General features: G+C 63.6%; 90 protein-coding genes, 1 tRNA gene and 7 pseudogenes. 56 read left to right on the top strand and 42 right to left on the bottom strand.

Annotation, left to right across the window (positions count from 1 at the left end; genetic code table 11):
• From D3872_RS26470 to ltrA, 4 genes and pseudogenes are all read left to right on the top strand, one after another.
• A pseudogene (locus D3872_RS26470) lies at window positions 1-142 on the top strand (ABC transporter substrate-binding protein); the annotation flags it as partial.
• Between the two features lie 152 nt (window positions 143-294).
• Entirely contained in the window at window positions 295-1179 is an 885-nt protein-coding gene (locus D3872_RS12000) for a branched-chain amino acid ABC transporter permease (RefSeq protein ID WP_119810980.1), read from the top strand.
• A 19-nt stretch (window positions 1180-1198) separates the two neighbouring features.
• A complete protein-coding gene (locus D3872_RS11995) occupies window positions 1199-2179 on the top strand; it encodes a branched-chain amino acid ABC transporter permease (RefSeq protein WP_119810989.1) in 981 nt (326 codons plus the stop codon).
• Window positions 2180-2639: 460 nt separating this feature from the next.
• The gene (gene ltrA / locus D3872_RS11985) at window positions 2640-4007 is read left to right on the top strand and encodes a group II intron reverse transcriptase/maturase (protein WP_119810979.1); all 1368 of its coding nucleotides are present in this window, start codon (window positions 2640-2642) and stop codon (window positions 4005-4007) included.
• A 95-nt stretch (window positions 4008-4102) separates the two neighbouring features.
• Here the strand turns inward: ltrA and D3872_RS11980 are convergent, their stop codons facing one another.
• Together D3872_RS11980 and D3872_RS11975 are read right to left on the bottom strand one after the other, a co-directional pair.
• A complete protein-coding gene (locus tag D3872_RS11980) occupies window positions 4103-4513 on the bottom strand; it encodes a hypothetical protein (protein ID WP_119810978.1) in 411 nt (136 codons plus the stop codon).
• Between the two features lie 23 nt (window positions 4514-4536).
• Window positions 4537-5703: an iron-containing alcohol dehydrogenase gene (locus D3872_RS11975; protein ID WP_119810977.1), complete on the bottom strand. Its 1167-nt coding sequence runs from the start codon at window positions 5701-5703 to the stop codon at window positions 4537-4539.
• 124 nt (window positions 5704-5827) lie between these two features.
• On the opposite strand from D3872_RS11975, the gene D3872_RS11970 reads away from it, so the two are divergent.
• From D3872_RS11970 to D3872_RS11900, 15 genes are all read left to right on the top strand, one after another.
• Window positions 5828-6589: a sulfite exporter TauE/SafE family protein gene (locus tag D3872_RS11970; RefSeq protein WP_119810976.1), complete on the top strand. Its 762-nt coding sequence runs from the start codon at window positions 5828-5830 to the stop codon at window positions 6587-6589.
• A 93-nt stretch (window positions 6590-6682) separates the two neighbouring features.
• Window positions 6683-7444 carry a sulfite exporter TauE/SafE family protein gene (locus D3872_RS11965; RefSeq protein ID WP_119810988.1) on the top strand — a complete coding sequence of 254 codons (762 nt, stop codon included), beginning with the start codon at window positions 6683-6685 and terminating at the stop codon, window positions 7442-7444.
• 163 nt (window positions 7445-7607) lie between these two features.
• Window positions 7608-9539, top strand: a complete 1932-nt coding sequence (mnmG, locus tag D3872_RS11960) for a tRNA uridine-5-carboxymethylaminomethyl(34) synthesis enzyme MnmG (RefSeq protein WP_119810975.1) — start codon at window positions 7608-7610, stop codon at window positions 9537-9539.
• On the top strand, window positions 9536-10195 hold the full coding sequence (gene rsmG / locus D3872_RS11955; RefSeq protein WP_119810974.1) for a 16S rRNA (guanine(527)-N(7))-methyltransferase RsmG: 660 nt from the start codon (window positions 9536-9538) through the stop codon (window positions 10193-10195). Before mnmG ends, rsmG begins: the two co-directional genes overlap by 4 nt.
• Before the next feature lie 106 nt (window positions 10196-10301).
• Complete coding sequence (locus D3872_RS11950; RefSeq protein ID WP_119810973.1) at window positions 10302-11072, top strand: ParA family protein; 771 nt, start codon at window positions 10302-10304, stop codon at window positions 11070-11072.
• 28 nt (window positions 11073-11100) lie between these two features.
• Window positions 11101-11988 (top strand): ParB/RepB/Spo0J family partition protein, encoded by an 888-nt coding sequence (locus tag D3872_RS11945; RefSeq protein WP_119810972.1) that lies wholly within the window; start codon window positions 11101-11103, stop codon window positions 11986-11988.
• A gap of 468 nt (window positions 11989-12456) precedes the next feature.
• On the top strand, window positions 12457-12795 hold the full coding sequence (locus D3872_RS11940; protein ID WP_119810971.1) for an ATP synthase subunit I: 339 nt from the start codon (window positions 12457-12459) through the stop codon (window positions 12793-12795).
• 1 nt (window position 12796) lies between these two features.
• Window positions 12797-13633 (top strand): F0F1 ATP synthase subunit A, encoded by an 837-nt coding sequence (gene atpB / locus D3872_RS11935; RefSeq protein WP_119810970.1) that lies wholly within the window; start codon window positions 12797-12799, stop codon window positions 13631-13633.
• Between the two features lie 92 nt (window positions 13634-13725).
• Window positions 13726-13980 carry a F0F1 ATP synthase subunit C gene (gene atpE / locus D3872_RS11930; RefSeq protein ID WP_119810969.1) on the top strand — a complete coding sequence of 85 codons (255 nt, stop codon included), beginning with the start codon at window positions 13726-13728 and terminating at the stop codon, window positions 13978-13980.
• A gap of 72 nt (window positions 13981-14052) precedes the next feature.
• Window positions 14053-14523, top strand: a complete 471-nt coding sequence (locus D3872_RS11925) for a F0F1 ATP synthase subunit B (RefSeq protein ID WP_119810968.1) — start codon at window positions 14053-14055, stop codon at window positions 14521-14523.
• 2 nt (window positions 14524-14525) lie between these two features.
• The gene (locus D3872_RS11920; RefSeq protein ID WP_119810967.1) at window positions 14526-15059 is read left to right on the top strand and encodes a F0F1 ATP synthase subunit delta; all 534 of its coding nucleotides are present in this window, start codon (window positions 14526-14528) and stop codon (window positions 15057-15059) included.
• A 69-nt stretch (window positions 15060-15128) separates the two neighbouring features.
• A complete protein-coding gene (gene atpA, locus D3872_RS11915) occupies window positions 15129-16664 on the top strand; it encodes a F0F1 ATP synthase subunit alpha (protein ID WP_119810966.1) in 1536 nt (511 codons plus the stop codon).
• Window positions 16665-16746: 82 nt separating this feature from the next.
• The gene (gene atpG, locus D3872_RS11910) at window positions 16747-17622 is read left to right on the top strand and encodes a F0F1 ATP synthase subunit gamma (protein ID WP_119810965.1); all 876 of its coding nucleotides are present in this window, start codon (window positions 16747-16749) and stop codon (window positions 17620-17622) included.
• Between the two features lie 32 nt (window positions 17623-17654).
• The gene (gene atpD, locus D3872_RS11905; protein WP_119810964.1) at window positions 17655-19055 is read left to right on the top strand and encodes a F0F1 ATP synthase subunit beta; all 1401 of its coding nucleotides are present in this window, start codon (window positions 17655-17657) and stop codon (window positions 19053-19055) included.
• Between the two features lie 55 nt (window positions 19056-19110).
• Window positions 19111-19533 (top strand): F0F1 ATP synthase subunit epsilon, encoded by a 423-nt coding sequence (locus D3872_RS11900; RefSeq protein WP_119810963.1) that lies wholly within the window; start codon window positions 19111-19113, stop codon window positions 19531-19533.
• Window positions 19534-19581: 48 nt separating this feature from the next.
• Here the strand turns inward: D3872_RS11900 and D3872_RS11895 are convergent, their stop codons facing one another.
• From D3872_RS11895 to D3872_RS11885, 3 genes are all read right to left on the bottom strand, one after another.
• Window positions 19582-21036, bottom strand: a complete 1455-nt coding sequence (locus D3872_RS11895) for an N-6 DNA methylase (protein WP_182915786.1) — start codon at window positions 21034-21036, stop codon at window positions 19582-19584.
• Complete coding sequence (locus D3872_RS11890) at window positions 21029-21616, bottom strand: restriction endonuclease subunit S (RefSeq protein ID WP_182915785.1); 588 nt, start codon at window positions 21614-21616, stop codon at window positions 21029-21031. The genes D3872_RS11895 and D3872_RS11890 overlap by 8 nt, the downstream gene beginning before the upstream one ends.
• 577 nt (window positions 21617-22193) lie before the next feature.
• A complete protein-coding gene (locus tag D3872_RS11885) occupies window positions 22194-22808 on the bottom strand; it encodes a peptidoglycan recognition protein family protein (RefSeq protein WP_119810960.1) in 615 nt (204 codons plus the stop codon).
• Window positions 22809-22945: 137 nt separating this feature from the next.
• On the opposite strand from D3872_RS11885, the gene D3872_RS11880 reads away from it, so the two are divergent.
• A complete protein-coding gene (locus D3872_RS11880) occupies window positions 22946-23368 on the top strand; it encodes a CoA-binding protein (protein WP_119810959.1) in 423 nt (140 codons plus the stop codon).
• Window positions 23369-23381: 13 nt separating this feature from the next.
• Window positions 23382-24221, top strand: coding sequence for a PPK2 family polyphosphate kinase (locus D3872_RS11875; protein WP_119810958.1), 840 nt, complete (start codon window positions 23382-23384; stop codon window positions 24219-24221).
• Window positions 24222-24392: 171 nt separating this feature from the next.
• On the opposite strand, the gene D3872_RS11870 is transcribed toward D3872_RS11875, so the two are convergent.
• Window positions 24393-25517 (bottom strand): extracellular catalytic domain type 2 short-chain-length polyhydroxyalkanoate depolymerase, encoded by a 1125-nt coding sequence (locus D3872_RS11870; RefSeq protein ID WP_147373865.1) that lies wholly within the window; start codon window positions 25515-25517, stop codon window positions 24393-24395.
• A 39-nt stretch (window positions 25518-25556) separates the two neighbouring features.
• Here D3872_RS11870 and D3872_RS11865 point away from each other — a divergent pair, with 39 nt between their 5' ends.
• Window positions 25557-26153 (top strand): glutathione peroxidase, encoded by a 597-nt coding sequence (locus tag D3872_RS11865; protein ID WP_119810956.1) that lies wholly within the window; start codon window positions 25557-25559, stop codon window positions 26151-26153.
• On the opposite strand, the gene D3872_RS11860 is transcribed toward D3872_RS11865, so the two are convergent.
• From D3872_RS11860 to D3872_RS11850, 4 genes are all read right to left on the bottom strand, one after another.
• Entirely contained in the window at window positions 26150-27406 is a 1257-nt protein-coding gene (locus D3872_RS11860) for a chorismate-binding protein (protein WP_229459286.1), read from the bottom strand. The two genes, D3872_RS11865 and D3872_RS11860, sit on opposite strands and share 4 nt — an antisense overlap.
• A 378-nt stretch (window positions 27407-27784) precedes the next feature.
• Complete coding sequence (locus D3872_RS26465) at window positions 27785-28018, bottom strand: hypothetical protein (protein WP_229459285.1); 234 nt, start codon at window positions 28016-28018, stop codon at window positions 27785-27787.
• A 19-nt stretch (window positions 28019-28037) separates the two neighbouring features.
• Window positions 28038-28616, bottom strand: coding sequence for a nucleoid occlusion factor SlmA (slmA, locus tag D3872_RS11855; RefSeq protein ID WP_119810955.1), 579 nt, complete (start codon window positions 28614-28616; stop codon window positions 28038-28040).
• Window positions 28617-28645: 29 nt separating this feature from the next.
• Complete coding sequence (locus D3872_RS11850; protein ID WP_119810954.1) at window positions 28646-29380, bottom strand: pyrimidine 5'-nucleotidase; 735 nt, start codon at window positions 29378-29380, stop codon at window positions 28646-28648.
• Window positions 29381-29406: 26 nt separating this feature from the next.
• Here D3872_RS11850 and D3872_RS11845 point away from each other — a divergent pair, with 26 nt between their 5' ends.
• Entirely contained in the window at window positions 29407-30297 is an 891-nt protein-coding gene (locus D3872_RS11845; protein ID WP_119810953.1) for a TraB/GumN family protein, read from the top strand.
• A gap of 31 nt (window positions 30298-30328) precedes the next feature.
• Here the strand turns inward: D3872_RS11845 and D3872_RS11840 are convergent.
• Window positions 30329-30403 (bottom strand) — tRNA-Thr (locus D3872_RS11840).
• A gap of 33 nt (window positions 30404-30436) precedes the next feature.
• A complete protein-coding gene (gene argB / locus D3872_RS11835; RefSeq protein WP_119810952.1) occupies window positions 30437-31363 on the bottom strand; it encodes an acetylglutamate kinase in 927 nt (308 codons plus the stop codon).
• 160 nt (window positions 31364-31523) lie between these two features.
• Here argB and D3872_RS11830 point away from each other — a divergent pair, with 160 nt between their 5' ends.
• Together D3872_RS11830 and D3872_RS11825 are read left to right on the top strand one after the other, a co-directional pair.
• Window positions 31524-31715 carry a cysteine-rich CWC family protein gene (locus tag D3872_RS11830; protein WP_119810987.1) on the top strand — a complete coding sequence of 64 codons (192 nt, stop codon included), beginning with the start codon at window positions 31524-31526 and terminating at the stop codon, window positions 31713-31715.
• Between the two features lie 76 nt (window positions 31716-31791).
• Window positions 31792-32070 carry a SemiSWEET transporter gene (locus tag D3872_RS11825; protein WP_119810951.1) on the top strand — a complete coding sequence of 93 codons (279 nt, stop codon included), beginning with the start codon at window positions 31792-31794 and terminating at the stop codon, window positions 32068-32070.
• Here D3872_RS11825 and D3872_RS11820 read toward each other — a convergent pair.
• On the bottom strand, window positions 32067-33128 hold the full coding sequence (locus D3872_RS11820) for an extracellular catalytic domain type 1 short-chain-length polyhydroxyalkanoate depolymerase (protein ID WP_119810950.1): 1062 nt from the start codon (window positions 33126-33128) through the stop codon (window positions 32067-32069). The genes D3872_RS11825 and D3872_RS11820 overlap by 4 nt on opposite strands.
• Window positions 33129-33285: 157 nt before the next feature.
• Between D3872_RS11820 and D3872_RS11815 the strand changes: the two genes are divergently transcribed.
• The 4 genes from D3872_RS11815 to D3872_RS11800 are packed head-to-tail and all read left to right on the top strand — an operon-like array spanning window position 33286 to window position 35270.
• Window positions 33286-33714, top strand: coding sequence for a thioesterase family protein (locus D3872_RS11815; RefSeq protein WP_119810949.1), 429 nt, complete (start codon window positions 33286-33288; stop codon window positions 33712-33714).
• Window positions 33711-33902, top strand: a complete 192-nt coding sequence (locus D3872_RS11810; RefSeq protein WP_119810948.1) for a DUF1289 domain-containing protein — start codon at window positions 33711-33713, stop codon at window positions 33900-33902. The genes D3872_RS11815 and D3872_RS11810 overlap by 4 nt, the downstream gene beginning before the upstream one ends.
• Window positions 33862-34347 (top strand): hypothetical protein, encoded by a 486-nt coding sequence (locus tag D3872_RS11805; RefSeq protein ID WP_229459283.1) that lies wholly within the window; start codon window positions 33862-33864, stop codon window positions 34345-34347. Before D3872_RS11810 ends, D3872_RS11805 begins: the two co-directional genes overlap by 41 nt.
• Window positions 34344-35270, top strand: a complete 927-nt coding sequence (locus D3872_RS11800; RefSeq protein WP_119810946.1) for an MBL fold metallo-hydrolase — start codon at window positions 34344-34346, stop codon at window positions 35268-35270. The genes D3872_RS11805 and D3872_RS11800 overlap by 4 nt, the downstream gene beginning before the upstream one ends.
• Window positions 35271-35280: 10 nt before the next feature.
• On the opposite strand, the pseudogene D3872_RS11790 reads toward D3872_RS11800, so the two are convergent.
• Window positions 35281-37598, bottom strand: a pseudogene (locus D3872_RS11790) (putative bifunctional diguanylate cyclase/phosphodiesterase).
• 210 nt (window positions 37599-37808) lie between these two features.
• Between D3872_RS11790 and D3872_RS11785 the strand changes: the two are divergent.
• A pseudogene (locus D3872_RS11785) lies at window positions 37809-38764 on the top strand (NAD(P)H-dependent flavin oxidoreductase).
• Here D3872_RS11785 and D3872_RS11780 read toward each other — a convergent pair.
• The 10 genes and pseudogenes from D3872_RS11780 to D3872_RS11735 all read right to left on the bottom strand — a co-directional run bounded on the left by D3872_RS11780 (window position 38761) and on the right by D3872_RS11735 (window position 48451).
• The gene (locus tag D3872_RS11780) at window positions 38761-39348 is read right to left on the bottom strand and encodes a hypoxanthine-guanine phosphoribosyltransferase (RefSeq protein ID WP_119810986.1); all 588 of its coding nucleotides are present in this window, start codon (window positions 39346-39348) and stop codon (window positions 38761-38763) included. The pseudogene D3872_RS11785 and the gene D3872_RS11780 overlap by 4 nt on opposite strands.
• Window positions 39349-39443: 95 nt before the next feature.
• Window positions 39444-40703 (bottom strand): phenylacetate--CoA ligase family protein, encoded by a 1260-nt coding sequence (locus tag D3872_RS11775; RefSeq protein ID WP_119810943.1) that lies wholly within the window; start codon window positions 40701-40703, stop codon window positions 39444-39446.
• Window positions 40700-41053: an MmcQ/YjbR family DNA-binding protein gene (locus D3872_RS11770; protein WP_119810942.1), complete on the bottom strand. Its 354-nt coding sequence runs from the start codon at window positions 41051-41053 to the stop codon at window positions 40700-40702. Before D3872_RS11770 ends, D3872_RS11775 begins: the two co-directional genes overlap by 4 nt.
• Before the next feature lie 6 nt (window positions 41054-41059).
• The gene (locus D3872_RS11765) at window positions 41060-41413 is read right to left on the bottom strand and encodes an MmcQ/YjbR family DNA-binding protein (RefSeq protein WP_119810941.1); all 354 of its coding nucleotides are present in this window, start codon (window positions 41411-41413) and stop codon (window positions 41060-41062) included.
• 24 nt (window positions 41414-41437) lie between these two features.
• Entirely contained in the window at window positions 41438-42259 is an 822-nt protein-coding gene (locus D3872_RS11760) for an ABC transporter ATP-binding protein (RefSeq protein ID WP_119810940.1), read from the bottom strand.
• Between the two features lie 52 nt (window positions 42260-42311).
• Window positions 42312-43613 (bottom strand): ABC transporter substrate-binding protein, encoded by a 1302-nt coding sequence (locus tag D3872_RS11755; protein WP_119810939.1) that lies wholly within the window; start codon window positions 43611-43613, stop codon window positions 42312-42314.
• A gap of 64 nt (window positions 43614-43677) precedes the next feature.
• Entirely contained in the window at window positions 43678-44736 is a 1059-nt protein-coding gene (locus D3872_RS11750; RefSeq protein WP_119810938.1) for a branched-chain amino acid ABC transporter permease, read from the bottom strand.
• A 1-nt stretch (window position 44737) separates the two neighbouring features.
• Window positions 44738-45639, bottom strand: a pseudogene (locus D3872_RS11745) (branched-chain amino acid ABC transporter permease).
• Window positions 45639-46454, bottom strand: a complete 816-nt coding sequence (locus D3872_RS11740) for an ABC transporter ATP-binding protein (RefSeq protein WP_119810985.1) — start codon at window positions 46452-46454, stop codon at window positions 45639-45641. The pseudogene D3872_RS11745 and the gene D3872_RS11740 overlap by 1 nt, the downstream one beginning before the upstream one ends.
• Window positions 46455-46468: 14 nt before the next feature.
• Window positions 46469-48451 (bottom strand): AMP-dependent synthetase/ligase, encoded by a 1983-nt coding sequence (locus D3872_RS11735; RefSeq protein WP_119810937.1) that lies wholly within the window; start codon window positions 48449-48451, stop codon window positions 46469-46471.
• A 118-nt stretch (window positions 48452-48569) separates the two neighbouring features.
• On the opposite strand from D3872_RS11735, the gene D3872_RS11730 reads away from it, so the two are divergent.
• Entirely contained in the window at window positions 48570-49256 is a 687-nt protein-coding gene (locus D3872_RS11730) for a Crp/Fnr family transcriptional regulator (RefSeq protein ID WP_119810936.1), read from the top strand.
• Here the strand turns inward: D3872_RS11730 and D3872_RS11725 are convergent.
• The gene (locus tag D3872_RS11725) at window positions 49253-49768 is read right to left on the bottom strand and encodes a hypothetical protein (RefSeq protein ID WP_119810935.1); all 516 of its coding nucleotides are present in this window, start codon (window positions 49766-49768) and stop codon (window positions 49253-49255) included. The two genes, D3872_RS11730 and D3872_RS11725, sit on opposite strands and share 4 nt — an antisense overlap.
• A gap of 197 nt (window positions 49769-49965) precedes the next feature.
• On the opposite strand from D3872_RS11725, the gene D3872_RS11720 reads away from it, so the two are divergent.
• The 8 genes from D3872_RS11720 (at window position 49966) to D3872_RS11685 (ending at window position 56268) form a co-directional block, all read left to right on the top strand.
• Window positions 49966-51786: an aminopeptidase P family protein gene (locus tag D3872_RS11720; RefSeq protein WP_119810934.1), complete on the top strand. Its 1821-nt coding sequence runs from the start codon at window positions 49966-49968 to the stop codon at window positions 51784-51786.
• Window positions 51786-52055, top strand: coding sequence for a hypothetical protein (locus D3872_RS11715; RefSeq protein ID WP_119810933.1), 270 nt, complete (start codon window positions 51786-51788; stop codon window positions 52053-52055). The genes D3872_RS11720 and D3872_RS11715 overlap by 1 nt, the downstream gene beginning before the upstream one ends.
• A gap of 25 nt (window positions 52056-52080) precedes the next feature.
• Window positions 52081-52833 (top strand): MgtC/SapB family protein, encoded by a 753-nt coding sequence (locus tag D3872_RS11710; protein ID WP_119810932.1) that lies wholly within the window; start codon window positions 52081-52083, stop codon window positions 52831-52833.
• A 24-nt stretch (window positions 52834-52857) separates the two neighbouring features.
• Window positions 52858-53436, top strand: coding sequence for a DUF924 family protein (locus D3872_RS11705; RefSeq protein ID WP_119810931.1), 579 nt, complete (start codon window positions 52858-52860; stop codon window positions 53434-53436).
• 1 nt (window position 53437) lies between these two features.
• Window positions 53438-54283 (top strand): Rossmann-like and DUF2520 domain-containing protein, encoded by an 846-nt coding sequence (locus tag D3872_RS11700; RefSeq protein WP_119810930.1) that lies wholly within the window; start codon window positions 53438-53440, stop codon window positions 54281-54283.
• A 184-nt stretch (window positions 54284-54467) separates the two neighbouring features.
• The gene (locus tag D3872_RS11695) at window positions 54468-54830 is read left to right on the top strand and encodes a hypothetical protein (protein WP_119810984.1); all 363 of its coding nucleotides are present in this window, start codon (window positions 54468-54470) and stop codon (window positions 54828-54830) included.
• A 150-nt stretch (window positions 54831-54980) separates the two neighbouring features.
• Complete coding sequence (locus tag D3872_RS11690) at window positions 54981-55517, top strand: alpha-ketoglutarate-dependent dioxygenase AlkB family protein (RefSeq protein WP_307719423.1); 537 nt, start codon at window positions 54981-54983, stop codon at window positions 55515-55517.
• Between the two features lie 190 nt (window positions 55518-55707).
• On the top strand, window positions 55708-56268 hold the full coding sequence (locus D3872_RS11685; RefSeq protein ID WP_119810928.1) for a porin family protein: 561 nt from the start codon (window positions 55708-55710) through the stop codon (window positions 56266-56268).
• Between the two features lie 219 nt (window positions 56269-56487).
• Here the strand turns inward: D3872_RS11685 and ettA are convergent, their stop codons facing one another.
• On the bottom strand, window positions 56488-58155 hold the full coding sequence (ettA, locus tag D3872_RS11680; protein ID WP_119810927.1) for an energy-dependent translational throttle protein EttA: 1668 nt from the start codon (window positions 58153-58155) through the stop codon (window positions 56488-56490).
• 125 nt (window positions 58156-58280) lie between these two features.
• Between ettA and D3872_RS11675 the strand changes: the two genes are divergently transcribed.
• The 3 genes from D3872_RS11675 to D3872_RS11665 are packed head-to-tail and all read left to right on the top strand — an operon-like array spanning window position 58281 to window position 61313.
• The gene (locus tag D3872_RS11675) at window positions 58281-59333 is read left to right on the top strand and encodes a type 1 glutamine amidotransferase domain-containing protein (RefSeq protein ID WP_182915784.1); all 1053 of its coding nucleotides are present in this window, start codon (window positions 58281-58283) and stop codon (window positions 59331-59333) included.
• Between the two features lie 13 nt (window positions 59334-59346).
• The gene (locus tag D3872_RS11670) at window positions 59347-60021 is read left to right on the top strand and encodes a response regulator transcription factor (RefSeq protein WP_229459282.1); all 675 of its coding nucleotides are present in this window, start codon (window positions 59347-59349) and stop codon (window positions 60019-60021) included.
• Window positions 60018-61313, top strand: coding sequence for a sensor histidine kinase (locus D3872_RS11665; protein WP_119810924.1), 1296 nt, complete (start codon window positions 60018-60020; stop codon window positions 61311-61313). Before D3872_RS11670 ends, D3872_RS11665 begins: the two co-directional genes overlap by 4 nt.
• Here the strand turns inward: D3872_RS11665 and rarD are convergent.
• A complete protein-coding gene (rarD, locus tag D3872_RS11660; protein WP_119810923.1) occupies window positions 61277-62146 on the bottom strand; it encodes an EamA family transporter RarD in 870 nt (289 codons plus the stop codon). The two genes, D3872_RS11665 and rarD, sit on opposite strands and share 37 nt — an antisense overlap.
• A gap of 252 nt (window positions 62147-62398) precedes the next feature.
• On the opposite strand from rarD, the gene D3872_RS11655 reads away from it, so the two are divergent.
• Entirely contained in the window at window positions 62399-64276 is a 1878-nt protein-coding gene (locus D3872_RS11655; protein ID WP_119810922.1) for a potassium transporter Kup, read from the top strand.
• Between the two features lie 21 nt (window positions 64277-64297).
• Here the strand turns inward: D3872_RS11655 and D3872_RS11650 are convergent, their stop codons facing one another.
• From D3872_RS11650 to D3872_RS11610, 9 genes are all read right to left on the bottom strand, one after another.
• Complete coding sequence (locus D3872_RS11650) at window positions 64298-64750, bottom strand: GNAT family N-acetyltransferase (RefSeq protein WP_119810921.1); 453 nt, start codon at window positions 64748-64750, stop codon at window positions 64298-64300.
• Window positions 64751-64770: 20 nt separating this feature from the next.
• Entirely contained in the window at window positions 64771-65814 is a 1044-nt protein-coding gene (locus D3872_RS11645) for a histone deacetylase family protein (RefSeq protein ID WP_119810920.1), read from the bottom strand.
• A 10-nt stretch (window positions 65815-65824) separates the two neighbouring features.
• Complete coding sequence (gene gshA / locus D3872_RS11640) at window positions 65825-67417, bottom strand: glutamate--cysteine ligase (protein ID WP_119810919.1); 1593 nt, start codon at window positions 67415-67417, stop codon at window positions 65825-65827.
• 97 nt (window positions 67418-67514) lie between these two features.
• Window positions 67515-69305: a DUF885 domain-containing protein gene (locus tag D3872_RS11635; RefSeq protein ID WP_182915783.1), complete on the bottom strand. Its 1791-nt coding sequence runs from the start codon at window positions 69303-69305 to the stop codon at window positions 67515-67517.
• 41 nt (window positions 69306-69346) lie between these two features.
• A complete protein-coding gene (gene prmC, locus D3872_RS11630) occupies window positions 69347-70186 on the bottom strand; it encodes a peptide chain release factor N(5)-glutamine methyltransferase (RefSeq protein ID WP_119810917.1) in 840 nt (279 codons plus the stop codon).
• Window positions 70186-70653, bottom strand: coding sequence for a disulfide bond formation protein B (locus D3872_RS11625; RefSeq protein WP_119810983.1), 468 nt, complete (start codon window positions 70651-70653; stop codon window positions 70186-70188). Before D3872_RS11625 ends, prmC begins: the two co-directional genes overlap by 1 nt.
• A gap of 59 nt (window positions 70654-70712) precedes the next feature.
• Window positions 70713-71789: a peptide chain release factor 1 gene (prfA, locus tag D3872_RS11620; RefSeq protein WP_119810916.1), complete on the bottom strand. Its 1077-nt coding sequence runs from the start codon at window positions 71787-71789 to the stop codon at window positions 70713-70715.
• An 84-nt stretch (window positions 71790-71873) separates the two neighbouring features.
• Window positions 71874-73148 carry a glutamyl-tRNA reductase gene (gene hemA, locus D3872_RS11615; protein ID WP_119810915.1) on the bottom strand — a complete coding sequence of 425 codons (1275 nt, stop codon included), beginning with the start codon at window positions 73146-73148 and terminating at the stop codon, window positions 71874-71876.
• Window positions 73149-73290: 142 nt separating this feature from the next.
• Complete coding sequence (locus D3872_RS11610) at window positions 73291-73992, bottom strand: response regulator transcription factor (protein ID WP_119810914.1); 702 nt, start codon at window positions 73990-73992, stop codon at window positions 73291-73293.
• 256 nt (window positions 73993-74248) lie between these two features.
• Here D3872_RS11610 and D3872_RS11605 point away from each other — a divergent pair, with 256 nt between their 5' ends.
• Entirely contained in the window at window positions 74249-74740 is a 492-nt protein-coding gene (locus D3872_RS11605) for a hypothetical protein (RefSeq protein WP_229459281.1), read from the top strand.
• A 272-nt stretch (window positions 74741-75012) separates the two neighbouring features.
• Here D3872_RS11605 and minE read toward each other — a convergent pair whose 3' ends face one another.
• Genes minE through minC form a run of 3 tightly spaced genes read right to left on the bottom strand, consistent with a single transcriptional unit; the run spans window position 75013 to window position 76890 of the window.
• Window positions 75013-75264, bottom strand: coding sequence for a cell division topological specificity factor MinE (minE, locus tag D3872_RS11600; protein WP_119810912.1), 252 nt, complete (start codon window positions 75262-75264; stop codon window positions 75013-75015).
• 1 nt (window position 75265) lies between these two features.
• Window positions 75266-76081: a septum site-determining protein MinD gene (gene minD / locus D3872_RS11595; protein WP_119810911.1), complete on the bottom strand. Its 816-nt coding sequence runs from the start codon at window positions 76079-76081 to the stop codon at window positions 75266-75268.
• 26 nt (window positions 76082-76107) lie between these two features.
• Window positions 76108-76890, bottom strand: a complete 783-nt coding sequence (minC, locus tag D3872_RS11590; protein ID WP_119810982.1) for a septum site-determining protein MinC — start codon at window positions 76888-76890, stop codon at window positions 76108-76110.
• A gap of 313 nt (window positions 76891-77203) precedes the next feature.
• Between minC and D3872_RS11585 the strand changes: the two genes are divergently transcribed.
• From D3872_RS11585 to D3872_RS11545, 9 genes and pseudogenes are all read left to right on the top strand, one after another.
• Window positions 77204-78382 carry an acetyl-CoA C-acetyltransferase gene (locus tag D3872_RS11585; protein WP_119810910.1) on the top strand — a complete coding sequence of 393 codons (1179 nt, stop codon included), beginning with the start codon at window positions 77204-77206 and terminating at the stop codon, window positions 78380-78382.
• A gap of 49 nt (window positions 78383-78431) precedes the next feature.
• On the top strand, window positions 78432-79172 hold the full coding sequence (gene phbB / locus D3872_RS11580; protein WP_119810909.1) for an acetoacetyl-CoA reductase: 741 nt from the start codon (window positions 78432-78434) through the stop codon (window positions 79170-79172).
• 70 nt (window positions 79173-79242) lie between these two features.
• Entirely contained in the window at window positions 79243-79674 is a 432-nt protein-coding gene (locus D3872_RS11575; protein ID WP_229459280.1) for a GNAT family N-acetyltransferase, read from the top strand.
• Window positions 79675-79773: pseudogene (locus D3872_RS26460) on the top strand (AAA family ATPase); the annotation flags it as partial.
• Window position 79774: 1 nt separating this feature from the next.
• Window positions 79775-81106 carry an amino acid deaminase gene (locus D3872_RS11565; RefSeq protein ID WP_119810908.1) on the top strand — a complete coding sequence of 444 codons (1332 nt, stop codon included), beginning with the start codon at window positions 79775-79777 and terminating at the stop codon, window positions 81104-81106.
• A gap of 38 nt (window positions 81107-81144) precedes the next feature.
• Window positions 81145-82101 carry a prolyl aminopeptidase gene (pip, locus tag D3872_RS11560; protein WP_119810907.1) on the top strand — a complete coding sequence of 319 codons (957 nt, stop codon included), beginning with the start codon at window positions 81145-81147 and terminating at the stop codon, window positions 82099-82101.
• A 67-nt stretch (window positions 82102-82168) separates the two neighbouring features.
• On the top strand, window positions 82169-82627 hold the full coding sequence (locus D3872_RS11555) for a DUF2721 domain-containing protein (protein WP_119810906.1): 459 nt from the start codon (window positions 82169-82171) through the stop codon (window positions 82625-82627).
• Between the two features lie 14 nt (window positions 82628-82641).
• The gene (locus D3872_RS11550) at window positions 82642-83094 is read left to right on the top strand and encodes a hypothetical protein (RefSeq protein WP_119810905.1); all 453 of its coding nucleotides are present in this window, start codon (window positions 82642-82644) and stop codon (window positions 83092-83094) included.
• 80 nt (window positions 83095-83174) lie between these two features.
• A pseudogene (locus tag D3872_RS11545) lies at window positions 83175-85200 on the top strand (2,4-dienoyl-CoA reductase FMN-binding domain-containing protein).
• A 106-nt stretch (window positions 85201-85306) separates the two neighbouring features.
• Here the strand turns inward: D3872_RS11545 and D3872_RS11540 are convergent.
• A complete protein-coding gene (locus tag D3872_RS11540; protein ID WP_119810904.1) occupies window positions 85307-86428 on the bottom strand; it encodes a beta-ketoacyl-ACP synthase III in 1122 nt (373 codons plus the stop codon).
• A gap of 153 nt (window positions 86429-86581) precedes the next feature.
• The gene (locus tag D3872_RS11535) at window positions 86582-88030 is read right to left on the bottom strand and encodes a S41 family peptidase (protein WP_119810903.1); all 1449 of its coding nucleotides are present in this window, start codon (window positions 88028-88030) and stop codon (window positions 86582-86584) included.
• Window positions 88031-88282: 252 nt separating this feature from the next.
• Here D3872_RS11535 and D3872_RS11530 point away from each other — a divergent pair, with 252 nt between their 5' ends.
• The 3 genes and pseudogenes from D3872_RS11530 to D3872_RS11520 all read left to right on the top strand — a co-directional run bounded on the left by D3872_RS11530 (window position 88283) and on the right by D3872_RS11520 (window position 93978).
• Window positions 88283-90508, top strand: coding sequence for a TonB-dependent receptor plug domain-containing protein (locus D3872_RS11530; RefSeq protein ID WP_119810902.1), 2226 nt, complete (start codon window positions 88283-88285; stop codon window positions 90506-90508).
• A gap of 82 nt (window positions 90509-90590) precedes the next feature.
• The gene (locus D3872_RS27480) at window positions 90591-92636 is read left to right on the top strand and encodes a M13 family metallopeptidase (protein WP_441295143.1); all 2046 of its coding nucleotides are present in this window, start codon (window positions 90591-90593) and stop codon (window positions 92634-92636) included.
• 186 nt (window positions 92637-92822) lie between these two features.
• Window positions 92823-93978, top strand: a pseudogene (locus tag D3872_RS11520) (IS110 family RNA-guided transposase).
• 591 nt (window positions 93979-94569) lie between these two features.
• On the opposite strand, the gene D3872_RS11515 reads toward D3872_RS11520, so the two are convergent.
• Window positions 94570-95285 (bottom strand): c-type cytochrome (locus D3872_RS11515; RefSeq protein WP_147373863.1); only part of this gene is annotated, 716 nt, incomplete at its 5' end.

The following is a 95285-nucleotide window of genomic DNA, read 5'->3' as shown; positions in this document are numbered from 1 at the left end:
TGGTGCACGACATGTACCTGATGGAAGTGAAGAAGCCTTCGGAATCGAAGTATCCGTGGGACTACTACAAGGTCGTGCAGACCATTCCGGGCGACCAGGCTTACGCCACCAGGCGGAAACCAAGTGCGCGGCGTGGAAGTAATTCAGTCGTAGCAGTTTCAACGTAATTCGTAGGGCGGATAAGGGCAATGCCCGCATCCGCCGATTTGGCACCGTGTTGGCGTCGAGAACGGCGGATGCGCCCTCCGGGCTTATCCGCCCTACGTTCCACTCAAGACTTCGTACTGATATTCCATGGAAATTTTCGGCATCCCCATGCAGGCGATGATGAGCCAGCTGCTGCTGGGCCTGGTCAACGGCTCGTTCTACGCGATGCTGTCGCTCGGCCTGGCCGTCATCTTCGGCTTGCTCAACGTCATCAACTTCTCCCACGGCGCCCTGTACATGATGGGCGCTTTCCTTGCCTGGATGGGCTTGTCCTATTTCGAGCTCAACTACTGGGTCATGCTGGCCGCCGCGCCGCTGCTGGTCGGCCTGTTCGGCATCGTGATCGAAAAGACGATGCTGCGCTGGCTGTACAAGCTCGACCACCTGTACGGCCTGCTGCTGACCTTCGGCATCACCCTGCTGCTGGAAGGCGTTTTCCGCTCCTTCTACGGCGTCTCGGGCCAGGCTTATCCGGTGCCTGACGCGCTGTCCGGCGCCACCGACCTCGGCTTCATGATCCTGCCGAACTACCGCGGCTGGGTCGTCGCCGCATCGCTGACGGTCTGCCTGGCAACCTGGTACGTGATCGAAAAGACCAAGCTCGGCGCCTACCTGCGCGCCGGCACCGAGAATCCGAAGCTGGTGGAAGCCTTCGGCATCAACGTGCCGCTGATGGTCACGCTCACCTACGGCTTCGGCGTCGCCCTGGCGGGCTTTGCAGGGGTGCTGGCGGCCCCGATCATCAACGTGACGCCGCTGATGGGCTCGAACCTGATCATCGTCGTGTTCGCCGTTGTGGTAATCGGCGGCATGGGTTCGATCATGGGCTCGATCGTCACCGGCCTGATGCTCGGCGTCATCGAGGGCCTGACCCGCGTGTTCTATCCGGAAGGCTCGGAGGTCGTCGTGTTCGTCGTCATGGTGATCGTCCTGCTGCTGCGCCCTGCCGGCCTGTTCGGCAAAGAAAAATAACCGGAGCACGTACATGATGATGAATCGAAAAATTGGCTACCTGATCGCGCTGGCGATCGCACTTGCCGCGCCGTTCTTCGCCTATCCGGTATTCCTGATGAAGCTGCTGTGTTTCGGCTTGTTCGCTTGCGCGTTCAACCTGCTGATCGGCTTCACCGGTTTGCTGTCCTTCGGCCATGCCGCATTCTTCGGCGCGGCAGGCTACACCGCGGGCTACATGCTGCGCGACATGGGATGGCCGGTCGAGCTGGCCATCCTGGCCGGCGTCGGCAGCGGGGCGCTGATCGGCTTCGTGATGGGCACACTGGCGATCCGCCGTTCCGGCATCTACTTCTCGATGATCACGCTGGCGCTGGCCCAGATGGTGTACTTCGCAGCGCTGCGCTCGCCGTTCACCGGCGGCGAGGACGGCCTGCAGGGTGTACCGCGCGGCAAGCTGCTGGGCATGGTCGACCTGGCCAGCGATACCACGATGTACTACCTGGTGCTGGCGATCGCGATCGGCGGTTTCGCCCTGATCATGCGTACGGTGCATTCGCCGTTCGGCCAGGTGCTCAAGGCGATCAAGGAAAACGAGCCACGCGCCATTTCCTTGGGCTACGACGTCGACAAGTACAAGCTGACCGCGTTCGTGCTCTCAGCGGCCCTTGCAGGCCTTGCAGGGGCCACTAAAACGGTCGTGCTCGGCTTCGAAACGCTGACCGACGTGCACTGGACCATGTCGGGCCTGGTGATCCTGATGACGCTGGTAGGGGGCATGGGGACGCTGGTCGGTCCGATCCTGGGCGCCTTCATCATCATCACGCTGGAAAACAAGCTGGGCGACGTGGGCATCTTCCTGGCGCGTACCACCGAGATCGAATGGTTCAACACGCTGGGCGAGTCGGTCGGCATCGTGACCGGCCTGATCTTCGTTACCTGCGTGCTGTTGTTCCGTCGCGGTATTGTGGGCGAGATCGGCGCCGCCTTCGCCGCAATGGGCCGCAAGAAGGCGGCGTAGCCTTCAACAGGTAAGCTCCAGACAGAAAAGCCAGGTTCCGGGGAACCTGGCTTTTTTTATGTGCGCCCAGCATGGGCGCACTCCTGTGGGTGCAAGTCCCGCCGCGAGCTGACCACAGTGAGCGAAGTGAAGCGCAACTGCATGAGGGTAACTGAGTGTGGGAAGGAAGCGTGGAGCATAAATCATGAGCCGATGGACAAGAATCGCATAGAAGGCGTTACCGATCAGGGCGAGCGGGCATGAAACCGCGAAGCTCTTGTGGTCAAGGATCGGTGGCGTAAATGCGGCGGTTGTGTGATGAAGGAGTGCGGCCCTTACCTGGGGACGCCCCGCCTTGTGCCTGAAAGGGCGACGGCGCGAGCCGGAGCGGGGTCTCAGCAGAGGTCATAGTAGTTGGAGGTAGCGCCGCGAAGGCTCAACTCCGCCGACGAAGGACCGAACGAGTAGGAGTGAATCCGATATGTCGATGCAGAAAGCACAGCGTCAGATGCCTGCTAACGCGGGGCGGGAAGCCGTAGGGCAAGGTGAAGCCATGCCCGATGCTTTCAGCGACGAAGCGTTCTGCCCGCGACATGCAACCGGAGACACGGGGTCAGTGCTGCTGCAAGCGGCGCTGACGACAGAGAACCTGCGGCGGGCGTTCAAGCGTGTGCGTGCCAACAAGGGAGCTGCTGGCGTGGATGGGCTGGATATCAACCAGACATCGCGTCATCTGGCAACCGCATGGCCGCATATACGAGAGCAACTGCTGGCAGGGACGTACCGGCCCAGTCCGGTGCGTCGGGTGACGATCTCGAAGCCCGACGGTGGCGAGCGCGAGCTTGGCATTCCGACGGTGACGGATCGCCTGATCCAGCAAGCACTGCTACAGGTGCTGCAACCGATACTTGATCCCACCTTTAGTGAGCATAGCTACGGCTTTCGTCCGGGCAGGCGTGCACAGGATGCGGTGTTAGCCGCTCAGTCGTACGTTCAGTCAGGGTGGAGAGTCGTGGTCGATGTCGACCTGTCGAAATTCTTTGACCGGGTCAACCATGACATCCTGATTGACCGCCTGCGGAAACGCATCGATGACGCTGGGATAATCCGGCTAACTCGTGCATATCTGAACAGCGGCATCATGGACAACGGCGTGGTGCAGTCGCGCGATGAGGGAACGCCGCAAGGTGGGCCTCTCAGTCCGTTACTGGCCAACGTGATGCTCGACGAGGTGGACAAGGAACTGGAATGGCGCGGCCATCGCTTTGCGCGCTACGCCGACGATGCGAACGTGTATGTGCGCAGCGTGCGGGCGGGCCAGCGGGTGATGGCGCTACTGCGGCGCTGTTATGCCAAGTTGCACCTCATGGTCAACGAAAGCAAAAGCGCGGTGGCTAGCGTCTTTGGCCGCAAGTTCCTCGGTTACAGTCTGTGGGTGGCGCGTGGGGGTGAAGTCAAACGCAAGGTGGCTGAGAAGCCTCTGAAAACGTTTAAGCAACGCATCCGGGAGCTGACCTGCCGTTCTGGCGGGCGCAGCATGCCGGACGTAGTGACACGACTGCGTTCTTATATGCTGGGATGGAAGGGATACTTCCAGTTGGCGCAAACCCCTAACGTATGGCGCAAACTCGATGAATGGCTGCGTCACAGGCTGCGGGCTATCCAGCTAAAGCACTGGAAACGCGGAACCACCATGTATCGGGAACTGCTCAAATTGGGAGCTGCGCCGTCGGTGGCAAAGCGAGTGGCGGCCAACGGCCGTCGCTGGTGGCGCAATAGCGATAAACTGCTTAACAGCGTACTCACTATTGCGTACTTCGATCGACTGGGCGTACCCCGCCTGTCTTGACCTCAACTACTCGAATCGCCCGGTGCGGACCCGCATGCCGGGTGGTGTGGCAGGGGAGCAGCTATCATTAGCTGCCCCCTATGCCGATAGCGGTATCAGCTGTACCGCGCCATCTGCGTAATGTAGTCGTCCACGTTGACGATGCTTTCCGATTTCAGCATTCCGCCTTTGGCCCGCGCCAGCAGTTCGACCTGCATCGGCAGCAGTCCGGTGCCGGCATCGAATTCGTGGCCGCTGGGCTGCTTCAACTCCACGTCGAAGCGGTCGGTCGGCAGCAGCTTGTCCGCCGGCACAGAGAACTCCTCCGCCACATTGTTCAGGTGAGTCCTGACTTTGTCGCGGTCGATTTTCCCGTCATAGAAGCGTTTGTAGAACGTCTCGAACTCCATTGGAGGGCGGGGCGCAAACTTGTCGGCCAGCGAGCGGCGCTGGCGCCAGGAACGCAGCCACACGAGGATAGCCACGCCCACGGCGAGGACGATGAGGAAAATGATGTTTGTTTCCATGTTCGATCACCTCCGTTAATAGATCAAAGCGCCGCTGCGTAAATTGCATAGGCGTCGGCGCGGGTCAGTTCGCGCGGGTTGTTTCCAAGCAGCCGCGTTTGCAGCATGGCGTCGTCGGCCAGCCGATCGAGGTCGGTTTCCCGGATGCCGACCTGGCGCAGGGTGGTCTCGATGCCAGTCATTTTCGCCACTTGTTGCATTGCAGCAATCAGCGCTTCGGCGCGCGCTTCGTCGCTGCCGGTGACGTGCGGCGCGATCACGTTCGCCAGTTCCGCATACTGCGGCGCGGCTTCGGGCAGGTTGAAGCGCAAGACGTGGGGGAGAACCAGCGCGTTCGACAGGCCGTGCGGGACATGGAAGATGCCGCCGATAGGGTAGGCCAGCGCGTGCACGGCAGCCACCGGCGCGTTCGAGAAAGCCTGCCCGGCGAAGCACGCGCCCAGCAGCATCGCCTGCCTCGCCTCCATGTTGCGTCCGTCTTCGCAGGCCTTCATCAAGCTGCTTGAGAGTAACTGAAGTGCCTGCTTGGCGAGCACGTCCGACATCGGGTTCTTTTTATGTTTGGTCGTGAAGGCTTCGATCGCGTGGACCATGGCGTCAATACCGGTGGCGGCAGTCACCATCGGCGGCAAGCCCAGCGTCAGTTCCGCATCGAGCACTGCCATGTCCGCGTACAGCTGGGGTGCGACGACACCCATCTTGGTGGTTTCGCCGGTGGTGACGATGGCGATGTTGGTGACCTCGGAACCTGTCCCGGCCGTGGTCGGGATCTGTACCAGCGGCAGCCGTTCGCCTTTCACGTTGCCGATGCCGTAGGCGCTGCCGATCTCCTGGCCGCTGCCGGCCAGCACGGCGATCAGCTTGGCAACGTCCATCGAACTGCCGCCGCCAAAACCGATCACGATGTCGGTCTCCTTCGCGCGGGCGAAGTCGACGGCCTGCAGCACTACAGCTTCGGGCGGATCGGCCACAACGTCCGAGAACACCTGGACCGAGATGCCGTGATGTTCGAGATTCGCGCACGGTATCTCCACCAGGCCGGTCTTGAGGAAGCCTGGGTCGGTGATGATCAGCGCGCGGCGCGCCTGTGGAAAGCTTGCCGCGATATACGTTCCAAGCTTCGCCGCACTGCCCGGCTCGCAAATGATATGGGGAACTGTGCTGAAGGCAAAAGGCGCAAAGCCGGTCATGTGTTGTCTCTCAAGTGAGTGGAATAGCAAGCTTACACCAAGGTGCGGCGGAAGTGATTTATTGTCACCGCGGCAATTCGTTCTTCCGTACAATATCGATCTTTGGCCGCTGAAGGGTAGGGCAATGATGGATGTCGCAATACTCGGCGCTGCATCGTTCGTTGCCGGAATTGTCGACGCCATGGTCGGCGGCGGCGGACTGATCCAGATTCCGGCGCTGTTCGCGGTGCTGCCGAAGGAAGTCCCGGCGACCCTGTTTGGGACCAGCAAACTGGCCGGCCTGTTCGGATCGGGGACCTCCGCGCTCAGCTATGCCCGGCGTGTGCGCATCGCCTGGAGCGCGGTGGCGCCGGCCGCGGTGGCGGCTTTCGCCCTGTCTTTTGCGGGTGCTTACACCGTGACCAGGGTGCCGTCGGACTTTGTCCGCGCCCTCCTTCCGGTGATGCTGCTGTTTGTCGCGGTCTACACATTCCGCAACAAGGATCTCGGCAGCAGTCATGCGCCACTGCACAGCGGAGATACCGAGCGCTACGTTGCCGTTGCGCTGGGTGCGGGTATCGGATTCTATGCCGGCTTCTTCGGTCCCGGCGCCGGCAGTTTCCTGATATTCCTGTTCGTGCGCTACTTCGGCTTTGATTTCCTTAATGCCTCCGCCGCGGCGAAAGTCGTCAACGTCGCGTGCAATATATCCGCGCTGATGTGGCTGGGGTATAACGGACACATCCTCTGGCAGCTCGGACTTGTGATGGCGGCCTGCCAGGTGGCCGGTTCGATCGTCGGCACCCGGATCGCGCTCAGGCATGGCAGTGCTTTCGTGAGGAAGCTGTTTCTTGTCGTGGTGGCCTTGCTGATCCTGAAAACAGGCTATGACGCCTTCCTCATGTAAATTGTTTCACGTGGAACATTTGCCAAACGCTTTGCAATGCTGCAACTCATTCTTCCGTACAATATCCAGCTTTACGCGGCTGGGGGCAGGGACATGATAGATGTGGCGGTGCTCGGTGGAGCGGCCTTCCTGGCGGGGTTGGTGGACGCGGTGGTCGGTGGCGGCGGCCTGATCCAGATACCAGTGATGTTCTCGCTGTTCCCGAAGGAGGTGCCGGCAACCTTGTTCGGCACCAGCAAGCTGGCCGGAATATTCGGAACGGGCACAGCGGCGATCAACTATGCGCGCCGTGTCCGGGTCGCCTGGAGCGCGGCTGCGCCGGCGGCGATGGCCGCGTTCGCATTGTCCTTCGCCGGTGCCTACACCGTAACCAAGGTTCCGGCTGACTTTGTCCGTTCCCTGCTTCCGATCCTGCTGGTCGCGGTTGCGATCTACACCTTCCGCAAGAAGGATCTCGGCAGTATCCACGCACCTGTCCACACCGGAAATACCGAGAAAATGGTTGCGGTGGGGATGGGCGCCTGCATCGGATTCTACGATGGCTTCTTCGGGCCGGGCACTGGAAGCTTCCTTATCTTCCTGTTTGTCCGTTTCTTCGGCTTCGACTTCCTGAGCGCGTCGGCTGCGGCCAAGGTCGTGAATGTCGCTTGCAACATCTCGGCCCTGATGTGGTTCGGCTACAGCGGCCACCTGTTGTGGCAGCTCGGGCTTCTGATGGCGGTGTGCCAGGTCGCCGGATCGCTGGTGGGAACCCGACTTGCGATCAAACATGGAAGCGCTTTTGTCCGCAAATTGTTCCTCGTCGTCGTCTGCCTGCTGATCCTCAAAACAGGCTACGACGCCTTCTTCAAGTAATTCCGACTGGATTGTTTCACGTGGAACATAGCGACTCGACGCTAACTCGACTGTTTCACGTGAAACAAAAACACACGTTTCTGGCGTAATTCGGACTCCTGCCGAGTCCTGCGAGTGAAAAGCCTCTATAATTTGGCCTCACTCCTCGCTTTACGCTTCCATCATGCTATTTCCAACTGAATTCGACGTCATTGTCGTCGGCGGCGGCCATGCCGGCACCGAAGCCGCACTCGCTTCAGCCCGTATGGGCCAGAAGACCTTGTTGCTCACTCATAACATCGAAACCCTCGGTGCGATGTCGTGCAACCCGTCCATCGGCGGTATCGGCAAGGGGCACCTGGTCAAGGAAGTAGACGCGATGGGTGGCGCGATGGCAATTGCCACCGACGAATCCGGCATCCAGTTCCGCATCCTTAACTCGTCCAAGGGCCCGGCTGTGCGCGCCACCCGCGCCCAGGCCGACCGGATGCTGTACAAGCAGGCGATCCGTTCGCGCCTGGAAAACCAGCCGAACCTGTGGCTGTTCCAGCAGGCTGTGGACGACCTGATGGTCGAGGGCGACCGCGTCGTCGGCGCCGTTACCCAGATCGGTCTGCAGTTCCGTGCGGCGGCGGTCGTGCTGACGGCGGGTACCTTCCTCGACGGGAAGATCCACGTCGGCCTGCAAAACTACTCGGCGGGCAGGGCAGGCGACCCGCCGGCGCTGTCGCTGTCGGCACGCCTGAAGGAACTGAAGCTGCCGCAGGGGCGCCTAAAAACCGGCACACCGCCGCGTATCGACGGCCGCAGCATCAACTTCGCCGCGATGACAGAGCAGCCGGGCGACCTCGATCCGGTGCCGGTGTTCTCCGTGATGGGCAACACCGCGATGCATCCGCGCCAGGTGCCGTGCTGGGTTACCCACACCAATGCGCGCACCCACGACATCATCCGCGCCGGCCTCGACCGCAGCCCGATGTACACCGGCGTCATCGAAGGCGTCGGTCCGCGCTATTGCCCGTCGATCGAAGACAAGATCCACCGTTTCTCGGCCAAGGAATCGCACCAGATCTTCCTCGAGCCGGAAGGCCTGACCACCAACGAGTTCTATCCGAACGGTATCTCGACCAGCCTGCCGTTCGACGTGCAGCTGGAACTGGTTCGCTCGATGGTGGGCATGGAAAACGCCTTCATCCTGCGTCCCGGCTACGCCATCGAGTACGATTATTTCGACCCGCGCGGCCTCAAGGCCTCGCTTGAAACCAAGGCCATCAAGGGCCTGTATTTCGCCGGCCAGATCAACGGCACCACCGGCTACGAAGAAGCTGCGGCGCAGGGCATGCTGGCCGGTATCAACGCCGCGCTGCAAACGAAGGATCAGGAAGCATGGGTGCCGGGCCGCTCCGAAGCCTACCTCGGTGTGCTGGTCGACGACCTGACCACCCAAGGCGTGATGGAGCCGTACCGCATGTTCACCAGCCGCGCCGAGTACCGCCTCAGCCTGCGCGAAGATAATGCCGACATGCGCCTGACCGAAATCGGCCGCAGGCTGGGCGTCGTCGGCGACGCACAGTGGCAGGCCTTCGAGACCAAGCGCGAGGCGGTCGCGCGCGAACTGGAACGCCTGCGTTCGACCTGGGTGAACCCGCGCATCCTGGCGGCCGCGGAATCCGAGCGCGTGATTGGCCAGGCCATCGAGCGCGAATATTCGCTCGCGGACCTGCTGCGCCGCCCGGGCGTGCAGTATGAAACCCTGATGGGCTTGACTGGCGTCGAAGGGCAGCAGCTTGCCGGTCCGGGCGTCGAAGACCCTGCCGTCAAGGAGCAGATCGAGATCCAGCTGAAGTATTCGGGCTATATCGACCGACAGGCGAAAGAGGTGGAGCGCCACGATCATTACGAAAACCTGAAGCTGCCGGAGAACTTCAACTACCTCGAGATCACTGCGCTGTCGGTCGAGGTGCGCCAGAAGCTGGACAAGCAGCGTCCCGAAACACTGGGCCAGGCTTCAAGAATTTCCGGAGTGACACCGGCCGCAATCTCGCTTTTGCTGGTACATTTAAAGAAACGCGGTGCGAAGGGTTTCACTTCGCTCAATGAGGAGCTCGCTGGATGAGGGGTACATTCGACCGCGCCGCGCTGGCGCACATCCTGGCCGACGGCATCAAGGAACTGAAGCTTGACCTGAACGAGAAACAGCACGAACAGCTGCTGGATTACCTGGCCCTGCTGTTCAAATGGAATTCTGTTTATAACCTGACCTCGCTGCGCGACCCAATGCAGATGGTCACGCTGCACGTGCTCGACTCGCTGGCCGCGGTACCGGCCTTCGAGGGCGCGCAAAACGTGCTCGACGTCGGGGCAGGGGGCGGCTTGCCGGGTATTGTGCTGGCGATCGCGCGGCCGGACATGAAAGTGTCGCTGATCGACACCGTGCACAAGAAAACCGCCTTCCTGACGCAAGTGAAGGCGGAGCTGGGACTGGCAAACGCCAGCGTGTACACGATGAAAGTGCAGGACCTTCAGGTAAAACAGCTTTTCGACGTGATCACCTCGCGCGCCTTTGCCGACTTGTCCGATTTCGTCAACTGGTCGGGACACCTGCTGGCCGAGGGCGGCAAATTCATAGCCTTGAAAGGCGTGGCGCCGCCGGAGGAGCAGGAGCGGCTGCCGGGAGAGTGGAAAACGACGGGGCTGCAGGCTTTGAAAGTGCCAAAACTGGAAGCGGAGCGGCACCTCGTTTTCATCGAGCGATCCGTTCAATCAATATAAACGGTATAAATCGTTTATACCTGATATACCTTATAAATCGTATCAACGGTTTAGATAGTATAAACGGTATAAATCGTTATTGTTGCGTCTACGATTAAGAAGATACATGGCAAAGATATTCTGCGTTGCAAACCAAAAGGGCGGGGTAGGGAAGACCACAACCAGCGTCAACCTGGCCGCCGGACTGGCCAAGCTCGATCAGCGCGTGCTGCTGGTCGACCTTGACCCGCAAGGCAACGCGACCATGGGCGCGGGCATCAACAAGGCCGGCCTCAAGTCCTCCATCTACGAAGTGCTGCTGGGCGAAGCGGATGTGAACACCGCGCGCCTGCGTTCGGAGACGGGCCGCTTCGACGTGCTGCCTTCCAACCGCGAGCTGGCCGGCGCCGAAGTCGAGATGGTAGAACTGGACCAGCGCGAGCGCCGCCTCAAGGATGCGCTGGCAGCGGTGGACGGCGAGTACGACTTCATCCTGGTCGATTGCCCGCCCGCCCTGTCGATGCTGACCCTGAACGGCCTGTGCGCCGCCCACGGCGTGATCATCCCGATGCAGTGCGAGTACTACGCGCTGGAAGGCCTGTCCGACCTGGTCAACACGATCAAGAAGGTGCACGCCAACCTGAACACCGACCTGAAGATCATCGGCCTGCTGCGCGTGATGTTCGATCCGCGCATGACGCTGTCGCAGCAGGTCTCGGCCCAGCTGGAGCAGCACTTCGGCAACAAGGTATTCAACACGATCATCCCCCGCAACGTGCGGCTGGCCGAAGCGCCATCCTACGGCGTGCCGGGCGTGGTGTTCGACCCCGCCTCGAAAGGCGCGCAGGCGTACATCGCCTTCGGCGCCGAGATGGTCGAACGCATCAAGACAACGTAGTCAGAGAGAGTAAGAGAGAGTAAAAAGCATGGCTACCAAAAAACTCAAGGGACTGGGCCGCGGCCTCGATGCGCTGCTGGGCGGCGACGGCGAAGGCTTCTCGGGGCAGAAGGACCTGCCGTCGGTGCTGGCCGTGAGCCAGCTGCAGGCCGGCAAATACCAGCCGCGCACCCGCATGGACGAAGGCGCGCTGTCGGAACTGGCTGCGTCGATCAAGACCCAGGGCATCATGCAGCCGGTGCTGGTGCGTCCGGTCGGCCAGGACACGATAACCGGCGCCGTGAAGTACGAGATCATCGCCGGCGAGCGCCGCTTCCGCGCGGCGCAGCTGGCCGGGCTGGACGAAGTGCCGGTGCTGGTGCGCGAGGTCGACGACCAGGCCGCGGCAGCGATGGCCCTGATCGAGAATATCCAGCGCGAGGACCTGAACCCGCTGGAAGAAGCGCAAGGCATCGCCCGTTTGATCTCGGACTTCGCCTTCACCCACGAGCAGGCGGCCAACGCTGTCGGCCGTTCGCGCAGCGCGGTGTCCAACCTGCTGCGCCTGATTAACCTGGCCGGCCCGGTGCAAACCATGCTGATGGCCGGCGACATCGACATGGGCCATGCCCGCGCGCTGCTGGCGGTCGATGCGGCCAACCAGATCAACCTGGCCAACCAGGTCGTGGCAAAGCGGCTGTCGGTCCGCGAGACCGAGAAACTTGTCACCCGCACCATGGAGGAGCAGGCGGCGCCAGCAGCCGCCGCGCGCCAGAAAGAGAAGTCGGGCGACATCGTGGCGCTGGAAGAGGAACTGTCGGACAAGCTGGCTACGCCGGTTGTCTTCAAGATGGGCGCCAAGGGCAAGGGCCAGATGATCATCGATTTCGCCGACCTCGACATCCTCGACGGCGTGTTGGCGCGTCTGCGGGCCTAGTTATACAGGGCTGTCCACCAGCTATCCAAAGCTTATACAGGGGATGTCCACGCCTTATACAGGTGGTATCCCCTGCTTATCCGGTGGCTTGTCCACAAAGTTATCCACACGGCCACTAGCTGGGAAACCGTCGTTCCCGCCACTGGCGGAACCGACTACCCGCGCAGGCGGGTACCCATACCCCGCATCCATAGCCCGATAACGCATCAATTTTGCGCACCGCCCGGGCTTGCTCAGCATGGGTTCCGTTTGCATGGGAACGACATTGAACGGGCTCATCCCCGCATCGCCGCACTCATTTGGCGCACGCTAAGCCCTTAATTTTCCGTGGTATTTCAACAATTTTCACCATTTCCGTGCTGCACTGCGTTTGACTGCAAATGCCTTCCGACGCTATAATCCCGCTGATTCACGTATTTCCCGAGCCCGATAACGGCATTTCACAATGGCTGGCGCGAAGAAGAAAAAATGTTGCGCTTAGTCTCCCTGCAATTGATGGCAACGGTAGTCGCTGGCGTTATCGCCGCACTGATCGGGGGAGCGCCTGCGATGTTTTCGGCTGTAATTGGCGGAATTTGTTGTGTCGTGCCCAATGGATTGATGGCGTTTCGCCTGTACGTCAATTCGAAAACGCCTGGCGGGGCTAACCCGTTCTCGTTTTTTATCTGGGAATTTATAAAGATTGCATTGACGCTGGCGCTGTTAGGTGCGACTGCGTTGCTCTACCGCGATTTGAACTGGCTGGCCCTGATGGCCGGGTTCATCGTCGCGCTGAAAAGTTACATAATCTTATTATTTAGGCAATGACATGAGCACACCTGTTGAAGGCGCAGCGACGCACGCACCGACCGCATCAGAATACATCCAGCACCACCTGGGTCACCTGTCCAACAAGCACCAGTCCTTCGTGGTCGACTTCACCGTCTTCAACGTCGACACCATCTTCTGGTCGATCTTCGCCGGCGTGGTCGGCTCGCTGCTGATGTGGATGGCCGCGCGCCGTGCCACTTCCGGCGTTCCTGGCCGCTTCCAGGCTGCCGTCGAAATGCTGGTCGAAATGGTTGAAAACCAGTCGAAAGCCATCGTCCACGGCGACCGTACCTTCATCGCCCCGCTGGCGCTGACCGTGTTCGTCTGGGTCGCCCTGATGAACTCGCTGGACTTCCTGCCGGTCGACATGTTCTCCTCCTTCTTCGCCCTGGTCGGCTGGGACAGCGTGATCGCGTACCACCGCGTGGTGCCGACCGCCGACCTGAACGGCACCCTGGGCATCTCGCTGGGCGTTCTGGTCCTGATGCTGTACTACGGCATCAAGATCAAGGGCTTCGGCGGCTTCATCCACGAATTGTTCGCCGCACCGTTCGGCATCTGGATGGCGCCGTTCAACCTGCTCCTGAACATCATCGAATACGCAGCAAAAATGGTCTCGCTCGGCATGCGACTGTTCGGCAACATGTACGCCGGTGAACTGCTGTTCCTGTTGATTGCACTGCTCGGTTCCATGGCGACTACCTTTGGCTTCATTGGCCACGTGGTGGCAGGTTCGGTTTGGGCGATCTTCCACATCCTGATCGTGTTCCTGCAGGCATTCATCTTCATGATGCTGACGCTGGTGTACATCGGTCAGGCGCATGAAGGCCACTGATCGGACTGGTACTAAAGAATCGCAAGATAAGTGGTAGTAGAAGTTTGTAGTTTTTAATCTAGTTTTTAATTTAACTTTTTGGAGTAACTCTCATGACTGACGTATCTTTTGTAGCTCTGGCTTGCGGTTTGATCATCGGCCTGGGTGCTATCGGCGCCTGTATCGGTATCGCTATCATGGGCGGTAAATACCTGGAAGCTTCGGCTCGTCAGCCTGAACTGATGAACACCCTGCAGACCAAGATGTTCCTGCTGGCCGGCCTGATCGACGCTGCGTTCCTGATCGGTGTTGGTATCGCAATGCTGTTCGCATTCGCAAACCCATTCACCGCAGCAGTCGCCGGCTAAGACTCGCGTCTTTGGTTCTGAAGGGCCGAACCACTACGGTTCGGCATCCGTTTTTGTGAGAAGGAAAATACCGTGAACTTAAACGCAACCTTGTTTGCCCAGTTCGTGGTCTTCTTCATCCTGGCGGGCTTCACGATGAAATTCGTGTGGCCACCACTGATGAAAGCGCTCGACGAGCGCGCCGAGAAGATCGCGAGTGGCCTGGCCGCAGCAGACCGTGGCAAGGCAGAGATGGCTGCAGCCGAGAAGCGCGCACAAGCCGAACTGGCAACTGCACGCGACGAAGGCCAGAAGCGCATCGCCGACGCTGAAAAGCGCGCAGCATTGATCATCGAAGAAGCCAAGAAAACCGCATCCGACGAAGCAGCACGCATCGTTGCGCAAGCCAAGGCTGACGCGGAACAGCAGGTAGTACGTGCACGCGAAGAACTGCGCGGCCAGGTCGCGACCCTCGCGGTCCGTGGCGCCGAACAGATCCTCAAGCGCGAGGTGAACCCGGCTGCTCATGGCGAGCTGCTGTCGCAACTGTCGGTCGAGCTGTAATCATGGCTGAACTCGCAACCGTCGCCCGTCCCTACGCCGAAGCGCTGTTCCGTGTTGCCAAGCAAGGCAACATGGCTGCCTGGTCCGAACTTGTGTCCGAACTGGCGCAAGTTGGCTCCAACCCTGATGTGCAGGCGTTTGCCGCCAACCCGAACGTCTCGACCGACACCATGACCGGCACCCTGTCGTCGCTGGTGAAGTCGCCGATGACGCCTGAAGCGGGCAATTTCATCCAGATGCTGGTTGAAAATGGCCGTGTCGCGCTGCTGCCGGAAATCGGCGAGCAGTTCCAGGTACTGAAGAACGCTGACGCAGGTGCGGCTGACGCCATCATCTCGAGCGCATTCGAGATCTCGGATGCCCAGGTGGCCCAGCTGCTGTCCGCGTTGGAAAAGAAATTCGGCCGCAAGCTCAACCCAACCGTGTCGGTGGATTCCTCGCTGATCGGTGGTGTGCGCGTCGTCGTCGGCGATGAAGTGCTCGACACCTCGGTACGCGCCAAGCTGCAACAGATGCATGTTGCGCTGGCTGCGTAACCGACATTCGCACTCGCCCACGGCAACGCCCTTGCCCTACGCATCAAGAAACTATTAGGAGTTAGCATTATGCAACTTAATTCATCTGAAATCAGCGAACTGATCAAGAGCCGCATCCAGGGCCTGGAAGGTTCCGCTGAAGTTCGCAACCAAGGCACGGTCATCTCCGTCGCTGACGGTATCTGCCGCATCCATGGTCTGTCGGACGTGATGCAGGGCGAGATGCTGGAATTCCCAGGCAACACCTTCGGCCTGGCAATGAACCTCGAGCGCGACTCCGTCGGCTCCGTCATCCTGGGTGCTTACGAGCACATCTCGGAAGGCGACACCGTCAAGACGACCGGCCGCATCCTGGAAGTGCCGATCGGCCCTGAGCTGCGCGGCCGCGTGGTCAACGCACTGGGCCAGCCGATCGACGGCAAGGGTCCGATCAACACCACCCTGACCGCACCAATCGAAAAGATCGCTCCGGGCGTTATCGCCCGTGAATCCGTGTCGCAGCCTATGCAGACTGGCCTGAAGTCGATCGACTCGATGGTACCTATCGGCCGTGGCCAGCGCGAGCTGATCATCGGCGACCGCCAGACCGGTAAATCGGCTGTCGCAGTCGACGCGATCATCAACCAAAAAGGTCAGAACATGACCTGCGTGTACGTTGCGATCGGCCAGAAAGCATCGACCATCAAGAACATCGTGCGTTCCCTGGAACAGCACGGCGCGATGGAGTACACCATTGTTGTCGCCGCATCGGCTTCCGAATCGGCAGCGATGCAGTACATCTCGGCCTACTCGGGCTGCGCGATGGGCGAATACTTCCGCGACCGCGGCGAAGACGCACTGATCGTCTACGATGACCTGTCGAAGCAGGCAGTTGCCTACCGCCAGATCTCGCTGTTGCTGCGCCGCCCACCAGGCCGCGAAGCTTACCCAGGCGACGTGTTCTACCTGCACAGCCGCCTGCTCGAGCGCGCAGCACGCGTGAACGCCGACTACGTGTCGAAGTTCACCAACGGCGCCGTGACCGGCAAGACCGGCTCGCTGACCGCACTGCCGATCATCGAAACCCAGGCTGGCGACGTGTCTGCATTCGTTCCGACCAACGTGATTTCGATTACCGACGGTCAGATCTTCCTGGAAACCTCGCTGTTCAACGCCGGTATCCGTCCTGCGATTAACGCGGGTATCTCGGTATCGCGCGTCGGTGGCGCCGCCCAGACCAAGGTCATCAAAAACCTGTCCGGCGGTATCCGTACCGACTTGGCGCAGTACCGTGAACTGGCTGCGTTCGCGCAGTTCGCTTCCGACCTGGACGAATCGACCCGCAAGCAGCTGGACCGCGGTGCACGCGTGACCGAACTGCTGAAGCAGGCCCAGTACTCGCCGCTGCCGATCTCGCTGATGGCCGTGTCGCTGTTCGCAGTGAACAAGGGCTACTTCGACAGCATCGAAGTCAAGAAAGTACTGGCATTCGAAGCCGGCCTGCACGGCTTCATGAAGTCCAGCCACAGCGCCCTCCTGAGCAAGATCGAAGAAACCAAGCAACTGGACAAGGACGGCGAAGCTGCCTTGGCCGCAGCCATTGCTGATTTCAAAAAATCTTTCTAAAGAGTTGAGGGACAGGCGCCGCGACGCGCCGTCCTGTCCCCGACATGATATGGCTGGCAGCAGTCATAAGGAGTAAGGACTCATGGCAGTAGGCAAAGAGATACGTGGCAAGATCAAGAGCGTAGAGAATACGAAGAAGATCACCAAGGCGATGGAAATGGTCGCCGCATCCAAAATGCGCAAGGCGCAGGACCGGATGCGCGCCGCCCGTCCCTACAGTGACAAGATTCGTAATATCACCGCCAATCTTGCAACTGCTAATCCAGAGTACACGCACCCGTTCATGGCGCAAGCCAAGGGCGAGGCAGCGAAGGCAGTCGGCTTCATCGTCGTCACGACCGACAAGGGTCTGTGCGGCGGCATGAACACCAACGTGCTGCGCCTGGTGACGCACAAGATGCGCGAGCTGGAAACGGCTGGCAATAAGATTGAAGTTGTTGCGATTGGCAACAAGGGTTTGGGGTTCATGAACCGGGTGGGTGTCAAGGTCGTGTCGCATGCGATCGCGATCGGCGACACCGCGCACCTCGACAAGCTGATCGGGCCTGTGAAAGTCATGCTCGACCGCTACGAGGCAGGCGAGCTCGACGCGGTTTACGTCTGCTACACCAAGTTCGTCAACACGATGAAGCAAGAGGCGATGGTCGAGCAGCTGCTGCCGCTGTCGTCCGCGCAGCTGTCGGCCGACAAGGATAGTCTCTCCTGGGACTACATCTACGAGCCGGAAGCGCAGACCGTGATCGACGAACTGCTGGTGCGCTATGTTGAAGCGCTGGTGTACCAGTCGGTGGCGGAAAACCTGGCGTCCGAGCAATCGGCGCGCATGGTGGCGATGAAATCGGCAAGCGACAACGCCGGCAACGTCATCGGCGAACTGAAGCTGGTCTACAACAAGACCCGCCAGGCAGCGATTACCAAAGAACTCTCCGAGATCGTCGCCGGCGCGGCAGCGGTCTAAACCCGTTTTATATAAATATTGAAGGAACGAACATGGCTGATGGCAAAATCGTTCAGTGTATCGGCGCAGTGGTTGACGTTGAGTTTCCGCGCAACGCAATGCCGAAGGTTTTCGACGCACTGAAAATGGCAGGCTCCGAACTGACCCTGGAAGTACAGCAGCAGCTGGGTGACGGCATCGTCCGTACCATTGCGCTGGGCTCCTCCGACGGTCTGCGTCGCGGCATGATGATCCAGAACACCGGCGCACCGATCATGGTTCCAGTGGGGACTGCTACCCTGGGCCGTATCATGGACGTGCTGGGCAATCCAATCGACGAATGCGGCCCGGTATCGCACGAGCGCATGGCGTCGATCCACCGCGTGGCTCCTGCGTACGACGAACTGTCGCCATCGCAAGACCTGCTGGAAACCGGCATCAAGGTTATTGACCTGGTCTGCCCGTTCGCCAAGGGTGGTAAGGTCGGTCTGTTCGGCGGTGCAGGTGTGGGCAAGACCGTCAACATGATGGAACTGATCAACAACATCGCTAAAGCGCACTCGGGTCTGTCCGTGTTCGCCGGCGTGGGTGAGCGTACCCGTGAAGGTAACGACTTCTACCACGAGATGGCCGATGCAAAAGTCGTCGACCTCGAAACCCCGGAAAATTCCAAGGTAGCGATGGTTTACGGCCAGATGAACGAACCACCAGGCAACCGTCTGCGCGTCGCGCTGACCGGCCTGACCATGGCGGAAGCGTTCCGTGACGAAGGCAAGGACGTTCTGTTCTTCGTCGACAACATCTACCGCTTCACGCTGGCAGGTACCGAAGTATCCGCACTGCTGGGCCGTATGCCTTCCGCAGTGGGTTACCAGCCTACCCTGGCCGAAGAAATGGGCCGCCTGCAAGAGCGCATCACCTCGACCAAGACCGGCTCGATCACCTCGATCCAGGCCGTCTACGTTCCAGCGGATGACTTGACCGACCCGTCGCCGGCAACCACCTTCGCCCACTTGGACTCGACCGTCGTTCTGTCGCGTGACATCGCCTCGCTGGGTATCTACCCTGCGGTCGACCCACTCGATTCGACCTCGCGCCAGCTGGACCCGCTGGTCGTTGGCCAGGAGCACTACGACACCGCGCGCGCTGTCCAGGGCACCCTGCAGCGCTACAAGGAACTGCGCGACATTATCGCGATTCTGGGCATGGACGAACTGGCGCCGGAAGACAAGCTGCTGGTGGCACGCGCACGTAAGATGCAGCGTTTCCTGTCGCAGCCGTTCCACGTCGCTGAAGTGTTCACCGGTTCGCCAGGCAAGTACGTTTCGCTGAAAGACACGATCAAGGGCTTCAAGATGATCGCGTCTGGCGAACTGGACCACCTGCCGGAACAGGCGTTCTACATGGTTGGCACGATCGAAGAAGCAATCGAAAAAGCCAAGAAGCTCGGCTAAGACATGCCTCGGCGCCGCCCCGTAAGGTGCGGCGCCCCAACCCGATAGGACACACATGGCACACACTATTCACGTTGACGTGGTATCGGCCGAAGCGAGCATCTTTTCGGGCGAAGCCGAGTTCGTCGCGTTGCCGGGTGAAGCAGGTGAGCTGGGTATCTTCCCGAAGCACACCCCGCTGATCACGCGCATTCGGCCGGGTGCTGTACGGATCAAGGTGCCTGGCCAGGCGGAGGAAGAGTTCGTCTTCGTCGCCGGCGGCATCCTGGAAGTTCAGCCGAACGCAGTGACGGTCCTGGCCGACACCGCGATCCGCGGCCGCGACCTGGACGAAGCAAAAGCACTGGAAGCGAAGAAGCAAGCGGAAGAACTGATGGTCAACCGCACTTCGGAGATCGACTACGCCAGGGCGCAAGCCGAACTGGCGGCAGCGGTCGCCCAGCTGGCGGCAATCGCCAAGCTGCGTCAGAAGCGCTAAGTCAGGCAACACAAGCAGTACGGAAAAAGGCAGCTTCGGCTGCCTTTTTTACGCCTGTTCGAGTCCGGCGGCTGCGGGGCCATGGGGATGCGGCGCCAGCAGTTCGTCGATGCGGGCGTTCAGGTTCTTCAGTTGTTCCCGCAGTTCGTGGCGACGCGCGCGGACTTCGTGCAGGTCATGCGATTCACCCTCGACCGCTTGCACGACATACAGCGCGACGTTGAGCGAATGGCCGTTGTCGGCGATGCGGTCCGGGCTGACCAGCGCCGCGCGGCCATCGACCGGCGCGCGCTTGCTGTAGATGCCGGCGATTTCCTGCACGGCTTCGGCCGACAACACGTTGGCGCCCTTGGCGGACGCCGCCATCCCGCGTGCGTCGACGAAAACGACATCCTGCCGCGGCGCCCGGTCGGTCCGCAACAAGAGGATGGCGGCCGCGGCGGACGTGCACTGGAACATCTTGTCGGGAAGCGCGATCACGCCGTCGACCAGGTTGCGCGCAAGTAGGCGCATGCGGATGCGCCCCTCCGTGCCCGTGCGCGACAACACGCCGGTCGAGACCACGGCCACCATGCGGCCCGCAGCCGGCCGCAGGGCGAAGGCCATGTGCAGGAGGTAGGCAAAGTCCGCATTATTCTTTGGCGGCAAGCCGGCGCGAAAGCGATGGTGTGGATCCGGCGGCGCATCCTCGTGGCGCCATCCTTTCCGGCTCCATGGGAAGTGCGAGATCACCACGTCGTACAGCCCCTCCACGTCGTCGTGCTCGGTGAAGTAGTCGGCGCGCAGCACATCGGCGCGGCGGATGTTCCGCGACGACAGTCCCTGCGACAGCACGCTCAGCTTCGCCAGCATCCACGCCGTCGGATTGCGCTCGTCCGCGGACAAGCACCAGTGCCGGCGTTCCTCCCTCGCGACGCACTGGCTGGCCTGCGCCAGCAGCTGGCCGGTGCCGCAGGCCGGATCATAGACCCAGTCCCCGGAATCGGGCCGACCTAGGGCGGCCACCAGCGCTGCGATGGAATCCGGCGTGTTCAGTTCAGGGGCGCCGGAGTTGGCAACCAATGCCTTGCGCGCAGTCTCGAGCGCAGCGAGCAGCAGGGCCCAGCTGCATCCGTGCCTGTCCTTCATCCACAACAGGTCGATCGCCTTGCCCAGTATGCCGCGGTCCTGCTGGCTGAACATGAAGCGTGGCGACCTGAAGTTGAGGTGCTGGAACACGCCGCCAAGTTCATCTGCGTTGCACAGCTCGAGCTCGCGCAACATGCGGTCCAGCCAGTCAGGGAGGTCATCGGCCTGCATCAATGGCACGTGATACAGGAGATCCGGCGGCAAATCGAGGGGGAAGGGAAGGTCGAAACCGCTCCGCCGGGAATCGGCCAGCCAGCGCAGGACGACGAGGGCCAGCATATGCCGCACCGAATCCGAGGTGGAGAACGAGTGCCGCATCATCGCCAGAACGTCGGCGATGTTCGCTGACGCATCCTTTCTCGACGTCTTAGCCATGGGCGCGGCGATGCTCGAAAAGGGTTTCGCAGGCATGCTCGATTTCGGCCTGGTCGAGCCGCTCAAGTTCGTCGCGCAGCCGGGTGCGCTGCTCGGATAGCGAGCGCAACTCGGCGATGCGCAAGCGCTCGGGTTCGGGTGGGAGGCTAATCTCGATGGTCAGCAGGCTCGACTTGTTCAGGGCCTTGATCGAGGACCCGGCAAGAAGCTGGTTGATCTCGGCCTGTATCACCGGCCGGTTCAGGTACCAGCACAGGTATGCCGGATCGATCTCCCGCTTGGCGCGGATGACATAGACCTGGCCGGCGGTGCACACGGGGCGCGGAGCCCCGTGGAACAGGCGCGCCGGATAGGATGCGCCACGGCCGGGCAGCAGGATGTCGCCTTCCTCCAGCGCCGCGGACAGCTGGTGTTCATCGACCACAACGCGCGGGATGGACGAAAGATCGGGTGGCCATCGCGTGACAACGTCGCGAATGGACAGCAAGTGGGCGTTTCCATCCACGTTTTCGACCGGTGTGCGGTCTCGAAACGTCGTCAGGGTTCGTACGGTTGCGATCTGATCGAGTTTTACGTTCATGGCTCGGTTCAGCCTCCGCCGGCTCTGGCCTGGCGGAAGCATGGTAGGGACTATTTGGACTTCTTCTTGGAACCCGGCGGAACACGGCGTACAGCATGCCAAACACGATAATGCCACCCACCGGATGGGCGTCGCTAATCCGGATCACATGGGATGCAGCATTGATGACATCAATCAGATAACCGTTCATCACCAGCTCCTTTAGCAACGGTCCTATCGTACTTTCCACAGCGATGTCGACTAGAGCTTTATTCATGGCAATCTCCTGCAACTGGAACAGTCGGGGCCCAGGGAAATGAAACCTCCCGGATACGTCGCCACACATGCCCAAAGATCTACCAACAGCTGTTCATGGCGAGTGATGGCGGTAGCGCCTGAAGGTCTTTGTACTGGCCTACCGCGCGTCTACATGTCAGACAAAGCCGCTCACTGCTCAGTTCCGAATCTTCATGCCGATCGTTTGCAATGGATCAAGGTCTTTGCATCCACTGAATTCTCGAAAGGTTTGCCCGCTGCGCCGGCGAAGCGTGTCGCAAACCGTGTTTGCAGCCCCGCCCATGTGAATCCTTCGCGAGGATTATTTGGCGCGTTTCAGGCGCTCGCTCACACGCTGGTGGAAGTAGCCGTTTTCTAGGTAACGGTACATATTGACGCCGGGGCAGGCCGTTTCGGCGTAGTCCTTGTGGCCATGGATGCGGTCGACCGGCACCTTGTACTTGTCGGCCAGCAGCGCCATCAGTTCGACCACCGCGTCCAGCTGCTTCGCATTCGGCTGCACTTCCTCGAAGTTGCCGACCACTTCGATCAGCGCGTGGCCTTTCGGATCGTAGGAGGTATTGGTGTCGCCGGCCAGCCCGATGTCGCGCGCGGCGTAGATGTTGCCATCCAGGTCGATCACGTAGTGGTAGGGGATGTCGGCCCAGCCCTTGGTCGCGCGCGACCAGCCCTGCAGTGTACGCAGGTAGGCGCGCGGGTCTTTCCCGGCCGGGAAGGATTCGCCCTGGTGGTGCAGGGTGATGTGGTCGATCGTGTGCGGGCGCGCCTTGGCCGGGTCGGTCGGGGTACCGCCCCATTCGGCTACCGTCACGATGCGCTTTTCGACGCTATCCAGCGGCTCGACGCGTGTGGTGCTGCAGCCGCCGATCAATGCGAGGGCAGCGATCGCGCATGCCAGCCTGGTTCGAATACTCATCAAGTGCTCCGGTAGGTAAGTCCGCCATCTTTCCACACATGGCTCCACCATGACAAGCCCGTGTTTGTTTCAAGAAAGCACCGCATACTGATGTGTATCTGTTAGGCTTTCGAAAACTACAACACGGGATGTGCAACATGAGGTCGATAAAGGAAATTCTCCGGGACAGCAGGACGGTGGCGGTCGTGGGCATGTCGAACAAGCCCGAGCGCGACAGCTACATCGTCGCCAGGTACCTGCAGGAACATGGCTACCGCGTAATCCCGGTGAACCCCAACTATGCAGGCAGCGAGATCCTCGGCGAGAAGGTGCATGCCTCGCTGACCGAGGCTGCCGATTCGCTTGCGCCGGGCGGCCGCCAGATCGACATCGTCGACTGCTTCCGCAAGTCCGCGGACATCCCGCCGGTCGCGCGCGAAGCAATCGGCATACGTGCCGCCTGCCTGTGGATGCAGCTGGGCGTCGAGAACCAGGCTGCCGCCGACATGGCGTCCGCCGCCGGCCTCGACGTCGTGATGGACCGCTGCATCAAGATCGACCACGCGGAACTGCAGGACTGACGCCGGAGGGAACATGAAGGCACGCAAGTTGCTCCGGGCACCCAAGGACCTCACGCTGCGTGACGAAGACGCAGCCGCCACGCCGCTGCGCGACGAACTGGTCGAAGCCAGCATGAGCAGCGACGAGATCAAGCAGAAGGCGCGCGAACAGACCGCGCAAATCACCGACAAGATCGCGGTGTACCAGGAGATGCTATACGCCGCGCGCAAGCACAAGGTACTGCTGGTCCTTCAGGGCATGGACACCGCGGGTAAGGACAGCACCATCAAGTCGCTGTTCAGCCACATCAACCCGATGGGACTGCGTGCCGTCGCCTTCCGCCGGCCGAACGAGGAGGAGCTGGCGCACGACTACCTGTGGCGCGTGCACAAGCACACGCCCCAGTGCGGCGAGATCGCCATTTTCAACCGCAGCCACTACGAGGACGTGGTCACGGTGCGGGTGCTGGACTCGGTCGACGACAAGGAGGCGGCCCGCCGCTTCATCCAGATACGCGACTTCGAGCGCATGCTGGCGGAAACCGGCACCGTCATCGTCAAGATATTCCTTCATATCTCGAAGGGCGAGCAGCGCAAGCGCCTGCAGCAGCGCCTCGACGACCCCGAAAAGCAGTGGAAATACGACCCGGCCGACCTGGCCCACCGCAAGCTCTGGGACAAATACCAGGCCGCCTACCAGGAAGCTATCGTGGCCACCGACGCCGACAACGCGCCGTGGTACATCATTCCGGCGGACTCCAAGCCGCAGCGCGACCTGGCGATAGCAACCCTGCTGCTCGAGATCATGGAGAGCCTGAAGCTGGCGTTTCCCAAGCCCGACCCTAAACTTGCCAAGCTGAAGATCCCGGATTAGCGGAAAAGGCGGTGGATGCGCGCTGCGCGCCCCCTACATATAAGTGCCCGCGTAGGGCGGATAAGCGCAACGCGGTGGAGCACGGGTTTCGAATCGCATGCGATTCGCGTGCGAAACGGTATCCGCTTGCAAGCGGATACTCCTAAAGCGAAGCGCATCCGCCACCACACCCTATGGATGCGGCGCATTCCGCGGCTGCGCCAGCCTCTGCAACATCGCATAAACCGCCCGCACCTGTGCGCCCTCGCGCGTATGAAAATCCGGCCGGAACGGATTCGCCGACGAATACCCCCAGTAGTCCCAGCACCCGCCCGGGTTATACGGGTAAAACCAGCTGGTCCTCACCTGCGGATACAGCACGATTATGCCGTTCGCATCCGCTACCGCGTTATACCCTGCGCGCCCATAAAAATGGTCCTTCACCAGCGCCGCCCCCTGCATACATCCGTGGAATGCCACATGCACGCGGCACCGCCGCGACGAACAGGCCGCCGGCACGTACGCATACCCCGCATCGTCCAGGCCAGCACGATACCCCGCATATCGACGCTGGTCGAACTTGATGGTCGATCCGCTCAGCTGCGCCGATGGCGGCCCCAGTCCCGGATAAAGATGCGACAGCATCTCCCGCGCCAGCGGCAAGCCACAGTTGTTGAAGTAGGGCGCGGCAGTCAGTGAGCACGCACTGTCGCCAGGGTCGTTTGTCACCATGCCATGCCCCGCCTGCAGATCGTTGCGATAGTGGATGCTGGCAGTCCCGGCCAGTGCATAAAAATGTCGCACCTGGTCGACCACGGCGGTGGCCACGGTCTTGTCTTCCCGCCCGCTGAACAGGTAGATCTTCTGCCGCCGCAAGTTAGGCAGGGCGTCGATCCTTCCCGCCTGCGCGATCTGTTGCGCGTCCCGCCACAGCACGACGGCATCCGGTGGCGACGACTCCGTCGCCTGCGGGTTCATGCACGCGCGCGTGGCATTGGACCAGTAGAGCGTGAACGGCGGCCAGCCGGGCCGGCTTGCGCAGTTGTACGGACCACCGGCGACGATCCCCGCGCCCGTGATCATGGACGAATGGATGACGGCGAATTGCCCAGCCATGTACGCACCTGACGACAGCCCCGACACTGTTGTCTGGGTAAGATCGACCTGGAAGGCCGGCAGGGGCTGCACGCTCACAGCTTCGGAGCGCACGGCCAGTACCGGCGTGAGCCAAGCCGCCAGCATGGCTAGCTTACGGCCGACGCGCATGGCAGTCCTTTCAAGCGAGACTGCCGTTGAACTTTGCTTCGGCAGTGGCATAATCGGGTTTCATTTAATTAGACCCGCAGGCGCCAGCCAATGTTCGACTCTACCGCACTCTTTTTTTCAGCCCTTGCCGCTGTCGCCAGCGCCGGCATCAGCGCACCGGCCTACGCCGCCACTCCCGCGTCTGCAGCGACCGCAACCCCGGCCGCATGCCCCGCGCTGCTGCGCCAGAACTTCAAGCGCCTGCAGGACGACGCGCCGCAGGACCTGTGCCAGTACGCCGGCAAGGTCATCCTGGTGGTGAACACGGCCAGCTATTGCGGCTACACGCCGCAGTACGAAGGGCTGGAGAGGCTGTACGCGAAATACGCCAGCCGCGGCTTCGTTGTGCTGGGCTTCCCGTCGAACGACTTCGGCAAGCAGGAACCGGGCAAGTCGAAGGAGATCGCCGATTTCTGCTTCAACACCTATGGCGTCAAGTTCCCGATGTTCGCGAAAAGCTCGGTCACGGGCGCGGAAGCGAATCCCTTCCACGCCAGCCTGATCAAGGCTACCGGCAAGGAACCGAAGTGGAATTTCACGAAGTACCTGATCGACCGTAACGGCAAGGTCATCGAGCACTACCCGAGCAAGGTCACGCCCGAGGACAAGCAGGTCGTCAGCAAGATCGAGGAAGCGCTGGGTTCCTAAGCTGCCTTGACCACTGCGCGGAGCGGTCCGCGCAGTGCATTGCACACCATGACCTCGTCCGCGCGGTCCAGCATCTCGCGCGTGATCACGCGTTCGGACGCATTCAACGCCGGTTCGGCCAGCATCACCGATCGCATCACACCCGGCAGCACGCCACAAGAGAGCGGCGGCGTAAGCCACTGGCCATCCAGCTGCACGAATACATTGCAGCGTCCTCCCTCCGTCAACTCGCCCCGTTCGTTGAAGAACAGCGTATCGAAGGCGCCATTGGCCTCGGCATCGCGCCAGGCCGCGTCGTAGCGGGTGCGCACGCTGGTTTTATGGCGCAGGAAGATGTCGTCCGACTGCTTGGCATCGGCGGCCAGCAGCAGCGCCACAGGCTCCTGCAGCGGCGCCAGCGCCGCGCTTTGCACCGGCATCGTCCCGTCCTGCCGCAGCGCTAGCCGTACGCGCCTTGTTTCGTCCGGGCGGACTTCCGCCTCCACCAGTGCTTCCGCAGCCGCGCGGTCGAAGGCAAAGCCGAAGTACGAAGCGGACTTTTCAAGCCGCGCCAGGTGCAGCGCCAGGTGTTCGCATCCGTCACCGGTAACGCGCATGGTCTCGAACAGCTCGAATTCATTCGACAGGCCGGTCAGGAAGCGGGCCTTCAGGCGGCACTCGGCAAATTCGTCCACCGGATCGCTGTCGAACACGATGCCCGCGCCGACGCCCATCTCGCCGCGCCGCACGCCGGCATCCAGCGCCTGCAGCGACAGGGTGCGGATCGGCACCGACATGCAGAAGTCGCCAATGACCCGTCCACCGGCCGGTGGATCGAACCAGCCGATCGCGCCGGTATAGATGCCGCGCGGCGCCGGTTCCAGCTCGTCGATGATCTCCATCGTGCGGCGCTTCGGGGCGCCGGTGATCGAGCCGCAAGGGTAAAGGGCGTTGAAGATGCCGGCCAGCGTCGTCTCGGGGCGCAACTGCGCGCGCACCGTGGACGTCATCTGCAGCACGCTGGTGTAGCGCTGCACGTCGAACAGTTTCGGCACCTCGACGCTGCCGGTCATGGCGATGCGGCCAAGGTCGTTGCGCAGCAGGTCGACGATCATCAGGTTTTCGGCGCGGTTCTTGGTGTCGGCCGCCAGCGCTGCGGCGCGGCGTGCGTCTTCCGCATCGTCGCCCGATGCCGGCGCGGTTCCTTTCATCGGCCGCGTCTCCAGCATGCCCGCCGTGTGGCGCACGAACAGCTCCGGCGACAGCGACAGCACCGCCTCGCCGCCGGGAAGGGCGGATCAGCGCGCTGTGGGCACCGGCTTGGGCGCGCGCGCAGGCGGGCGTAAAACGCGTGCCAGCGAACCGAAAGGCGGTCGAAGCGGAGCCGGTTTGGTGTAGTTTGACACGTTGGTAGGTGTCGCCGGCTTGCAATGTAATGTGGAGCGGTTCGACGCAACGCGTGAATTCACCTGGTCGACATTGGGCGGCGTACCTGGCGATGCCGGCCGGCGCATCCGCAGCGGGCGCCCTGCGATGCCAGCCCATGCCGCCACTGGTCTGTCCGGCGTCAATGTGTTGGCAGCGGTCGAACAGCAGCACCTGCGCCCAGCGGCGCAAATGGCCGCTTTTCAGACGCGATAACATAAATTAATTTACCAGGTACGCGCATGAATGTCCAGGATCCGCACGCCCAGCTCGTACGCCAGCACGGTGACCGCATATTGGCCACGCGCCAGCGCCGCCTCCATGTCCGCCAGCAGCTGCGGCCAGCCTTCGATGCGGTCGCAGCGCAGCACGCCCTTGCAGGTGGTGTACAGGCGCGACCGGGCCTGCCCGCCGTCCGGGCTGGCGTCGTCGAGCAGGGCGAAGCAGTCGGCAAAATTCATGATGAAGCAGGAATGACGATCACGCGGCCAGCATCAGCGCCAGCTGCAGCCCGGTTCCTTCGGTAGGGTTCTGGCGGAAGCCGCTCTTGGCGAAACGGTGCCAGCGGCCGACCGCGTAGCTGACCAGCAGGCTGGCGCGCGCCGCCACGTCGGCCTCCTTGCCGTGGCCTTGCGTGACCGCGACGCGCAGCGACTGCTTGAACGCCATTTCGACCTTGTCGTAGAACTGGTTCATGCGCAGCTGCAGGCGTTCGTCCTCGTTGACCAGCGCATCGCCGATCAGCACACGCGTCATGCCCGGATTGTTGGCCGCGAACGCCAGCAGCATCTGCATGATCGCGTGGGCTTGTTCCATGCCGCCGGTTTCGCGTTCGGAGATCTGGTTGATCAGGCCGAACACGCTCGACTCGATGAATTCGATCAGGCCTTCGAACATCTGGGCCTTGCTGGCGAAGTGGCGGTACAGCGCGGCCTCGGAGACCTCGAGCCGCGCGGCCAGTGCCGCCGTGGTGATTTTTTCGCCCTTGGGCTGCTCGAGCATCGCTGCGAGGGCCTGGAGGATTTGCAGCTTGCGCTGGCCCGGCTTGGTGCTTGCCATGTTGTCTCTGCGGGTTCGGGTTAATCAGTTCAGCGCAGCCGATGCAAGCGGGCGGCCAGCTGACGAAGGGATTTTACTTTGACATCGACGTAAGCGGGGCGTTTTAGCATTTTGGGCACGGCCGCGGCCCCGATCGGGTCGCTCATCTTGAGGTACTGCGTGATCCACACGGTACGTACGCCCAGCTGCTTGGCGGTGCGCAGGTTGTCCAGCGTGTCCTCGACCAGGATGCAGCGGCGCGCCGCCACGCCATGCTTGCGCAGCATGCGCCGCATCATCAGCTTGGACGGTTTCGGCCGCAGCCGGCCGTGCACGTGCATGTTTTCGATGGCGATGTGGTGGCTGAAGTGACGCTTCAGGCCTAGGTGGCGCATCACGTCCTTCGAGTAGCGGGTGGGCGCATTGGTCAGCAGGATCTTGCGGCCCGGGAGAATCCGCAGCAGGCGCGACAAACCTTTTTCGGTGCGGATCATCTGCTGCAGGTCGCCGATGGCATGGGTCTCGTGCAGGAAATCGGCCGCCTTGACATCATGGTGCCGGATCATGCCGAGCAGGGTGGCGCCATAGCGCTTCCAGTAGCCCAGGCGCGCGGCGTTGACGGCTTCCTGCGTTGCGGGCGTGGTGCCGTCGCCCAGCACGCGCGCGATGTAGACGTTCATGTTGGCGCTGATCGCCGGGAAAATCGCATGCGAAGCGTCGTGCAGCGTGTTGTCCAGGTCGAACAGCCAGAGCGGGGAGGACAGGTTAGTATTCGGCACAGGCACCTTTACGGGACAACGAGGAAAAACGGATGCGACGCCAGATTATAGTGATTCTTGTAAGCCTGTTCTGGTTTGCCCTTCCTTCCGCCTGGGGCGCCGACCGCGGCGCGCTGTTCAAGGTGACCAGCGAGGGCCGCACGATGTACCTGTTCGGCACCATCCACGTCGGCGTGCCCGGCTTCTATCCGCTGGAGCCGCGCATCGCGCAGATCGTCGCACAAGCGCCCGCGCTGGCGCTGGAGATCGACACCGGCCGCGACCCTGCCATGCTGGCGCGCGCGATGCAGCAGCACGGCTTGCTCGCCCCAGGCGAGGCGCTGACGGCGAAGATGCCGCCGGCGCAGAAGCTGCGCCTGGAAAAAGCGCTGGCGCGCGCCGGGATCCCGGCGTCCCTTGTGGCCGGATTGAAGCCGTGGGTGGTGGCCACCACGCTGGCGCTGGCCGAATACCGCGCGCAGGGCTACCGTCCGGAGCTCGGCGTCGAGGGCCACCTGGCGCAGCTGGCGCGCACCAATGGCGTGCCGGTCACCGAGCTGGAGTCGGTGGACGAACAGCTGGCGCTGTTCGGTCGCCTGGGTGAGAGCGAGCAGATGCGCGTCCTGGACGAGGTACTGGAGACGATCGAGGACGGCCGGCAGGGCGATGAGGCGCGCGAGATCGCCGAAGCGTGGGGCAGCGCGGACCGCGTGGCGCTGGACCTCATCGCCAAACGGGTGGAGGAGGACCAGACCCTGTCGGGCCGCTTCCTGTACAAGGTGCTGCTGGTCGAGCGTAATGCGGCGATGGCCGGCAAGCTTGCCCGATTGATCACGCAGAAAAACAACAGCGTCGCGGCGGTCGGCGTGCTGCACCTGATCGGGAAAACGAGCATACCGGAGCTGCTGCGCGCACGCGGCATGACGGTGGAGCGGGTGTACTGAGGGGAGTCTTGCGCACCATCCAATGGATGGATGGTGCCCTTTACGTGGATTGAACACGTGGCCTCTCCCTTACCAAGGGAGTGCTCTACCACTGAGCTAAAAGGGCGGCATGTGTGGCAGCGAACGCGGCCACAAATCTTTAGTGCGACCGGATCATAGTGCCAAAAGCCTGTTCGGTCAAGACTTCCAGCAACAATGAGTGCTCGATACGGCCGTCGATGATGTGAACCGTGTTCACGCCCGACTTGGCTGCATCCAGCGCGGAAGAAATCTTCGGCAGCATGCCGCCGGAAATCGTACCGTCCGCGAACATCTCGTCGATCTCGCGCGCCGACAGGTCGGTGACCAGGTTGCCCTTCTTGTCCTGGACGCCGGCGATGTTGGTCATCATGATCAGCTTTTCGGCCTTCAGGATTTCCGCGATCTTGCCTGCGACCACGTCGGCGTTGATGTTGTACGCCTGGCCGTCCTGGCCGAAGCCGATCGGCGAAATGATCGGGATGAAGGCGTCGTCCTGCAGTGCCTTGACCACGGCCGGGTTGATCGCGTCGATCTCGCCGACGAAGCCGATGTCGAGGAACTCGCCCGGTTTTTCGCGGTCAGGCATGGCCATCCGGCGTGCGCGGATCAGGCCGCCGTCCTTGCCGGTCAGGCCGACCGCCTGGCCGCCGTAGTGGTTGATCAGCATGACGATGTCCTGCTGGACTTCGCCGCCGAGCACCCACTCGACCACTTCCATCGTTTCTTCATCGGTGATGCGCATGCCCTGCACGAAGGTGCCCTGCTTGCCGATCTTTTTCAGCGCGTTGTCGATCTGCGGCCCGCCGCCGTGGACCACGACCGGATTCATGCCCACCAGTTTCAGCAGGATGACGTCGCGCGCGAAGCCGTGCTTCAGGCGTTCGTCGGTCATGGCATTGCCGCCGTACTTGATGACGATGGTCTTGCCGTGGAAGTTGCGGATGTACGGCAGCGCTTCGGCCAGGATCTGCGCCTTGATCTGCGGGGACACCGCGGTCAGGTCGTCGTGCTGGTCGAGCTTGAGGTTGGTCAGGGGTGCGGTCATGGCGGGTCCGAAAAAGAATTTTGCGAGATTTTACAGGCAACGGGGCAGGGCTTGTGGCCATTATAGGGCCATCTTGTTGTATTTTATTTCCAGCTCCGTTATGGTGCGGCGACAGGGGCGCCGCATGGGCGCGGCGGAAAATTTACTACGGGAACTATTGATGAGCACATGCACAAGTTGCGGCGCCGAATTCGGTTGCGCCATGGCCGACCAGCTCGACGGGCCGTGCTGGTGCACCGAGCTGCCTGCAGTGGTTCCGGTGCCGGGCGAAGCGGCGGCCTGCTGGTGTCCGGACTGCCTGAAGCAGCATATCGGACACGCCAGGGACGCAAGCGCCGCCGAGGGATCTTGACCGTCCGCCAGCCGCGTTTGAAACGGGCATCCTTCCACCTGAAATATAATACGCGGCCCAGTTCCGAAAGAGTCGCGTGGATCCACAAACCAGTTATCTAGGCTATCTCGCCGCAGTCCTCACCACCAGCGCCTTCATTCCCCAGGTGTTCATGGTGTGGCGCCAGCGTGGCGCGCCCGGCATTTCCACCGGCATGTACATGATTTTCATCACCGGCGTGGCGCTGTGGACCTGCTACGGCTTGGCGCTGTCCGACTGGCCGATCATCCTCGCCAACGGCGTGACGCTGGTGCTCGCGTCGGCCGTGCTCGGCATGAAGTGGTATTTCGCGCGCGCCGGGTTGGCGGAACGCTAACGGCTGGTACGGAAGAAGCGCATCATTTCGCGGCTTGCGTCCGGTCCGCGGCCATCGGTGTAGCTGCCGCTGCCCGATCCGCCCGACCACGCATGGCCCGCGCCGTGGATCAGCCACTGTTCCGCATGGGCGGTGCCGTCCGGCTTGTGGTGGATGGTGCGGGTGTAGCTGTGCCCGTCGGGGACGGCGCCGGGCTCAGTGCTGATGTGCGAGACCGGGTGCGAGCCCTGCTTGATCAGCTCGTCGCCATTGGCCGGATGGACCGTCGTGTCCTTGTCGCCGTGGAAAACGATGATCGGGACGGGGTCGCCCGGTAGCGCTTGCCTGCCGAAGTCGCCGCGCATTGCCGCCAGCGCCGACGGCAGGTCGTGCGCCGAGGCGAACGGCAAACCGGAGTGGACGCCGACGGCCGCATACAGTTCGGGGTAGAGTGTACCCATGATGGTTGCCATCGCGCCGCCGGCGGACAGCCCGGCGACGTAGACCTGGCTGTCGTCGACGGCATGGCTGCGCATGACCTTGCGGGTAATGCCCGCGATGATCGACGGCTCGCCCTGATCGCGCTGCTGGTCGAGCGCGTTGAACCAGTTCCAGCAGCGCGAAGGATTGGCCTGCAGCGACTGAGCGGGATACGCCACCAGGCAATGCATTTCCTCGGCGAGCTCGTTCATCCGCGTGCCTGCCGCGAAGTCGTCCGGGTGCTGGGTGCAGCCATGGAGCATGACCACCAGCGGCATCGGCTGGCCGGTGTAGCTGCTGGGAATGTAGAGCTTGTAAGCGCGGGTGCCGGCGGCGTTGGTGTAGCTGTCGTCGATGAACTGGCCGGGGAGGGGAGCGGTGGCAGGGCGGGAAGGGTCGAGTCCGGTCATGACGCCGGGGATGATCTGATCCAGGAATTCTTGCACTCCTGCATTTATTTTTCCTGGATCGGTGGTTCCGGCACTGGGTAAAACGCGCAACGCCTGCTGGATTTTTTGCACTGCAGCAGAGTGGTTTTGCCCCATCAGGATTCTTGATGCACCGCGCAAATGCTCTATGAGCTTAGAGGGAAATTTCATGGGCTGTCCTTGGTTAATGCGTTTTAGTCTACCTGTCTGAGCCCGTTCGTCAACCGGTTTTTGCTGCGGTGCGATAATTGCGTTCTGACATGTTTTTTGGAAAGATGGTAAAAGATTGCAGGAGCAGGCGGAAGCCCGCTCTTGAAGGAGTGGCGAAATGAAACGTAAGTTGGAACCCGGCATCATGTTTGAGTGGAGTTACACCGTGCCGGAGCGGGCGACGGTGCCGCAGCTATATAACGACACCGCGTTCTGCCGGGACATGCCGGATGTGCTGGCGACGGGTTACATGGTCGGCATGATGGAACTTGCCTGTCTGCACGGCATGATGCCTTACGTCGACTGGCCGCGCGAGCAGAGCCTGGGCACGATGGTGCACTTCAGCCACCTCGCGCCCACCGCGCCCGGCATGACCCTGCTGATCAAGGGCGAGGTGACCGAGGTCGATGGCCGCCGCGTATGTTTCCGGGTCGAGGCATGGGATGAGGTCGAGCGCGTCTGCGAAGGCACGCACGAACGCTTTATCATCGATCCGGCGCGCTTCACGCAAAAGGTGGCGGAAAAAGTGGCGAAGGCGGGCGCATGACCGAAGAACTGAAATCGCCGGTGCCGTCGCCGTGCATCAACCTGTGCGAGATGGGGCAGGACGGCCTGTGCCTCGGTTGCCTGCGCACGATCGAGGAAATCATTAACTGGAGCAGTGCCGGCGACGATTACAAACGGGTGGTGTGGAATGAAATCCGCCGCCGAGAAGAACGCATTCAATTCGACTGAGATGAACTTCTACAAACCTGAAAAAACGATTTCCGGCCCGGCCTACGGCAAGGGCTTCAAGCTGTTCGCCACCGTGATGACGATCGGCCTGTTCGCCTACGGCGCCAGTATCGCGCTGCGCTTCCCGCTGCTGCAGTACGGCGTCGGCGTCAAGGCGCTGGTGTTCGGCGCCGCGCTGATGCTGGCCATCAGCTATTACTGGTTCCTGCGCGCGCGCACCACCATCGACGCGGCCGGCATTCACCAGACCTGGCTGTTCGACAAGAAGGTCGAATGGCGCGACGTACGCGGCGCCAAGATGATCGGCATTCCCTACCTCTCCTGGCTTTTCCCGCCGCGAATGGTCGTCAGGACCGGCAACTCCTTCACTACCTTCAACGGCGGTTCGCGCGAGGTGCTGATCGAGTTCGCCAAGATTTCGCTGGCCTTTCAGATGAAACGATGAACGATAAGGCTTTTTCCGTACCCGCTTCGATGCGCATCCTCGAACGCGGCTGGCTCTCTTCCAACAATGTGCTGTTCGTCGGCCGCGACGACACCGCGCTGGTCGACAGCGGCTACCTGACCCACGTGCCGCAGACGCTGGCGCTGGTCGAACATGAACTGGGCAGGCGCCGCCTGGACCGGGTGCTCAACACCCACCTGCATTCGGACCACTGCGGCGGCAATGCGGCGCTGCAGGCGCGCTACGGCAGCCGGGTGGCGATCCCGGTGGCGGAGGCGGCCAAGGTGCGCGCCTGGGACGAGGCGGCGCTGAGTTTTCGCGCTACCGGGCAGCAGTGCGAGCGCTTCACCTTCGACGACACGCTCACGCCGGGCCAGGAGCTGGTGCTTGGCGACATGCCGTGGCGCGTGCTGGGCGCGCCGGGACACGATCCGCATTCGGTGATCCTGTTCTGCGAGCGGGAAGGCATACTGATTTCGGCGGACGCCCTGTGGAACAACGGCTTCGGCGTGATCTTCCCCGAGCTCGATGGCGAGTCGGGCTTCGACGAAGCGCGCGCCACCCTGGAACTGATCCGCACGCTCGATGCGCGGCTGGTGATTCCGGGGCATGGCGCAGCGTTCACCGATGTGAAGGCTGCGGTGGCGCGCGCGCTGGCGCGGGTCGATTTCCTGTCGGCCAGCCCGAAGCGCAACGCGGAGAACGCGGTGAAGGTGTTGCTCAAGTTCCTGCTGCTGTCGCGCCAGCAGATACCGCTGGCGGAAGTGTGGACGATGTTCGAGACGGTGCCGCTGCTGGTGTCGACGGCGCAGCGCTACTTCGAATGGCCGGCGGACAAGATGGCGGAATGGACGGTGCACTCGCTGGTGAGGGCAGGGGCCGCGAAGCGCGAAGGCGGGATGCTCGTCAACCGCGAGTTCTAAGCAAGGATTTTCAAGGCAAGGCCGCCGTCGGCGCGAACATCCGCTCGAAATCCGCCGCCGGCACCGGCCGGCTCTTCAGATACCCCTGGTACGAGTCGCAGCCCCGTTCCGCCAGGAAAACCCGCTGCTCCTCCGATTCCACACCCTCCGCCAGTACCTTGAATCCGAGCGTATGCCCCATCGTCACGATGGCCGTGGCAATCGCCACATCGTCCGGATAGCGTGGAATATCCTTCACGAAGCTGCGGTCGATCTTCAGCACATCCAGCGGGAAGTGCTTCAGGTAGGCCAGCGATGAGTACCCCGTGCCGAAGTCGTCGATCGCCAGGTGCACGCCCAGCTCGCGCAGCCCGTTCAGCATCGACATCGCTTCGTCGCCTCTCTCCATCAGCGCGCTTTCGGTCAGTTCCAGCTCCAGGTACTGCGCCGGGAAGCCGGTCTCCTCCAGCACGTCGCGCACCAGCGCGCGCACGTCGGTGTTCAGGAACTGGCGGGCGATACGTTGACCGCCACGATAATCGGCGGGAAGCCGGCTTCGATCCAGCGCTTCCCTTGCATGCAGCTCTGCCACAAGATCCATTTGCCGATCTGGTTGATCAGGCCGCTGCTCTCGGCGACCGGGATGAAGCGCTGCGGCGCGATCAGGCCCCGCTCCGGATCGAACCAGCGCACCAGCGCTTCGGCGCCGATCAGCCTGCCGCTGGCGATGTCGATCTGGGGCTGGTAGAACGCGCGCAGCTGGTTGCGTTGTACGGCCTGGTGCAGGCGCGCCTCCAGTTCAAGCCGGTGGCGCGCATCGTGCGTCAGCCGCTGCGAGAAGTAGCGGTAGCACCCGCTGCCCTGCTGCTTGGCGAGGTACATCGCGGCGTCGGCGTGCTGGATCAGCTCGTTGCTGTCCTTGCCGTGCGCGGGGAACACGCTGATGCCGATGCTCACGCCGATGCGGACCTCGGCGCCGTTGGACAGGGTCCAGCCCTGGCTCAGCCATTCCGCGATTTCGTCGGCCACCCTGCCGCCGTCCTCGTCGTGGGTGATGTTCTCCAGCAGCACCACAAACTCGTCGCCTCCCAGCCGCGCCACGATATCGGCGTCGCGCAAGCGCTGGCGCAGGCAGGATGCCACCTGGACCAGCAGTTCGTCGCCGGCCGCGTGGCCATAGCTGTCGTTGACGTCCTTGAAGCGGTCCAGGTCGAGCAGCAGCAGGGCGAAGCTGCTGTGCTGCCGGCGTGCCGCCTTGGTCGCATGGTCCAGCTCGGTGGTCAGCATCAGGCGGTTCGGCAGGCCGGTCAGCGGATCGTGGTGGGCCAGGAAGTCGAGCTTGCGCTCGGATTCGCGGATCTGGGACACGTCGGCGTAGACGCCGACATAGTTGATCACCTTGCCCTTGTCGTCCCTGACCGCGCTGATGCTGAGGAAGTCCGAATGCATCTCGCCGCTCTTGTTGCGGTTGCAGACCTCGCCGCGCCAGTAGCCGTCGGTGGCGAGCGCCTCCCACATGGCCTGGAAAAACGCCGGGTCATGCTTGCCGGAACTCAGCACGGCGGGCGTACGGCCCAGCAGTTCCGCTTCGCTGTAGCCGGTAGCGGCGGAAAACCCCTGGTTGACCATGATGATGCGCGCCTGCGCATCGGTCACGAGGATGCCTTCGCGCGTGGTCTCGAACACGGCGGCGGCCTGGTGCAGGCGCCGCTGCGCCGCATTGAAATCGGTCATGTCGGTGTTGGTGCCCGAGACGCAGGTGGGCTTGCCGCCGGCGTCGCGCTGGATGCGAAAGCGCGTGATTACCGGGACGTAATGGCCATCCTTGTGGCGCATCCTCACTTCGAGCCGGCCACTTTTCGCATCGCCTGAGAGCAACTTCGACATGGCGGCCTCGACCTCATGCACCTCGCCGGGCGGGACCATCCGAAGCCAGAGGCGCGAGTCGGCCGGAAGCTCGTTGGGCTGGTAGCCCAGCATGCTCCACCAGCGCGGCGAATAATAGATGGTGTCCGTGCCGATGTCCCAGTCCCACCAGCCGTCGTTCGACCCCAGCAGCACGCGTTCGAGCCTTGCCTCGTTGTGTTCCGCAACGGCGATGGCGTGGTGAAGCAGGCCTTGCCACGAGCGCAGCAGGACGTAGAGCAGCGCGGCGACCACGGCCGTGTAGGCGAAGCCTTTCAGCAGCTCGACGTAGTAGATGGTGTCGGGATCGTCGAACAGCGCGTTGACGACTGTGCCGGACAACAGGATCCACAGGGTCGAGCAGGCGGTGAACGCCAGCGTGATGCCAAATGGTGACCGTAGCCGCAGCCTTGCGCGCCTGCGCGATGGTTTTGGTGTGCTCATAGCATTGCCGCAGCGCGGCGAGGGCCAGGCGCTGCCGGGACTCGATGCCCCAAGTGTATCGTGTGTGCCGGCACGCGTCGCACGCCACGCCAGCGCCGGCAGTGGCGGGAAGGCAAGATAGATCTTGCGCTCTAAACTTAGCACGATCGTTCTTTTTTGGCTCTATAATGAACGCGCAAACCCGATCAACCTTCGTCTGCGAGTCTGTCCATGGCATTGCCCGTCGCGCTGCAAAACCTGTCCCTTCCCGTCATCGGATCGCCGATGTTCATCGCCAGTGGCCCGAAACTGGTCGCGGCGCAGTGCAAGGCCGGCATCGTCGGTTCCTTCCCGGCGCTTAACGCGCGCCCGGCCGAACTGCTCGACACCTGGCTGACTGAACTGCAAGCCGAGCTGGCCGAATACCAGGCCGCCAACCCGGCAAGAAGGTCGGCCCGATCGCGGTCAACCAGATCGTCCACCAGTCCAACGACCGTCTCGAACACGACGTCGAGGTGTGCGTGCGCCACAAGGTGCCGATCATCATTTCGTCGCTGCGCGCGCCGCCGAAGAAGATGATGGACGCCGTCCACAGCTACGGCGGCATCGTGCTGCATGACGTGGTGTCGATCCGCCATGCGCAAAAGGCGCTGGAAGCGGGCGTCGACGGCCTGATCCTGGTCGCGGCGGGCGCGGGCGGCCACGCGGGCGCGCTGTCGCCGTTCGCGCTGGTGGGGGAAGTGCGCAAGTTGTTCAGCGGCCCGCTGGCGCTGTCAGGCTCGATCGCCAGCGGCGACGCCATCCTGGCTGCGCAGGCGATGGGCGCGGACTTCGCCTATATCGGCTCGCGCTGGCTGGCCACCCAGGAATCGAACATCAGCGACGAATACCGCAACGCCATCGTCGATTCGGCCGCGGACGACATCGTGTACACCAACCTGTTCACCGGCGTGCACGGCAACTACCTGAAGAAGTCGATCCTCAACGCGGGGCTCGACCCGAACGCACTGCCGGAATCGGACAAGAGCAAGATGAGCTTCGGATCGGGCAGCGCCAAGGCGTGGCGCGATATCTGGGGCGCAGGGCAGGGCGTCGGCCTGATGCACGACGTACCTACCGTGGCGGAGATGGTCGAGCGCCTGCAGCGCGAATACGAGGCCGCGCGCGCCCGGATCTGCGCGCTTTAAGCGTCGCGCGGCTTCAGGTCCGTCTCGCGGATCGCCCACAGTCCCGGCAGGTTGCGCCAGTAGCCGTAGACGTCCATGCCGAAGCCGACCACGAACTTGTTGGGAATGGTCAGGCCGACGATGTCGGCCTGTACCGGCTTGGCGCGCTTGATGTCCTTGTCCGCGAACACCGCCAAAATCACTTCCGCCGCGCCCATGTCGAGCAGGCGCTGCTTGACGTGCGCCAGCGTTTCGCCTTCGTCGAGGATGTCGTCGACCACGACGATGGTGCGGCCCGCCACGTTCGAGCGCGGAATCACCTTCCACACCACCTGGCCGCCCTGGTCGTCGTCGCCGTAGCGGGTGACGTGGATGTAGTCGAATTCGAGCGGGAAATCGAGCTGGGTGAGCAGCTGGCCGGTGAACACGACCGCGCCGCCCATGACGCCCAGCACCAGCGGGAACGCCTCGTCTTCCAGATTGCCGAAGCGCTCGTTCAGCGTGTCGGCGACGCGCACGACGGCCGCCTTGACGGCGTCCGCATCGAAGATCTCTTCGGCGTGCTTGATCAGCGCTTGCGCGCGCTGGTAGTGAAAGTCTTGCATGATGGCCTGCTTGTTAAGGATACGAAGCAATTATCCTTCATATCGCCAATCGCAGACGGACGCGAGTTGGATTTCCGCAACAGCGGCCGGCACGTTCAAGTGTAGTCGCGCGCGTCTTCGATCACCTTGCCGTCATCCGGCAGCGAGCCGGGCGCCGCGAATACCACTTCGCCGCGCAGCTTGGTCACCTCGCGGATCGATTCGACGATGGCTGCCTCCAGCGCTTGTGCAGGCTGGCCCGCCAGTTCGCAGTGCAGCGTCATCACGTCGTTGGCCATGCGGCCGCTGACCACCAGCCGCGCCTTCGACACCTCCGGATGGCGGCGCACGATGTTGGCCACCTGCGACGGGTGCACGAACATCGCGCGCACCTTGGTGGTCTGGTCGGCGCGGCCCATCCAGCCCTTGATGCGGCTGTTGGTGCGGCCGCACGGCGACGGCGGCGCATCGACCAGCAGCGCCGACATGTCGCCGGTGGCGAAGCGGATCAGCGGGTAGTCGGGATTGAAGGAGGTGACCACCACTTCGCCGGTGTCGCCCGGCGCGACCGGTTCGCCGCTGCCGGGACGGACGATTTCGACGATCAGGTCTTCATCGAGCACCATGCCGGGGTTGACCGCGCCGCCGCTGATGGTTTCGTAGGCGATGCTGCCGATATCGGCCGACGCGTAGGTCTGGATCACGTTGGGCACGCCGTTGGCCTGGAACCAGGCGCGCAGCGACTGGGGCAGCGCTTCCGCGCCCATCACCGCGTTGCGCACGCTGCTGATGTCGGCGCCCATTTCGCGCGCCTTTTCGATGATGATGCGCAGGAAGGAGGGCGTGCCGACATAGGTGTCCGGCTTCAGGTCGGCCATCGACTGCACCTGCATCTCGGTTTGCCCGGCGCCGGCCGGGATCACCGCGCTGCCGATGCGCGCCGCTGCGCCTTCGATCATGAAGGCGGCCGGGGTGAAGTGGTAGGAGAAGCAGTTCTGCAGCAGCCCGCCCTTGCGCACGCCGCCTGCGAACAGCGGGCGCGCGAAGCGCCACCAGTCCTTGCCGCGGCCTTCGGGGTCGAAGATCGGGCCGGGCGAGATGAACACGCGCGCCAGCTCGGATACCGGCGCCGTATTCAGGCCGCCGAAGGGCATGGCGTCCTTCTGCAGCGCCTTGAGGTCGGCCTTGCGCGTGACCGGCAGGGCGGCCAGCGCGGCGCGGCTGTTGACCGCGGCGGCGTCGACGCCGTCGAGGATGCGCGCCCACCCCGGCGCGGACTTGGCCAGCGCTACCAGCTTCGGCAGGCGCGCCATCAGGTCGCGCTCGCGTTCGGCGGGGTCGCGGGTCTCGAGCGCGTCGAGGGTCTCGGTGTTCATGTTGGTTCTCCTATTTCCCGCTGCAGCTTTTTGGTCAGCTTCGCGAACGCGAGCTCCCACGAACGGCGCAGCAGTCCCGCGGCCTCTTCGTCGCTGAGCGACTTCGGATCGTCGGTATACACCCACTTCAGGCGCGCCATGTAGGGCGCGGGAATGATGCCCGGGCGGTCGGTCAGTTCAAGGAAGCGGTCGTCATCCACCTTGAAGCTGATGCGAAACGCGGGCAGGTCTGCATTGGTACAGGCGAACATCTTGCCGCCGACCGAGAACACATTGACCTCGCCCCACTTGAGATCTTCGGTCACGCCGGGAAAGGTGCGGCACACCGCTTTTGCTGCTTCAAAATCCATGATCGTTCACGCCGCTTCGCCGATTTCGCGCTGCAGCTTCTTTGTCAGTTTGGCGAACACCAGTTCGTAGGAGCGGCGCAGCAGGGCATGCGCTTCGTCGTCGGAAAGCGCGTTCGCCTCTTCCACATAGATCCATTTGTTGCGCGCCATATAGGGCGCCGGGATGATGCCAGGGCGGTCGGTCAGTTCCAGGAAGCGGTCGTCGTCCACCTTGAAGCTCATGCCCTTGGCCGGTACCTCGTCGCCGGTCACGGCGAACATCTTCTCGCCAACCGAAAACACCAGGTCGGCGCCCCACTTGATGTCGGTGGTCGCTCCGGGGAAGGCAAGGCACAAGGCCTTGGCACTTTCAAAATCCATGTTCTCTTCTTTCGTGTTGCGGTGTCAGGCCAGCCAGCGTTTGCGGCGGCGGTAGAATTTCATGTCGCGGAAGCTCTTGCGCCCCGCGCCGGACACGCCAAGGTAGAACTCCTTGACGTCCTCGTTGTTGGCCAGCTCGCTGGCTTCGCCTTCCATCACCACACGCCCGTTTTCGAGGATGTAGCCAAAGTCGGCGTAGCGCAGCGCGACCATGGTGTTCTGTTCGGCGAGCAGGAAGGACACGTTCTCCTTGCGGTTCAGGTCCTTCACGATGTCGAATATTTCTTCGACGATCTGCGGCGCGATGCCCATCGACGGTTCGTCCAGCAGGATCATCGACGGCTTGGCCATCAACGCGCGGCCGATGGCGCACATCTGCTGTTCGCCGCCGGAGGTGTAGCCGGCCTGGCTGCTGCGCCGTTCCTTCAGGCGCGGGAAGTACTGGTAGACCGCGTCGAGCGAATCCTTCAGCTCCGCGCGCGAAATGCTGCGGGTGTAGGCGCCGGTCAGCAGGTTCTCTTCGATGGTCAGGTGGCCGAAGCAGTGGCGGCCTTCCATCACCTGCGAGAGGCCGCGCTTGACCAGTTCGTTGGGCGTCAGCTGGTCGATCCGTTCGCCCTTGAAGCGCACTTCGCCCTTGGTGACGTCGCCGCGTTCGCCGCGCAGCAAGGTCGAAATCGTTTTCAGCGTGGTCGACTTGCCGGCGCCGTTGGCGCCCAGCAGGGCCACGATTTTCCCTTGCGGGACCTGCAGCGATACGCCCTTTAGCACCAGGATGACGTGGTCGTAGATGACCTCGATGTTATTCACCGACAGGTAGGGCTGGCTGGCTGTATCGTTCGTCATGTTCGCATTGTCCAGGAAACGCTCCCCGCCGTATGGCGGGGAGCCGTGCTGCTTACTGCATGCAGGCAGGGGTGATGTTTTTCTCTTTGGCGTAGACCGTCGAGGATTCTTCCACCAGTTTGCGGGTCAGCGCCTTGTCGCCGACCACCCAGTTAGGCGTGATGGCCTTCCACTTGGCGCCGTCCCACTGCTGGACCTTCACCGCGCCCGAACCTTCGTGGTCGTCGCAGCTGGTCTTCACGGTCGGGAACATGCCGAAGGCGCCCAGCTGCTTCTGGCGGGCCGCGTCGATGTTCAGGTTCTCCAGGCCCCAGCGCACCTGCTCGCCGGTCATGACCTTGCCCTTGCCGTATTTTTCCTGGGCCTTGCGGATCGCTTCGACCCACAGGATGCCTAACGTCATGCCGCGCATGTGGTACACGGAGCCAATGCGCTTCTGGTCGGCCAGGTTGCCGTTGCCGGCGGCGTAGACCTTCTTGCGGATCTCGTCGATGACAGGGTAGTTACCCGGGGTGTTGAAGGTCATCGTGGTGTAGCCCTTGGCCGCGTCGCCCGAAGGGATGGTGTCTTCCTCCGAACCCGCCCACCACACGCCAAGGATCTTTTCGCGCGGGAAGCCGTTGCGCTGGGCGGTCTTGATCGCGACCGAGTTCATCACGCCCCAGCCCCACAGGATCACGTGGTCAGGCCTGGCCTGGCGGATCTGCAGCCACTGCGACTGCTGCTCGCTGCCCGGAGGCGCCACCGCGATCTTGATCAGCTCGAAGCCGTACTGCTTGGCCTGCGCTTCCAGCACCGGCAGCGGCTCCTTGCCGAAGGCCGAGTCGTGGTACAGGTGGACGATCTTCTTGCCCTTCAGTTTGGCGTAGCCGCCTTCCTTGTCGGCCAGGTACTTGATCATCGCCGCAGCCTGGTTCCAGTAGCTGGTAATCAGGGGGAAGATGTACGGGAACACCTTGCCGTTGGCGGCGTCGGAGCGGCCGTAGCCGAGGGTCGTCATCGGGATCTTGTCCTGGGCGACGCGGTCGAGGATGCCATAGGCGATACCGGTCGACAGCGGCTCGACCAGGGTCGCGCCGCCTTCCTTGGTCTTGAGGCGCTCGTAGCATTCGACGCCGCGCGACGGGTTGTATTCGGTTTCGCACTCTTCCCATTTGATCTTCACGCCGTTGACGCCGCCGCTGGCGTTGACCAGGTTGAAGTAATCGATCGCACCGCCATAGAAGCCGGAGCCGCCGGCCGCGTAGGGGCCCACGCGGTAGGAAGGCAGCGCGACGAACTGGTCGGCCGCCAGGACCTGGGTAACTGCGCCGGATAGGGCCGCGCACAGCATGAGCTTCGTAGTCAGTTTCATTGTTATCGTCTCCTCAGTTTTCCAAGAATGCTGCCGATTGACTGATTGCGTCCTTGCGGCCCGGTTAATGCGGGAAGGGCCACAGGCGCAATTTTTCTTTACCTACTTGCCACAAGCGCGCGAGGCCATGCGGCTCCACGATCAGGAAGAAAATGATCAACGCGCCAAACACCATCAACTCCAGGTTCGATGCCACCGACGTCGGCAGGGACAGGCCGTGCGCCAGGATGTTCAGGAATACCGGCAGCAGCACGATGAAGCCCGCGCCCAGGAAGGAACCCAGGATCGAGCCGACGCCGCCGATGATAATCATGAACAGGATGCGGAACGACAGGTCGAGGTTGTAGGCCTCCGGTTCGACCGTGCCGAGATAGGCGTAGGCGTACAGCGCGCCCGCCACGCCGCAGTAGAAGGAACTGACCGCGAACGCCAGCAGCTTGGTGCGCATCGGCCGGAAGCCGATGACTTCCGCCGCCACGTCCATGTCGCGCACCGCCATCCAGGAGCGGCCCACGTTCGAGCGCACCATGTTCTTGGCCATCAGCGCCATCAGCGCGACGATGGCCAGCACCAGCATGTACTTGCTGGCCGGAGTATCGAAGGCGTAGCCGAAAATCTCGATCTTCTGCGCGGTGATCACGCCCGACGTGCTGTAGTTGGTCAGGTAGGGGATCTTGGTCAGGCACCAGACCACGAAGAACTGGGTGGCCAGCGTCGATGCCGCCAGGTAGAAGCCGCGGATGCGCAGCGACGGCAGGCCGAACGCGATGCCCACCATGGCCGCGCACAATCCGCCCAGCACGAAGGCCAGCAGCATCGGGATGCCGGGCAGGCGCGTGATGATGTTCCACGACGCGAACGCGCCGACCGCCATGAAGGCTGCGGTGCCGAGCGACAGCTGGCCGGCATAGCCGGTCAGGATATTCAGCCCGAGCGCGGCCAGGGAAAAGATCAGGAAGGGAATCAGGATCGCCGACAGCAGGTAGGGCGTGGCGAACATGGGTACGGCGACCAGCGCCACGGCCAGCAGCGCGAGCAGGGCGATGCGGTCCTGGCGGATCGGGAACACCTGTCCATCGGACTGGTAGCTGGTCTTGAACTGGCCGGCTTCACGGTAGAACATCTCAAATCCTCCGGATGATTTTTTCGCCGAACAGCCCTTCGGGGCGAACCAGCAGGAACAGCAGTGCGAGCACGTAAGGGAACCAGCCTTCGATGCCGCCGCCGACGTACGGGCCGAGGTAGACTTCGGCCAGCTTTTCGGAGGCGCCGATGATCAGGCCGCCGACAATGGCGCCCGGCACCGAGGTGAAGCCGCCCAGGATCAGCACCGGCAGGGCCTTCAGCGCGATGAAGGTGAGGGCGAACTGCACGCCGTTGCGGGCGCCCCAGAGCATGCCCGCGACCAGCGCCACCAGCCCCGCCACGCCCCACAGGATGGCCCAGATGCGCTGCAGCGGGATGCCCACCGCCAGCGCGGCCTGGTGGTCGTCGGCGACGGCGCGGAGGGCGCGGCCGACCTTGGTTTTCGAGAACAGCAGCGCGAGCACGGTGACCAGCACGCCGCAGATGGCGGCGGCCGTCATGTCGAAGTTGGATACCAGGATGTTGTAGTTGTCCATCAGCCAGGCGTTGGGGATGTCCTCGATCGGCAGGTCGAGCTTGCGCACCTGCGAACCCCAGACCAGCTGCGCCAGGCCTTCGATGAAGAAGGCGAGGCCGATGGTGGCCATGAACAGGGTAATCTCCGGCTGGTTGACCAGCGGGCGCAGCACCACGCGCTCGATGGCGATGCCGAGCAGGATCATCACGGCGATGGTGCCCGGCACGGCGAGCCACAGCGACACGCCGAACTTGTCGATGATGCCGACGCAGGTGAGGGCGGCGAAGAACACCATCGCCCCCTGGGCGAAGTTGAAGACCCCGGAGGCCTTGTAGATCAGGACAAAGCCGATGGCCACCAGCGCGTACATGACGCCGGAGAGCAGGCCGCCGCCCAGAGAAGCACTTCAATAAAGAAGCTCATTAGTGTGCCACTCCAAGATATGCATTGATGACGTTCTGGTTGCTGCGCACCTCATCCGGCGTGCCGTCCCCGATCTTCTTGCCGTAATCGAGCACCACCACGCGGTCCGAGATATCCATCACCACACCCATGTCATGCTCGATCAGCACGATGGTGGTCCCGAACTGGTCGTTCACGTCGAGGATGAAGCGGCACATGTCCTGCTTCTCCTCCACGTTCATGCCCGCCATCGGCTCGTCCAGCAGCAGGATGTCCGGTTCGGCTGCCAGCGCGCGTCCCAGCTCCACGCGCTTTTGCAGGCCATACGGCAAACGCCCGACCGGCGTCTTGCGGATCGCCTGGATCTCGAGGAAGTCGATGATCTGCTCCACCTTCGCGCGGTGCGCGATCTCCTCGCGCCGCGCCGGGCCGAGGTACAGCGCCTGCATCAGGAAGTTGGACTTCATCTTCAGGTTACGGCCGGTCATGATGTTGTCCAGTACCGTCATGCCCTTGAACAGCGCGATGTTCTGGAAGGTGCGCGCGACGCCGGCCTTGGCCGCCGCGTAGCAGTCCATGTTCCGGCGCGGCACGCCGCGCAGCACGATCTCGCCCTGTTGCGGGCGGTACACGCCGTTGATCACGTTGAGCATCGAGCTCTTGCCGGCGCCGTTCGGCCCGATGATCGCGCGGATCTCGTGCTGGCGCACGTCGAAGGAAATGTCGGTCAGCGCCTTGACGCCGCCGAAGGACAGCGAAATGTTCTTGAGGTCGAGGATGACCGGGCCGATGGTGCGCGCCGATCCTGGGGAGCCGCTTGGTTCTGACATGTTCATGGTATCCGGCGCCGTCACGCAGCCGCCTCCATCGATGGGTAGGTTTTGGCTTCGCAGATGCGCAGGTCGGCGCTGACGGTGCCGGTGCGGCCGTCCTCGAACTTGACCTGGGTGGTGATGAACTGGCTGGCCTTGCCGCCGTAGAGAGCATCGATCAGCACCGCATACTTCTCGGCGATGAACTTGCGGCGCACCTTGCGGGTGCGGGTCAGTTCGTCGTCGTCCGGGTCGAGCTCCTTGTGCAGCACCAGGAAGCGGTGGACCTGGGTGTCGGACATCAGCGCCTCGCCGGCCAGGTCGGCATTGACCTTTTCCACGCAGTCGCGGATCAGCTCATAGGTTTGCGGATGCGCGGCCAGGTCGGTATAGCCGGAGTAGGCGATGTTGCGCCTTTCCGCCCAGTTGCCGACGGCTTCCATGTCGATGTTAATGAAGGCGCAGACCTGGTCGCGCGCATTGCCGAAGGCGACCGCCTCCTTAATGAACGGGAAGAACTTCAGCTTGTTCTCGATGTAGTTGGGCGCGAAGATGGCGCCGCCGTTCATCTTGCCCACGTCGGCCGCGCGGTCGATGATCTTCAGGTGGCCCTCGGCGTCGAAGATGCCGGCGTCGCCGGTGTGGAAGTAGCCGTTGGCGTCGATCACTTCGGCGGTGGCGTCGGGACGCTTGAAGTAGCCGTCCATGGTGGCGGGCGACTTGACCAGCACCTCGCCGTTGTCGGCAAGTTTTACTTCGACGCCGGGCGCGGGCAGGCCCACGCTGTCGAACTTGATGTTCCGGTCCGGCTGCAGGCACACATAGGCGCAGGTTTCGGTGGAGCCATACAGCTGCTTGAGGTTGACGCCGATCGAGCGGTAGAAGCGGAACAGGTCAGGCCCGATCGCCGCGCCCGCGGTGTAGGCGACGCGGATGCGCGACATGCCAAGCACGTTCTTCAGCGGGCCATACACCAGCAGCTTGCCGATGGCGTACTTGAGGCGCTCGAGGGCCGGTACCGGCTTGCCGTCCAGGATATCGGAGCCGCTGCGTTTGGCCACGTCCATGAAGTAGGCGAACATGCGGCGCTTGATGGCGCCGGCGTCTTCCATGCGGATCATCACCGTGGTCAGCATGTTCTCGAACACGCGAGGCGGCGCGAAGTAGAAGGTCGGGCCGATTTCGCGCAGGTCGGTCAGCACGGTGTCGCCCGACTCTGGGCAGTTGACGGTGAAACCGGCCACCAAAGCCTGCGCCATCGAGAACAGGCAGTCGCCCACCCATGCCATCGGCAAGTAGGACAGCACGTCCTCATGGTCGGTCAGCCGGTCGAAGCCGACCGCGCCGGTGCCTGCCGCGATCAGCGAGGCGTGCGACTGCACCACGCCCTTCGGCTTGCCGGTGGTGCCGGAGGTGTACAGGATGATGGCGGTGTCGGCGCCGCGCCCCGCTTCGACCGCGGCCTCGAAAAAGCCGGGATGGGCCTTGTCGTACTCGCGTCCAAGCTGCTGCAGCCGGGCGATCGACATCAGCCCTTCCTGCGCGTAGTGGCGCATGCCGCGCTCGTCCTCGAACACGATGCTGGTCACCTGCGGGCACAGGGCGCGCAGTTCCATCAGCTTGTCGACCTGTTCCTGGTCCTCGACCACGGCGTAGGCGATCTCGGCGTCGTTCAGCACGTAGGCCATGTCCGCCGCCGGCGCGTCCTGGTACAGCGGGACCGGCACGCCGCCCAGGCACTGGGCCGCCAGCATCGACCAGTAAAGGCGGGGGCGGTTGTCGCCGATGATGGCGAGGTTCATGCCACGCTTGAAGCCGATGGCGGCAAGCCCGCAGGCCAGTGCGCGCACTTCGTCGTTCACCTGCGCCCAGTTCCAGGTCTGCCAGATGCCCAGGTACTTCTCGCGGTAGGCCGGGCGTGTGCCGCGCATCTGGCCGTGAGCCAGCATATGGCGCGGAAAAGTCTGCAGTTGCGATCCTTCGGATGGTTGCACCGCTGTCCCCTTTGTCGATACATTCATGCCATGCAAAGGTATTTGCAGGCGTGATGTTATTTTTGTGTGATGATATTAGCCTGCGAACGATTCCCGTGTTGTCATTTGGATGACAATTGGCGGACTTTCGATGCTGCGACGCACAATGACAAATCAAGTACAGACACTGAAAGAACACCTGCGAGCAACCATCTGGTCGCGTTGCCTGAGCGCAGCGCAGATGGCGCGCGTGGAGGCCGATACTTTCGAGCAGTTCGTGCCGAAGGGCGGCTTCGTATTCCGCAAGGGCGAGCCGGTGGAAAGCTGGACCGGCATCATCGAAGGCCTGGTCAAGATGAATAATTTTTCGGCGGCGGGCAAGAGCGTGACGTTTACCGGCGTGCCCACCGGCGCCTGGTTCGGCGAGGGCTCGCTGCTGAAGGACGACCACCGCAAGTACGACGTGATCGCGCTGCGCGACAGCCGCGTAGCCCAGATGCCGCGCGCTACGTTCGAGTGGCTGCTCGAAACAAGTTTGCCGTTTACCCGCTTTTTGTTGATGCAGCTCAATGAGCGGCTCGGACAGTTCATCGGCCTGGTGGAAACCGACCGCATGCTCAACGTCGACACGCGGGTGGCGCGTTGCCTGGCCGCCATGTTCAACAACCACCTCTATCCCGGCGTCGACAAGACGGTCCAGATTTCGCAGGAGGAGATCGGCTACCTGTCCGGCGCCTCGCGCCAGCGCGCCAACCAGGCCTTGCAGCTGCTGGAGAAGGAAGGCCTGCTGCGGCTCGACTACGGCGGCATCCGCGTGCTCGACGTGGAAGGGCTGCGCCAGTTCGAGGCTTAGCCGGCGCGTGGAAGTGTCAGGGTGGATTCATGTTTCTCAGAGAACGGTATGAGGAACAAGATGAATCCTTTCTCGGCGATAGTGCGGTGTATCCGTAGATTGCCCTGCTCATCCCTCTTGAAGACCAGCTTTTTCGTCAGGATGGTTTTTCCAGGCAAGATACGCGCGCCGACAGGGGCTATCTCAACTTCAAATTCTATCGCCCCGTCGTGACGGACAAATCTTGCCTGTCCCAGGTCGATGACCGTTTCCACAGGTGCACCGTCGGTGCGTACAAAGCGCAACCGCACTGAGCTTGAACCTGTATCGGCGATCTCGATTTCGCTCGATGGCTTGATTTGCCGGAAATCGACCAGGGGACTGGAAAAATCGCCAGGCCCGTACTTGCCGACGCCCTCGAACGCATAAACGCCTGCGATTGAATGTTCCGCTTTGCCCGCCCAGGCAGGACATGTGGCGAGCGCCACGCAAGCGAATAAAACCCAGCTAAAGACAGGTGACTTGATGCGCATGTGCGACCTCTTGAATAATCGAGTGGCCCGATTGTCGCCGGCCTTGCCTGCGTGCGGAACAGGTACTGGGGAAAGTAGAACCAGTCCTCGGTTCCGCTTGAATCTTCTTGCATGCAGATTTTTCCGACAAGGAAACAGCTTGCACGCCACGCGGGTGCAGGAGGTATCATAGGAACAACGAATTCGATTGCTGAAATATGACGCCGACCACTTCCGCGCAGGACCCACGCGCAGCACGCCTCGAGGCGCTGCGCGCGGCCATGCGCCGCCACAAGATTGATGCCTTCGTCGTGCCTTCGGCCGATCCGCATCTGTCCGAATACCTGCCGGATCACTGGAAGGGCCGCGAGTGGCTGTCCGGCTTCACCGGCTCGGTCGGCACCTTCATCGCTACCGATACCTTTGCCGGCGTGTGGACCGACGGCCGCTACTGGACCCAGGCCGAGACTGAACTGGCCGGCAGCGCCATCGACCTGATGAAGATTCCGTCTGGCGCCAGCCTGCTGCACATCGACTGGCTGGCAGCGAACATGGCACCCGGGCAAACCGTGGCCGTGGACGCCCGCGTGCTGGGCCTGTCCACCGCGCGCCTGCTGTCGGATGCGCTTTCCGTGCGCGATATCGTGCTGCGCCTTGACGTCGACCTGCTCGACGAAGTGTGGAGCGACCGTCCCGGCCTGCCGGATGACGCGGTGTTCGAGCATGCGGCGCCGTACGCGGCGACCACGCGCGCCGACAAGCTGGCCGCGACCCGCGCCGCCATGGCGTCCGCGGGCGCCAACGCGCACTTCATCTCCACGCTGGACGACATCGCTTACCTGTTCAACCTGCGCGGCGCCGACGTCACCTTCAACCCAGTGTTCCTGGCCCATGCGCTGGTAACGCCGCAGGCGGCAACGCTGTTCGTCGGCGAGGGCAAGATTCCTTTCGAGCTGCGCGCCCGCCTTGCGGCCGACGGCGTCGAACTCGCGCCATATGCGGATGCCGCCGACGCGCTGGCCGTGCTGGGCACCGACACGACGCTGCTGGTCGACCCGCGCCGGATCACGGCGGGCATGCGTACCTCGGTCGGCAGCGGCGCCCGCGTGGTGGAAGCGGTCAACCCGACCACCTTCGCCAAGTCGCGCAAGACCGGCGCCGAGGCCGCGCACGTGCGCGCAACGATGGAGCAGGACGGCGCCGCGCTGTGCGAATTCTTCGCCTGGCTGGAAGCCACCCTGGCCGACCCGCAGCGCGAGCCGCTGACCGAGCTTGAAATCGACCGCCGCATCACCGCGGCGCGCGCGCGCCGTCCCGGCTTCGTCGGCCCCAGCTTCGGCACGATCGCGGGCTTCAACGCCAACGGCGCGATCATGCATTACCGCGCGACGGATAATGCGCATGCCGTCATCGAAGGCGACGGACTGCTGCTGATCGACTCCGGCGGCCAGTACCTGGGGGGTACCACCGACATTACCCGCGTGGTGGCGGTAGGCGCCATCGACGGAAAGCACCGGCGCGACTTCACCCTGGTGCTCAAGGGCCTGATCGCACTGTCGTGCGCGCAGTACCCGCGCGACGCGCGCTCGCCGATGCTCGACGCGATCGCGCGTGCCCCGCTGTGGGCCGCGGGCGCCGACTACGGCCACGGCACCGGCCATGGCGTCGGCTACTTCCTCAACGTGCACGAAGGGCCACAGTCGATTTCGCCGAGTGCCGCGCCGGAACCGCACACCGCGATGGAAGCCGGCATGATCACCTCCATCGAGCCGGGCATCTACCGGCCTGGCAAGTGGGGCATCCGTATCGAGAACCTGGTGCTGAACGTGGAGGGCGAGGTGAGCGAATTCGGCGAATTCCTGCGCTTCGAAACGCTGACCCTGTGTCCGATCGACACGCGCTGCTTGGACCTGTCGATCCTGCGCCTTGATGAGCGCCAGTGGATCAACGACTACCACGCAACCGTGCGCGCACGCCTTGCGCCCCATGTGGAAGGCGAAGCGGCGGCATGGCTACACACCCGAACGGAGGCAATCTGATGGCAGGAAGCGCACGATCCACCCGCGCCAGCACGGCCGTCGAGCGGCTGAAGAACCGCACCGGCCATGCCGGCTATTCGATGGTCCGCACCGGTGACGGCCTGTTCTGCCTCAGCGAGCGGCCGGGCGAGCCGCCGTTGTGCGCACCGCTTGAACTCGACGACTTCGTCAAGTTCGTCAACAAGCTGGGGCCGCAGGAAGTGCGCCGCGTCAGCAAGAACGACGTCGAATTCGAAAAACAGCTGGTAAAGAAAAACAAACCCGAATAAGCAAGGCCTTCGACGAAAGAAGCATATGCCGTTATCCTGGCCCGAATTGTTTGCTTCGTACTGGTCGCAGCCGGAAGTGGCGGCCAACATATTGATCCTGCTGAACATGGCAGGCGCGCTGGCGCTCGGCCTGGTGGTCGGTTACGAGCGCAGCTACCACGGGCGTGCTGCCGGCATGCGCACCTACGGGCTGGTGTGCATGGCGTCGGCCGCGATGATGGCGGTAGCCGGGCATCCCGACGCCTGGTTCGCCGGCCAGCATGCGGCCATGTACAGCGCCGTCGACCCGACCCGCGTGATCCAGGGTATCGTCACCGGCATCGGCTTCCTGGGCGCGGGCGTGATCATGCGCGAGGGCTTCAGCATCAGCGGGCTGACCACGGCCGCCTCGATCTGGGCCTCGTCGGCGATCGGCATCATGGTCGGGCTGGGCATGTACCTGGCCGCGATCGGGCTGGCCGTGCTGGCAGCGGGCATCATGGTCTACCTGTCGAAACTCGAATCGATCCTGCCGTCGCGCCATGCGGTAGCGATCACCCTGCGCTTCAAGGACGGCTTCCTGCCGCACGAGGAAGGACTGCGCCGCATGGCGCTGGAGCGCGGCTACACCATCGCTGGCGGTTCGCTGACCATCGGCAGCGAAGGCGGCGCCCAGGAATGGCGCTTCGTCGCGCTGGCGCTGTCGAAGCACAGCGGCGCGCCGCTGTCCGAGCTGGCGCAGGAACTGGCGACGCACGAAAGCATCGCCAGCTTCAAGCTGGCGCACGCCCGCAACTGAGCCGCACCTGAATAAAGGAAAAACGTGACCCCGCAAGACGTACTCGATTTCTGGTTCCTGCCGCCTTCGCACGAAGGATATGGAAAGTTTCGCGCCGAATGGTTCCGCAAGGACGAAGCCTTCGACGCCGCGATCGCGCAGCGCTTCGGCGCCACCATCGCGCTGGCGGTGGCCGGCGGGCTGCGCGAATGGGATGCGCAGGGGCCGCAAGGCACGCTGGCGCGCATCCTGGTGCTCGACCAGTTCACCCGCAACAGCGCGCGCGGCAAGCCCGAATCGTTTGCCGGCGATACGCTGGCGCTGGCGGCCGCGAGCCAGCTGGTGGAAAGCGGCGGCGACCGCGCGCTCATGCCGCTGCAGCGCGCCTTCGCCTACATGCCGTTCGAGCATGCCGAGGACGCGGCCATGCAGGAAACAGCGGTGCGCCTGTTCACCGGGCTGACGATGCAGCACGAAGGATTCAACGACATGCTCGACTACGCGCACCGCCACCGCGGCGTGATCGCGCGTTTCGGCCGCTTCCCGCACCGCAACGCGATCCTCGGCCGCGCCTCGACGCTCGACGAAACCGCCTACCTCGAACAGCCCGGCTCCGGGTTCTGACATGCCGCCATCGCTGAACATCATCGGCGCCGGCCACGTGGGCCGCGCGCTGGGACGGCTGTTTGCCGCCAGCGGCGCCTTCGAGGTGCGCGGGGTGCTGGCGACCTCCTTCGTGAGCGCCAGCGAAGCGGTTGACTTCATCGGCGCGGGCACACCCGCCGCGGGCATGGCGGACCTGGGGCCGGCCGACGTGTGGATGCTGGCGGTGCCCGACGACCAGATCGCGGCGGTATGCGAGGCGGTGGCTGCCAGCCATGCGCTGGTGGGCGCAGTGGTGTTCCACTGCAGCGGCGCGAAGTCGTCGGCCGAACTGTCCGGCGCCGCAAGCGCCGGCGCGCTGGCGGCCAGCATACACCCGATCCGCAGCTTTGCCGATCCGGCCCGGGTGGCGCAGGATTTCGCCGGCACCTGGTGCGGCATCGAGGGCGCGCCCGGCGCGCTGGCGCTGCTGGAACCGGCGCTGCTGGCCATCGGCGCGCGGCTGGCGCCGGTCGACGCCGCCGCCAAGACGGTGTACCACGCCGCCGCCGTGTTCGCATCCAACTACCTGGTCACGGTGCTCGATACCGCGCTGCGCGCCTACGTCGCGGCCGGCATTCCGGAAGCCGATGCGCGCGAACTGGCGCGGCCGCTGGCGATGGAGACGCTGGAAAACGTATTCCGGCTGGGTCCGGAAGCAGCCCTCAGCGGCCCGGTGGCGCGCGGCGACATGGCGACCGTGGCGCGCCAGCAGGTGGCGGTGGCCGGATGGGATGCCGGGGCGGGCAAGCTGTACGCGGCGCTGGCCGATGCCACCGTCCAGCTGGCGGCAAGGCGAAACAGTAAGAAAATCGACAAACCAGCCTGAAAAGACCATTTGATAAAGCGGCACGTACGAGGCGGCGGGGATGCAAGCAATCGCGGTGTTAATTCAAGAAAGATGCAAGGATTCATCGACAAACGCAAGAAATGGCAATAAGCTTGTTCCATTAAGGCAACTTCGATGACGGAATTGCTCAATAGACAGGCTGATGAAGCCAAGCGGAGACAACATGCTATTCCTGAAATCGACATCGGTGACCAAGGCGCCAGGCATCTACGAAGTGGATATCGCGGCCAAGCCGCCTGGAAAGACATTCGGCATTTTCATGGCCACCGATCCGGACAACCCACCGCAAGCAGTTCTCGCCGCGCTTGCCGAGCTTGGCTTCCAGAACACCAAAAAACAAGGCTACACTCACAAGGACAAGGGCAAGGTGCTCGACCTGCATTTCCAGAAGAACGGCACCGACCTGTTCAACGGCTGGAAGACGGAAGAGTGCGCCGCCAACCTGGCAGCGATCGACGCGCTGTTCGGTAACATCGGCATTGCCGTCACGCCGCGCGTGATGAGCCTGGCCGAAGCTTACGCCTGAACCTCGATGTGATAGAGCGCCCACGGGCATGACCCGAAACGCTCGTTCACCTGCGGCGCCGCCAGTGCCGCGCTGGAAGCAACGCGAATGAACTTGTTCACCTCAAGCGATATCCTGGCGCCGATCCCGATCGAGGATGGCGAACTGGCCTTGCTTGCCCAGCTGCCGCTGAGCCTGGGCAATGACGAGGTGCTGGCGCGGCTGGTCGGCGAAACAAACTGGAAGGCGGAAACGATCACGCTGTGGGGCAAGCAGCACCTGCAGCCGCGCCTGACCGCATGGCATGGCGACATGGCCTACACCTATTCCGGGCTGCGGCTGGAACCCCAGCCGTTCACGCCGCTGCAACTGGAGATCAAGGCAGCCGTCGAGGCCGCCACCGGACGGCGCTTCAACAGCCTGTTGCTGAATTACTACCGGGACGGCCGCGACAGCATGGGGATGCACAGCGACGACGAACCTGAACTCGGCCGCAATCCGGCGATTGCCTCGGTCAGTTTTGGCGCGACGCGGAGCTTTATCCTCCGTCACCGCGTTACAAAACGGACGCTCAAGGTGGCGTTAAGCAACGGAAGCATGTTGCTGATGGTCGGTTCGATGCAGCACTTCTGGTCACACGGCATAAATAAAACAACGCGCCCCGTCGGCCCGCGCGTCAATCTAACTTTCCGCTACATCGTTGAATAAGAAGGATTTTTTGCCCATCCTCGCGCAAAAAATAGCTGAACCGCCGGTCAGCAATATCTGCATACTGTAACATCTCATTACAAGTCTTACGCGATTCCCACTTACGGCCCTTGTCTCAGATGCTATCTTGACTACCTCGCAATTCCGAATGAATTGCGGACCAGAACGTCTCAACAACACAGGAGTCCGTATGAAAAAGCTTATCTTCGCACTGATCGCAGGTGTAACCGCCATGGGCGCGGCCCAGGCAGCAGGACCTTACGTTGGTGTTGGTGTCGCTTCGGCCGACCACACCTTCAAGCGCGCTGGCGCCAGCAACGTCGACACCGAAGGCTACAAAGCTTCCGGCAAGTTCTTCGGTGGCTACGAAATGGACCAGAACTTCGGCGTGGAAGCTGGCTACACCGACTTCCGCAATTCGACCACCAACTTCGTCAGCAACGGCATCAACAGCCGTGCCGAGACTGAAGGCGACGCCATCTATGTCGCGGCCAAGGCGAACGCTCCAATCAATGAACAGTTTTCCGTCTTCGGCAAGCTGGGCGCGGCCCGCACCAAGTCCGAACTGCGCATCAGCAACATCGGCCTGTCGAGCAAGGACCACGACACCGGCGTGTACGCCGGCCTGGGCGCCCAGTACAACCTGAGCCAGAACGTCGCGCTCACCGCGGAATACGAGCGCTATGGCAAGAAGCAGGACATCGGCGCCAAGCCTGACGTCATCACCGTAGCGGCGCGCTACAGCTTCTAAGTCCCCAAGGCTGGAAGCCCGCTTGAAGTAAGAAGGGCGGAAAAGTGTACGGTTCACCCCGTCCGCTTTTCCGCCCTTTCCATTTGCAGAATTCGGGGACAGACCACGATCTACGCGATCTCCTTTAGATCGTGGTCTGTCCCCGATCTACGTCGGTTGTTCTCTTGCCGAGATGAAAAAAAAGCTCCCCGCAGGGAGCTTGTGCCACGCCGGCCGTGCTTACACGGTCAGCGGCTTGTAGCGGATGCGCTTCGGCTTGGCGCCTTCTTCACCCAGGCGCTTCTTCTTGTCGGCTTCGTATTCCTGATAGTTGCCGTCGAAGAAGGTCACCTGCGAGTTACCTTCGAACGCCAGGATATGGGTCGCGATGCGGTCCAGGAACCAGCGGTCGTGCGAAATCACCATCACGCTGCCGGCGAATTCCAGCAGCGCATCTTCCAGCGCGCGCAGGGTTTCCACGTCGAGGTCGTTGGATGGTTCATCCAGCAGCAGGACGTTGCCGCCTTGCAGCAGGGTCTTGGCCAGGTGCAGGCGGCCACGCTCACCGCCGGACAGGTTGCCGACGACCTTCTGCTGGTCCGAACCCTTGAAGTTGAAGCGGCCCAGGTAGGCGCGCGACGGCATTTCGAAGCGGCCGACAGTCAGCATGTCCGCGCCGCCCGATACGTCCTCGAACACGGACTTCTTGTCCGACAGCTCGTCACGGTGCTGGTCGACGATCGAGACCTTGGCGGTCTTGCCGATCGCGACTTCGCCGTTGTCCGGCTGTTCCTTGCCGGTGATCATCTTGAACAGGGTCGACTTACCGGCGCCGTTCGGGCCGATGATGCCGACGATCGCGCCGGCAGGCACGGTGAACGACAGGTTGTCGATCAGCAGGCGGTCGCCGAAGGCTTTCGACACGTTCTTGAATTCGATGACTTCGTTACCGAGGCGCTCCGCCACAGGAATAAAGATTTCCTGGGTTTCGTTGCGCTTCTGGTATTCGTGCTCGGACAGCTCGTTGAAGCGGGCCAGGCGGGCTTTCGACTTGGCCTGGCGTGCCTTCGGATTCTGGCGCGACCATTCGAGTTCCTTCTGCAGCGCCTTCTGGCGCGCCGATTCGGTCGATTCTTCCTGCTTCAGGCGGGCCTGCTTCTGGTCCAGCCACGAGCTGTAGTTGCCCTTCCATGGAATGCCCGAACCGCGGTCCAGTTCCAGGATCCATTCGGCCGCGTTGTCGAGGAAGTAACGGTCGTGGGTGATGCCGACCACGGTGCCCGGGAAGCGCAGCAGGAACTGCTCCAGCCAGTCGACCGATTCCGCGTCCAGGTGGTTGGTCGGCTCGTCCAGCAGCAGCATGTCGGGCTTGGACAGCAGCAGCTTGCACAGCGCCACGCGGCGCTTCTCGCCGCCCGACAGCACGCCGATCCTGGCGTCCCATGGCGGCAGGCGCAGCGCGTCAGCGGCCATTTCCAGCTGCAGGTTCAGGTTGCCGCCGTCCGAGGCGGCGATAATCGACTCCAGGCGCTCCTGCTCCTTGGCGAGCGCGTCGAAGTCGGCGTCTTCATCGGCATAGGCGGCGTACACGGCTTCCAGCTTGGCTTGCGCTTCGAAGGCTTCGCCCAGGCCGGATTCCACTTCCTGGCGCACGGTCAGCTCCGGGTTCAGCTGCGGCTCCTGTGGCAGGTAGCCGATGTTCAGGCCCGGCATCGGGCGCGCTTCGCCCTGGATGTCGGTGTCGATGCCTGCCATGATTTTCAGCAGGGACGATTTGCCGGAGCCGTTCAGGCCCAGCACCCCGATCTTTGCGCCGGGGAAGAAGGAGAGCGAAATGTCTTTCAGAATCTGGCGTTTCGGCGGAACGATTTTGCCGACGCGGTTCATGGTGTAGACGTAATTTGCCATTGAGAATCTCAGTTAGAACGGAAGGTCAACAGGATACAGTAGTTGGAAGCTTCCATGGTTTTTCACATCCATTTCACTGCGTGCCGGGCATGCTGGCGCTACTTCCTTATCACTGGAGCAACGCCATGATCCGATTCCTCCTCCGCGCCGCCGCCTGGCTGGCCGCCGGCCTCGCCGTCCTTGCCGCCCTTGGCTGGGGCTGGTACCAGAGTTTCGATCTCGACAACGCGCCGAAGGCCAATCCGCACGCATCCGCCGCCAGCCTGCCTTACCTGAAAAACGCCGTCGGCGAACGGCGCGGCCGGATCCTGGTGGTGGTCAGCAGCGCCGCCCGCGGCGGCCCGAACAACCGCAAGGCGGGCTATGAGCTGACCGAACTGGCGCGCGCCTACTATGTATTCCAGGCCAACGGCTACGAGGTCGATATCGCGTCGCCGGCCGGCGGCAAGCCCCAGGAGCGCATCGATCTCGACGACATGGGCGACACCGACTACGCCTTCCTCAACGACACGGCGGCGCAGGCCAAGGTGCGCCGTTCGATGAAACTGGCCGATGCCGACCCGGCGCTGTATTCGGCCGTCTACTTCGTCGGCGGCAAAGGCGCCATGTTCGACTTTCCCGGCAATGCCGACATTACGCGGCTGGTGCGCGCCATCGGCGCCCGTGGCGTGGTCGCCGCCGTATGCCATGGCCCCGCGGCGCTGGCGGATGTCTTCCTTGCCGACGGCACGCCCTTGCTCGCGGGACGCCGGGTCACGGGTTTCAGCAACGAGGAAGAACTCTTCATGGATGAGGAGGCGCGCGCGAACTTCGGCTTCCTGCTGCAGGACCGGGCCGTGGCGAACGGCGCACGCTTCGTCGCGGGTCCAAAGTTCATCGACAACACGGTGGCCGACGGACGGCTGGTGACGGGCCAGAATTCATGGTCGACCTGGTCCACCGCCGAAGGCGTGATCGCAGCGCTGGGCCATGTGCCGGTGCCGCGCGAGCCAAGCGCGGAGGAACAAAGCGTGCGCGTGCTGGCCGCCTACTACAGCGGCGGCTTCGCGGCGGCCCGCGCAGCGCAGGAACGGGTTGCGCAGTTTGATAAGATGCTGGTGCTGATGCATGCCGTCGTGGCGGCCATGGAGTGGCGTCTGGCCGATGCCTTCCAGCTCCAGCGCCTGGCCAACCGATAAAGGACCGAAGCCCGTGCATATTCTCGTCGTCGAAGACCACGCCCCGCTGGCGCGCAACCTGGCCGACGGTCTCGAACAGCACGGCCACAGCGCCGACTTTGCGGCCGACGGCGCACTCGGCCTGCAGCTGGCGCTTGCCAATCACTACGACTTGATCTTGCTTGACCTGACCTTGCCCCGCATCGACGGCCTCGAAGTGTGCCGCCGCCTGCGCGCGGGGCATTCGCGCCATGTGCCGGTGCTGATGCTGACCGCGCGCGGCACGCTGCACGACAAACTGGCCGGCTTCGAGAGCGGCGCCGACGACTACCTGGTCAAGCCGTTCGCGCTGGAAGAACTGCTGGCGCGCTGCAATGCGCTGGCGCGCCGCCACACCCTGCACCAGCACCACGTCGTCACCATCGGCGCGCTGTCGATCGACCGCCAGGCGCAGTCGGTCACGCGCGACGGCCAGCCGGTGCGCCTCAACCCGGCCGGCTACCAGATCCTGCTGGCGCTGGCCGAAGCCCACCCGCGCATCGTCACGCGCTCCGAGCTGACGCAGGCCTTGTGGCGCGGCGAGCCGCCCGATTCGGATGCGCTGCGCAGCCACCTGTACCAGCTGCGCCAGGGCCTCGACAAACCCTACGCGCAGCCGATGCTGGTGACCGTGCACGGCGTTGGCTTCCGGCTGGAGGCGGGCGCGTGAGCGGCGCGCGCCACGGACTGCGGCGCCGCATCGTCTTCGCTTTCGCCGCGTTCGCGCTGCTGGCGTCGCTGTGCTTTTCCGCATTCAGCCTGGTGTTCGTCTACGTGGTCGAGGACAGCTTCTTCGACAACATGCTGCGCCAGGAAGCCGCGCACCAGCAGCAGGCGTGGGATGCGCGGGGCGAACCGGCAACGCCGCTGCGCGGCTTCGTCAGCGTGCATCGCGGCCCGGCCACTTTCCCCTTTGACCTCGCACGCCAGTTTCCGGCGTCGCCCGGCCATAGCGAATTCTTCGGCGACCAGGGCCGCCACTATCACGTGGTCCGTGCCGGCTCGGCGCCGTTCTACCTGGTCGCGGAAGTGAGCGGCGAGCTGGTGGTGCGGCCGCGCCTTCCCTTCATTGCCGGGGTGCTGGGCACGCTGGCGGCGGCGCTGCTGGCCGTGACCACGGCATTCGGCTTCTGGCTGGCCCGTTCCGCGACCGCACCGCTCGACCGCCTGGCACGACTGGTGTCGGCGGCAGAACCGGGCCTGCTGCCGCGCGGCTTCGCGGCCGGTTTTCCCGACAACGAGATCGGTGCGGTGGCCACGCGGCTGGAGCAGGCGCTGGACCGCATCGCCGACTTCATCGAGCGCGAGCAGCGCTTCACCCAGGACGCCAGCCATGAACTGCGCACCCCGGTTGCCGTGATCGACGGCGCCGCGCGCCTGCTTGCTGCGCAGCCGATGGCGCCGAAGGCGGCGGCGCAGGTGCAGCGCATCGCCGCCGCGGCGGCGGGCATGGCGCAAACGGTCGACACGCTGCTGGCGCTGGCGCGCGAGGAACTGGACCAGGCCGCGGCGGAGCCGGTGGCGCTGCTGCCGCTGGTGGAGGAAATCGTGGTACGCCACGCACACCTGCTGGAAGGGAAGGCGGTCGAGGTGCAGGTGGAGGGGGGCGGTACCGCGGCCTGGCACTGCCACCGCGCGGCGCTGGAGATCTTGCTGTCCAACCTGGTCAGCAACGCCTTCGGCCACACTTCATCCGGCATGATCCGGATCGGCGCCGATGACGGCGCGCTGGTGGTCGCCGACAGCGGCCCGGGCATCAGCCCGTGGCTGCAGGAACGGCTTTACCAGCCGGGCGCGAAAGGGGAGGCCAGCTGCGGCCTGGGGCTGGGCCTGTCGATCGCGCACCGGCTGGCGGCGCGCGCGGGATTCGAACTTTCCATCGGCAGCGAACCGGGCGCGGGGACGCGCGCAGTGCTGCGCCTGGCTCAGTTCGAGCGCTTCCACAGCCCTTCGGCCGCGTAGATCGCCAGCGCGCTCCAGATCATCAGGAAGCCCACCAGTTTGCCGGAGGTGAAAGCCTCCTGGAACAGGAAGATCCCCAGCACGAACTGGATGGTCGGGCCGATGTACTGCAACAGGCCCAGGACCGACAGCGGGATCTTGCGCGCGCCGGCCGCGAACAGCAGCAGCGGGATCGCGGTGATCGGGCCGGCCGCGGCCAGCAGCCAGCGCGTGGTGTCGGACGAAGTGTTGATGAAGGCGTTATCGCCGTTCATCGTCAGCCACACGATGTAACCCAGCGCAAACGGGAACAGCAGCATGGTCTCGAACGACAGGCCTTCGAGCGCGCCCAGCGCCGCGGTCTTGCGCATCAGGCCGTACAGGCCGAAGGAAGCGGCCAGCATCAGCGCGATCCACGGCATGCGGCCCGCGTCCCACGCCAGCCATGCCACGCCGGCCGCGGCCAGTGCGATCGCCGCCCATTGTCCGCGCCGCAGGCGCTCCTTCAGCACCACGTAGCCGAGCATCACATTGACCAGCGGGTTGATGAAGTAGCCCAGGCTCGATTCGATCACGTGGCCGTTGTTGACCGCCCAGATATACAACAGCCAGTTGAACGACAGAAGGAATGCGCTGGCCGCGAAGCTGGCGATCACCTTCGGCTGGCGCATCAGGGGCCCCAGCCATTTCCACTGGTGGCGGGCGGTCAGGACGATCATCAGGAACAGCAGCGACCACACCACCCGGTGCACCATGATCTGGGCCGGCGGCACCTCGTTGAGGGCGTGGAAATAGAGCGGGAACAGGCCCCAGCACAGGAATGCAAGGGCCGCGGACAGGATGCCGGTACGCATGGGGAACAGTCAAAAGATTCAGTGGGACAACATTATCTCGCAGTTGCCCGATCGCCGCTGACGGGCCCGCCATGTTCGAGAACGTGCTTTCAGGGGCTTGGTGGTAAAGTGCCAACAGGACGTCTGCGGCGACTGCCGCGCCGTGCTCGCCAACCTACGTCAAAGGCCAAGAACAATGACAAGAATATCACTTGCAAATTGCCCTGCCATATCATATTGTGCGACGCATCAAAACAACAATATGGTGCAATCTTGACGATGGAACACAAGAAAAGCAGCGTCGCCGCACTGACGCTGGCGGCGGTCGGTATCGTCTACGGCGATATCGGTACCAGCCCCTTGTACACGCTCAAAGCGGTTTTCGACAAGGAACACGGCCTGGCGCTGAACCAGCCCAACCTGCTCGGCATTCTCTCCCTCATCTTCTGGGCCCTGACCCTGATCGTTTCCCTCAAATACGTCGTGCTCGTGCTGCGCGCCGACAACCGCGGCGAGGGTGGGGTCATGGCGCTGATGGCACTGGCCCTGAACTCCGTCACCAAGGCATCCGGCTGGTATGTGCCGCTGCTGATGCTGGGCGTGTTTGGCGCCACGATGTTCTACGGCGACAGCGTGATTACGCCGGCCATTTCCGTGCTTGGCGCAATCGAAGGCCTTGAAGTCGCGGCGCCCGGCATGAAGGCGTATGTCGTGCCGATCTCGATCGTCGTGCTGGTGGCGCTGTATGCGGCGCAGAAGCACGGGACCGCCGGCATCGGCCGATGGTTCGGACCGGTCATGGTAGTGTGGTTCCTGGCACTGGCTGTGATGGGTGTGATGCACATCGTCGAAGCGCCGCAGGTCCTGGCTGCGCTGAACCCGCTGCACGCGCTGCGCTTCATGGTCGAAAACGGCTTCACCGCCTTCGTCGCCCTGGGCGCCGTGGTGCTGGCCATCACCGGCGCCGAAGCGTTGTACGCCGACATGGGCCATTTCGGCAAGAAGCCGATCCGCATGGCATGGTTCATGGTCGCCTTCCCGGCGCTGGCCCTGAATTACCTAGGCCAGGGAGCGCTGCTGATCAACAATCCTGAAGCGGTATCGAACCCGTTCTACAACCAGGTAAGCGGCTGGGCGGTGTATCCGTTGGTGCTGCTGTCGACCATGGCGGCGGTGATCGCGTCGCAGGCCACCATCTCCGGCACGTTCTCGATGACCAAGCAGGCGGTCGCGCTGGGCCTGCTGCCACGCATGCGCGTGCTGCATACCTCGGCCAGCGAAATCGGCCAGATCTACATCCCGGCGGTTAACTGGCTGCAGATGTGCGTGGTCCTGCTTGCAGTGGTCGCGTTCGGTTCCTCCGACGAGCTGGCAGGCGCCTACGGCATCGCAGTGACCGCAACCATGTTGTCGACCACGATCCTGACCTTCTTCGTTACCCGCTACCGCTGGCACCTGCCGTTGATCCTGTGCTTCGGGGCGACCGGCTTCTTCATCGTCATGGACATCATGCTGTTCTCGTCGACGGCCCTGAAGCTGTTCCACGGCGGCTGGTTCCCGCTACTGCTGGGCGCCATCCTGTTTACGCTCATGATGACCTGGAAGACCGGCCGCGAGCTGGTTTACCAGAACCTCGAGAAGCACGCGATTCCACTCGACGACTTCCTCGGATCGCTGTTCGCGGCGCCGCCGACCCGCGTGTACGGCACCGCAGTGTTCCTGCGCGGCGAAACCGATGGCGTGCCGCACGCGATGTTGCACAACCTGTCGCATAACAAGGTGCTGCACGAGCGAGTGGCATTCCTGACCGTGCACATGCTGGAAGAGCCATGGGTTCCGGTCGAAGACCAGGTCAAGGTGATCGGGCTTGGACACGATTGCTTCCAGATCAATGTCTCCTACGGTTTCAAGGACGAACCGGATATCCCGAATGTGCTCAAGCTGTGCGCGGAGCAGGGCTTGAAATTCGAGATGATGGAAACCTCGTTCTTCATCTCGCGCCAGACCGTCATTTCGGCGCCAGGCGGAGGCATGGCGCCATGGCGCGAACACCTGTTCGTGACCATGTCGCGCAATTCGCGCGGCGCGGCCGACTACTACCAGATCCCCACCAACCGGGTGATCGAACTCGGCACCCAGGTCGAAATCTGACGACGGACAACGGCTGGCGCGCTAGCGCAGCATCTCGACGTGCATGATGCCGTCTTCGTCGTAGGGTTCGGACACGGTCTTGAAGCCGAAGCTGGCGTAGAATTTTTCCAGGTACTGCTGGGCGCCGATGCGGATGCGGTGGCCCGGATGCAGCTGTTCGGCGCGGGCGATGCCCTGCTCCAGCAGTTCGCGGCCGATGCCGGTGCCGCGCGCAGCCTGGGTGCTGATCACGCGGCCCAGCGACATCTCGGCGTACTTCACGCCCGGCGCGATCACGCGCAGGTACGCCGCCAGCTGGCGGCGGCCGTCGATCGTGCGCCAGCCCAGCAGGTGCCAGGCGTCCTGGTCGTAGCCGTCCATGTCGGGGTAGAAGCATTGCTGCTCGAGGATGAACACGTTCTGGCGCTGGGCCAGCATCTCGTACAGGTCTGCGTTGGGGAGGTTGGCAAAACTGCTCCACTGCCATTCGGTCATGCGTTAAATCCTCTGGAAACTCAAGCTGCGGTCTCGAAACCTTCGAGCACGTTGACGACATTGATGCCGATTTCGGCGGCGGCGGCGCCGCCTTCCAGCACGAAGCAGGCCGGCAGGCCAAGGTAGCCCAGGCGTTCGCCGATACGCAGGAAGTCGGCGCTTTGCAGGGCCACCTTCGAGGCCGGGTCGCCGGCCCAGGTATCGACGCCGAGCGACACCACCAGCGCGTCCGGCGCATGGCCGGCGATGCGGATGCAGGCCGTTTCCAGCGCCGCGAACCACTGCGCCGCAGTGGCGCCGGCCGCCAGCGGCAAATTCATGTTGTAGCCTTCGCCCGCTCCTACGCCGGTTTCATCGGCATGCCCGAGGAAGAACGGGTATTCGGTGCGCGGATCGCCATGGATCGACACGCACAGCACGTCGCCGCGGCCGTAGAAGATGGACTGGGTGCCGTTGCCGTGGTGGTAGTCGATGTCGATGATGGCGACTTTCGCGGCGCCGTCGTCGAGCAAGTGCTGGGCCGCCAGTGCGGCGTTGTTCAGGAAGCAGTAGCCGCCGAAGAAATCGGCGCCCGCGTGATGGCCGGGCGGGCGGGTGAGCGCGAAGGTGCTGCGCTCGCCCAGGCGCAACGCGTGCGCCGCATTGATGGCGCAGTCGGCGCCGGTCTTGGCCGCGATCCAGGTGCCGGCGGTGACCGGGGTGCCGCTGTCCATCGAGTACAAGCCCATGCGCGCGCTGAAGTTGTCCGGCTCGATGTCACTGCGCAGGCCGCGCACCGGCCAGCTTGAGGGCAGGATGTCCTTGCCTTCGTTGGCCGGGTCGAGGGCGACCCACTCGCTCCACGCGCTGCGCAGGAAGTGCAGGTAGCGCGGCGTATGGATGCGTTCCAGCGAAGCGAGCGCCACGCCGTGCGGCGTGACGATCCGCCCCAGCCCGCGCCGCGCGAATTCCGCTACCACCAGGTCAAGGCGCTCCGGCGTTTCGGCGCACGGCACCAGTTCGCCGCGGTACATCTCGACGCGCGGACGGTGCTGGGCGTGGTGTTCGTTGTAGAAGGCGAGCACGCAGCCCTCCCTACTCGCCGCACAGGGTGCTGCTGTTGTAGGCCGCGACGAAGGCGTCGAAGCTGCCGGTCTGGGCCTGTTCGATCACGGCCTGCTCTGCCACCGAGGCTTCGGCCATCTCGGCGAACATCGCTTCCTCGGCCGGCATCAGCGGGCTTTCGCGGAAATATTCGGCATGCAGGCGGCTCTGGCGCAGGCCGAAGGCGGAGCTCGACCCGAGTTCGCGCACTTCATCCAGCACGCGCGCCGAAGGCGTCAGCGCCGGGTTGGCGATCTTCGCTTCCTGCACCTTGAGCGAGGCGGCATGTACGCCATCGTCGTTGTGCTGCCGGTCCAGCAGCTGCGCCACCGGGCGGATGCGTTCGATCAGTTCCTGCGCCCATTCCTGCAGCGGCACTTCCTGTTCGCCGCGGGTCAGGGTCAGGCCCGGCTTGCGGCCTTCCTTCACGGTGCGCGCGAAATTGCGCGCCAGGACCTGGCCTTCCATGGCGTCGATCGCAGGGCTGTCATCGAGCGCGCAGAACAGCAGGAAAGCGTCGAGGAAGCGGCCGGTCTCGAGGCTGATGCCGACTGGCTCGAACGGGTCGACGTCGAGGCAGCGCACTTCGATGTACTGCACGCCGCGGCGGCACAGCGCCTGCACCGGGCGCTCGCCAGTGCGGATCACGCGCTTCGGGCGGATGGTCGAATAGTATTCGTTCTCGATCTGCAGCACGTTGGTCGACAGCTGTATCCATTCGCCGTCGCGCCTGGTGCCCAGTTCCGCGTACGGCGGATAAGGACGGTTGACCGCGTCCATCAGCGTGCTCACATAGCTTTCCAGCGAGTTCTCGTGCGGCGTCAGGCCCGACTGCGCCTCGTTCTGGTAGCCCAGGTCGCTCATGCGCAGGCTGGTCGCATACGGCAGGAACAGGGTGTCGTCCGACAGTGTTTCGAGGTTGTGCGGGCGGCCGCGCAGGAAGCCCTTCGACAGCGCCGGCGAGGCGCCGAACAGGTACATCAGCAGCCAGCTGTAGCGGCGGAAGTTGCGGATCGTCGCGATGTAGCCTTCCGACTGGAAGTCGCGCAGCGGCTTGCGGCGTTCCTCGGGAATGCCTTCGTTGGCCGACAGCAGCTGCCAGAACTTTTCGGGCAGCGAGTAGTTGTAGTGGATGCCGGCGATGCACTGCATCGCCTTCCCGTAGCGCAGCGCCAGGCCGCGCCGGTACACGTGCTTGAGCATGCCGATGTTGGACTTGCCGTACCACGCGATGTCGATCTCTTCTTCCGACGGCAGTTCGCCCGGCATCGATTCGCTCCACAGCATTTCGTCGCCGAGATGGGCGTAAGTGAAGCGGTGGATCGCATCGAGCTTGTTGAGGGTGATCGAGATATCGTTTTCGGCAGGCGTGATGAATTCGAGCAGGGCTTCGGCGTAGTCGGTGGTGATCTGCGGATTGGTCAGCGCGGATCCCAGCGCCGCCGGGTGCGCCGTGCGGGCGAGCTGTCCTTGCGCGTCGACGCGAAGGGTTTCGCGCTCGATGCCGCGCAGGCCCTGGCCGAGCAGGTCGTGGTGCTCGTCATTATCCAGGAGTTCCAAACGGCGGGTAAGTTGGTTGGACACTGTGGATCCTTTCCGGACTGCTAAGTTGAAGTTTGCAGAGATTAACCGAATTTCGGCAATTGCGTCTGGCACCGGCCGATTTGCACGGGCCCCCGATTCAGCCCGGAGGCGGAGGGTTTGCTGTCGGCGCCGGCAGGGTTGATGCCTGCAGCGATTCCTCGATCCAGCGGCCGACCTGGCGCTCCAGCACCGGCATCGGCAGCGGCCCGTTGCCGAGCACCGCTTCGTGGAAGCGGCGCACGTCGAAACGCGGTCCCAGCACCATCTGGGCGCGCGCACGCAGGCCCTGGATCTTCAGCTGCCCGGCCTTGTACGACAGGGCCGCGCCGGGTTGCGCGATGTAGCGGCCGACCTCGATCTCGTTGTCGGCCAGCGGGTTGGCGGTGTTCGCGTTCAGGTAGTCGAGCGCCTGCTGGCGCGACCATCCCATCGCATGGATGCCGGTGTCGGCCACCAGCCGCGCCGCCCGCAGGAGTTCGGAATTGAGGTGGCCGAACGCGGAGAACGCATCCTTGTAGAAGCCCAGCTCCGGCCCCAGTGTCTCGGCGTACAGCGCCCAGCCTTCGCCGAAGGCTGGGTACCAGGCGTGGCGGCGGAAAGCGGGCAGGCCGGTGAGCTGGTGGGCGCGCGCCACCTGCAGGTGGTGGCCGGGCACGCCTTCGTGCAGAGCCAGGGTTTCCATTTCCCAGATCGGGCGTGCGTCCAGGCGCGAGGTGTTGACCACGAATCCGGCCGGGCGCAGTGCGCTGCCTTCTTCGTAATAAGCGCCGCCCACCTGGTCGCCATTGGCTTCGTTGGCCGGCTTGACCATCAGTTCCTCGGTGGGCAGGCTGGAAAACAGCCGCGGCAGGCTGGCGTTGGCGCGCTCGAGTATGCGGCGGTAGCGCGCCAGCAGCTTGTCGGGCGTGCGGTAGAACAGGCGCGGGTCGCTGTTGGCAAAGGCGGAGAACTGGGCGAAGCTGCCGTTGAAGCCGGTGCGCGCGATCGCGCCGCGCATCGCCAGCTGGATGCGCTCGACTTCACGCAGGCCGAGCGCATGCACTTCGGCCGGCGTCATCGTGCTGCCGGTGTGGTTCGCCACCAGCACGGCGTAGTAGTCGGCGCCGCCCGGCAGGCTGGATGCGGCGATGGTGGCGGTCGCGGCCGGCAGGTATTCGGTGCGCAGGAACTGCTCGAGCTGTTCGAGCGCGGGCGCAACGGTGGTGCGCAGCCGCGCCGGCCCCGCCTGCGCCAGTTCCCCGCGTACCTCGGGCGCGATCAGCGCCGGGATGCGGCCGAACGGCGCGGCCAGCGGGCCGGTGTCGATGGTCTCGCGCATGGTGCGCAGCATGCCCGGCACGGCCGCCAAGGTTACCCGCGGCGCCACCCAGCCGGTGACCAGACCCTCGCGCATCTGCGCGACCAGTCCCTCGACATGGGCCGGCAGCGCATCGAGCCGGGCCAGGTAGTTGCGGTAGTCGGCCTCGGTCGCGAACGGCATCTGCGCCACCATTTGCGGCAGCCGGATGTGCAGGCCGTCCTGGTTCGACACGGGCAGGATGTCGTAGGGATAGAACGCAAGGCGCCGCAGCAGCTGTTCCTTCTCATGGATGAACAGTTCGAGCGACAGCCTGTCCTGGGCGGGCAGGCGCTCCGGCGGAATGGCGCGCGCCAAAGCGAGCGCGTCGCGGTGGTACTGGCGGGCGTTGCGGCTGGCCGCAAGCGAGGTGTCCGACAGGGCGTTGTCGAAGCGGTGGTCGCCGATGGCGGTGGCGTATTCGGGCCGCGCCTGCAGGCGCCACTGCCAGTCCTGTGAAAACAGCGCGCGCGCCTGTTGTTCCGCCGTGTCAGCCGCACCGGCCACCAGCGGCAGCAGGGAGATGACACAGATGGCGAACAGTTTGCGCATGCAGGGCTCCCTGAAGTGGGTGGCCATTTTAGCAAAAGGCCTTATGCCGGGGAGCGCGCCTGCGGCGCACGCCCGCCGGTGACGCGCTCGATGCCGGCCAGGTCGCGCCAGCTCTGCACCTCAAGGTAGCCGCGCGCGTCGAGCAGGGCGCGCACCTGCGCCGCCTGGTCGTAGCCATGCTCCATCAGCAGCCAGTTGCCAGGCGCGAGATGGGCCGGGGCGCCGAGGACGATCGCGCGCAGGGCCGACAGGCCGTCGGCGTGGTCGGTCAGGGCGCCACTGGGCTCGAAGCGCAGGTCGCCCTGCGCCAGGTGCTCGTCGCCGGCCGCGATGTAGGGCGGGTTGGACACGATCAGGTCGAACTGTTCGCCTTCGATTGCGCCAAACCAGTCGCTTTCCAGGAAGCGCACCGCCGCGCCGTTGGCGATGGCATTCGAGCGCGCCACGTCCAGCGCTTCTGGGCTGACATCGAGCGCGGTGACGGCGGCGTCAGGCCGGGTATGGGCGATGGCCACCGCGATGGCGCCGCTGCCGGTGCCCATGTCGAGCACCCGCCCCTTGGCGGGCAGGCGTTCGAGCGCCAGTTCGACCAGCAGTTCGGTATCGGGACGGGGAATCAGCACCGCGCCGGTCACGCGGAAATCGAGGCCGAAGAACTCGCGCTTGCCGACGATGTAGGCAATCGGTTCGCCATTCCAGCGGCGTTCCACCAGTTGCGCGAGGGTGGCGGCTTCTGCTTCGGTGAGTGCGCGGCCGGACTGGGTGATCAGTCCCACCCGCGTCAGGCCGAGCGCGTGGCACAGCAGGATGCGGTTTTCCAGCGGGCCGAGCGGGAGCCCCGCCTGCAGCGCGCCGATGGTGGCCCCGGCCAGGATTTCCATCAGCGGCGGCGCACCAGCGCGAACAGCAGCACCGCGCCGACGATCACGAACCATACAGCCGACCACGCCGGGATCGACAGGCCGAGCACGGCGTCGCTCGACTCTTCGCACAGGCCGTCGGCAAAAAACAGCCACGGCATGAATTCTGCCGTGGGGATCTTGTTGAGGAAGGTCTGCATCGGATCGATCCCGCAGGAGAAGCCGGGATTGGCCAGCACGTACAGGTGCTTGCCGACGGCGACCATGCCGCCCACCGTGCTGGCCAGCGCCAGGCCGGCCCAGATCGTCGGTTTTTTCGCGAACGCGGCCACCAGCGCGAACACGCCGGCGCCGAGGAAGGCGTAGCGCTGGAACACGCACAGCGGGCAAGGCAGCATGTCCTTGACGTGCTGGAGGTAGAGGGCGACGCCGATCAGGGCGAAGCAGGCAAAGGCTACGGCGAGGAACAGCGTGCGGTTGTTGGGCATCTCATCGTCCAAATGGTTTCAGTAACTCAAGATTATCACTGTGCAAACTTATTGCGGGCTTAATCGCCCAGCGCCGCCAGCAGTTCGGCCTGGTGTTCCGCCGCCAGCGCATTCGTCAGTTCCGACAGGTCGCCGTCCATGATGAAGTCCAGCTTGTACAAAGTCAGGTTGATGCGGTGGTCGGTCATGCGCCCCTGCGGGAAGTTGTAGGTGCGGATGCGCTCGCTGCGGTCGCCCGAGCCGATCAGGCTCTTGCGGGTGGCCGCTTCCTTCGACTGCTGCTCGCGCAGCTGCACGTCCTTGATGCGCGCCGCCAGCACCTTCAGCGCCTGCGCCTTGTTCTTGTGCTGGCTGCGGTCGTCCTGGCATTCGACCACGATCCCGGTCGGCAGGTGGGTGATGCGCACCGCGGAGTCGGTCTTGTTGATGTGCTGGCCGCCGGCGCCGGAGGCGCGGTAGGTGTCGATGCGCAGGTCGGCCGGGTTGATGTTGACGTCCTCGACTTCGTCCGCTTCCGGCATCACCGCCACCGTACAGGCCGAGGTGTGGATGCGGCCCTGGGTCTCGGTGGCCGGCACGCGCTGCACGCGGTGGCCGCCGGACTCGAACTTCAGCTTGGAATAGGCGCCGTTGCCGATGATGCGGACGATGACTTCGCGGTAGCCGCCCAGGTCGGAGGCCGACTCCGACACCATCTCGACCTGCCAGCGGTTGCGCTCGGCAAAGCGGGTGTACATGCGCAGCAGGTCGCCCGTGAACAGGGCCGACTCGTCGCCGCCGGTGCCGGCGCGGATCTCGAGGAAGATGTTGCGCTCGTCGTTGACGTCCTTCGGCAGCAGCATCTTCTGCAGGTCGAGCTCCAGTTCCGCCACGCGCGCCTTGCCCGCTTCGATCTCTTCCTGCGCGAAGTCCTTCATGTCGGGGTCAAGCAGCATCGTGGTGGCTTCGTCGATGTCGCCGTGGGCGCGCTGGAACTCCTTGTACAGGCCGACCAACGGGCCGATTTCGGCGTGCTCGCGCGTCATCTTGCGGTAGTTGTCCATGTTGGACGTCGCCTCCTGGTGCATCAGGAGTTCGTCGAGTTCGACAAGGCGGTTGGCCAGTTGGTCCAGCTTGGCCAGCATCGATGGTTTCATAGGCTGTTCTAAAGAGTGTTGGGTTGCGCGGGACGCGCGGCAATGAGGATGCCGCCCGGGGGCGGCACAACAGCGGGAAGGGCGCTAACGGCGGCCGCGGAACAGCTGCGGCAGCAGCGAGGCGAGGCGGGCGCGCTCGTCGCCCTGGGCGCGGTGCAGCGCCTGCTGCGGGCCGTGCAGGAACTTGGCGGTCAGGCCGCGCGACAGGGCGTCGAGCACGGCTTCCGGATCGTCGCCGCGCGCCAGCATCTTGCGCGCGCGCTCGAGTTCGAACAGGCGCATCGCTTCGCTGTTTTCCTGGATGTCCTGGATGACGGGCACCACGGCGCGGTCGTCCATCCAGTGCATGAAGGACTGGACCCGGGTTTCGATGATGGCTTCGGCCTGAGCCACCGCGGCCTGGCGGCTTTCGAGGCCGGTCTGGACCACCTGGCCGAGGTCGTCCACGGTGTACAGGAAGGCGTCGTCGAGGCGCGCGACTTCGGCTTCGATATCGCGCGGCACCGCCAGGTCGACCATGAACATGGGCTTGTGGCGGCGCGCCTTGAGCGCGCGCTCCACCAGCCCCAGGCCGATCAGCGGCAGGGTCGAGGCGGTGCACGAGATGACGATGTCGAACTGCTGCAGCTGCTCGGGCAGGCTGGAAAGGGCAATGGCGCGTCCGTTGAAACGGTGCGCCAGCGCTTCGCCGCGCTGCATGGTGCGGTTGGCGATGGTGATGCTTTTCGGGTTTTGCGCCGCGAAGTGGGTGGCGCACAGCTCGATCATTTCGCCGGCGCCGATGAACAGCACGTTCTGGTCGGCGACCTTGTCGAAGATGCGCTGCGACAGGCGCACCGCGGCGGCCGCCATCGACACGCTGTGGGCACCGATCGCGGTGGTGCTGCGTACTTCCTTGGCCACCGAGAAGCTGCGCTGGAACAGCTGGTGCAGGTAGGTGCCCAGGCCGCCCGCTTCCTCGGCGTGGCGCACCGCGTCCTTCATTTGGCCAAGGATCTGGGGCTCGCCCAGCACCATCGAGTCGAGCCCGGAGGCGACGCGGAAGGCGTGGCGCACGGCGTCGTTCTGCGGCAGCATGTACAGGTGCGGGCGCAGTTCGCCGTAGTTGAGCTGATGGTAATCGGCCAGGAAGTGGGCGCTGGCGTCGAGCGGGTTGGCCACGTGGCTGGCCGCGTACATCTCGGTGCGGTTGCAGGTGGACAGGATGGCCGCTTCGTCGCTGCCGCGCGAGTCGAGCCTGGCAAACCAGCCGCGCGCAGCCTGTACCGCCAGTCCGAGCTGGTCAGGCGCCAGCGCCAGCTGCTCGCGGAGCGAGACTGGTGCGGTGGTGTGATTCAGGCCGACGGCGAGCAGTTGCATGTATTTACATTATGCGGTGGAGTACCGCCATTATACCGTGATGCGTCAAGGGTTTCACCGGCTTGCATACTATGGAAAGATCGGCAATGCCGGGGCGGCAAGCCGGAGATCGGCGCCAGGACGGGCGTCCCGGCGGATCGCCTTATTGGGTGCCTGGCGTGCCCAGTTTTTCCAGGCGGTAGCCGTAGCTGTACACGGGTACCAAACGGAAACCGTTTTCCGGCTTGAGCTGGAGTTTGTTACGCACGCGCGACACGTGGGTGTCCATGGTACGCGACGGCACCGCGGTTTCGCGGATCCAGACCGCTTCATGGATGTAGGCGCGCGACAGCGGACGGCCGATGTTGCGGAAGAACAGCAGCGCCAGGTAAAACTCCTTGTGGGTGACGTCGATGACTTCGCCTTCCATCAGCAGGCGGCCCGGACGCGTCTCGAATACGTAGGGGCCGAACTGCAGCTGCTCGGCGCCGTTCTGCGACGGGTAGGCGCGGCGCAGCATGGCTTGCACGCGCGCCAGCAGCTCGCCGCGGCGCAGCGGCTTGATCATGTAGTCGCTGGCGCCGGCGGCCACGCCCGCCACGATGTCGTCCTCGCCAGAACTGGTGGTCATGAACATGATGGGCGTATGGGCCGGCATCTTTTCACGCGCCCTGCGCAGCACTTCCACCGCGTTCATGTCGCTGACCAGCCAGTCGAGGATCAGCATGTCCGCACTGTCCTTGCGCAGGTGCGCCAGCAACTCCTTGCCACTGTCGTACGACTGGCACGAATGGCCGGCGGCAGTGAGTACCTGGCAAATCAGGTCTGCCTGGGAACGATCGTGGTCGAGGACGGCGATTCTCATATCGGTAGGCTGTCAGAGGCAAATCGCTATTGTAGGATACATCCTACATATTGCTAAGGAATAGTTCCAGTCTGGCTAACGCGTTTTACAAAATAGACCTATTAGATACATCTTTTTCCACAAAAGCAATACTTCGCTTGCTGAGTCGTGCTCCATTCATAACTTTTAACACGGTACACTGCAAAAACAAGCAATTCAAATTTATAAGTCTTTCATGCAACTTTAACCTGAGGGAGCGAGAATGGCGGACGCTGCGGTGAGTGAACTGGGATTCATTCCCGAGACTGCGAGGGAGATCGACAATGTGCGCGAGCGCTGCCGGCGCACGGTGCGCAAGCGCGCGGTGCTGGCGGCGGGCGTGTCGGCGGTGCCGATTCCGGGGGTGGATGTGGTGTCGGACCTGTCGCTGTTCGCCAAGCTGGTCGACGAGGTCAACCAAGCCTTCGGGCTGACGCCGGAACAGATCGACCGCCTCAAGCCAAAGCACAAGCTGATCGCCTACCAGGCGGCGATGGGCGTGGGCGGGATGCTGGTCGGTAAGCTGGTCTCGCGCGAACTGCTGATGGCGGTGTTCAAGCGCGTGGGCGTGAAATCGGCGGCCAAGTCGGCGGCCAAGTTCGTGCCGTTCGCGGGGCAGGTGGTGGCGGCGGGGATCGGGTATGCGGTGTTCCGGCACCTGGGGTACCAGCACGTGGAGGCTTGTGCGTCGGTGGCGAAGCAGCTGCGGGCGGCGGGGCCGGGGGATTGAGGTGTTGGAAGATCGCTGGCTCAAACCCTGACCGTTAAATGAAAAACCGTCGTTTCCAGCATTGCTGGAAACGACTTCCCGGCATTGCGGGAAACGACTTCCCGGCATTGCGGGAAACGACTTCCCGGCATTGCGGGAAACGACTTCCCGGCATTGCGGGAAACGACTTCCCGCGCAGGCGGGGAACCCATACTTCGTCGCTATGCACGCGACGTATGGATTCCCGCTTTCGCGGGAACGACGGCTTTTAGTGTGGCGGCTCGCGGTGGCGCTTACGCGTCCGGCAGCACCACGTTCACGTCCAGCACCTCCAGGTTGCCCTGGCGGTCGAGCGAGATCTTGATGTCGTCCGCGTTCACCTTGGTGTACTTGGAAATCACCTCGATCAGCTCGCGGTGCAGCGCGGGCAGGAAGTCCGGGCCGGTGCGGTTGCTGCGCTCGCGCGCGATGATGATCTGCAGGCGCTCTTTGGCGGCAGTCGCGCTCTTCGGCTTCGAAGGGAACAGGAAAGAGAGCAAGGCCATATCACTTCGTCCCAAAAATGCGCTGTAACAGCCCAGGCTTTTCGTAGTTGGTAAAGCGCAGCGGCAGGTCTTCGCCCAAGAAGCGCGATACCACGTCCTCGTACGCCTCGGCCACGTCGGTACCCTTGAAGTGGATCGCCGGATTGCCCTGGTTCGATGCGTGCAGCACCGATTCCGATTCCGGAATGATGCCGATCAGCGGAATGCGCAGGATCTCCTGCACGTCCTGGTAGGACAGCATTTCGTCCGCTTCGACCCGCTTCGGCGAGTAGCGCGTGATGAGCAGGTGCTCCTTGACCGGCTCCGCGCCGGTCTGCGCGCGGCGCGACTTGGCCTGGATGATGCCGAGGATGCGGTCCGAATCGCGTACCGACGATACTTCCGGGTTGGTGACGATGACCGCTTCGTCGGCGAACGTCAGCGCCATCAGCGCGCCATGCTCGATGCCGGCCGGCGAATCGCAGATGATGTATTCGAAGCCCATGTTGATCAGCTCGTGCAGCACGCGCTCGACGCCTGCTTCCGACAGGGCGTCCTTGTCGCGCGTTTGCGATGCCGGCAGGATGAACAGGTTTTCGCAGTGCTTGTCCTTGATCATGGCCTGGTTCAGCGTCGCTTCGCCATTGATCACATTGATCAGGTCATACACGACGCGGCGCTCGCAACCCATGATCAGGTCGAGGTTACGCAGTCCCACGTCGAAATCGAGAACAGCGGTCTTGTGCCCGCGCAGCGCGAGGCCGGTAGAGAAGCTGGCGCTGGAGGTCGTCTTGCCGACGCCGCCTTTGCCTGACGTTACAACAATAATTCTTGCCACGGAAGGTCCTTTTCAGTATCTGGTTTTCAGGCGCGGGTTGCCGAACTGAGCGATAGTATATCGAGTCGGTCACCGTGCAAACGGATTTGTGCCGGCCGCAGGGCCAGTTCGGGCGGGAAGCCGTCGTCGAAAGTGCGGTACACGCCGGCCACCGACACCAGCTCCGGCTGCATCGACAGCGCGAAGATGCGCGCCTCGGCATTGCCGGAGGCGCCGGCCAGCGCGCGCCCGTGCAGCGCCGCGTATACATGGATGCTGCCGTCGGCGATGATTTCGGCGCCGTTGTTGACCACCGCGGTAACGATCAGGTCGCAGCCACGCGCGTACACGCGCTGGCCGGCCCGCACCGGGGTGTCGATGATCATTGCGCCCGGGGACACCACGGCGGTGGCGGCGGCGGGAGCGGGAGCCGCGGCTGGCGCGGGAGCCGGCGCTTCGGTTGCCGCCTGGGTGTGCGCTTCGGCCTCGTCGCGCGGCCTGGCGCCGCTGCTGCCGTCGTCCAGCGACAGGCCGCGCGCGCGGATGCCGTCGGCCATCGCCGGCGTCGCGCCGCGTACGGCGACCGCGTTCAGGCGGTACTTCTTCAGCACGTCGACCAGCTGTGCCCAGTCGATCTGGGGCGCGTCGGCCGCAATGGCGCTGACGTCGATGACGGCGAATTCATCCTCGAAAAAGTCCGATACCCCGCCTGTCATCTGTTTCAGGGCGGCGTCGATCGCCAGCGGTTCGGTGGAGTGCAGGATAGTGGAAATCGCAACCACGGTGGAAATCTTGATCTCGATGGGCAACTGGGACGGGCTTTTAAGCATGGGCAAATGGTGAGGGTCGGGCGGGGGCGCCCAAGGCTCGTGCATTCTACTTTGAAAATGTCAAAAGAGGGAGTTCCGGACAGCATGTTCTCATAGGCAACCAACGTTGCATGTCGCAGGGAAACTTGTAGTAAAAATTCATCGTTGTAAGTGGTACTTTCGGGTTCGATTTTAGTGATTTAGCTGATAAGATTGATTTGGATCAAACGAGTATTGGACCTGCATCATAAAATTGATGTCCTTTGCCGCTTGTTCTGTTTTGTATTGTCCTGAAAAACTTCCGGCCCGCCGGGCCGGACACCGGAGATTTACCATGGAAGACGTTGTAATCGTGGCCGCCGGCCGCACGCCAGTCGGCAAATTCGGCGGCACATTGTCCAAAATCCCGGCCTCAGAGCTGGGCGCACACGTGATCCGTGCGCTGATCGCCAGGATCGGCCTTGACCCCGCAACTATCGATGAAGTGATCATGGGCCAGGTGCTGACCGCCGGCGTGGGACAGAATCCCGCGCGCCAGGCGGCCATCAAGGCCGGGGTACCCAACATGGTGCCGTCCTACACACTGAACAAGGTCTGCGGAAGCAGCCTGAAGGCCACCCACCTCGCCGCGCAAGCGATCAAATGCGGCGACGCCAGCATCGTCATCGCCGGCGGCCAGGAAAACATGAGCGCGTCCCCGCACGTGCTGAACAACTCGCGCGATGGCATCCGCATGGGCGACGGCAAGCTGGTCGACACCATGATCGTGGACGGCCTGTGGGACGTCTATAACCAGTACCACATGGGCGTCACCGCCGAAAACGTCGCCAAGAAGCATGAAGTGACGCGCGCCCAGCAGGATGAATTCGCGCTGCAGTCGCAGCTGAAGGCCGAAGAAGCGCAAAAGGCCGGCAAGTTCAAGGACGAGATCATTCCGGTCGAGATCCCGTCGAAGAAAGGCCCTACCGTCTTCGACAGCGACGAGTATCCGAAGCACGGCACCACGCTGGAATCGCTGTCCAGCCTGCGTCCCGCCTTCGACAAGCAGGGCAGCGTCACCGCCGGCAATGCATCGGGCCTCAACGACGGCGCCGCCGCGGTGATCATGATGTCGGCCTCGAAGGCGAAGGAACTGGGCCTCAAGCCACTGGCGCGCATCAAGGCTTATGCGTCGTCCGGCCTGGACCCGACCATCATGGGCATGGGGCCGGTATCGGCGTCGCAGGCTTGCCTGAAGAAGGCCGGCTGGACTGCGTCCGACGTCGACCTGATGGAAATTAACGAAGCGTTCGCCGCCCAGGCCATCGCGGTCAACCGCGAAATGGGCTGGGACACCAGCAAGATCAACGTCAACGGCGGCGCCATCGCGCTGGGCCATCCGATCGGCGCCTCCGGCGCGCGCGTGCTGGTGACCCTGCTGTACGAGATGCAGCGCCGCGACGCCAAGCGTGGCCTGGCCAGCTTGTGCATCGGTGGCGGCATGGGAGTTGCATTGGCAGTAGAGCGGGACTGACACCCCCGCAGTTTTGACAGGGAAGTTCCATATATAACGGAGAGAGCAAATGGCTAGAGTTGCATTGGTAACCGGCGGCATGGGCGGGCTGGGCGAAGCAGTATGTTTCAAACTTGCCGCGCTGGGGTACAAGGTAGTGACGACGTATTCGCCAGGTAACAAGAAAGTCGAATCCTGGCTCGCATCGACCCGTGATATGGGCTATGAATTCAAGGCTTACGAGTGCGATGTGGCTGATTACGATTCGGCCCAGGCATGTGTCGCGAAAATCGTGGAGGAAGTCGGCCAGGTTGACGTGCTGGTCAATAACGCGGGCATAACCCGCGACATGACCTTCAAGAAAATGGACAAAGTAAGCTGGGACGCTGTGATGTCGACCAACCTCGATTCCGTGTTCAACATGACCAAGCCTGTGTGCGACGGCATGGTCGAACGTGGCTGGGGACGGATCATCAACATCTCGTCGGTGAACGCATCAAAGGGCGCGTTCGGCCAGACCAACTATTCGGCGGCCAAGGCCGGCATGCACGGCTTCACCAAGGCGCTGGCGCTGGAAGTGGCGCGCAAGGGCGTCACGGTCAACACCATCTCGCCGGGCTACATCGGCACCAAGATGGTGACCGAGATCCCGGCGGAAGTGCTGGAAACCAAGATCCTGCCGCAGATTCCAATGGCGCGCCTCGGCAAGCCGGAAGAAGTCGCGGGACTGGTGGCCTACCTGTCGTCGGAAGAGGCAGCATTCGTTACCGGCGCTAACATCGCCATCAACGGCGGCCAGCACATGTCCTAAGCGGGACGAGTACTGCCGCACAACGAAAGCACTGCCTCGCGCAGTGCTTTTTTCACTTTCGGAAAGCAATTTGAACAAACTCAGCTACCGCATCGCGGTCGAAAACGATATTCCCGCCATGTCGGCGATCCGCCTCGCGGTCCAGGAAAACCGGGTGCGCGACCCGGCTCGCATCACGCGCCAGATGTACATCGACTATCTTGAGCCGCTGGGACGCGGCTGGGTGTGCGAACGCGACGGCGCCATCGCGGGTTTCGCGTATGCCGACCGCCACAACGGTTCGGTGTGGGCGCTGTTCGTCGATCCGGCCCAGGAAGGCCAGGGCATCGGCAAGGGCCTGCTGGCGCTGGTGACCGGCTACCTGTTCCAGCTCGGGCACGCCAGGGTGGTACTCGGTACTGGCCCCGGAACGCGGGCCGAGCGTTTTTACGCTGCGCAGGGCTGGGAACGCAGCCTGGCTGCCGGCGACGATGAGGTGACCTTCGTGCTGGCGCGGCCATGACAAGATACCGAGCATTACGCGATCACCCGCGACTTCCTGAACCACTATCCGCGCCGGCTGCAGCAGCTGCTGGCCGATGACGAACAAGACGAGGCATGAGATGTCGACTAGTCCAACACTCCCGCGCGACAGCCTGGCCTTGGGCGCGCTCGACGAACAACTGCTGCAGCCCGGCGTCAAGGGCCTGCCGATTACTGAACCGCTGCCCCAGGGAGCGATCGGCGTCCAAGGCTGGAACGTGCTCCACGCCGACACCAGTTTTCCCGTGGCGCTGCTGAAAATTCCGGCGCTGCTGCACAATCTCGCATGGATGCGCGCGTTCTGCGAACGCTACGGCGCCACGCTGGCCCCGCACGGCAAGACCACCATGAGCCCGCAGCTGTTCGGCGCCCAGCTGGCCAATGGCGCCTGGGGCATCACGCTGGCCACCGCCACGCAGGTGCAGATGGCGCACCGCTTCAACGTGCGCCGCGTGCTGCTGGCGAACCAGCTGGTGGCGAAGGCGGACATCAACAGCATCCTGCAGCTGATGCACGGCGATCCCGACTTCGAGCTGATAGCGCTGGTCGACTCCATCGAAGGCGTGCAGCGCTTAGAGGCGGCGGTGGCTGCACATGCGCTGGCGCGTCCGCTGCCGCTGCTGGTCGAACTTGGGCTAGCCGGAAAACGGGCAGGGTGCCGCACGCCGGAAGAGGCGATGGCGGTGGCGCGCGCCGTAGCCGCGGCGCCCGGCCTGCAGCTGGCCGGTATCGAGGGCTACGAAGGCCTGCTGGTGTCCGGCGACCGCGCGGCTGACGTGCGCGCGGTCGATGCCTTTGTCGCCCAGATCGCGCAGCTGGCACGCGACGCCGACGCCGAAGGGCTGTTCGGCGCCGATGAAATCATGGTGTCGGCGGGCGGTTCCGCCTACTTCGACCTGGTCGCGCGCGGGTTCGAAAAGATGGGAGGGCTGTCGCGCCCGGTGCGCGCCGTGCTGCGCAGCGGCTGCTACCTGACCAGCGACCACGGCTCCTACCACCGCCTGATCGGCGACCTCGACGAGCGCGAGTCGCACGCACCTGGCGATCGGCTGCAGCCGGCGCTGGAAGTGTGGAGCATGGTGCAGTCGCGACCCGAACCGGGCCTGGCGATCCTCACGATGGGCAAGCGCGACGCATCCTACGACATCGACCTGCCGCTGCCGCTGTACGTGCACCGGCCCGGGCCGGGCAGGCCGGAAGCGCTGCCGCAGGGCTTTGCGATCGTCAAGATGAACGACCAGCATGCCTACCTCCAGATCCCCGAGGGCAGCGCGCTGCGCGAATCGCTGGCGGTGGGCGACCTGGTCGGCTGCGGCATCTCGCACCCATGCACCACCTTCGACAAATGGCCGCTGCTGCTGGCGGTGGACGACGACTACACCGTGCGCCATGCCGTGAACACGTTTTTCTAGTGCGTTACAATTCTGGCTCGACCCAGAAGAGAACAGCCATGCCCGCGAACCCGCCCTCCCTGTACCCGCCGATCCAGCCTAACCGCCAGGGCATGCTCGAAATCGACGACCTGCATACGATCTACTGGGAGGAAATCGGGAATCCGAACGGCGTGCCTGTCGTGTTCCTGCACGGCGGCCCCGGCGCCGGGCTGTCGCCGCAGCACCGCCGCTTTTTCGACCCGCAGCACTACCGCGTGATCCTGTTCGACCAGCGCGGCGCAGGCAAGTCGATGCCGCTCGGCGAATGGCGCAACAACACCACCCAGCTGCTCATTTCCGACATCGAGAAGCTGCGCGCGAAGTTCGGCATCGACAAGTGGCTGGTGTTCGGCGGCTCGTGGGGCTCGACCTTGGCGCTGGCCTACGGCCAGGCGCATCCCGAACGCTGCCTCGGCTTCGTCCTGCGCGGGATCTTCCTGTGCACCGCGGCCGAAATCGACTGGTTCATCAACGGCATCCGGTGGTTTTATCCCGAGCTGTACGACGAATTCGCGGCGCCGATCCCGGAAGCGGAACGCGGCGACCTGCTCAAGGCCTACACCACGCGCCTGCTGTCGGACGACCCGGCGGTCTACTGGCCGGCGGCGCGCGCATGGAGCCGTTTCGAAGGACGCCGCGTGTTCCTGCTGCCGCAGGAAGAGGAGCCGGCTTCGGACACGCTCGACCTGGGCGTGGGCCGCCTCGAATCGCACTACATGGCCAACCTCGGCTTCTTCAGCGACGAGCAGTTGATCCGCAACGTCGGCGCCATCGCCCACCTGCCGGCGGTGATCGTGCAGGGCCGCTATGACGTGATCTGCCCGCCGGTATCGGCCTACCGCCTGCACCAGGCGTGGCCGGGCTCGCGGCTGCGCATGATCCCGGACGCCGGCCACGGCGCGCTGGAAACCGGCATCGCGAAGGCGCTGGTGGAGTCCACCGAGCAGTTCAAGCGGAACGGGCGTTTCGACTGAGGCCCGGTTTTGCGCGGCGGCCTGATACACTAGAGCCACAACACCGCCAACATACTTTGCCCCACCCATGGATATCAAACTCAGCGACATAGGCCACGTCATCCAGTTGGCGATCGCACCGGTGTTCCTGCTGACCGGCGTGTGCACCATGCTGATGGTGCTGACCAACCGGCTGGCGCGCATCATCGACCGCTCGCGCGTACTGGAAGACCGCCTCGAGATCGGCCACCATGAAGGGTACATGAGCGAGCTGGAAGTGCTCGACCGCCGCTCGCACCTGATCAACGTATCGATCGCGCTCAGCACCGCCTGCGGCTTCCTGATCTGCCTGACCATCGCGCTGCTGTTCCTGGGCGATACCACCAACCTGCCGCTGGACCGGTACATCGCCGGCCTGTTCGTGTGCGGGGTGTTCGCCCTGATCGGCAGCTTCTATTTCCTGTTGCGCGAAATCTTCATCGCTTCCAAGGCGATGCGCGAGCGCAGCCACCTGCGCGTGCGGCAAGCGCCGCGCAAGACCGCTTAACCGAAACCCTATTTATGCATGACTATCAACGCCCCCCGACCCTGTACCGCTACGCGCCGCGCGAGGAACTCGAACAAGCGCTCAAGGAAGGCTTGTTCCGCCTGGTCCCGTCGAATAACTTCCTGACCCTGTCGTTCTCCAAGGCCTGGGACGAAGCGCTGTTCGACATCCATTCGGCCGACAGCTGCCTGGCCATCCACAATACCGAGGAATTCGGCGAACGCCTGCACCGCGCGGTGCAGCGCACGCTGCCCAACTGGGCCGGCATCGACGGCGCCGTCGAATACGGCGTGCGCGCCGCGCTCGGCGCGGCCTTCACCAAGACCATCGCCGAAGCCGGCGAACAGGAGTGGCTGTTCGCGTGGCGCTCGATGTCGCCGAACGCCAGCCTGAACCCGGTGACGGTCAAGATCGGCAACATCGAACACTTCGCCGAACTGCGCGGCCCGGGCCACGCGGCGCAATAAGGCACGGGGCATTCGATTAGAACCCGGCCCCTAGCCGAACCGGGTTCTAATGCTGGTTGACGCTTACAACGACAACCACAATGCCTACTTCCTACCCGCACCTGCTGGCTCCCCTCGACCTTGGCTTCACCACGCTGCGCAACCGCGTCATCATGGGTTCGATGCACACGGGCCTCGAAGACCGCTTCTACAACTACGGCAAACTGGCGGAGTTCTACCGCGAGCGGGCGCGCGGCGGCGTCGGGCTGATCGTCACCGGCGGCATTTCGCCCAACCGGCAGGGCTGGCTGCTGCCGTTCGGCGGCACCATGAACTTCGCCGGCGACGTGATCAACCACCGCCGCGTGACCAACGCCGTGCACGAAGAGGGCGGCAAGATCCTGATGCAGATCCTGCATTCGGGCCGCTACGGCTACCAGCCGCTGGCGGTGTCCGCGTCCAGCGTCAAGTCGCCGATCTCACCCTTCAAGCCGCGCGCGCTGACCGAAAGCGGCATCGAAGCCACCATCCGCGACTACGCGCGCTGCGCGAAGCTGGCCCGGAAGGCAGGCTACGACGGCGTCGAAGTGATGGGGAGCGAAGGCTACCTGCTCAACCAGTTCCTGTGCGCGCGCACCAACCTGCGCACCGACCGCTGGGGCGGCAGCATCGAGAACCGCATGCGGCTGCCGCTTGAAATCGTGCGCCGCATCCGCCAGGCGGTGGGCGAAGACTTCATCATCATGTACCGCCACTCGCTGCTCGACCTGGTCGAAGGCGGCAACAGCTGGGAAGAGGTGACCGCGGTTGCGAAGGCGCTCGAGCAGGCCGGCGTGACGATCCTGAACACCGGCTTCGGCTGGCACGAGGCGCGCGTTCCCACCATCGTCACCTCGGCGCCGCGCGCGGCGTTCGCCAGCGTGGCGGGGCGGCTGCGGCGCGAGGTGAGCATTCCCGTGGTGGCGTCGAACCGCATCAACATGCCGTTCGAGGCCAACGACATCATCGGACGTGGCGACGCCGACCTGGTGTCGATGGCGCGGCCCTTCCTGGCCGATCCCTTCTTCGTGGCCAAGGCCGCGCAGGGACGCACCGACGAAATCAACACTTGCATCGGCTGCAACCAGGCCTGCCTGGACCACACCTTCTCGAACAAGCGCGCCACCTGCCTGGTGAACCCGCGCGCCTGCCACGAGACCGAGCTTGTCTACGAAAAGACGCGCGCACCGCGCAAGGTAGCAGTCATCGGCGCGGGACCGGCGGGCCTGTCGGCGTCGACGGTGGCGGCGCAGCGCGGCCATGACGTGACCTTGTTCGATTCGAACGACAACATCGGTGGCCAGTTCAGGATCGCGATGCAGATACCAGGCAAGGAGGAATTCACCGAGACCATCCGTTATTTCGGACGCCAGATCGAGCTGGCTGGCGTGAAGGTGAAGCTGGACCAGCGCGTGACGCGCGAGGAACTGCTGGCGGTGGGCTTCGACGACGTGATCGTCGCCACCGGCATCAAGGTGCGCATGCCGGCGATCGACGGCATCGGGCATAGCAAGGTGCTGTCCTATGTCGACGTGCTGCAGAAGAAGGCGCCGGTCGGCAGGCGCGTGGCCATCATCGGCGCCGGCGGCATCGGTTTCGACGTGGGCGAGTACCTGGTGCATAACCCGGGACATCCGCTGCCGGTGCCGATCCGGGAATGGACGGCTGAGTGGGGCGTGGATCTGGACGCCACCACTGCGGGAGGGCTGGTGAAGCCGGTGCCGCCGGCGCCGGCGCGGCTACCTCATGCAGCGCAAGGCATCGAAGCCGGGCGCGGGGCTGGGCAAGACGTCAGGGTGGGTGCACCGCGCGACCCTGAGCCGCAATGGCGTGGTGATGATGGCGGGCGTGCAGTACGACCGCATCGACGACGCCGGCCTGCATGTGACCGTGGGCGGCGAGAAGAAGCTGATCGAGGTGGACAATGTGGTGATTTGCGCGGGGCAGGACAGCCTGACCGAGCTGATGCCGCCGGAAGGGACCACGGGCGGGCCGAGGTTCCACAAGATTGGCGGGGCGGCGCTGGCGTCGGAGTTGGATGCGAAGCGGGCGATCAGGGAAGGGGCGGAACTGGCGGCGCGGCTTTGAACGAAGGGACGTAGGGCGGGTAAGCAGAGCGCACCCGCCGTTGCCGGCGCCACGTTGACGCACGCAATGGCGGATGCGCGTTCGCTTATCCGCCCTACGGGTCTGATTATTTTTTTCGGACGACGACGCAGCCGATCGAATAACCCGCGCCGAACGAGCAGATCACGCCATTGGCACCGGACGGCATGTCCTCATGGTGCTTGTGGAACGCGATGATCGAACCGGCCGACGAGGTGTTCGCATACGTGTCGAGGATCACCGGCGCCTCATCCGGCCCTGCGTCGCGGCCCAGCAGCATGCGCGCGATCAGCTGGTTCATGTTCAGGTTGGCCTGGTGCAGCCAGAAACGCGAGATGTCCGACACCTGCAGGCCCGCGTTCTCCACCGTCGCCTTGATCATTTCCGCGGCCATCGGGCACACTTCCTTGAATACCTTGCGGCCTTGCTGGCGGAACAGCTTGTCGGCCTTGCCCACGCCCGATTCGTCGAAACGGTTCATGAAACCGAAGTTGTTGCGGATGTTGTTCGAGAAGCTGGTCTTCAGCTTCGATTCCAGGATTTCCCACTGGTCGCTGCCCGTGGCCGTCTCCGCCGCCTCGATCACGATCGCCGTGCAGGCGTCGCCAAAGATGAAGTGGCTGTCGCGGTCGCGGTAGTTCAGGTGGCCGCTGGTGATCTCGGGGTTCAGCACCAGCACCGCGCGCGCCTGGCCGCTCTGGATCGCCGACATGGCGGTCTGAATGCCGAAGGTGGCCGACGAGCAGGCCACATTCATGTCGAAGCCGAAGCCTTCGATGCCCAGCGCATCCTGCACTTCCACCGCCATTGCCGGATAGGCGCGCTGCATGTTGCTGCAGGCGACCAGCACCATGTCGATGTCGGCCGCGCTGCGGCCGGCGTTATCGAGCGCCTGGTGCGCGGCCTTGACGCAGATTTCCGCCTGCAGCGACAGTTCGTCATCGCCGCGTTCCGGAATGCGTGCGGTCATGCGGGTGGGGTCGAGGATGCCCGACTTTTCCATCACGTAGCGCGACTTGATGCCGGACGCCTTTTCGATGAAGGCCGCGCTGGACGGTTCGATGGCGGTGACGCTGCCTTCGGCGATCGCTTGCGCGTTTTCGGCGTTGAACAGTTCCGCGTAGGCGTTGAAGGCGACAACCAGCTCCTCGTTCGTGATCGAATTGGCCGGCGTGAAGAGGCCAGTGCCGCTGATGACGACTTGTTTCATCGATAAACTTTCAAATAGGGTAAGCCGCGCGGGACGCGGCAGGCAGCGCTGATTCTACACGCGCAGTTTAGAGCGAGTGCACGAAAACGGGAGGGGCGGGGAAGGGGCGGCGCGCCCCTGCAACAGGGCGTGCGGCGGTAGTGCGGAGTGGCGTTACGGCTTGAGCGGCGAAGCGGGTTTGCCGCCCCGTTGCGCCAGCGTGGTCTTCGCGTGGGTAAGCGACAGCTGCACCGGCTTGCCCTTGAGGTGGTTCAGGGCCTGCTTCAGCTGGAAGTCGGCGCTGCCGCCATATTCCAGCGGGCCGCGCTTGCGTTCGGCCGCGATGATGCGCATCTGCTCTTCCATCTCGTCGTTGCGGGCCACGGCGTCTTCCTTGTCGCGGTCGTTCGACAGGTGCTTCTCGAGATCGGCTTCGCGCATGCGCAGGCCGTTCAGGCCGTCGCCGTCGGCGTATTCGTCCACCAACAGGTCGGGCACGATGCCCTTGGCCTGGATCGAGCGGCCTTTCGGCGTGTAGTAGCGCGCGGTGGTCAGCTTGACGGCGGTATCGTTGGTCAGCGGGCGCACGGTCTGCACCGAGCCCTTGCCGAAGGTCTGGCTGCCCATCACGATGGCGCGCTTGTAGTCCTGCAGCGCGCCGGCGACGATCTCGGAAGCCGATGCCGAACCGGTGTTGACCAGCACGACCATCGGTACGTTCTTGACCGCGGCCGGCAACCTGGCCAGCGCGTCGCCGTCGCCCTGCAGCATGTAGTACTCGGGGCGGCCGTAGAAGCTTTGCTTCGAGTCCGGCAGCTGGCCGTTGGTCGACACGATTTCGGCGTCCTTCGGCAGGAAGGCGGCCGAGACGCCGATGGCGCCCTGCAGCAGCCCGCCCGGATCGTTGCGCAGGTCGAGCACCAGTCCCTTGAGGTTAGGGTCTTCCTTGTACAGCGCGGTGATCTTGGCCGCCATGTCGTCCACGGTCGGCTCCTGGAACTGCGACACGCGTAGCCAGGCGTAGCCCGGCTCGACGATCTTGGCCTTGACGCTCTTCTGGACGATTTCCTGGCGCGCGATGGTGAACATGAGCGGCTGCGGCGCTTCCTTGCGCAACACGGTCAGGGTGACCTTGGTATTCGGTTCGCCGCGCATTTTCTTGATCGCTTCGTCGATCGCCAGGCCCTGGATGGTCGCGGAATTGATACGCGTGATCAGGTCGCCGGCCTTGATGCCGGCGCGGTAGGCGGGCGAATCCTCGATCGGCGCGACGATGCGGATGTAGCCTTCCTCGCTTTCGGCGATCTCTATGCCGAGCCCGACGAACTTGCCCTCGGTGCCTTCGCGCAGTTCGCGGAAGGCTTTCTTGTCGAGGTAGGCCGAGTGCGGGTCGAGCGAGGCGACCATGCCGGAAATGGCTTCGGTCAGCAGTTTCTTGTCCTGCACGGGCTCGACGTAGTCGCTTTTGATCAGGCCGTAGACGTCGGCGAGCTGGCGCAATTCCTCCAGCGGCATGCCAGGGTCGACCGGACGCTGGGCCAGCGCGGAAAATTGCATCGACACGGCGACGCCGGCGATGACGCCCAAGCCTACGAGGCTGGAATTTTTGAGTGTGGAGCCCATGAGATCACCTGACCGATGCTAGAAATTCAACGTGCGCTTGAGTTCGCGAGGCCAGTATAAACCCGATTGCCGCCCCTACGCACGGGCAGCGCAAGGAAACCTGATGCATACATTGTGTCCTTGTGTATCGAAAAGTAAAAAACGGCGTCATGACGTTTATAAGAAGGAAACGAACGCTAGAATGCCGGTCAACCCTCAGCCCTACCTGAAGCCGCTGGCTTCATCAGCTGTACACAATCCTGACTGGCAATAATGAAGAAAATGATTCCCCTCGCCTGCGCCGCCCTGTTGAGTGGCGCCGCCGGCTATGCGTTCGCGCAAGAGGCGCAAGACCCGCCGGCCGGCCCGGTCGCGCCGGAAGCGGTAGCCGCTGATGCTGCCAAGAACAAGTTGCAATCGGTGATGGTCACCGGCACCCGCGCCAACGACACCGAAACCCGCCGCAATTCGACCGCGGGGAAAATGGTGTTCGGCCGCGAAGAACTCGACCGCAACGGCGACAGCAACGTTGGCGAAATCCTCAAGCGCCTGCCGGGCGTGACGATGGGCGGCGCGCCGGGACGTGGCGGAGGGGGCGTGCGCATGCGTGGCCTGGGCAGCGGCTATACTCAGATGCTGGTCAACGGCGAGCGTCCGCCGGCCGGCTTCTCGCTGGAATCGCTGGCGCCCGACCAGGTCGAACGCATCGAGATCATGCGCGGGCCGGTGGCGGAGTTTTCGACCCGCGCCATCGCCGGCACCATCAACATCGTGCTGCGCGAGGGCTACCAGCAGAAGGACATCCAGCTGCGCGTCACCGACAGCATCGAGCAGGGCTTGCACAGTCCCGACGTGTCGCTGACGGTGCCGGGCAAGATTGGTGGCGTGAGCTGGCTGCTGAACGCGTCGGTGGGCGTGCGCCGCGAGCATGACGAGAGCTTCTCGTTCGACCAGGACGTGGTCACCGCGACGGGCGAGGTCCAGAAGGAGCAGGAAGTGTTCGGCATGGGCGACCGCCGCTCGACCCGCCTGCACCTCGGCCCGCGCCTGTCGTACAAATTCGACAACGGCGACACGCTGACCTACCAGCAGTTCCTCATGCACGGCAAGACCGACAGCACCACCGAGAGTGCGCTGGTCCAGAACATCGGGGAGGTAGTCCCGGAGTACGCGCTGTCGCAGTCCGTCTCCGATTCGAGCCAGACCTTCACCCGCGGCTTCGGCAACTGGGTGCACAAGTTCGAAGGCGGCGGCAAGGTCGACGTCAAATTCGGCGTGGGCGGCGGACGCAGTAAAAGCGATTCGGAGCGCTTCCACTACAACGCCGCCGGCCAGCTGACCGACCGCTTCGTCGATGGCGACAAGTCGAGCAGCGCCAGCGCCAGCTTCGGCGGCAAGTACACCAGGCCGGCCGGCGAAGGACACAACCTGGCAGCAGGCTGGGACGTGGAAGGCGGCACCCGCGAGCAGACCCGCGTCTCGCTCGGCAACGGCCTGCCGCAATTCGAGGATTCCGGTTCCGACCTGTCGGCCGACACGCGCCGCATCGCCGCCTTCATCCAGGACGAATGGGACATCACGCAGCGGTGGTCGGCCTACTTCGGCCTGCGCTGGGAAGGCATCCGCACCACCAGCACCCGCGCCGGCGAGGCTGTGGAGAACAACACCAGCGTGTTCAGCCCCGTGCTGCATACGGTATGGCGCATTCCCGGCTTCGAGCGGGACCAGGTGCGCGCCAGCTACACCCACAGCTACAAGGCGCCCGACCTGAACGACCTGATCGCCGCGCCGACCTTCTCGCGCCTGAACAGCGCCACCCGTCCCGATCGCATCGGTAATCCCGACCTGAAGCCGGAACTGGCCAAGGGCATCGACCTCGCGTACGAGCACTACCTGGGCCGCAACGGCATCCTGTCGGCCAGCGCCTTTGTCCGCAACATCGACAACCTGATGCGCCGCGAAGTGACGCTGCGCCAGACGCCGCTCGGGCCGCGCTGGGTATCCAGCCCGGCCAACATCGGCAGCGCGCGCACCAGCGGCATCGAACTGGAAGCCAAGTTCCAGCTCGAGGAACTGATGGAAGGCGCGCCCAGCATCGACCTGCGCGCCAACTACAGCCGCTTCTGGTCGGACGTCGAAGGCATCCCCGGCCCGGACAACCGGCTCGACCAGCAGGCCGCCCAGACCGCCAACGTGGGCATGGACTACCGCATGAAGGACCTGCCGCTGACACTGGGCGGTGGCTTCAACTGGACCCCGGCGACCCACGTGCAGACCAGCCTCACCGAACGCGTGACGACCGGCCCGAAACGCCAGCTTGACCTGTACGGCCTGTGGAAATTCAGCAACGACCTGCAGCTGCGCATCGCGGGCAACAACCTGCTGGGCGAAGATTACGAGACTGGCCGTGTGGTGACGACCGGCGGACTGGCCCAGATGTCCTTCGGCGAGGCTCGCAGTTACCGCACCGTGAGTGTTAAGCTTGAGATGAAATTGTAGTGCCCAGGGCAGCTACCGCTGCCCGATGACGTGTTTAAACGGCCATGAGCCATTTTTCGAGACCCCCCATAAGGATAGTCCTGTGAAACGATACCTCCTGAGTACCCTGTCCCTCAGCCTGATGGCGGCATTCGCCAGCGCAGCCGACGTCGGCAAGCCAGCAACTGGCCCGGTGTCGGGCATCGACGTGCAGTTCATCGAGCTTGCCGTGCGTCCGCAGGACGACTTCTTCGCCCACCTGAACGGCAAGTGGCTGAAGGCCACCGAGATCCCGGCCGACAAATCGAGCTGGGGCAGCTTCGCCAAGCTGCGCGACGACACCCAGCCGCAGCTGCTGGCGCTGATCGAAGCGGCGCAGAAGGACAAGGCCCAGAAGGCTGGCACCGAAGCGCGCAAGATCGGCGACCTGTACGCCAGCTTCATGGACCAGGAACGCCGCGAGCAGCTGGGCTACAAGCCGCTGGCCGGCGAGCTGCAGCGCATCCGCGGCCTGAAGGACAAGAAGGCGGTGCCGGCGATGATCGCCCACCTGTCGCAGATCGGCGTGCCGGTTCCCTACGCGATCTACGTCGGCCAGGACGCGCGTGCATCCACCAAGTACGCGGCCTATGTGACCCAGAGCGGCCTTGGCATGCCTGACCGCGACTACTACCTGAAAAAAGACGACGCGAAGATGGTCACGACCCGCGCGGCCTACGAGAAGCACGTCGAGAAGACGCTGGCGATGGCGGGCGAGAAGAACGCCGTCGCAGCCGCGCGCGCGATCGTCGACTTCGAGACCCAGCTGGCCGAAGTGCAGTGGACCAAGGTCGACAACCGCGACCCGGTCAAGCGCTACAACAAGACCGACGTGGACAAGCTGGACGCGCTGACCCCTGGCTACGACTGGAAGGCCGCGCTGTCGGCAGCCGGCATCGCCAACAAGGTCGACTACGTGATCGTCAACCAGCCCAGCTACCTGAAGGGCTTCAACGAGGTGCTGGCCAAGACCGAACTGGCGACCCTGAAGTTGTACTTCGAATGGCAGCTGCTGCGCGCTTACTCCGAATACCTGTCGAAGGACTTCGTCGACACCGACTTCGCGTTCTACGGCACCACGCTGACCGGCGTGACCGAGAACCGCCCGACCTGGAAGATCGGCGTATCGACCGTCGAAAGCGCGATGGGCGAAGCGGTCGGCAAGCTGTACGTCGGCCAGCACTTCCCGGCCGAGCGCAAGGAGCGTATGGAAGTCCTGGTGAAAAACCTGCTGGAAGCGTACAAGCAAAGCATCGACACGCTGGACTGGATGGGCCCTGCGACCACGAAGGAAGCCCAGGCCAAGCTGGCCAAGTTCACGCCGAAGATCGGCTACCCGAACAAGTGGCGCGACTACTCGACCCTGGCCATCGACAAGGGTGACCTGGTCGGCAACGTGATGCGCGCCCGTACCTTCGGCTACAAGCGCAACGTCAACAAACTGGGCAAGCCGATCGACCGTGAGGAATGGGGCATGACGCCGCAGACCGTGAATGCGTACTACAACTCGACGATGAACGAGATCGTGTTCCCGGCGTCTATCCTGCAGCCGCCGTTTCTTCGACATGCGCGCGGACGACGCGGCCAACTACGGCGCGATCGGCGCGGTGATCGGCCACGAGATCAGCCACGGCTTCGACGACAAGGGCAGCCAGTCCACGGCGACGGCAACCTGCGCGACTGGTGGACGGCCGAAGACCGCGCCAAGTTCCAGGCCAAGGCCGACATGCTGGTCAAGCAGTACAACGCCTTCAGCCCTGTACCTGGCTACAACGTGAACGGCGCGCTGACCCTGGGTGAGAACATCGGCGACAACTCGGGCGTGGCGATCGCGTACAAGGCCTACAAGCTGTCCCTGAACGGCAAGGAAGCGCCGGTGATCGACGGCCTGACCGGCGACCAGCGCTTCTTCATGGGCTTCGGCCAGGTATGGCGCAGCAAGATGCGCGAAGCGGCGCAGATCGTACAGGTCAAGACCGACCCGCACTCGCCAGGCCAGTTCCGCGCCAACGGCACCATGCGCAACCAGCCGGGCTTCTATGAAGCGTTCGGTGTGAAGGAAGGCGACAAGATGTACCTGGCGCCGCAGGACCGCGTGATCATCTGGTAAGGTATGAAGCGGGTTAAGCGAACCCGCTTCGGCAAAAGGCCGCTCCCGCAAGGAGCGGCTTTTTTTACGCCCATCGTTAGCTCGTATCGAAGGGCGTAGATACTATGTATGAGGAGGGCGGGCCAGCAATAATCTCAAATTCATCCTAAAGTTAAAGTTCCACCAATATCTTTAAGGGAGAACGAGATGATGCCAGCCCGTGAAAATTATTTTACGCCTGCCGAATTGATTTTGGCAGTGTCCCTCGAACTTGCATCTAAGAAGTGGAAGATCGCCCTCCACGACGGTCAGCGCGAGAACGCCGCGATCAGGACTGTGGACGGGGAAGAACCGATGCAACGGCTGCGGCAAGTGCTTGCTGAGATCGCCCGGTGCAAGGAGAAGTGGGGGCTGCCCGAGAACGTCAGAGTGGTGGTTTTGTTCGAGGCGGGCCAGGACGGGTTCTGGATAGCGCGGGCATTGGAACAGTTCGGAGTGAAGGCCGTGATATGCGATCCGGCGAGCCTTCAGGTGGCGCGCCACGCGCGCCGGGCAAAGACTGACCCGGCTGGACGCCATCGCCTTGGTGAGCGCACTGCGGGCCTGGCTGGGCGGCAAGCGAGACGCCATGCGCATCATTCGGATCCCGCCGGTGGAGGCCGAAGGGCAACGGCACCTGGCCCGCGACCGTGGCGAACTGCAGAAAGAGGTGCTGCAACACTGCGACAGGATGCGCAAGCTGCTGCGCACTGTGGGCTGCTGGACCGCCGTTGCAGGGGACTTCAAGCAGCGGCTTGAGCAAGGCAAGGTACGCTGCTACGACGGCTCCCCTTTGCCGCAGCACCTGCTGGAAAGGCTGCTGCGTGAATGCGAGCGTATGGCGCTCGTGGAGCAGCAGTACAACGAGTTGGAGAAGTCCTGGTTCAAGCAGCTGCCGGCGACGGTTCAGGACCGGGTGAGCAAGCTGCAGCGGCTCAGGGCAATCGGTGATGTGGGAAGCGAGCGTCTGGTGCTGGAACTGTTCTGGCGAAACTTCGAAAACCGAAGGCAGGTTGGCGCTGCGGTGGGTCTAGTCCCGCAGCCTTACGACAGCGGGAACAGCCATGCTGACCAGGGCATCAGCAAGCAGGGTAACCGACGCGTCCGATCGCTGCTCATCGAAATGAGCTGGTTCTGGCTACGCTACCAGCCCGAGAGTGCGATCAGCCGATGGTTTGCGGAGCGCACCGGCGGCAGCAAAAGCAAGCGCGGCCGACGGATCGCCATCGTCGCGGTGGCACGGCGCCTGGTCATCGCATTGTGGCGATATCTGGAGCATGACGTCGTGCCCGACGGGGCAAGGCTGAAGACGGCGGCCCACTGACACGTTGTTTGATTTGGTGATGATGTTGTGAGAAGGTGTCTGGCAAGGTAGTGAGCAGTTTGAAGTAGACAGGCCCGTGTTCCGCCCCGGTTACATGACAACCGCCAATAGTAGATGGGGCCTGTACGCATCACGGTCAACTTAAGCGTAAGCGCATGCAGTATCAGGCTAGGCGGCCAAGCCGTCAGCGGATAGAAGGTGGTGAGCTAAGTCTCACGTCGCAGACCGAGAGCTTCAAAATGCCATACCAGTTGCTTGGGTACCGAATCACAGAGTCATCGTGATGAAAATCCGTGGCGAGCAAGACGCACGATTGGTCGACATGGTGCAAAGGCGTAGAGCGTGCCTTTGCACCAAGCCGGACAGTGTACGGCTGTATCGCTGATGTCAAGGATTACCCCCTCCTTGACATCAGCGATACAGCCGGGAGATGGGTGGACTTGAGAGAAAAGCCCTTGACAACGTAGTGTTCATAGAAGGGTGGAAAAGTCCAACGGGCGCATTCCGCCATGTCCGCGCATCACGCGGCACAAACATCGCGGCGAAAAAAAACCGCCCAGCGAGTGAGCGGTTTTTTCGAAGCCGGGACGATTACTTCGCAGCTGCAACCATGTAATCCACAGCCGCTTTCACTTCCGCGTCCGAAGCGGTGGAACCGCCCTTCGGAGGCATCATGCCGGTCTTGCCGGTGAAGCCCTTGATCGCGTGCTCGTACATTACCGCGTCGCCTTGCTTGATGCGTGCGGTCCATGCTGCCTTGTCGGCGAACTTCGGCGCACCGGCAATGCCGGCAGTGTGGCAGGCTGCGCACGATGCGTTGTATATATTTTTGCCCGCGTCGGCCGCCAGGGCCGCAGGTGCTGCTGCCGGAGCAGGTGCTGCCGCGGCAGGTGCCGCTGCTTCCGCCGCTGGCGCTGCCGCAGGAGCCGCTTCAGCCGGCGCCGCAGCTGCTGCAGCGGCCGGTGCAGGGACTGCAGGTTCCTTGAACGAGGCGCCCGACTTGTTCGCCATGTACACCACCGCGCGCGCCACTTCCACGTCATCGAGGTCAGGGTTGCCGCCTTTTGCAGGCATGGCGCGGATGCCTTCAACCGCGTGCTTGACCAGGGTGTCGTAGCCCTGGGCGATACGCGCGCCCCAGCCGCCTGCGTCACCGAGCTTCGGTGCGCCGGCCGCGCCGCTTGTGTGGCAGGCTGCGCAGTTGGCGGTGTAGACAGCGTCGCCAGCCAGCAGGACTTTCGGTGCGTTTGCGTCTTTCAGGGTGTAGCCTTCATCAGCGACAGGACGCAGGCGCGCTGCAATCGCAT

It is taken from the genome of Massilia cavernae (assembly GCF_003590855.1).
GTDB lineage: Bacteria > Pseudomonadota > Gammaproteobacteria > Burkholderiales > Burkholderiaceae_D > Telluria_A > Telluria_A cavernae.
The sequence above is the reverse complement of the archived record's forward strand: the minus strand, read 5'-3'. Positions and strand labels throughout refer to the sequence as shown.

Coding starts and splice junctions, on each gene's coding strand:
- D3872_RS11625 (WP_119810983.1), bottom strand. CDS start 70,653: ATGCCCAACAACCGCACGCTGTTCCTCGCCGTAGCCTTTGCCTGCTTC.
- D3872_RS11710 (WP_119810932.1), top strand. CDS start 52,081: ATGCCGTTATCCTGGCCCGAATTGTTTGCTTCGTACTGGTCGCAGCCG.
- atpA (WP_119810966.1), top strand. CDS start 15,129: ATGCAACTTAATTCATCTGAAATCAGCGAACTGATCAAGAGCCGCATC.
- rarD (WP_119810923.1), bottom strand. CDS start 62,146: ATGCGTACCGGCATCCTGTCCGCGGCCCTTGCATTCCTGTGCTGGGGC.
- rsmG (WP_119810974.1), top strand. CDS start 9,536: ATGAGGGGTACATTCGACCGCGCCGCGCTGGCGCACATCCTGGCCGAC.
- D3872_RS11870 (WP_147373865.1), bottom strand. CDS start 25,517: ATGCCACTGCCGAAGCAAAGTTCAACGGCAGTCTCGCTTGAAAGGACT.
- hemA (WP_119810915.1), bottom strand. CDS start 73,148: ATGCAACTGCTCGCCGTCGGCCTGAATCACACCACCGCACCAGTCTCG.
- atpE (WP_119810969.1), top strand. CDS start 13,726: ATGACTGACGTATCTTTTGTAGCTCTGGCTTGCGGTTTGATCATCGGC.
- atpB (WP_119810970.1), top strand. CDS start 12,797: ATGAGCACACCTGTTGAAGGCGCAGCGACGCACGCACCGACCGCATCA.
- D3872_RS11965 (WP_119810988.1), top strand. CDS start 6,683: ATGATAGATGTGGCGGTGCTCGGTGGAGCGGCCTTCCTGGCGGGGTTG.
- ltrA (WP_119810979.1), top strand. CDS start 2,640: ATGTCGATGCAGAAAGCACAGCGTCAGATGCCTGCTAACGCGGGGCGG.
- D3872_RS11875 (WP_119810958.1), top strand. CDS start 23,382: ATGAAGGCACGCAAGTTGCTCCGGGCACCCAAGGACCTCACGCTGCGT.
- D3872_RS11975 (WP_119810977.1), bottom strand. CDS start 5,703: ATGACCGGCTTTGCGCCTTTTGCCTTCAGCACAGTTCCCCATATCATT.
- D3872_RS11730 (WP_119810936.1), top strand. CDS start 48,570: ATGACAAATCAAGTACAGACACTGAAAGAACACCTGCGAGCAACCATC.
- prmC (WP_119810917.1), bottom strand. CDS start 70,186: ATGGAAATCCTGGCCGGGGCCACCATCGGCGCGCTGCAGGCGGGGCTC.
- D3872_RS11715 (WP_119810933.1), top strand. CDS start 51,786: ATGGCAGGAAGCGCACGATCCACCCGCGCCAGCACGGCCGTCGAGCGG.
- D3872_RS11735 (WP_119810937.1), bottom strand. CDS start 48,451: ATGAATGTATCGACAAAGGGGACAGCGGTGCAACCATCCGAAGGATCG.
- D3872_RS11865 (WP_119810956.1), top strand. CDS start 25,557: ATGTTCGACTCTACCGCACTCTTTTTTTCAGCCCTTGCCGCTGTCGCC.
- D3872_RS11740 (WP_119810985.1), bottom strand. CDS start 46,454: ATGAACATGTCAGAACCAAGCGGCTCCCCAGGATCGGCGCGCACCATC.
- D3872_RS11995 (WP_119810989.1), top strand. CDS start 1,199: ATGAATCGAAAAATTGGCTACCTGATCGCGCTGGCGATCGCACTTGCC.
- D3872_RS11720 (WP_119810934.1), top strand. CDS start 49,966: ATGACGCCGACCACTTCCGCGCAGGACCCACGCGCAGCACGCCTCGAG.
- D3872_RS11980 (WP_119810978.1), bottom strand. CDS start 4,513: ATGGAAACAAACATCATTTTCCTCATCGTCCTCGCCGTGGGCGTGGCT.
- D3872_RS11815 (WP_119810949.1), top strand. CDS start 33,286: ATGAAACGTAAGTTGGAACCCGGCATCATGTTTGAGTGGAGTTACACC.
- D3872_RS11695 (WP_119810984.1), top strand. CDS start 54,468: ATGCTATTCCTGAAATCGACATCGGTGACCAAGGCGCCAGGCATCTAC.
- D3872_RS11770 (WP_119810942.1), bottom strand. CDS start 41,053: ATGGATTTTGAAGCAGCAAAAGCGGTGTGCCGCACCTTTCCCGGCGTG.
- minE (WP_119810912.1), bottom strand. CDS start 75,264: ATGGCCTTGCTCTCTTTCCTGTTCCCTTCGAAGCCGAAGAGCGCGACT.
- D3872_RS11970 (WP_119810976.1), top strand. CDS start 5,828: ATGATGGATGTCGCAATACTCGGCGCTGCATCGTTCGTTGCCGGAATT.
- D3872_RS11755 (WP_119810939.1), bottom strand. CDS start 43,613: ATGAAACTGACTACGAAGCTCATGCTGTGCGCGGCCCTATCCGGCGCA.
- D3872_RS11760 (WP_119810940.1), bottom strand. CDS start 42,259: ATGACGAACGATACAGCCAGCCAGCCCTACCTGTCGGTGAATAACATC.
- D3872_RS11530 (WP_119810902.1), top strand. CDS start 88,283: ATGAAGAAAATGATTCCCCTCGCCTGCGCCGCCCTGTTGAGTGGCGCC.
- D3872_RS11920 (WP_119810967.1), top strand. CDS start 14,526: ATGGCTGAACTCGCAACCGTCGCCCGTCCCTACGCCGAAGCGCTGTTC.
- D3872_RS11895 (WP_182915786.1), bottom strand. CDS start 21,036: ATGGCTAAGACGTCGAGAAAGGATGCGTCAGCGAACATCGCCGACGTT.
- D3872_RS11565 (WP_119810908.1), top strand. CDS start 79,775: ATGTCGACTAGTCCAACACTCCCGCGCGACAGCCTGGCCTTGGGCGCG.
- D3872_RS11610 (WP_119810914.1), bottom strand. CDS start 73,992: ATGAGAATCGCCGTCCTCGACCACGATCGTTCCCAGGCAGACCTGATT.
- D3872_RS11800 (WP_119810946.1), top strand. CDS start 34,344: ATGAACGATAAGGCTTTTTCCGTACCCGCTTCGATGCGCATCCTCGAA.
- D3872_RS11900 (WP_119810963.1), top strand. CDS start 19,111: ATGGCACACACTATTCACGTTGACGTGGTATCGGCCGAAGCGAGCATC.
- D3872_RS11765 (WP_119810941.1), bottom strand. CDS start 41,413: ATGGATTTTGAAAGTGCCAAGGCCTTGTGCCTTGCCTTCCCCGGAGCG.
- D3872_RS11830 (WP_119810987.1), top strand. CDS start 31,524: ATGAGCACATGCACAAGTTGCGGCGCCGAATTCGGTTGCGCCATGGCC.
- D3872_RS26465 (WP_229459285.1), bottom strand. CDS start 28,018: ATGAATTTTGCCGACTGCTTCGCCCTGCTCGACGACGCCAGCCCGGAC.
- mnmG (WP_119810975.1), top strand. CDS start 7,608: ATGCTATTTCCAACTGAATTCGACGTCATTGTCGTCGGCGGCGGCCAT.
- D3872_RS11685 (WP_119810928.1), top strand. CDS start 55,708: ATGAAAAAGCTTATCTTCGCACTGATCGCAGGTGTAACCGCCATGGGC.
- argB (WP_119810952.1), bottom strand. CDS start 31,363: ATGACCGCACCCCTGACCAACCTCAAGCTCGACCAGCACGACGACCTG.
- D3872_RS11775 (WP_119810943.1), bottom strand. CDS start 40,703: ATGAACACCGAGACCCTCGACGCGCTCGAGACCCGCGACCCCGCCGAA.
- D3872_RS11885 (WP_119810960.1), bottom strand. CDS start 22,808: ATGAGTATTCGAACCAGGCTGGCATGCGCGATCGCTGCCCTCGCATTG.
- D3872_RS11555 (WP_119810906.1), top strand. CDS start 82,169: ATGGATATCAAACTCAGCGACATAGGCCACGTCATCCAGTTGGCGATC.
- D3872_RS11540 (WP_119810904.1), bottom strand. CDS start 86,428: ATGAAACAAGTCGTCATCAGCGGCACTGGCCTCTTCACGCCGGCCAAT.
- D3872_RS11780 (WP_119810986.1), bottom strand. CDS start 39,348: ATGCAAGACTTTCACTACCAGCGCGCGCAAGCGCTGATCAAGCACGCC.
- minC (WP_119810982.1), bottom strand. CDS start 76,890: ATGCTTAAAAGCCCGTCCCAGTTGCCCATCGAGATCAAGATTTCCACC.
- D3872_RS11700 (WP_119810930.1), top strand. CDS start 53,438: ATGCCGCCATCGCTGAACATCATCGGCGCCGGCCACGTGGGCCGCGCG.
- D3872_RS11950 (WP_119810973.1), top strand. CDS start 10,302: ATGGCAAAGATATTCTGCGTTGCAAACCAAAAGGGCGGGGTAGGGAAG.
- D3872_RS11940 (WP_119810971.1), top strand. CDS start 12,457: ATGTTGCGCTTAGTCTCCCTGCAATTGATGGCAACGGTAGTCGCTGGC.
- prfA (WP_119810916.1), bottom strand. CDS start 71,789: ATGAAACCATCGATGCTGGCCAAGCTGGACCAACTGGCCAACCGCCTT.
- D3872_RS11805 (WP_229459283.1), top strand. CDS start 33,862: ATGAAATCCGCCGCCGAGAAGAACGCATTCAATTCGACTGAGATGAAC.
- D3872_RS11750 (WP_119810938.1), bottom strand. CDS start 44,736: ATGTTCTACCGTGAAGCCGGCCAGTTCAAGACCAGCTACCAGTCCGAT.
- D3872_RS11820 (WP_119810950.1), bottom strand. CDS start 33,128: ATGAAATTTCCCTCTAAGCTCATAGAGCATTTGCGCGGTGCATCAAGA.
- D3872_RS11550 (WP_119810905.1), top strand. CDS start 82,642: ATGCATGACTATCAACGCCCCCCGACCCTGTACCGCTACGCGCCGCGC.
- D3872_RS11945 (WP_119810972.1), top strand. CDS start 11,101: ATGGCTACCAAAAAACTCAAGGGACTGGGCCGCGGCCTCGATGCGCTG.
- D3872_RS11675 (WP_182915784.1), top strand. CDS start 58,281: ATGATCCGATTCCTCCTCCGCGCCGCCGCCTGGCTGGCCGCCGGCCTC.
- D3872_RS11585 (WP_119810910.1), top strand. CDS start 77,204: ATGGAAGACGTTGTAATCGTGGCCGCCGGCCGCACGCCAGTCGGCAAA.
- pip (WP_119810907.1), top strand. CDS start 81,145: ATGCCCGCGAACCCGCCCTCCCTGTACCCGCCGATCCAGCCTAACCGC.
- D3872_RS11890 (WP_182915785.1), bottom strand. CDS start 21,616: ATGAACGTAAAACTCGATCAGATCGCAACCGTACGAACCCTGACGACG.
- slmA (WP_119810955.1), bottom strand. CDS start 28,616: ATGGCAAGCACCAAGCCGGGCCAGCGCAAGCTGCAAATCCTCCAGGCC.
- atpG (WP_119810965.1), top strand. CDS start 16,747: ATGGCAGTAGGCAAAGAGATACGTGGCAAGATCAAGAGCGTAGAGAAT.
- D3872_RS11635 (WP_182915783.1), bottom strand. CDS start 69,305: ATGCGCAAACTGTTCGCCATCTGTGTCATCTCCCTGCTGCCGCTGGTG.
- D3872_RS11845 (WP_119810953.1), top strand. CDS start 29,407: ATGCGACGCCAGATTATAGTGATTCTTGTAAGCCTGTTCTGGTTTGCC.
- D3872_RS11535 (WP_119810903.1), bottom strand. CDS start 88,030: ATGGGCTCCACACTCAAAAATTCCAGCCTCGTAGGCTTGGGCGTCATC.
- D3872_RS11725 (WP_119810935.1), bottom strand. CDS start 49,768: ATGCGCATCAAGTCACCTGTCTTTAGCTGGGTTTTATTCGCTTGCGTG.
- phbB (WP_119810909.1), top strand. CDS start 78,432: ATGGCTAGAGTTGCATTGGTAACCGGCGGCATGGGCGGGCTGGGCGAA.
- D3872_RS11650 (WP_119810921.1), bottom strand. CDS start 64,750: ATGACCGAATGGCAGTGGAGCAGTTTTGCCAACCTCCCCAACGCAGAC.
- ettA (WP_119810927.1), bottom strand. CDS start 58,155: ATGGCAAATTACGTCTACACCATGAACCGCGTCGGCAAAATCGTTCCG.
- D3872_RS12000 (WP_119810980.1), top strand. CDS start 295: ATGGAAATTTTCGGCATCCCCATGCAGGCGATGATGAGCCAGCTGCTG.
- atpD (WP_119810964.1), top strand. CDS start 17,655: ATGGCTGATGGCAAAATCGTTCAGTGTATCGGCGCAGTGGTTGACGTT.
- D3872_RS11810 (WP_119810948.1), top strand. CDS start 33,711: ATGACCGAAGAACTGAAATCGCCGGTGCCGTCGCCGTGCATCAACCTG.
- D3872_RS11880 (WP_119810959.1), top strand. CDS start 22,946: ATGAGGTCGATAAAGGAAATTCTCCGGGACAGCAGGACGGTGGCGGTC.